The sequence below is a fragment of the Actinoplanes sp. NPDC049265 genome, from assembly GCF_043197135.1.
GTDB lineage: Bacteria > Actinomycetota > Actinomycetes > Mycobacteriales > Micromonosporaceae > Actinoplanes.
This window is the reverse complement of sequence record NZ_JBICSP010000008.1, coordinates 135,277-248,545: the sequence shown is the minus strand read 5'-3', so window position 1 is coordinate 248,545 and position 113,269 is coordinate 135,277. Positions and strand designations below refer to the sequence as shown.

Genomic DNA, 113,269 nt, shown 5'->3' with positions numbered 1-113,269 from the left:
CCGTCGCCACGACGTCCACGACCACCTCACCGGGGGCGGGCACCGGCCCGGGCACCTCGGCCCAGCGCAGAACATCCGGATCACCGGGCCTCTCGATCACGATCGCATGCATGGGAGCAGCCTGCGGCAGCCGGGCCGATCGGCGGTTACCGTGGCGTCCAGCATCCTTGACCGATCGTCCAGAAGCGGAGACCCTCCGATGTACGGCCGTTTTGTCGCCCACGGCCCGTGGGCCTTCACCGCCGACTCCGGCGCCGGTGTCTGGGTCCTGTCCGTCGCCGCGGGCCGGGCCGCGATCACGGCTCCGGAGGCCGGCGTCACCGTCGTCGCGGAGACCGGCGACCGTGTCGTCATCGGTGACCGCCAGCCGGTCGTGGTCACCGACGGTTCGACCGCGGCGGCGGCCGCCTGCCCCGCGACCGCGACACCGGTGGTGCGCGGCCTGGCCCGGCACGGCCGCACCGGCCCGCTGACCGACCTCCGTGCGATGCGCATCGGCGCCCCGGCCCGGTCGCGGCCCGGCCCGCTGCCGGCACTGCTCAGACTCGACCCCGATCCGGGTACGACCGCCGCCCTCGACGCCACCTTCGCCCTGCTCGAACACGAGCGGGACAGCGGCGCGCCCGGCGCCGGCCTGGTCCTCGACCGCCTCGCCGACGTGCTGATCACGCACACCGTCCGGGCGGTCGCCACCACGACCGCGGCCCGGCCGTCGACCCTGCTGTCGATGCTGAACGACCCGCAGATCGGCCGCGCCGCCCAGGCCATGCGCGGCGACCTCGCCCACCCCTGGACCGTGGCGTCACTGGCCCGCGAGGCCCGCATGTCGCGGGCCGGGTTCGCCGCGTCGTTCCGGCGGACGACCGGCTACAGCCCGTTCGCCCTGCTGCGCCACTGGCGGTTGTGCGAGGCGAAGCGCCTGCTGGGCACGACCGGGCTCACGCTCACCGAGATCGCGCTGCGGGTCGGCTACGAGTCCGCACCGGCGTTGAGCCGCGCGTTCAGCCGCCAGGAGCAGGTCACCCCCGGCGAATGGCGCCGTCGCGGCACCACCAGCGAGATCGCCGGGGCCGGCGCCAGGACGGGCGCGGCGGCGCTGACGGGCGGCTCCAAGACGAGCGCGGCGCGCTGACAAGCGGCGCCGCGACGGGCGGGCGCGTCAGCGACGAGCGGGCGCGTCAGCGACGAGCGGGTCAGCGACGAGCGGGTCAGCGGGCGGTCACGATGAAGGCGGCCATGGTGGAGTTGACGGGCCCGTCGCCGAAGCGCTCGGCTACCGCGCTCTCGACCGCGTCGGTGACCGCGGCCAGCCCGGTCTCGTCCCGCGCGACGATTTCGTGCCGGGTCGGTGTGCCCTGGCAGAACCCGACCGCCACGTCCCGCGCCGAGGGCGCCACGCTGGGCAGGGTCAGCGCCTCGACGCTGGTCTCGCCGAACCCGGCGGCGCCGAGCGCGTCACGGATCGCCTCCGGATCGTGGTATCCGTGCGGCGTACGGGCGATGAACCCCGGTGGATCGGCCGGGAACCGCCGGGCCAGCGCCGAGACCACCGTGTCGACGATCGGGCTGGTCTCGACGCGGTCCCAGACGCTGAACACCAGCGTGCCGCCGGGCGCGAGGACCCGGCGCATCTCGCGGTAGGCCCGGTCCTTGTCGGGCATGAACATGACCCCGAACTGGCAGAACACCGTGTCGAAGTCACCGTCGGCGAAGGGCGGATCCTGCGCGTCGGCCGTGCGGAACTCCACACCTGAGGTGTGCGGCCGCACCGCCGCGACCGCGAGCATGGGCTGGTTCAGGTCGGTGGCGACGATCCGGGTGCCGGCCGGAAGCGCCCCGGCCACCGCGGCCGTGGCGATGCCGGTGCCGGCGGCCAGTTCCAGCACCGACCGGCCGGGCCGGGCGGCCAGCCGCGCGGCGAGGTCCCGGGCGTACGGCTCGAACAGCAGCGGGCCCAGGCACCGGTCGTAGATCTCCGGAATAGAACCGACGAAGTCCTGATCAGCCATGTGGTCACGGTAATGCTCGGCGGGGCCGGCCGCGTCCACCTTCCGGGGGTCAGCCCTGACGGAAGCGCCAGGTCTTGCTGTCGAGGACGATGCAGACGCTCGGGGACATGACGATCACGCGCAGGGTGCCGTCGCCCTCCTGGTAGTCGATGCCCTCGGCCTCGAAGGTTCCGGAGCACGAGCTCTGCAGCGGCAGCTGGCGCAGGGCGGTCACGTGGCCGGTCAGGTTGCCGCCGTCCGGCGTACCCGAAAGGTCGATCCGCAGCAGCGGCTTGGTGATGCCGAACAGGGTGCCGGCCGGGTCGTCGGACGAGCAGAGCAGCACCGTGGCCGAGAAGAAGTCGCAGCCCTGCACGTCGCGGGCGGCATGGTCGAGCTGCACGGTGAACGCGAGCGGCAGCGGCGACGTGGCGGCGGGGTTGAGGCCGGGCGCGGCGAAGCCGAGGAGGCGGTTCATGGTGCCGTACTCGCCGGAGAGCATCCACGCGCCGGTCAGGGCGGTCCACGAGTTGTTGTAGGCCTCCCCGGACGCGAGGGGGTGGAAGTACTCGGTCCAGGCGCCGGTCGGGGACTGGGCCCGGAACATCTTGCCGTTCTGGTCGGCCCGCTGGTACGGCTCGACGTACCAGCCGTTGACCGAGTCGGGGTCGCCGACGTGGTCGTAGCCGCGGGACGAGACGTCGGCCGGGATGGTGCCGACGCCGGTGTAGCGGTATTCCACGGTGCCGTCGCGGCGGATGACGGTGAGTCCCTGGCTCTCGTCGAGCGCGCGGGCCCGGTCGGAGCCGACGGTCACCCAGGAGGTCGCCGCCTGGGCGGGGGTGGGCAGGCCGAGAACGAGCACGGCGACGGAGATGACTGCGGCAAGGAGGATTCGCATGGCGCGAACCCTGCCAGGCATAGATGGATATCGCTATAAGGCGGGGTGACGAGCAGTCGTGCCCCGGATCACCAGGCGCGGTTCGAGGACCACTTCGAGGCGATCGGTACGCCCGTCGTCCAGCCGTGACACCGCCGCCGCGACCGCGTGCCGAGCCTGGGCCGCCGCGTCCTGGTTCACAGTGGTCAGGTCGATGTGGGCGAGCCGGGCGAGCGTGCTGTCGTCGTACCCGATCACCGACATCGCACCCGGAACCTCCACACCGGCCCGGAGAAACGCGTCCAGCAGCCCCACCGCGCAGCGGTCGTTGGATGCGACGACGGCGGTGGGCGGCGCGGCCACCAGCTGCCGTCCGGCGCGGATCCCGCCCTCTTCGGTGTGGTCGCCCGGTATCACCCGGGCCGGCAGGCCGGCGCGACGCATGGCCGTCCGGTAGCCCCGGCGCCGGGTCGAGGCCACCGCTCCCTTGCCGCCGTCGACGAAGGCGATGTCGTGGTGGCCGAGGGCGATCAGATGATCGAGTGCGGCCGCGACACCGACGTCGTCCGCGGGCCGGACCACGTCGACCAGGGACGACGAGACCTGCCGGCCGACCACGACCACGGGCACCTGCTGGGCCAGGTCATCGAGCGCGGCCGCGGAGGCGTCGGGCCCGAGCAGCAACACCGCCTCGCACCGGAAGTCGAGCAGGGACGCGATGGCGCGCTCCTCGGAGTGGCTGCGGGTCAGGGTGGACAGCACCACCTCGTACCCGATCCGGTCGGCCTCGACCTGGATCTCCTCGACCAGCTCGGCGTGGTACGGGCTGCGCACGTCGAGCAGCACTCCGAGCTGATGCCGCCGGCGCCGGGCCAGCAGCGACGCCGCCCGGTCGGCCCGGTAGCCGAGCTCGGCCGCCGCCGCGAGCACCCGCTGCCGGGTCCGCTCGCTCGGCCCGGGCGCGCCCCGCAGCACGAGCGACACGGAGGCCGTGGACACGCCGACGCGGGCGGCGACATCCTCCAGCCGCGGCCGTTGATCCACTCCAGGCCTCCCTTGACACATCCGCGAAACACGGTCGATAGTACTCATGTTTAAAGCGCTTTAAAGAGGAGGCCCGATGACCGGAGAGATCGGCGTGGCGGTGATCGGCGCGGGCATGGTCGGCCGCGCCCACGCCGCCGCCTACCGCGACGCCGCGAGCCTCTACGAGCTCGGCGGCCCCACCGCACGACTGGTCGCCATCGCCGACCTGCACGAGCCGTTCGCGACCGACGCGGCCCGCCGCTTCGGCTACGAGAAGGCCGAGACCGACTGGCGCCGGGTCATCGACGACCCGGCCGTGCACGCGGTCAGCGTCGCCGTCGCCAACAACCTGCACCGCGAGATCACCGTCGCCGCACTGGAACAGGGGAAGCACGTCCTGTGCGAGAAGCCGTTGGCCCCGACGATCGCCGACGCCCAGGCGATGGTGGACGCCGCGTCCCGGGCGACCGGCAGCGTCGACGCGGTCGGCTTCACGTTCCGCCGCTCCCCCGCCGTCGCCGCGATCAAGCAGCAGGTCGAAGAGCGCCTGGGCCCGGTACGCCACTTCGTCGGCAACTACTGGTGCGACTACGGCTTCGACCCGCGGCGCCCGATCAGCTGGCGTTACCAGGGCGGGCCGGGCAGCGGCGTGCTGGCCGACATCGGCAGCCACCTGACCGACCTGGCCGAGTTCTTCTGCGGCGAGACCGTGGGCGTGCACGGCACCACGATGGCCACCCTGATCAAGGACCGGCCGCGGCCGCTCGGGATGGCGATGGGCCACGCCGGCGGGGTCGAGCTGTCCGACCTGCGCGACCCGGTCGAGAACGAGGACGTCTGCACGTTCACCAGCAGCTACGCCAACGGCGCGGTGGGCACGTTCGCGCTGTCGCGGGTCGCGTACGGCCACGCCAACACCCTGAGGTTCGACCTGTTCTGCGAACGGGGCACCGCGTCCTTCGACCTGAACCGGCCGGCCGAGTTCAGCATCATCGACGACGTCCCCGACCGGGCCGGCAACGGCGCCCGTACGGTGTCGATCGGCCCTTGGCATCCGTACGTCGGCGGTGGTCTGCCGATGGACTTCCCCACCGTCGGCCACGGTCAGAACGACTTCTTCGCCTTCCAGGCCCGCGCGTTCCTCGACCAGATCGGCGGCCTCGACCGGCTGCCCCCCTGCCCCGACATGGCCCACGGGCTGCACAACCTCCGTGTTCTGGACTCCGTCACGAAAGCGGCTTCAGTATGAGACTCGGTGCGTACACCGCCTGCCTGCACGACCGCCCCCTCGACGACGCGCTCGCCATCCTGGCCGAACTCGGCCTGACCAGCGCCGAGATCAACTCCGGCGGCTTCATCGCCGCGCCGCACCTCCCGATCGACGACCTGCTGGCCAGCAACGACGCCGGCCAGGACTATCTCGGCCGGTTCGCCGCGCACGGGATCACGCTGACCGGCCTCAACTGCAACGGCAATCCGCTCAACCCCGACCCCCTGGTCGGCCCCAAGCACGCGGAAGACCTGCGGCGGAGCATCGAGCTGGCGGCCCGGCTGGGCGTCAAGCGCGTCGTCACGATGTCCGGCCTGCCCGGCGGCCACCCGGGCGCGAAGACCGCCAACTGGGTCGTCAACCCGTGGGACAGCCAGTTCACCGACATGCTCGACCATCAGTGGGACGAGGTCGCGGTCCCGTTCTGGAAGGACATCCAGGCCCGCGCGGCGGACGCGGACGTCAAGGTCTGCATCGAGATGCACCCGCACAACCTCGTCTTCAACCCGCCGACCCTGGAACGGCTGGTCGAGCGCACCAACGCCACGCACGTCGGCGCCGAGCTGGACCCGAGCCATCTGTTCTGGCAGGGCATCGACCCGGTCGCCGCGGTCGAGCATCTGGGCGAGCTGGTCTTCCACGCCGCCGCCAAGGACACCCGGATCAACGCCGGCAACGTCAAGCTCTTCGGCGTACTCGACGATCGTTTCACCCGCACCCCGGCCGACGCCGGCCCGCTCAACCTGGGCGGCGGCAACACCCTCAACCAGTGGCCGCGGTCGCCGTCGTGGCAGTTCGTCGCGGTCGGCCGCGGCCACGGGGTGGACGAGTTCTGGACGCCGTTCCTGCGTGCACTGGCCGCCATCGACCCCGGCATGGCCGTCAACATCGAGCACGAGGACACCGAGCTCGACCAGATCGAGGGTCTGCGCCAGGCCGCCGGCAACCTGCTCACAGCCGCGAAAAACCTTTGACGGGTACGCCTTTCCTGCGGTCCCGTCTGTCGACGGCGAGGCCGCGGGTGGTCCCGCCTTTGCCGCCGGCGCCGGGCTCAGCTGCCGGGTCGCGCTCCTCGAACCGCAGTGGCCGCCCTGGGCGGCATCCGCGTCGCGGATGTCGCCCAGGCCTACCACCGAGTGGCCGCGGTGGATCAGTACGGCGACACTAGATCCATGACGGTAGTCAGAGAAAAACGCTGGGTGATCGGTGGGGTCGCCCTCGGCGCGGGCGTGTTCACGCTCGGTGGGCTTCTCCTCAAGGCGGGCCTCGAGCAGGCCGACCAGTGGGCCAGCGTCGGCGGCCTGTTCCTCAACATCATCGGCATCCTGATCAGTGCGTACGGGATCGTGCAATCCAAGCGGTCGTCGAAGCCGGAGCACGACGCGGGCGATTCGGCCAAGACCGTGAACAAGATCAGCGACGGCCGATTCGGCGGACCGACGTTCATGGTCCGCGACATGGACCAGACCGACCGGACGGCCGGACAAACCGGGTCGAGACCGGCGTCACCGCAACGGCCACCGGGCGACGTCGAGAACTGGGTCGAAGGCGGCACGTTCGACGAGACATTGATCATGGGGCGGGACGTCGTCTCCAAACCGCCGTCCCGATCACGGGACGCCGGCTCCGAGTCCGATGACTAGCGACGGCGTCTCGAACGAAATCCGCGGGGGCGTCTTCTTCAGCGACGTCATCATGGGACGTGACATCCAGATAACTCTGCCCGTCCCGGTTCCGCGGGCGCTGAACGGGCTGCCTCCGGCCTCGGCCGTGTTCACCGGGCGCGACAACGACGTCCAGGCGGTGCTCGAGACACTCCGACCGGAGCAGACGGACGCGCCGGTCCTCTCGGTCGCCGGTATGGCCGGGGTGGGAAAGACCGAGCTGGTCCTGCAGGCCGCCGACGAGGCCCGGCGCAACGGCTGGTTCCCCGGCGGCGTGTTGTTCGTCGACATGCTCGGCTACGACACGCGACGCGAGTTGTCCGCCGAAGCCGCGCTCGCGGGGCTCCTGGCGGCCCTGGGCGTGGCCGGAAAGTACATCCCCGGCTCGGAGGCCGACCGCAGCCGGCTCTTCCGCTCCGCGCTCGCCGCCCTGAGCGGGGAGAACCATCAGATCCTGCTCATCATCGACAATGCCGCCACGGCGGCACAGGTCACACCGCTGCTGCCCACCGACGACGGCACCAGGGTGCTGGTCACGTCCCGGCACACCCTGGACGTCGGAGCCCGCCTGTACGACCTCACCATCCTCGACCAGGCCGACTCGGTGCGGTTGCTGGCCGGCGCTCTGCATCAGGCACGAGGAGCCGCCGACGTACGGATCCGCGACGAAGCCGGCGCCGCGGCCGAGGTCGCCGCCCTGTGTGCCGGGCTTCCGCTGGCCCTGCGCATCTGTGGTGCCCTGCTCGCCGACCAGCCCACCCGGCCGGTGAGTTCCCTGGCCGGGCGCCTCGCCGCCGAACACACCCGTCTCGACAATCTGAGCAGGGAGAACAAGGCGGTACGGGCAGTCTTCGAACTCTCCTACCGCCACCTCGACGACCAGCAGGCCCACCTCTTCCGATCGCTGTCGGTCAACCGCGGCCCGGACATCGGCACCGACGCGGTCGCCGCCATGCTCGAACTGAGACCAGACGTCGCCGATCGGGCCATCCAGGGCCTGGCCCGCGCCCACCTCGTCGAACCCGGACTCCAGTGGGGCCGGTGGCGGACCCATGACCTGCTGCGGCTCTACTCCGACGAACTGTCCCGGGCCGCGGCCGACGAGCGCCGCCACGCGGTCGAGCGGTTGCTGGGCTACTACTCAGCAGCCGCCCGGGCGGCCGAATCACACTTGCTACCGCCTCCGGCCGAACGCTCGCCCTGGTTCCGCGGGCGGGACGAGGCGATGGCCTGGTTCGAGGACGAGCGACGAAACCTGGTCGAGGCCAGCTCCGCCGCCGCCGACGAGGGCAACGCCCGCGTGGCCTTCAACCTGGCGTTCACCCTGGGTCATTTTCTGCGCGACCGACGCTATTTCGACGACCTGATCACCGTCAGCGCGACAGCGCGGGACATCGCCCGGGCCCGGGGCGACAGCCACGGCGAAGGCGGCGCTCTCGGCAACATGGCGATGGCCCTGACCAACCTGCGCCGCTACGACGAAGCGCTCACCGTGCACCGGCAGGCCATCGACGCGCTCGGCGACGCGGGGGACCTCCAGGGCCAGGGCATGGCGCTCAACAACATCGGCCGGACCCTCACCGACCTGCGGCGCTTCGATGAGGCGGGTGCGGCCCACGAGGAGGCCGCCACCATCTTCCGGACCGCCGGCGACCGCTACCAGGAGGCGGCGGCGCTGACCCAGTTGGGCGGGGCGTTGCACGGACTGCGCCGCTTCGACGAGGCCATCAGCGCGAAAGCACGGGCCGCCACCATGTTCTCCGAGCTCGGTGACAGGCTACGAGCGGCCACCAGCATCGCCAATCTGGGGATCACCCTGATCGAGGCGCGGCGGACCGAGGCTGCGATCAGGGCATACCAGCATGTCATCGCCATCTTCCAGGCGCTCGGCGAACGACACTACCTGGGAATGGCGTTCAACAGTCTCGGCTCCGCGCTCACCGACGCCGATCGCCCCGATGAGGCCATCGAGGCGCACGAGCGCGCCGCCGTGATCTTCCGCGACACCGCGGAACGGCACAGTGAGGGCATCGCCCTCAACAACCTCGGCTCGGCCCTCCGCGCGGCCGGCCGCCCCGGCGAAGCGATCGAGGCCCATCGGCAAGCCGTGGCCATCTACCGCGAGACCAAGGACCGGCACCGCGAAGGAAGCGCCTGGAACAACCTCGGCATGGCCCTGTGGGACGCCGGCCGGCCGGAAGAGGCGCTGTCCGCCCTGCGGAAGGACCTCGAGATCTGCCGGGCGACCGGTGACCGGCACGGCGAGGGGACAACCCTCGACAACGTGGGTCTGGTTCTCGCCGACATGCTGCGGCTGGAGGACGCCGATCGACACTGGGCCCTTGCCGTCGACGCGTTCACGGACACCGGCGACCATGAACGGGCCGCCTTGGTGCGGCACCGCCTGCGCGAGCTGCCGTCGAGCTGAGGACGTTCACGTCAGCCTCGGCTCTCTTCCAGCCGGCGAATCACGGCTCCCTTCCAGCCGGCGAATCACGGCTCTCTTCCAGCTGGCGAGTCGCGGCCGCGAGGGAATCCCGGTAGCCGCCCGGGTTGGCCGCGGCGAGCCGCCGATACAGTGCGACCGCCTCGGTCAGCGCCCGCACCGCCTCGTCCCGGCGATCGGCCTCGGCCAACGTCGCACCGAGGTTGCGCAGCGCCAGGGCCAGGTCCGACTGAGCCGCCGGCACGATGGCGGCCAGCCGGCGAAACAGGCTCACCGACTCCGCACCGGCGTCGATGGCTTCCTCGTACCGATCCGCCGCCGCGAGCAGACCGCCGAAGTTGTCGAGCGCCGCCGCCAGGGCACCGACGCGGTCGGGTTCGCCGGTCGCCGCATGCCGGCGGCCGAGCTCGATCGCCTCGGCACCGACACTCAACGCTTCCTCCTGGCGGTTCGCCTGATCGAGGAGCGGGCTGAGGTTGGTCAGCGCGTGCGCCAGATCCGGTTCATGGGTTTCGGGATCGGCGGCGGCCAGGCGCCGGAGGACCGGGATCGACTCCGACAACAACAGCTGAAGAGCGTCCTCGGTCCGGCCCATCCCGGCCAGACGGTTAGCGAGGTTGCCCAGGACCGCCGTCAGCTCAGACTCGAACGCACCGGGTTCGGCCGCGTTCAACTGCCGGAAAACGGCCGCGGCTTCGTACGCCGCGTCGAGGCTTTCCTCCGCGCGACCCATCCGCGACAGCTGAGTCCCGAGCTCGTTGAGCGACTCGGCCAGTCTCACCAGCGTTTCGGGGACGGTCTCGTCGGCCAGGTCCCGCCGCAAACTCACGGCCCGTTGATAGTGAGGCAGCGACTCCGCGTGGCGTCCGAGTCGATCGAGGATGGTGGCCAGTACGAACGAGGAGAGCGCCAGGTCCTCGGCCGAGGCCAGATCGCCCAGCCCGTAGGCCTGGCTGTAGTGATGGTGCACTTCGGAGAGGTCGGCGGCCTGGGCGGCCGACCCTCGAGCCCAGGCCTGAAGGTGCCATCGCCAGTAGTCGGCGGCGCGGCCGTGCGCGGCGATGACATCGTCACGACGATCGTCCCGCACCGCACGGCGTGCGAGCTCGGCCGCGGTCCATCGCGGCACGAAGAAGAGACCGGCCGAGTCGGTGACCAGCAGCCCGGAGGCCAGGCAAGCGTCGAGGGCCGATTCGAGATCGTCAGCCCGTACCGGCGGGATCGGCTCGATGTCCCAGTACGGGGCCAGAGCGGTCCGCAGCGGCTCGGGTAGCTCTTCGATGTCGACCTCGCCGGGCGGAACGTCCGCTCGGGACAGGATCTCGTGGATCCGTTGCTCGGCGGTCCGCCACTCGTCCAGGTTGCCGGCCTCCGGGGCCGGCCGGCCCACCTGATAGAGCAGAGCAGCCTTCTCGACCGGCTCCCGGTAGACACTCGTACCCAGCAGCAACGTTTCGGCACCGGGGACCGACGCCAGGCTCGCGAGCGGGCCGTCGAGGGACACATCCCCCGCGGCCAGCGCGGCGCCCTCAGCGAGGGCGGCGTCGAGATAGTCCTTTTCGTGCATCTACTCACGATTCCTAACTAGATCAACCTCGATAGCTCCTCCTTACCCCCGAGCCGGCTTCCTGAACAGTTCCGCCCAGGTCAGGCCGCTGACCACGCGGCCGCGAACAGATTCATGATCTCGTCGACCGCGGCGACCGGGTCGGGCGCATCGCGGACCAGCGGATGGACGCCGAGCACGAAGCGGGCCAGCGCCCGGTCCGAGATCGTCACGTCGCCGGGCCGGCCCCGGTCGGCGGCGAGCGCGGCGGCCAGCGCGTCCGCGTGCCGCAACCACATCCGCGCCTCGTACTCGCGCAGGTCGGCCGAGTCGTTGACCATCCGCCAGAACGGCGACGACCCGTCCGCGGTGAACTCCCCCACCAGGGCGTGCAGCTCGGCCCGCAACGCCTCGGGCACCGACCGGCCGCTCGCCCGCCCGGTCAGCGCGCCGATCAACCGGTCCTGTATCCCCTGGTCGCGATCGAAGACCAGCGCCTCCTTGGACGAGAAGTGGGCGAACACCGTGGTGACCGCGACATCGGCCGCCTGGGCCACCTCACGGATCCCGACCGCGTCATAGCCCTTCTCCAGGAACAGCTGCAACGCGGTGTTGGCGATGGCCAGCCGCGTGGCGGCCTTCTTGCGCTCCCGGCGGCCCGGCTGCTGCTCACTCACGGCGATAACCCTATCAGTCCCGAAAAGCTACCCGTTTGGAAACACTAACGGTTAGGTTTATCGTGTGAGCATGACGACGCAACCTCAGTCGCTGAAAGCCGCGTGGGTCGCCCTCGCCGGGCTGTCCGCGGTGTTCCTGTTCGAGATGCTGGACAACTCGATCCTGAACGTCGCCCTGCCGACCATCGGCCGCGAACTGCACGCCTCCACCACCGCTCTGCAGTGGGTGACCGGTGCGTACGCGGTCGTCTTCGGCGGTCTCATGCTGGCCTTCGGCGCGGTCGCCGACCGGTTCGGCCGCCGCCGCGTGATGCTCACCGGCCTCGTCCTGCTCGGGCTGGCCAGCCTGGCCACCGCGTTCGTGACCAGCGCGGGCGAACTCATCGCGGTCCGGGCCACGATGGGCGTCGCCGCGGCCATGACCACGCCCGGTTCCATCGCCCTGGCGTTCCGCCTGTTCACCGACGACGGCCTGCGGGTCCGCGCGATGACCCTGATCTCGACCGTCGGGCTGGTCGGGCTGGCGGTCGGCCCGACGGCGGGCGGCTTCATCCTGGCCGTCGCCCCCTGGCAGGTCCTGCTCCTGGTCAACGTCCCGATCGCCGCCCTCGCGATCATCGGCATCCGGGCCGGCATCGCCGCCGACCAGCCGTCCGACCTGCACCGCGATCCCATCGACGGCCCCGGCGCCGTCCTCGGCACCGCGACGGTCGTGCTCGCCCTGGTCGCGCCGACCCTGTTCGTCAACGAGGGCACCGGATCATGGCAGCCGTGGGCGGCCACCGTCGCGGCCGTCGCGTCGGCCGTCGCCTTCGTCGTACGCCAGCGCACCGCCCGCCATCCGCTGCTCGACCTGAAGCTGGTCGCCCGCCCGCTGGTGTCGTCCGGGCTGGCCTACAAGGCGGCGACCGGGCTGGCTGTGGCCGGTCTCGGCTACCTGGTCACCCTTCAGCTGCAGCTCGACTGGGGCTGGCCGGCCGGGCTGGCCGCCATCGGCATGCTGCCGCAGGTGATCGTCCTGGTCGCGGCCGGCCCGTTCGTCAACCGTTTCGTCGACCGCGTCGGCCTCGACCGCGCGGCCTGGCTGGGCGCGATCGCCGTGGTGGCCGGGCTGGCCGTCTACGGCGCGCTCGGCCGCTACCACTACGTCTGGGTGGCGCTCGCCCTGGCCCTGGTGGCCGCGGCCATCCGCGTGGTCGGCGCCGTGGCCGGCGTCAACGTCCTGCGCGGCCTCCCCCAGAACCGCAGCTCGATCGGCGCCGCCCTGGTCGACACCGCGTCCGAGGTCACCTCCGCCGCCGGTGTGGCCGTCAGCGGCACCATCCTCGCGGCCATGTTCACCGGCACCATCGCCGCCGCCGACTGGACAACCCAGCAGACCCACGAGTTCCGCTCGGCCGTGACCATCGCCGCTCTGACCCTGACGGCCACCGCGGCGACCCTCGTCGTCTGGGGCTACACCCGCTCCCGCACCCCCACCCCCATCCCCGAACCCGCCTGACTCCCGCACCCCCGGCGCCAAGGCCGTCGGCCAGCCGCCAACATTGCCCGCTCCCGCCCCACCTACCACTGTCGATTCCAGTGGTAGCCCCGAGCGGCATCCAGGCCGCGAGCACCGTCCGGACCAACCACTGGCCTCGACAGTGGTAGGTCCGGGCGGTGTCCGGGGCGGGGGAATCGCTCGGGGCTATCAATGTGCGGGACGGTGGTGGGGCTGGGTCGGCCCACACGTAGCGGGTCCTGGTCAGGGGGTGGCCAGGTGGGGGTGGTTCCAGTTGGCGGGGAGGGTGACGGGCTCCCATGAGGGGTCGGGGCGGTAGTCGGTCCAGCGGCCGTCGAAGGGCGGCTCACCGGCGGCGGCCATGGCCATCAGGCTCTCCCCCGCGGCCCGGATCGACGGGACCTGGGCGGCGGTCCAGCGGCCGGGCGTACCGGTCATGGCCGCGAACTCGTCCTCGTCCTTCCACGTCGCCACCCGCGAAGGCGAGATCTGCACGTCCAGGGCGCGGTCGGACGAGTCGATCCCACCGGCCCAGCGGACCCGTGGCGACTCCAGGTTGCCGTACCAACCGGTGAAGCCGCCCGCCTCGTCGAAGAACCACCACACCGACCACTCGCCGACGACCGGGGCGAAGTGCACGACCCCGGGGCCACGCCACGTCGTCCGGTGATGCTGGAGGGGCGCGGTGGCCCGCTCGGACAACGGCAGGGCGCGCACCGAACGGCGGTCGGGCAGCAGGTATTCGACCTGGGGCGAGCCGGGCGCCACCCACAGCGTCGTCCCGCCGGCGTCGTCGGCGATCACCCGCCCGACCCGGACGAACCGGGCCACCCCGAACCGCCCGTACCGGATCATCGTGACGTCACCGTAGTCAAGCACGACGCTCACCGACCCGGTGCAGCGTGCCATCCGCGTCCACGTAGGAGAACTCGCGTACCCCCCAAGGTTTTTCCTCGGGTGGCACCAGATGCCCGCCCGGCGACCGCCCGGACCACTCGGCGAAAACGGCGTCCACGTCGTCGACGTAGAGGTAGACCATCGACGACGTGGACGCCGGATCGTGGCCGGGCGACTCGGCGAGGTGCAGGGACACCGCGTCACGGTCGGCGAAACCGTAGCGTTGGGGCCCGTCGTAGGCCCGTGCCGCGAAGCCCAGCCGCCGGTACCGGTCGAGCGCGGCATCCAGGTCGCGCACTGGCAGGATCGGCGCGATGCTCTCGAAGGCGGCCATCCCGGCAGCCTAGCCGCGTGCGGTGTCAGCATAATGTGCGCCGTGACACGGGTCCGACTGAGCGCCGCGCTCCTGCTGCTTCCGCTGGCGGCCTGCGTGGTGCCGTCGCCGGTGGCGTGCCCGAGCGGTGTGCCGCCTCGCCCACGACGACCGTGGCGCCGGTGACGCGCAGCTTCAAGCGCGCTCTGGACCACGCCGCGGCCCCGGCTGGACCGCGAAACACGGCCTACGGCCTCAGGCCGCTCAGGACGATCGATCGCAGGCGGGGGGCGCGGGCCGAACGCTCGCCCGGTGTGAGGTTGGACAGATAGCCGATCAGCAGGACGACGTCGCGCGGGTCGACGTCGGCGCGGACCGTGCCGGCGGCCCGCCCGGCGGTCAGCAGCAGGTCGAGCGCCTCGCCGATGCGGTGGTGGCTGTGCTCGGTGGCGTCGGCGCGCATCGTGGTCTCGACGGCGGCGAAGACGCCCTGCTTGACCCAGGCGTACTCCTCGACCCGCTCCAGCCATCGGGCCAGCGCCTCGCCCGCGGGCAGTTCCCGGACCAGGGTCGCGGCCTCGTCGCACATCTCGTCGACGTCGCGTCGGTAGACCTCGAGCAGCAGCGCCTCGCGGGTCGGGAAGTGCCGGTACAGCGTGCCCTGACCGACCCCGGCGGCCTTGGCGATCTCGTTGAGCCGGATGTCGCCGAGCCCGTCCGCCTCGCTCACGACGTCGCGGGCCGCCAGCAGGATCCGGGCCCGGTTCTCGGCCGCGTCGGCGCGTGGGGGCATCGTCACATCCTCTCCGCTCGCATAACCGGACACGTGTCCGCTACGGTCGAGGGAAGCGGACACGCGTCCGCTTTCATCCTGAGGAGGGTACGCCATGGCACAGCACGTCGTCGCGATCACCGGCGCCAGCAGCGGAATCGGGGAGGCGACCGCCCGGGAACTGGCCGGCCGCGGCTCGGCCGTGGTGCTGGGCGCCCGGCGTACCGATCGCCTGGAAAAGCTCGCGAACGAGATCCGCGCCGCCGGCGGGCAGGCCGCCACCCTGGCCGTCGACGTCACCGCCCGCGCCGACCTGGACGCGCTCGTCACCCTGGCCGTCACCGAGTTCGGCCGGCTCGACGTGCTGGTCGGCAACGCCGGCATCAGCAAGATCGGCCCGGTCGCCGACCTCGACGTCGACGGCTGGCAGGCGATGATCGACGTCAACGTGCGCGGTGTGCTGCACGGCATCGCCGCCGCCCTGCCGGTCTTCGAACGCCGGCGCCGCGGCCACTTCGTCACCACCGTCTCCACCGCCGGCCTGAAGATCACGCCGACGATGGCCGTGTACGGCGCAACCAAGAACGCCGTACGCACCATCCTCGAAGGTCTGCGCCAGGAGTCGACCGAAGGCTGGCTGCGCACCACGTCGGTGTCACCCGGCTACGTCCGCACCGAACTCGCCGACAGCATCGACGACCCCGGCCTGCGCGAGCAGATCCGCACCAACATGGACCGCTTCGCGCTCGACCCGGCTGCGGTCGCGCGGGCCATCGCGTTCGCCATCGAACAGCCCACCGACGTCGAGATCGGCGACATCACGATCCGCCCGGCCAGCCAGGACTGACCGTCCCCGCCGGCGGTTCCCCGCGACTCGGCTCGACCACATGCCGCCGTGGGTGCCGAGGTGTTCCTCAAGTCACCCACCAGCGCACCGCCCGGGAACGGCGGTGCGACCCGGCGGCTAAGGCGTGTGACTGACCCGGGTGAACGACTGGGTGGAACTGTCGTCGTCGCCGTAGATCGTCATGCGGGTCTCGGAACACGTGTACGGCCCTTTGTTGTCACCGTTGCCGAGGTCGCCGCCGAACTGGCGCTTGCCCTCGCGACGCATGACGAAAGTCAGCTGACCCGCGTACTCGCTGAAGTAGACGGTGCTGCCGCGGGTCTCGACGTGGTACTTGATCGTGCCGCGGATGGTCTCCTCCCACTTGCGGCCCTTGACTGTCGCGGTCAGCGGTTTGAGACCGGCGTGGCTGTCGATCGCCCGGCCATCCGGCCAGATCTTGGTGGTGGCGCCGCCGGTGCTGGTGAAAACCGCCTCGACGCCGTTCATCGGCTCGTTCTTGACCTGCATGGAGATCATCCGCCAGGAACCGACCAGGCAGGAGTCGAGCAGCGGGTTGGCCGGTGCCGACGGCTTGGCCGGGGCGGCCGAGGGAGCTACGGCCAGGGCGGCGGCGCCCTGGCCGGTGTTCTCGGTCCGCGGGTCGGGAGTGTCGCCGTGCGGCCAGGCGAACCAGAGGACCGGGGTGGCGACGGCTACGGCTACGGCGGCGCCGACCGCGGCCAGGACCCTGCTGGACACCGGGCGGCGGGGGTTGCCCTCGAGGGCGGCGGGGGTCATCGGGACCGGGCGCGGCTGCCTCGGGATCGGCGCCGCGGCGGGCGCGGTTCCAGGGGGCGGGAAGGCGGTGGGCGCGGTGGTGGGCACGGTTTCGGCGATGGAGGGTACGGGGGCCCAGGGATCGACCGGCGCGCGGAGCGTGGGCTCGGTGGCCGTCGGCTCCGAGCGGCTGGCGGCGGCGGTTGGCTCGGGCTTGACGGCGGCGGTTTCGGTCTCGTCGCCAGGGTCGGCGGTTACCGTCTCGGCCTGGTCCGGACTGGAGGCCGGGACGGTCGGGTGTTCGGGCTCGGCCTGGTCCGGGCTGGACCTCGCGACGGTGGGGCGGTCCGACCCGGAATGATCCGTGCTGGACGTCGGGTCGGCTGGCTGGGCGGGAGCTGGGGCGCTCGGGTAAGTGCCGTTCGGGGCGCTTGGGTGGCCGGGTGGTGGGGCGCTCAGGTGGGTGGCGTTCGGGGCGCTTAGGTGGCCGGGTGGTGGGGCGCTCGGGTGGGCGGCGGTTGGGGCTTCCTCGGGGAAGACGGCTGCGGTGGGCGGCTCGGGGGTGTCGAGCGAGGTGGGGGCGGCCAAGGTGGGTGGCGGGGCCACGGCGGTGGGGTCGCGGTCGGGGTCGGCGGGGCGGGGCTTGCGGGACTGGGGTGGCAGGAAGCGGGACAGGCCGCGGCGGGGGGCGGGGGGCGTACCCGGATCGGCGGTTTGGGCCGCCTGGACCAGCAACGGCAGGGCCTGGTCGGAGGTCAGCCGGCGCTCGGGGTCCTTTTCCAGCAGGCCCTTGACCACGGCCCAGAGGCGGCCGCCGTGCGCCGGCGCCTCGGGGCGGGACGACAGGATCGCGGCGATCGTGGCCTGCGTGTCCTCGCGGTGGAACGGGGAACGGCCGGTCATCGCCTGGTAGAGGGTGACGCCCAGCGCCCACAGGTCGGCGGCGGCGGTGGCCGGCTTGCCGTTGATGCGTTCCGGCGGCATGAAGGCCGGTGAGCCGACCATCTGGCCGGTCACCGTGATCTGGGTGGCGTCGTCGAGGGCCGCGATGCCGAAGTCGGTGAGCACGACCCGGTCGGTGTCGAGCAGGATGTTGGCCGGTTTGACGTCGCGGTGCAGCACGCCCTGCCGGTGGGCGGCCCGGAGCGCGCCGAGGACCCGGACGCCGATCTCGGCGGCGCGGTGCGCGGAGACCAGGCCGGCCTCGCGGATCAGGTCGGCCAGCGACTGGCCGGCGACCAGTTCCATCACGATCCACGGGCGCCCGGCCTCGGTGACCACGTCGTGCACGGTGATGATGTCGGGGTGGCGCAACCGGGCGGCGGCCTGCGCCTCGCGTAACGCCCGGCGGACCAGCGGGTCGCCCGGGTCGATCGGGCCCTCACCAGCGCCCGGGAAGTAGATCTCCTTGATCGCGACATCCCGGCCGAGCAGCTCGTCGTGCGCTTCCCAGACGGCGCCCATCCCACCCCGGCCCAGCCGCCGGACCAGTCGGTAACGCCCCGCCACGATCCTCGTCCCGCCGGCCATGCCGCGCAATCTACCGCCCTCTCCCCGATCGGCCGCCCGCGGTCCAGCGTGCGACCCGCGGTCAAGCCAACCCACGACGGCAGAGGCCGCGACGGAGAAGAGGGTCGATGACAGGCGGGCCGAGGCAGGCGGGCCGAGGCAGGCGGGCCGAGGCAGGCGGGCCGAGGCAGGCGGGCCGAGGCAGGCGGGCCGAAGAGCGGTTGGCCGAGAAGTAGGGGCCTGAAGGCACGGGCCGGAGGTGGACGCGCGGGACACGGCAGTGGCAGGGCGGGAACGCCACCCACCCTGCCACTGCGGGCGCGGTGGGGTCAGATGAAGGAACGGATCAGCGTGATGGTGAAGAAGACGACGATGAAGGAGAGGTCGATGCCCACGCCGCCGAGGCGGAGGGGCGGGAGGACGCGACGGACGGGGCCCAGGACCGGCTCGGTCACGGTGTAGACGCCGCGGGTCAGGCGGGAGCGGAACGAACCGGGCATGCTCGGGCCGGCCAGCGCGACGGACCAGTCGAGGATGGCCCGGGCCACCAGCAGCAGCTGGAACAGCAGCAACACGAAGCTCACGAGGGCGAGCAACAAGGGGTCTCCTTCGTCGGAACTGACCTCCAACTATGCGCCGGCTAGTTGTGAGAACGCTGAGTCGGTGCTGAGGGTTTCACCGGTACGGACAACGGGAGCCGCACCGTGAAGGTCGCGCCGTCGCCGGGCCGGCCGACGGCCGTGATCGTGCCGCCGTGGCCGGCGACCACCTCGCGCAGCAGCGCCAGGCCGAGGCCGAACCGCCGTTCGTCGCTGCCGCCGCGGTGGAAGCGGTCGAAGAGCCGGTCGGCGCCGGACGGGTCGAACCCGTCGCCGGTGTCGGCCACCACCAGTTCGACGTGGTCTCCGGCGGCGGCCACGAACACGGCCACCCGGTCGCCCGGCCCGGTGTGCCGCAGCGCGTTGGTGACCAGCTCGCCGACCACCCGCCGGAGCGCCGACTCGATTCCGGCGACCAGCAGCGGCCGGTCCGGCCGGGTCAGCGTGAGCAACACGCCCTGTTCGGCGGCGCGGTCGACGTCGGCGGCCACCTCTGTCTCGGTCAGCGCGGCCAGGTCGACCGGCACGGTGGGGCGGGAGGCGGGGCCGGCGGCGAGGCGGGCCGAGAGCAGCAGTTCGTCGACGATCTCGCCCAGCCGCCGGGTCGCGCCGACCAGTCGCTCCAGCTCGGCCGACTGGTGGGACGGGTCGGCGCGGCCGAGCCGGCGGGCGATCAGCTGGGCCCGGGTGTGCACCTGGGCGATCGGCGTACGCAGCTCGTGGCTGGCGTCGGCCACGAACCGCCGCTGCCGGGTGAGCGCCTCGGCCAGCGGCCGCACCGCCTGCTGCCCGACCACCATCGCGGCCAGCGCGGCCGCCACCAGTCCGGCCAGCGCGGCCAGGGCCAGGGCGACGAGCAGGTGCCGCCGGTCGGCCAACTGGTAGCGGGCGTCGAACACCACCTGCACGACCTCGTCGCCGCGGGGCTGGGTGCGTACGTGATAGACGGTTTCGCCCCGCGGCACCGCCGTGAGCCGCACTCCGCCGGGAGCCGCCGCGTCCATCTCGGCGAGCAGCGGGAATCCGGATGGCGCGGCGGTCCCGACGGTGGTGAGCGCCCCGTCGCGCCGGACGAACTGCCACACGCAGCCGGGCGGCCCGGACGGGTCGGCGCTGACCACGGCCGCGGCCAGCTCGCGTTGGATGAGGTTTTCCTGCGAACGGACCAGGGCGAGGTACGCCACGCCGCCGACCAGCACGACGCAGGCGCACACGATCAGCCCGACCACGACGCCGACCCGGAGCCGGGCCCGGCCGACGACGGCGAGTTCGTCGGGGTCGAGTTCGCGGGGCGGCCGGACGATTCTCATGCCAGTACCCCCAGCCGGTAGCCGAGCCCGTGCACCGTCTTGACCACGCCCCGGCCCAGTTTGCGCCGCAGGTAGTAGACGTAGGTGTCCACGATCGACGCTGCCGCGGCCTCGTCGAAGACGCGCCGCCGCAACTCGTTGCGGGAGTGCACCGCACCGGGCCGGGCGGCCAGCACCCGGAGCAGCTCGAACTCCCGCGCGGACAGTCCGACCCGGGTGCCGTCGGCCAGTTGCACGTCGCGCAGGGACAGGTCGAGCAGCCCGGAGCCGATGCGCAGCGCGTCGGCCGGTTCGGGTACGCGCCGGCACAGGGCGCGGACCCGGGCACTCAGCTCGTCCAGGTCGAACGGCTTGACCAGGTAGTCGTCGGCGCCGCCGTCGAGCCCGGCGATGCGGTCGCCGACGGTGCCGAGGGCGGTGAGCATCAGGGCCCGGGCGGGGCAGGCGCGGGCGCGCAGTTTGGTGACCAGGGCGAGCCCGTCGAGGGCGGGCAGGATCCGGTCGACGACCAGCACGTCGTAGTCGCGGGTCAGTCCCAAGTGGAGGCCGCGCTGGCCGTCGGCGGCGTCGTCGACCTCGTAGCCCTCGTCGGCGAACGTCTCGGTCAGCATTTCCCGCAGCTCGGCGTCATCCTCGACCAGGAGGAGTCGATGCGATCTGCCAGCGCCCAGCACAGATAGACAATCGCACATATCCCGTCATACTTGAACCTCTGAGTTTTGACGTGGCAAAGAGTCTGACTTCTCGCGGCGTTCGATCCAGCTCAGCAGCGGCGTCGTCATGATCGTGGTGACCAGGGCGACGAGAACCAGGACGGTGAACATCGCCCGGTCCACGATGCCCGCCTCGAGGCCGACGTTGAGGGCGATGAGCTGCATCAACCCGCGGGCGTTCATGAGGGCGCCGACGCGCAGCGCCACCGCCTGCGGTTCACCACGCCGGCGGGCGGCCAGCCAGCAGGCCCCGAACTTGCCGACGATCGAGAGCGTCACGCAGGCGATCGCGAAGAGCAGCACCCTCGGATCGGAGAGCAGGCCGAATTCCGTACGCAGGCCGGAGAAGGTGAAGAAGAGCGGCAGGAACACGGTCGAGGCGACCGGGGAGACCGTGTCCACGACCTTTTCGGCCCGGGGCACGTGCGGCATCAGCACCCCGACGACGAAGGCGCCGAAGACCGCGTAGAGCCCGATCTCGTCGGTGTACCAGGCCACCAGGAACAGCAGGGCGACAGTGGCGAGCAGCCGGGTGCGTTCGTCCAGCCGGTCGCTGCCGACGAGCGCACCGGTGACCCGCCGGCCGAGAAACAGGGCGACGGCCCCGAACAGGATCGCCCCGGCGACGGTGATCACCGCGTCGGTGAACACGCCAGAGGCGAACGCCAGCACCACGGCCAGCGCGATCCACGCGACCGCGTCGTCGATCGCGCCGCTGGCCAGGGCGATCGAGCCGTGCCGGGTGCCGGCGTGTCCCCGCTCGGTGATGATGCGGGCCAGCATCGGGAACGCGGTGATGGCCAGGGCCACCCCGACGAACGCGGCCAACACGCCGACCGGCACCCCGGCCGGACGCAGCGGCACCAGGCGGTCGGTGGCGAGCACCAGGCCGACGCCGAGCACCAGCGGCACGGTGATGCCGGCCAGCGACACGGCGCCCGCCGTCCCGCCCAGGCCGGTGATCCGGTGGCCGCTGAACGCGTACCCGGCCTGGAACATGAACAGCACCAGGCCGACCTGGCCGACCACGTAGAGCACGGGCAGCAGCGGCGCCGGGAACAGCGCGTCCTGCACCGACGGCAGCAGCAGGCCCAGCAGCGACGGCCCGAGCAGCACGCCGGCCAGCATCTCGCTGACCACCGGCGGCTGGCCGGCCTTGCCCAGCAGCCAGGTGACCAGCCGGCAGAACAGCAGGATGACGGCCACCGCGATGAAGAATCGCGGGGCCAGTTCGGTCGGTGTCACCGGATTGCCTCCTCGAAGTAGCGCGCGCACAGCCGCTGCCGGCGGGCGTCGATGACCATGTACGTGCCGAGCACGAGCTGGACCACGCTGCGGCCGGCGTCGGCCCAACGGTCGCGGATCCGCAGCCGGGCCAGCCGCGCGGACGTCGGCGGCCGGGCCGCGGGTGGGGTGAGATAGGCCGGTCCGCGGGACGGGAGAGAGCGGGTGTGCGCGGCCGATGACACCGGCGTGAAGTGCCGCAGGACGGTACGGACGCAGGCCCGCAGCATCACCGGCGCCGACCCGCGCGCCGGGCAGGCCCGGTTGGCCGTGACGCCGAACGGGATGAAGTGCGCGTCCGTCCGCCGCAGGGTGAGCCACCGGCCCGGCCGGAAGTCCGGATCGGCCGCCGCGCCGGTGCGCTGGAAGGCCAGGTAGTTGAAGAGGAGCACCGAGCCGGCGGGCAGGACCCGGCCGGACGGCAGCACGATCTCACCCGAGGTGATCCGGTGCGCCACGCCGAACAGGGGATGCACGCGCAGCGTCTCGTCGATCACCCGGTCGATCGCGTCGTCGTCGTCGAGCGCGGCCATCAGCTCGCCGCGCACGTCGTCGTGGGAGGCGATGGCCAGCAGGATGTGGGCCGTCGCCTCGGACATCTGCACGACCGCGGTGTTGAAGAACGCCCCCTGCACGTACCAGGCCGTCTCCCGCGCGGTGAACGGCGCCGGCAGGGTCACCGGGCAGGTGCCGCCGGCGATGCGGCCCAGCAGGTACCGGGTCAGCCGGTCGCGCCGGTCCATGTGCCGCAGCCGGATGCCCTTGAGCGCGCTGACCACGTCGTCCGCGTTGGCCACGATCATCGCCCGCACGTCCGGTGGGCAGCGCGTGCCGAAGACCAGCTCGTAGTAGACCTCGGCCCAGACCGGCATCATCAGGTCGCGCAGCCGCACCAGGGTCGTCCGGTCCCGCGGGAGGCCGGCCAGGATCCGCCCGGTGGCCGCGGCGGCCAGATCGGAGGAGCGCTGATGGGGTACGGCGAGCACCCGGCGCGTGGTCCGGGCGACGGTACGGTAGCGCTCCCCCGGCTCGAGGTGTTCCTGGTGCATCTGCGGCCCGGGCGCCAGCCAGTACCAGAACAGGTCACTGAGGCCCGCGCCCCGGCTGCGGCCGTCGGCGGCCGGGTGGGCGTACACCAGCTCGAAATCCTCGGCGCCGACCTGCGGGCCCGGCACCGGAACGCCCTCCTCGCCGTTGACCCGCGCGAAGATCCACTCCCGCAGCCGGACGACGGTCAACATCCGGCGGACACCACCATCGACGGGTCCAGATCGGCCGGTGTCCGGGCCCCGGCCAGCGCCAGCACGTGATCGAGATCGGCTCTGAGGAGATCGAGCACGTCGCGTACGCCCGCGGCCCCGCCGGCCGCGAGCCCCCACAGCACAGGCCGCCCCACCAGCACCGCGTCCGCGCCCAGGGCCAGAGCGACGAGCACGTCGGCGCCCCGGCGCACGCCGCCGTCGAGCAGCACCGGCACCCGTCGCCCCACAGCCCGGACGACGGCCGGGAGCGCGTCGATCGTCGCGACGGCCCCGTCGAGCTGGCGTCCGCCGTGATTGGAAACGATCAGCCCGTCCACCCCGGCCTCGACCGCGGCCGTCGCGTCGGCCGGGTGCAGCACGCCCTTGACCAGGATCGGCAGGCCGGTCACGCCCCGCAGCCAGGTGACAATCTCCCAGCCGAGCGTGCCGTCCATAGCGATCGGCTGCACCCGGCCGGTCTCGTCGCGCATGTTCTCGCAGGCCAGCCCGGCCGGCAGGTCGTGGAAACGGTTGCGCTGGTCGCGTTCACGGCGGCCGAGCACCGGCGAGTCGGCGGTGAGCACCAGGGCGCGGCAGCCGGCCTTCTCGGCCCGGCGCACCACGTGAGCGGTGAACGCGCGGTCGGGCTGCGGATAGAACTGGAACCACAGCGGGCCGCCGGCCTCGGCGATCCGCTCGACCGGTTCGGTGGCGGCCATGCTGACCGTCAGCACCGTTCCGGTTCCGGCCGCCGCCCGAGCCGTGCCGGATTCGCCGTCCGGGTGCGCGAGCCGGTGGAAGGCGGTCGGTGCGATCAGGACGGGCGTGGCCGACAGGGCGCCGGGCAGAGCGGTACGCAGATCGCGCGACCCGGTCGAGCGCAGGACGCGCGGCACGATCCGGCGGCGTTCGAAGGAGGCCGTGTTGGCGAGCAGGGTGCGCTCCTCCCCCGCCCCGCCGGCGAAGTAGTCCCAGTGCACCGGGTCGAGGGTGCGGCGGGCCCGTTCGGCCAGGTCGGTCAGCGTCCGCACGGCTCAGCCCTCGGCGCCGCTGAGGCACCGCCGCACGAACTCGACCAGCGGTTTGACGTGCACCTCGGGGCGGTTCCACTCGTTCTCGAGGTTCTCGGCCAGGTGATGCGTGGCGACCAGCGCCCCCTCGCGGTGGTAGCGGACGACCGGGTGCAGGTAGGCGGCGTCGTGGGCGCGGCTCGGGTCGTCCTGCTCGATCCGGTTGATCGTGACGTCGAACGGGTCGACCTGGTCGTGGCCGGGGCCGTATTCCAGGGTCACGGCGAACGCGTGGTCGTAGTCGTGGCCGGCGCTCCCCAGGCCGGTCTCGGCGAAGTAGGCGACCGGAACCTCCTCGTGGTGCCGGGCCTCGCTCCGCGACACGGTGACCACGTCGGCCAGGAACCCGAACTGCTGCCACAGCCCGGAGCTGCGGTTCACCCGCTCGATGACGGACCCGGCGATCGCCTCCGGCACTGGGTCATGGGTGGCGGACGGCCAGGGCCGTCCGGCGTACTTCCGCTCCAAGATCTTGTGAAGCGCCCGCACCGCATAGCGGAAGCCGTGGATGAAACCGCTCGTCGATTTCTTGAAATCGCGTTGCTGGGTGATCGTCCCGGCGAAATAGAGGCCGGGTACGTTGACCGACTCCCATTCCGGGGTCTGCGCGGGGAACCGACCGTTGACGGCCAGTCGCGGGCGGCACGACTCGTCGAAGATGCTCGCGTCGAACGCGAATCCGGTGCAGGCCAGTACGCGGTCGTAGCGCAGTTCCTTGAGCACCTCGCCGGACCGGGTGAACCCGAACGTCACCAGGAATCCGTCGCCGTCGCGTTCGATGTTGCGGACGTGGCCGTCGAGCACGGCGTTGGCCGACTTGAGCTGATAGGTGTCGAGGAAATTGTTGTTGACGGCCCGCAGATGACCGACGTAATGCGTACGCCAGGCGAAACGCACCGAGTGCGGCCCGGCCACGTGAATCTGGGTGGTCGTCTCCATCAGCGCGTCGGCGGTCTCGAAGGCCGAGTTGCCCTTGCCGATGATGAGCACCCGCTGATCGACGTAATCGCGCGGGTCGACCGACATCTCGGTGTAGTTCTCGGCCAGCTCGTAGCCGGGGATGTCCGGCCGGTAGGGAATCGAGACACCGGTGGCCACGACGACCCGTTTCGCCTCGATGTCGCCGTTGACGACGAAGACACCGTCCCGCCGGGCGATCGACGTGACCCGGTTGTTGTAGCGGACCTTGACGCCCGTGCGGCCGGCGAAGTCGGCGAGATACCGGACCATCACGTCGGCGTCCGGGAAATAGCGCTCGGTGTAGCGGGTAAGCAGCAGATCGGGGTCGTCGGAGAGCAGCGAGTTCCAGTCCAGCCGCAGATTGAGTTCCTCATCGGCGGTGCCGGTGTGTGGCTTGTTGATCGAGATGAGCTGCCGGTGCCGCGGGAACCGGGTGAAGAACGCCCCCGGCCGGTCGGCGCCCTCCAGGACCAGATAGTCGCTGTGCCCGGCCGCTTCCCGCAGCGCCGCGAGCTGGAGACCGGCGGGCCCGGCCCCGATGATCAGATAGTCGATCGTCACGGTCGGGACGCTAGGGAACATAACTCAGAGAAATTTCAGCCGCGATGCGCACGTCGGCCTCCAGCGGGCGGTCCGGGTCGATCGGCGGGATCGCCGCGGCCAGGCGGTCGTACAGCCCGGCGCAGGCGGGGGCGGTCGGGATCCGGGCCCCGGCATGTACGGCCTGCCGCAGCCCCAGCGCCAGCGACCCGGCGATCAGCCGCAGCAATCCGGCCTGGTCCAGCGCGCGCAGGGCGGCCTGGGTCCCGAGCGGAATCACGTCCTGGTTGTGCAGGTTGGTCGGCACGCTCTGCACACTGGCCGGGATCACGTCCCGGCGGATCTCGGTGACCAGCGCGGTCGACGCCAGCTGCACCCCCTGCAGCCCGTGCTGCTGTCCCGGGCCGGCGGCCAGCATCGGCGGCAGGCCGGTGTTGCGGTGCGGGTCGACGAGCAGGTCGAGCTGGCGTTCGGCCAGGTTGCCGAGCTGGGCGATGACCATGGTGAGCAGATCGGCGGCGAAGGCGGCGGGCTGGCCGAAGAAGTTGCCGCCGTGCCGGACCACGTCGTCGTCCGGGAAGAACAGCGGGTTGTCGCTGACCGCGCCGAGGTCGGCCGCCACGACGTTGTCGATGTGCGTGAGGGCGTCCTCGGCCGCTCCGAGCAGCTGCGGGGTGCAGCGGATGCTGTAGGGCTCCTGGAGCGGGCGGTTACCGGTGGGCGTAGTCCCGGTCAGCAGACGGCGCATCGACGCGGCGGACTCGCGGGCGCCCGGATGGTTGTAGCGGTCGATCAGGCGGGGGTCGAGGAACTGCGGGTCGCAGCCCAGCAGATCGGACAGCAGGCAGGTGAGTCTCCGCAGCGCCCGGTGGACGGCGCGGGTCTCCAGCAACGCGAGCCCGAGCGCGGCGGTCGTCACGGACGTGCCGTTGACCAGGGCGAGCGCGTCGCGACCGTCCAGCGGCAGCGGTGTCAGACCGGCCTGGGCCAGGGCCTCGGCCGCGGGCATGCGCTGGTCGCCGAGGTACGCGTACCCCCGGCCCCGCAACGCCTGGGCGGCCGCGCCGAGCGGAATCAGGTCCCCGCTCGCCCCCACCGAGCCGTAGCGCGGCATCACCGGGGCGAAGTTCGTGCCCAGCATCGCGATCAGCGCGTCGACCACGTGCGGCGAAACCCCCGACGCGCCCTGAGCCAGCGACCAGACCCGGACCAGCATGGCCGCGCGGGCCACCCCGGGCGGCAGGTCCGGGCCCTGACCGGCGCCCAGATGCGCGAGCGTGTTGTCGGCCTGATCGGCCAGGTCGGCCCGGCCGGCGTAGCCGACCAGCGCCCCGAAGCCGGTGGTCGCGCCGTACACCGCGCGGTCGTCGCCCAGCGCCTTGCTCAGGAACGCGCGCGAGGCGGCCACCCGGTCGCGTACCCCGGCGCCGGCGTTCACCGTGGCCGGGGCGGCGACCGCGGCCAGGTGGGCGGTGGTGAGCGGGGCGCCGAGATCGATCCGTGTCGTCATGGCCGCACGCTAGACACGGTTTCTCAGAACGCTCTGATTTGCGACGCCTACGGTCCGTGCGCATGACCCACGAGTACGTGATCGTCGGCGCCGGACCGGCCGGGCTCCAGCTCTCCGCACAGTTCCGCCGGGACGGCCGGGACCACGTGGTCCTCGAGGCCGGTCCGACGGCCGGCACCTTCTTCCGGACGTATCCGAGGCACCGCACGCTGATCTCGATCAACAAGGTGCACACCGGGTCGGCCGACCCCGAGTTCAACCTGCGGGCCGACTGGAACTCGCTGCTGGGCGGCGATCCGGCCGAGCTCTTCGGCCGATACAGCACACGCTACTTCCCGGCCGCCGACGATCTCGTGCGCTACCTCACCGACTATTCGCGTGACCTGCCGGTCATCTACAACCAGCGCGTCGCGCGTGTCTCCCACGACCGGGAATTCGTGGTGACCACGGCCGACCGCACCTTCCGGGCGCGGCGCGTCGTCGTCGCCACCGGGGTCTCCCGGCTCTACCTGCCGGCCGGTATCCCCGGCATCGAACTGTGCGAACGCTACGACACGTTCGACACCGACCCGGCGTCGTTCACCGACCAGCGGGTGCTGATCATCGGCAAGGGCAACTCCGGCTTCGAGACCGCCGACGCTCTGGTCGAGCGGGCCGCGGTCATCCACGTGGCCGGACCGCACTCGGTGCGGCTGGCGTGGCAGACGCACTACGTCGGGCACCTACGGGCGGTCAACAACAACTTCCTCGACACCTATCAGCTCAAGTCGCAGAACGCGGTTCTGGACGGCACGATCGAACAGATCAGCCGCCGGCCGGAGGGCGGGTTCCGGATCCGCTTCCGCTATGCGCGGACCGTCGAGGCCACCCGCGAGATCGAGTACGACCGGATCATCGTGTGCACCGGTTTTCGGTTCGACGCGTCCATCTTCGACGAGTCGGCTCGCCCGGCCCTCGCCATCGAGGACCGGTTCCCCGCACAGACTTCGGCGTACGAGTCCACGAACGTGCCCGGCCTCTATTTCGCCGGGACGGTCACGCAGCAACGCGACTTCAAGAAATCGACGAGCGGATTCATTCACGGCTTCCGGTACGGCGTACGCGCGCTCTCGAAGATCCTGAACCAGCGGCATCACGGCGTGCCGTGGCCGTCCCGGGACGTGGACGGCACCCCCGAGGCGATCACCGACGCGATCATCGCCCGGATCAACGTGACCTCGGCCCTGTGGCAGCAGTTCGCGGTGCTCGCCGACGTCGTGCCGCTGACCGCACCGTCCTATCTGGAGGAGGTGCCGGTCGCCTACCTGAAGGACGGCGGCCTCGGCGACGGCCCGGTGCTCGCCGTCACCCTCGAATACGGTCCCGGCCACGACCAGGTCGACCCGTTCGACATCACGGTGCCGCGGATCGCCGAGAACGACGCGGCCGCCGCGCACGACGCCAGCTACCTGCACCCGGTGGTCCGCCTGTACCGGGCCGGCCGGGTCCTGGCCGCGCACCACCTGGCCGAGAACCTGGAGAACCACTGGGACCTGCCCGCCGTGCACCATCAGCCGCTCGCCCAGTTCGTCAAGTCCGTCCTCGCCGACCATGTCTGACCTGCTGAACCTGTTGACGCCGGCCGGCCGCCCGGTCTTCGAGCACCGCGGCCGCACGGTCACCGCGGGCGAGATGCTCAGCCTGACCGGTCGCATAGTGGCCGGGCTGCGCGCCACCGGCATCGGCCCCGGTTGTGGCGTCGCGGTGCGGCTCGGGGTGCACCCGGCCGCGTTCGCCGCGCTGCTGGCCTGCTTCACGCTCGGCGTACGGGTGATCGGCGTACGCGCCGGACTCAGCCTCCCCGCCGACCTCGACCTCGACGAGGAGCGGCTGGCCTCGCTGCTGTCGCATCCCGACCGGGGCCTGACCGTCACGGCCCGGCCCGGCGACGTCGCGCGAGTGATCCTGACCAGCGGCAGCACCGGCCGTCCGAAGGGCTGCCGGCAGACGTACGCCGCCCTGAACGCCGGCTGGGCCGCCGTGCCGTCGCGCTGGCCGCCGGCGATCCGGGAACTGGCCGGCCGGCTCGACCGTTTCCTGGTCTTCGGCTCCCTCAACAGCCAGGTCATGTGGGAGTACGCCACCCTGACCCTCGCCGCCGGCGGCACCCTGGTCACCGCCGACCCGCCCGGCCTGCCCGCGGCCGCCGCCCGCCACCGGGCCACCGCCCAGGTCATCACCGTCGGCAAGCTCAACCAGCTGGTCCGCGCGGCCCCGCCCGACGTCGGCCCGCTGCGCGCCCTGCTGGTCTCTGGCTCCCCGCTGCCGCCGGCCCGCCTGGCCGCCGCCCTCGACCTCCTCGGCCCGATCGTCTTCCACGGCTACGGCCAGACCGAGACCGGCATGATCAGCATGCTGACCCCCGCCGAGACCGGCCACCTGGACACCGTCGGACGCCCGCCGCCCGCGGTGTCGACCCGCCTGCGCGACGGCGAACTCCACGTCCGCACGCCCACCCAGGCGATCGGATACCAGGACGACCCGTCCGAGACGGCCGCGGTCTTCCAGGACGGCTGGGTCCGCACCCGCGACCTGGCGACCCTGGACGCCGACGGCTACCTGCACCTCACCGGCCGCACCCGGGACATCATCATCGTGCACGCCACCCTGGTCCACGCCGCCGCCGTCGAGGCGGCCCTGTGCTCGCACCCGGCCATCGCCGAGGCCTACGTGACCGGCGCCCCCGACGACGACACCGGCGAGGCGGTGCATGCTTTCATCGTGCCCGCCGGCTCTCCTCCGCCGTCGCCCGCCGAGCTCCGCGCCTGGGTGGCGTCCCGGCTGGGCGAGGCGGCCGCCCCGGCCACGGTCACGGCCATCGACGAGGTCCCCGTGACCGCCGCCGGCAAGCCCGACAAGCGCGCCCTCCTCGGATCGACCACTGACGACTAGGCCGGCCGGCGCGTCCACGGTCAACGATGATCGAACCGGGCTGCGCCCGCGAGGCGTCAAACCGAACCGACGCGGAGATCCGGGACCGTCGGCAGCGAGGATCTCCTCAGCGCGTACGCCGGGTGATGCCGAGCAGGCCGGCGCGGGGTGATGCGACCTCGTCGAGCATGAGGCGAGCGACGGTGGCCCGCGGGGCGCCCATCGGCCAGAACCGGTGTGGCAGGTCGGCCAGGCGGGCCAGGGTGATCTCGGGATTGTCGGGGCCGTCGCCGAGCATGCCGGAGTGGACGACGGTGCCGCCGGCGTCGAGGATCGCGGTGTCGGCGGCCTCCTTGTCGGGTTGTTCGGGGCCGAAGGCGGTGCGCAGCAGGCGCCGGGTGAAGGCGCTGATCTTCGGCGCGGACCGTCCGACGCCCATGGCGCCCAGCCAGATGATGTGGCGGGGGCGGGCGGCGAGCACGGCCCGGGCGCCGGCGGTCAGGGTGCCCGCCTCGGCCCGTGCGCTCACGCCGAGAGCCGACACCACCACGTCGTCCGGGCCGATGAGCGCGGCGATCGACGCCGGGTCGTGCACGTCGGCGCGGACCATGTCGGGCGCGGGCCGGCGGGAGGCGGCGCGCACGTCGAGGCCGCGGTCGAGCGCCTGGCGTACGAGATGACGCCCGGTCCCGCCGGTTGCGCCGAGGATGACGATCGCCATCAGGCCACCGTCGCCAGGGCGTCGCGGACCGGGCCGTGCACGCCGGGGGCGGCGAGCAGGATGGTGTCCTCGCGGGCGGTCCACGGGCGGCCGTCGACGGTGGTGACCACGCCGCCGGCCTCGGCCACCATCAGGGCGCCGGCGGCGACGCCGGGCAGGACCGTGCCGTACTGCCAGAAGGCGTCCATGTGGCCGGCCGCGACCAGCAGCATGGGGAAGGTCGACGGGACGGTGGCGCGAACCAGCAGCGCCTGGTCCAGCATGGTGGTGATCGAGCGGCCGATCCGCTCGTACGTGCCGGCCTGCCCGGCCTCGGCCTGCCCGGTGCCGACCACGCCGATGTCCAGGCCCTGCTTGGCCGACACGGTCAGCTCGCGGCCGTTGAGCCAGGCGCCGTGGCCGCGCCGGGCGGTGTAGGTGAGGTCGCCGATCGGCTGCCGGAACACCGCGAGCACGGTCTCGCCGTCCTCGACCAGGGCGATGCTCACGCCCCACTCGGTCAGGCCGTGTACGTGGTTGACGCTGCCCTCGGCGTTGTCCACCACCCAGTAGGCGCCCTGGCCGGGCGGTTCCTCCTCGTCGATGAAGGCGGCGTCGGGGCGCAGGGCGGCCAGCGCCGCCTGGGGCCGGGACAGGTTCTCGTTGCGCTCGGCAGCCTCGATCATCTGCTGCCGGTCGGCCGGGCGGGCGTCCGGGGACCACACGGCGAGAAGCCGGTCCGCGGCGTCGGTGGCAATCCTGGTCACGTCGTCGATCAAGCTCATGACATCGACGCTAGGCACCCCGCTGACATGAGTCCAATGCATGTTCAGCAGCATCACCATTACTGTGGCGCATATGGATCTCAACTTGCTGATCGGTCTGGACGCCCTGCTCGAGCACCGCAGCGTGCAGGACGCCGCGGCCCAGCTGCACCTGACCCAGCCGGCCGTGAGCCGCATCCTGGGCCGGCTCCGCGCGACCACCGGCGACGCGATCCTGGTCCGCAACGGCCGCGAGATGGTGCCGACCGCCCGCGCCCTGGAGTTGCGCGAGGAGGTACGCGACCTGGTCGCCCGCGCCCGGACGGTGCTGGGCCCGGCCCAGCGGCTCGACCTGGCCACGCTGGAGCGGACGTTCACCATCCGCAGCCACGACTCGCTGCTCGCCGCCCTCGCCGCGGCCCTGGTCGCCGCGGTCGCCGAACAGGCGCCGGGAGTCACGCTGCGGCTGCTCGGCGAGGCACCGGCCGACGACCGCGGCCTCAGCACGGGTGCGATCGACATCGAGGTCGGCAGCCTGCCCGAGGGGAACGGCTCGATCGCCGGCCGGGCCGTCGGCGACGACGAGATGGTGCTGATCCTGCGCCGCGGCAACGCCATCGACGTCGACCGGCCGAGCCCGGCCCAGGTCGCCGCCGCGCCGCACGTGGTGGTGTCCCGGCGCGGCCGCCCGCACGGCCCGGTCGACCGGATGCTGCGGGCCGACGGGCTGACCCGGCGGGTGGTGGCGACCGTGCCGACGGTGGCGGCGGCGCTGGAGGTGGTGGCCGCGTCCGAGACGGTGTCGGTGATGCCCAGCCGGCTGCGTGACCCCCTCGACCCGCGGCTGCGGACCCGCCCGCTGCCCTGGCCGATGCCCACGTCGCCGGCCGGGCTCAGCTGGCATCGGCGGCACACCACCGACCCCGGCCACGCCTGGATGCGCGATCTGGTGGCCGAACACCTGCGGACGGTGCTTCAGAACCCGATCGGCAGCCCGGCATAGTTCTCGGCCAGCCCGGCCGCCCCGGCCTCGCTGCTGGTGACCCAGCGCAGCTGGGAGAGCTGGAGCTGGGCGTCGAACGGGTCCTCACCGATGTGCAGCATGGTGGTCATCCACCAGGAGAAGTGGGTGCAGCGCCAGACCCGGCGGGACGCGGTGTCGCTGTAGCGGTCGGCCAGGGTCGGGTCGTTGTGCCTGAGCAGGGCGGTCAGCGCGGGCGCGAGCAGAGCCACGTCGGCGATGGCCAGGTTGAGGCCCTTGGCGCCGGTGGGCGGGACGATGTGCGCGGCGTCACCGGCCAGGAAGAGGCGGCCGTGGCGCATCGGCGTCTGCACGAAACTCCGCATCGGCAGGACGCTCTTCTCGGTGATCGGGCCGGGCGTGAGCTTCCAGCCGTCCTGGCCGTGGCCGAGCCGGGTCGCCAGTTCGTCCCAGACGCGCTGGTCGGACCACGAGCCGGCGTCGGTGCCGTTGGGGACCTGCAGATAGAGGCGGCTGACCGTGGGCGAACGCATCGAGTGCAGCGCGAAACCGTCGGGGTGCCACGCGTAGATGAGCTCGTCGGTGGAGGGTGCGACGTCGGCCAGGATCCCCAGCCAGGAGTACGGGTACGTGCGCTCCCACGTCTGCCCGGGGACGGACGCCCGGCTGGGACCGAACGAGCCGTCACAGCCGGCGATCGCGGCGGCGTCGACGCGACCCGGCGTGCCGTCGGCAGAGGTGTAGGTGACATGGGGGGATCCGGTCAGATCGTGCAGGGCGACGTCGCTCACCTCGTACACCACTGTCGCGGTGTTGGCATCGACCAGGTCCTTCTGCACCTCGGTCTGGCCATAGACCCAGACCGAGCGGCCGGTCAGATCGACGAAGTCGAGGTGGTGGCGCTCCCCCGGCCACTGCAGGTGGATGCCGCGGTGCGGGTGACCCTCGGCGTGCAGGCGGTCGCCCAGACCGGCCGCGGTGAGCAGGTCCACCGAGGACTGTTCGAGGATACCGGCCCGGATCCGGGCGGCGACGTACTCCTGCGAGCGGGTCTCCAGCACGACGGATTCGACGCCGGCCCGGCGCAGGAGGTGGGCCAACAGGAGGCCGGCCGGTCCCGCGCCGATGATGGCGACCTGGGTACGCATACCCGCCAGCCAACGGTCGCCCGGCGCGGCCCGGCAAGCAGCGCCTACCGCTGAGCGGAAATGCTCCGGCCGATCCCGCGTGCCGCCACCTGCAACGCCGACACCAGCCGGGCCTTGTCCCGCTGGAAGCCCGCGACCACGATCCCGAGCGCGGCGACCACCTCACCGTCCCGCCCGCGCACCGGCACGGCCACCGAGCAGGCCCCCAGGCTCATCTCCTCGCTGGTGGTCGCGTAGCCGTCGCTGTGCACGCGGCGGATCTGGTCGAGCAGCCGGCCGGGCTGGGTCACCGTGTACGGCGTCACCCGATGCAGGTGGGCCAGCACCTCGGTGCGTACGTCCTCGGGGGCGTAGGCCAGCAGCACCTTGCCCACCCCGGTCGCGTGCAGCGGCAGTCGCGAACCGACCTGGCTGACCACCGGCACCGACGCGTGCCCGGAGACCCGGTCGATGTAGAGCACCTGGCCGCCGTCGCGCACGGCCAGGTGGACCGTGGCCAGCGTGGCGCCGTACAGGTCGTGCAGGAACGGCGACGCCGCCTGGCGCAGCCCGGCCTCGACCGGGGCGAGCAGCCCGAGGTCCCACATCCGGCGGCCGATGACGTATTCGCCGTCCGGCCGGCGGACCAGCGCGTCGCCGCGGACCAGCTCGCCGACCAGCCGGTGGGCGGTGGCCAGGGGCAGGTGGGCGCGGCGGGCCAGCTCGGTCAGGCTCAGGCTGCGGTGCTCGTCGTCGTACGCGCCCAGCAGGTCGAGCACGCGCGAGGTGACACTGACCCGGGGGTTCGCGCTGTTCCCGGCCACCGGCCTCCCCTTTCGCTGAACGGAAGGCAAGTCTCGCTCATGTCCGGTGATCCTGCCTAGCGTCGCTGACGTGAGCGAGACGCAGGCCGAGATCACCGCGGAGATCCAGCGCATCGAGGCGGGCGACGCCGGGAGGGAGGTGGAGCAGCCGCGGCGGGACTATCCGCCGTACCGCAGCAGCCTCCTGCGCCATCCCACCAAGAGCATGGTGCACACCGACCCGGAGACCATCGAGTTGTGGGCGCCGTGCTTCGGCCACCAGGACGTCGCCGCGGCCGAGGCCGACCTGACCATCCAGCACGCCGGTGAGCCGCTGGGCGAGCGGATGGTCGTGGCCGGGCGGGTCACCGACGGCGAGGGGCGGCCGGTGGTCCACCAGCTGGTCGAGATCTGGCAGGCCAACGCCGGCGGCCGCTACGTGCACAAGCGCGACCAGCACCCGGCCCCGCTCGATCCCAACTTCACCGGGGCCGGCCGCTGCCTGACCGACGCTGAGGGCCGCTACCGGTTCCAGACGATCAGGCCGGGCCCGTACCCGTGGCGCAACCACACCAACGCGTGGCGGCCCGCGCACATCCACTTCTCGCTGTTCGGCCGGGAGTTCACCCAGCGGCTGGTCACCCAGATGTACTTCCCCGGCGACCCGCTGTTCCCGCTGGACCCGATCTTCCAGTCGGTCACCGATCCGGCCGCCCGGGCCCGCATGATCGCCACCTATGACCACGACCTCACCCAGCCCGAGTACGCGACCGGCTACCGCTGGGACATCGTGCTGACCGGATCGCACCGCACACCCGCGGAGGACGCGTGACGACACCCGGGCAGACCGTCGGACCGTTCTTCCACTACGCCCTGCCGTACGCCGGCGGCGGCGACCTGGTGCCGCCGGGCCGGGCCGGGGCGACCCGGTTGCACGGTCACGTCTACGACGGCGCCGGCGAGCCGGTGCCCGACGCGCTGCTGGAACTGTGGCAGGCCGGCCCGGACGGGCGCGTGCCCCGCGACGGTGGCTCCCTGCGCCGGGACGGCTGGACGTTCACCGGCTTCGGGCGGGCCGGGACCGACGCGACCGGGCACTACTCGTTCTCGACGCTGATGCCCGGTCCGACCGCGCCCGGGCGGCTGCCGTTCTTCGCGGTGACCCTGTTCGCCCGCGGGCTGACCCACCGCCTGTTCACCCGGATCTACCCGCCGTTCGACGACGCCGCGGTCGAGTCGGAGCCGCTGCTCGCGGGACTGGACCCGGAGCGGCGACGGACGCTGGTCGCCACGCCGGACGAACAGGGACTGGTGTTCGACGTACGCCTTCAGGGTGACAATGAGACGGTGTTCCTGACCTTCCCCGGGCACCGGTGACCGGCCTGCTCTGGCCCGGCGACGCCCGCTGCGACGGCCTGCTCAGCGATGACGCCCTGCTCACGGCCATGGTCCGGGTGGAGTCGGCGTGGCTGGCGGCACTCGCTTCGGCGCACGTCGCCCCGGCCACCGTCGCCGTCGACCTGACCACACTCATCGAGCCCGGTGACGCCGCCACCGTCGCGGCCGCCTCGGAGTCCAGCGGCACCCCGGTCCTGCCGCTGCTCGAACTCCTGCACTCGCGCCTCGACGGGCCGGCCGCGGACTGGCTGCACAAGGGGCTGACCAGCCAGGACACGCTCGACACGGCGCTCGTGCTGGAGTTGCGCGAGGCGTGCGACCGGATCCGCCACGACCTCGCGGCGCAGGTGTCGGCGCTGGTCCGGCTGACCGCCGAGCACCGGGGCACCCCCCGGGCGGCCCGGACGCTGACCCAGCCGGCCGTACCCATCAGCTTTGGTCTGACCGTCGCGTCCTGGCTCGGTGGCGTGCTGGACGCGGCACCCCTGCTCACCGCGGGAGCCCGCCTCCCGATCGCGATCGGCGGCGCGGCCGGCAGCCTCGCCGCCGTCACCGCGCTGGCCGAGGGGGCCGACCTGGTGTCGCACGCCGCCGACCACCTCGGCCTGCCGCCGGCCCAGCCGTGGCAGACCCGGCGCGGCGCGATCACCCGGCTCGGCGACGCGCTGACCGGCTGCACCGACGCCTGGGCGCACATCGCCAACGACGTGCTCACCGGCGCCCGCCCCGAGATCGGCGAACTGCGCGAGGGCACCGGCGGTGCTTCCTCGGCGATGCCGCAGAAGCACAACCCGACGCTGTCCGTGCTGGTCCGGCGGGCCGCGCTGGCCGCGCCCGGCCTGTCCGCCACCCTGCACACCGCGGCGGCCGAACAGCGGGACGAACGGGCCGACGGCGCCTGGCACGTCGAATGGGACACCGTGCGTACGCTGGCCCGGCGTACCGTGATCGCCGGTTCGCAGACCGCCGCGCTGCTGGCCGGCCTGCGGGTCGACACCGATCGGATGGCCGCCAACCTCGCCGCCGCGCGCCCCGGCATCGACGCCGAACAGGAAAAGATCACCGGTTCGGCCGACGGGTCCTACCGCGGCGCCACCGACGCGATCATCGACGCCGCGACCCGGCGGGCCGACGTGTTCCTGGCGGCGTCACGATGATGCCGGCCCTGGCCTCGACCCTGCTCGCGGACGCTCCCGGCCGGCCTCTGCTGCTGGTCGGGCCGTCGATCGGTACGTCGGTGGAGACGCTGTGGGGGCGCTGCGTGGCCCGGCTCGGCGGCCGTTTCCACGTGGTCGGCTGGGACCTGCCCGGCCACGGCCGCAGCCCCTCACCGGCGGGGCCGTTCACCGTCGCCGAACTCGCCCGCGCCGTCCTCGAACTGGCCGGCGACACCCCGTTCCGGTACGCCGGCGTCTCGATCGGCGGCGCGGTCGGGCTGGAACTCCTGCTCCAGGCGCCGGCCCAGGTCACCGCGGCCGCGCTGATCTGCACCGGCGCCCGCATCGGGATCCCGTCGGACTGGACCGAGCGGGCCGGCCTGGTCCGCGCCTCCGGCACCGCCGTGATGATCGACGGTTCGGCCAAACGCTGGTTCGCGCCCGGCTTCCTCGATCGCGATCCCAGCGCCGGGTCGGCCCTGCTGCACGCGCTCCGGGACACCGACCGCGACGGGTACGCCCAGGCCTGCCTGGCCCTGACCACCCACGACGTACGCTCCCGCCTGGCCGAGATCACCACCCCGGTCCTGGCCATCGCCGGCGCCGCCGACCAGCCGACCCCGCCGTCGTCGCTGGCCGAGATCGCCGCCGGGGTACGGTACGGCCGCCTCGCCGTCCTCGACGACACCGCCCACCAGGCCCCGGCCGAACGCCCCGGCGAGGTGGCCGCGCTGCTGCTGTCGTTCCTGGCCGAACCCGGCCTGGCCGTGCGGCGCAGCGTGCTCGGCGACGCGCACGTGGACCGCGCGCTGGCCGCCCGGACGCCGTTCACGGCCGGTTTCCAGGACCTGATCACCCGGTACGCCTGGGGCGAGATCTGGACGCGGCCCGGCCTGGACCGGCGCAGCCGCTCGATGATCACGCTGACCGCGCTGGTGGCCCTCGGGCACCAGGAGGAACTGGCCATGCACGTGCGGGCGGCCCGGACCAACGGCCTGACCGACGCCGAGATCGAGGAGGTGCTGTTGCAGACCGCGATCTACTGCGGCGTGCCGGCGGCCAACACGGCGTTCCGCATCGCGCAGCGGGTGCTCGCCGAGAATCCACAATCCACCCCACCTGTGGATGGCGCCGGCGAGTCGCCCGCTCCGCGCGCTACATTCCCGCCCACCCACAGGGGTGGGGGCGGGGGTGGCGCGCCCGAGGACGGAAAACGATCTTGAGCCGCACGCGGATCTCGACCGCCGCCGACGCGGTCGCCTCGGTCGGTGACGGCGACACGGTGCTGGTCGGCGGCTTCGGCATGGCCGGCATGCCGGTCGCCCTGATCGACGCCCTCATCGAGCACGGCGCCAAGGAGCTGACGATCGTCAGCAACAACGCCGGCAACGGCGACACCGGCCTGGCCGCGCTGCTGAAGGCCGGCCGCGTACGCAAGGTCGTCTGCTCTTTCCCCCGGCAGTCCGACTCCTACGTCTTCGACGAGCTCTACCGGGCCGGCCGGATCGAGCTGGAGGTGGTCCCCCAGGGCAACCTGGCCGAACGCATGCGCGCGGCCGGCGCCGGCATCGGCGCGTTCTACTCACCCACCGGCGTCGGCACCCCGCTGGCCGAGGGCAAGGAGACCCGCACGATCGACGGCCGCGACTACCTGCTGGAGTTCCCGATCCACGGCGACGTCGCGCTGATCGGCGCACACACCGGCGACCGGGCCGGCAACCTGGTCTACCGCAAGACCGCCCGCAACTTCGGCCCGGTCATGGCCTCCGCCGCCCGGACCACGATCGCCCAGGTCAGGCAGATCGTCGACGTGGGCGCCCTGGACCCCGAGGCGGTCGTGACGCCGGGCATCTACGTCGACCACCTGGTAAAGGTGAACACGTGAGCGGGCCGCTCGACCGGGACGCCATGGCACGGGTCGTCGCGCGGGACATTCCCGAGGGCGCGTACGTCAACCTCGGCATCGGCCAGCCCACCCGGGTCGCCGACCACCTGGACCTGACCAAGGTGGTCCTGCACACGGAGAACGGCATGCTCGGCATGGGCCCGATCGCCGGCGCCGGCGAGGCGGACACAGACCTGACCAACGCGGGCAAGCAGCCGGTGACCGAGCTGCCCGGCGCCGCCTACTTCCACCACGCCGACTCGTTCGCCATGATGCGCGGCGGGCACCTGGACATCTGCATCATGGGCGCGTTCCAGGTGTCGGCCCGGGGCGACCTGGCCAACTGGCACACCGGTGCGCCGGACGCGATCCCGGCCGTGGGTGGCGCCATGGACCTGGCCACCGGGGCGCGCGACGTGTTCGTGATGATGAACCTGTTCGCCAAGGACGGCTCGGCCAAGCTGGTGCCCGAGTGCACGTACCCGCTGACCGGTCTGGCCTGCGTCAGCCGGGTCTACACCGACCTGGCGACCTTCCACCTCACCCCGGACGGCGTGCTGGTCACCGAGACGTTCGGCATCACGTTCGAGAAACTGGCCGAACGTCTCGACGTCCGCCTCCGGCGCCGGGAGGTCTGACCGCCCGCGCCGGAGAAGCCGGTCAGGCGGCCGCCTGACCGACGAGGTACGAACGGACCGTGGCCAGCACCCGCACCCGGGCCGGCCCCACACTGCTGATCGGAATGTCCAGCGCCCGGCTGATCTCCACGTCGGGGCAGGGCGGCTCGGCGGCCAGCATGGTGAGCAGGTCCCGGTCGGCCGGCGACAGCATCTCCAGGGCGTCTCGCAACGCCTGATGCCTGGATGCGGCCCGCAGCACCTCGTCGCTCTCGTCCGGACGGAGGCGTTGCACGCGTGTGCACTCCGCACGCGTGGTCGCGGCCAGCCACACCGGCAAGGTGTCGGCCGGCACCCGGTCGAGTTGTTCGACCAGACGCAGCCACACCACCCGCGCCACGGCCTCCTCATCCGCCCGGGACAACCGGTAGCTCCGCACCACGAACAGCACGAGACCGGCGTACCGGCGGACGAGCTCGTCCCACGCGAGCGAGTCGTGGGACAGGCTGGCGGTGACCAGTGTCGGCAAATCCCAGCCTTGACGTTGCATTTACGTGCCCCCCACACAGGATGGATCTATCGTGCGACAAGGGTGATCGATGGTCCTGGGTTTCGACGACCAGCTTGCTGCAGCGATGCCAGCAGCCGTCTGTTCGCGCTGGTCAACGATTTGTTCGGAGCTACTTCTCGAACAATTCGAACCTCCCGACGATCGCGGCGGCGGCCCAGAGATGCCGGAACTCCCCACCCCCCGTACGGGTTCGGCGGCCGGAACGGTTCTCGGCATTCGCCGCGGTGAGGTGGCCGGCGGCAGCGCGTGTCCCTCGGCACCGAACGGAAAAGCCGGCGGATGACGGTAGTACGCCATGGTATGAGGTTACGGACGCGGGGCGGCGGCCTCGACCCGATTAACCGGGCCGACGAGCGCGGCGAAGGCCAGCCCCAGTGCCGCGACGAGAGCGAAGACGTAGAAGCCCCAGGGGTAGCCGCTGTCGGCCGTGAGCAGGGCGCCGATGATGATCGGGCCGACGATGGCACCGATCCGGCCGACGCCCGCGGTCCAGCCCAGCCCGGTCGCCCGGTTCCCGGTGTCGTAAATCAGACCGACGTAGGCGTACACCAGGGCCTGGGCGCTGAACACGAACGCGCCCGTCACGAACACCGCGGCATAGAGCGGCGCCGCCGGCAGTTTGACGCTGAGCAGCGCCAGGAAGACCGCGGCCAGGCCGAACCAGCCCAGCGTGGCCGGTCGCACGCCGGTCCGGTCGGCCACCCGGCCGGCGACGAGCAGGCCGCCGATCGCGCCCAGGTTGAGGGTCAGGAGCAGGCCGAGGCCCTGCTCCAGCGGGTAGCCGGCGACGATCATCAGGTTGGGCAGCCAGGTGTTCAGCCCGTACACCAGGATCAGACCGAAGAACGACGTCAGCCAGAACGCGACGGTGGGCCGGGCCATCCGTCCGGCGAACAGGGCGCCGACCGGGTTCTTGGCCGGCGCCGCCGTGAACGCGGCGGACTCGGGCAGGTAACGGAACATCAGCGGGGCCACGATCAGCCCGGGGACGCCGCCGATCAGGAACATCCAGGGCCAGCCGTGCCCGCCCCGGCCCATCACCAGCAGGCCGAGCACCGCGGTCAGGATGGCGCCGACGTGGTAGCCGGTCATCACCAGCGTGGTCGCCCCGGCCGCCCGGCCCCGCCGGGAGAACTCGGTGGCCAGGGTGATCGCCGTGGGCAGGCAGCCGCCCAGCCCGAGCCCGGCGAGGAACCGGAACGCGCCCAGCATCCCGATCGACGTGGCCGCCGCGCAGGCCAGCATGAACACCGAGAACAGGCTGACCGAGAGGATCAGCACCCGGCGGCGTCCGAAGTAGTCGGTGAGCGTCCCGATGGCGAGCGCCCCGATGGCCATGCCGGCCAGCCCGGCGGTGGCGACCGCGGTGGCCCCGGCCGGCGTGATGCCCCAGACCTTGTCGCGCAGCAGCACCGGGATCACCGTGCCCAGCACCACGAGGTCGTAGCCGTCGAGCAGTACGGCGGACCAGCAGAGTACGGCGGCCACGGTCGCGGGCCGGCGATCGGTCGTCGCGGTCATCGCCTCAGGCTAGGAAGACCTTGCCTAGGCGGACATCAATGCCTTCCGCTGACCGGAACGAGAGGCCATCAGCACGACCGCATCCGGGACGGTACGGTTCCGGCGTGCGTACCAAGAAGCAGCTGACGGAGGACATCCGCGGGCACCGGCGGGCGGCCCTGGTGGTCAACGCGCGGTCGCGGCGCGGGCGGCGGCTCTACGAGGGGGTACGCGCACGGCTGCTCGCCGCCGGCGTCACGCTGGTGGCCGACCTGCCGGTGGAGGGCGACCTCGAGGACGCGCTGGCGCGGGCCCGGGATTCCGGCGCCGATCTGGTCATCGCCGGCGGCGGCGACGGCACGATCAGCACCGCCGGGCGCATGCTGGCGCACCGGGACGTCGCGCTCGGCCTGCTGCCGCTGGGAACGACGAACAATTTCGCGCGTACGGCCCACGTCCCGCTCGCCCTCGACCAGGCCGTGGCCACGCTCGTCGGCGGCAAGGTGGTGGACGTCGACCTGGGCCTGGCCGACGGGATCCCGTTCACCAACCACGTCGGTGCGGGCCTGTCGGCCGACGTCATGCTCAAGGCGCCGCACCGGCTCAAACGGGTCTCCGGGCGGGTCGCGTACCCGATCACGGCCCTTGGTCTGCTGACCCGGCACCGGCCGATGCGGGCCGTGGTGCGGGCCGGCGGGCGCGAGCACGAGTTTCACACCCATCAGCTCTACGTGGCCAACGGCGGCTTCCACGCCGGCCGCCCGATCACCGCGGACGCCGACGCGGACGACCGGCTGCTGGTGGCGTACGCGGTCGGTGGCCCGGGCCGGGCCGGCCTGCTCCGCGAGACGGCCCGCAACGCGGCCACCGGCCACCGCCGGTCCCTGCGCCACGACCCGTTCCTGGCCGTCGGCGAGCTCACCCTGGAGACCGACCGCCCGGCCCGCGTCGAGGTCGACGGCGAACTGCGCGGCGAGACCCCGGTCCGCATCGGCCTCGACCCGAACGCGCTGCGCATGATGGCCCCGCCGGACACCCCCGACCGCTAGGGCGCATCTGACGGAACACCCAGGGCTGCGGCGTGGCCACCGGGTGCCGGCCCGACCAGGTCGAGCGGGGCGAACAGGTCAATGTGGATCATCGCTCCGCCCCGGCCAGCGCGGCCAGCTGGTCGGTGACCAGGCCCCAGCCGTCGGCGAAGCCCATCTTCTCGTGCTGGGCGCGGGCCGACGGGTCGCCGTGCCGGACCACCACGCGGTAGCCGGTCCCGTCTGGGTGGTCGGCCATGGTGATCTCGGCGCTCATCGGGACCGGGTGCGCGTCGGCCGGGCGCCACGAGCTGTCCAGCACGTTGGTGAAGACGATGCGTTCCAGCTCGTCGACGACCAGGTAGGTGGCGTCCAGGTGCGGGACGAAGGCGACGCCGTCGTCGCTCATCCGGGTGACCAGGGCGCCGCCGGGGCGTACGTCGAGCCGGTCGACCTTGAGCACCGACGGCGCCGGCAGGAACCATCGGGCGAAGCGCTCCGGGTCGGTCCAGGCCCGCCACACGTTGGCGCGCGGCGCGCGGATCACCCGGTCGAGGGTGAGGTCGAGGTCAGGGTCGGGGTCGGGGTCGGGGTCGGGGTTCACTGTTCCTCCTGGTTGAGAAAGTCCTCGAGACGGTCGGTGCGTTCGTCCCAGATGCGGCGCTGCTCGGCCAGCCAGTCGTCGACCAGGGCCAGGCGGGCGCGGTTGAGCTCGCAGGTGCGTACCCGCCCGCTCTTGCTGGTTTTGATCAGTCCGTTGGTCTCGAGCGTCCGCACGTGTTTCATGAATGACGGCAACGTCATCGGGAACTCCCGGGCCAGGTCACCCACGCTGGTCGGCCCGCGCCCGAGCCGCCGCACGATCCCCCGCCGGGTCGAGTCGCCGAGGGCGACGAACACACCGTCGAGCTGAGCCGCATACTGTGCCACATGGCTAAGTATCACGTCTGCGGAAACTTAGCGCAAGGGCTAAGTGTCAGGCCGAATGGCCGAAAGTACGACGCTTCCGGACCGGCCTGGCCGGACGACCGAGGTTTCGAGGCACCGCTCCGGCCAGGCTCGGACGCATGCCGATCCCGGTCCGGCGACGCATCGTCGCCCTCGACGTGCTGCGGGGCTTCGCCCTCGGCGGCATCCTGCTGGCCAACGTCAAACCGATAGCCCACCGCGGCGCCCCGCTGGGCCCGGCCGGTCCGCCGTCGTCGCACGCCGCCGACATCCTGCATCTCTTCGTCGACCAGCGGTTCTTCCCGATCTTCGCGCTGCTCTTCGGCATCGGTTTCAGCCTGCTGGCCCGGTCGGCGCCGCGGATGGTGCTGCTGCGCCGGCTGCTGGCCCTGCTCGCGCTCGGACTGTTCCATTTCCTGGTGCTCTGGAAGGGCGACGTGCTCAGTGTGTACGCCGCCGCCGGCCTGCTCGTGCTGCTGCCGTCGACCTGGCTGCCGCGTCGCGTCGTGGCCGTCGCCGCCGGGGTGCTGATCGTGGTGTCGGTGGCGTTCCTCGGCGGCTGGTACTCCGTCGTCCCGGGGCTGTTCCTGCTCGGGTCGGCCCTGGTGCGCTACGGAGTGGTCGACGCGATCGAGTCCCGGGCCCGGGTCGTGCCGATGCTGTTCGGGCTCTTCGCGCTGGCCGCCGTGCCGGTGACCATCCTGCAGCTGGGCGGCGGCCCGGCGTTCCGCATCGCCTATCCGGCCGCCGGGTTGCTGACCGCCGGGGCGTACATCTGCGGGCTGTTGATCCTACTCCGGACCCGGCTCGGCGCGACGCTGACCGCGGTGTTCCGGCCGCTGGGACGGATGGCGCTGACCAACTACCTGACCGCGACGGTGCTGGTGCTGGCGATCGCCGGCCTGGTCGAGGGCTCGGACCGCTGGCCGGTCGGCGCGGTGGTCACGGTGGCCGCGGCGGTGCTCCTGATCCAGTGGATCTGGTCGGTACTCTGGCTGCGCCGGTTCCGGCAGGGACCGATCGAGTGGCTCTGGCGGTGGGTGACGTGGTGGCGACGGCCCGTCTGGTGACGACGGCGATCCTGGCCGCGGGTCTGCTCCTCGAGACGGCGGTCCAATGGCACCGCGGGTTCCTCGGTCTCGTGCTCGTGCTGCTGACCGCCGGTGTGTGCGTGGCCGCCGGGCTGCGGCGCCGGTTCCCGGCGTGGGCGGCACTCACGGCGACAGTGCTGTGCGCGGCAGCCGAGGTGATCGACTGGCGGACCGACCGGCTGGGTCAGCCCGCCCCGATCGCCGCGCTGGCCCTGCTCGTGGTCGTGGCCTCGGCGGTGCGGCTCCGGCCACCGGCCGAGGTGGTCGCCGTCGCCGCCGGGTCGGGGGTGGTCGCGGCCGGCACGATCGAGCGGTACGCGACCGAACTCGCCCGCGGTGTTCCCCAGGCCACGTCGGCGACGCTGGTCATGGTCATCGGCTGGGCCATGGCCGTCACGGCCGGGCTGTGGCGGCGGTACGCGGACGCCCGGCGGCGGGCGGCGGTCGAGCTGGCCCGGCGTACCGAACGCCTGGCCCTGGCCCGCGACCTGCACGACGTGGCCGGCCACCACCTGACCGGGCTGGTCCTGCAGGCGCAGGTCGCGCAGCTGACCCCGGCCGCCGACCCGGCCGCGGCATTAGCCGGCATCGAGGCCGCGGGCTCCGAGGCGCTCGCCTCGCTGCGGCAGGTGGTGCGGCTGCTGCGCGACGACCGGCCGGGTGCACTGGAAGAGCTGATCGAGAGTTTTCCGGGTACGGGTGTCCGCGCACGCCTCGACCGGCCCGACGGTCCGCTGCCGGCCGGCTGGCCGCCCGAGATCTCGGTCGCCGTCTACCGGATCGTGCAGGAGGCGCTGACCAACGTCGCCCGCCACGCCCGCGACGCCCGAGAAGTAGTCGTGACCCTGGCCCACGACCGCCGGACGGTGCTCCTGCGCATCGCCGACGACGGACAGCCCGGCGCGGTGAGCGACGGCGGTGTCGGCCTGACCGGGATGCGCGAACGGGCGGCCGCGCTCGGCGGCACGCTCACCGCCGGTCCCGGCACACCGGCCGGGTGGGTCGTCGAGGCCGCCTTCCCCGCGCCGGAGGGCTCGTGACCATCAGCGTGCTCGTCGCCGACGACCAGGCGATAGTGCGGCGCGGACTGCGCCTGTTGCTGGAGAGCCACCCGGACATCACCGTGACCGGCGAGGCCGCCGACGGCCCCGAGGCGATCCAGCTGGCCCGCGAGCTGCGCCCGGACGTCTGCCTGGTCGACATCCAGATGCCCCGGCTGACCGGCCTGGACGTGACCCGGGCGCTGTCCGGCAGCACCCGGGTCGTGATCATCACGACCTTCGACCTCGACGAGTACGTGTACGGGGCGCTGCGCGCGGGCGCCGTCGGCTTCATCCTCAAGGACTCCGGGCCGGCGCTGCTGGCCGAGGCGGTCCGGGCCGCGCACGCCGGCGACGCGATGGTCTCCCCGTCGATCACCATGCGCCTGCTCAGACACTTCGCGCCCCGCTCGCCCCGCCCGTACGTACCGCTGACCGACCGCGAGGTCGAGCTGGTCCGCCGGGTGGCCCGGGGCCGCACCAACCAGGAGATCGCCGACGAGCTCTTCGTGTCGCTGAGCACCGTCAAGAGCCACGTGGCGAACGTCCAGGACAAGCTCGGCCTCCGCAACCGCACCGAGGTCGCCGCCTGGGCCTGGGAGACCCGGATCATCACGTAGGAGGCGGTAAACACTTCTCCCGGCCGCGCTTTCGCCGATCTGAGCGTTCAGTCAAGCGGATGAGGGAGGCGCGATGCCTCGCGGACGGCAGGTCGCCGGCGGTGCACTACTGGGCTTCTCGCTGGCCTGGCTGGCCGTCGGGCTGGTGCACGAGTGGAGTCATCCGGTCGCGGGCTGGGTGCCGCTGCCGCTGATGGCCCTGCTCGCCGCGACCGAGTGCCGGCGCGTGGCCCGCGGGGCGGGGTTCGACGCGGGCACCCGGCGGTTCTGGGGTCAGCTGGCTGTGGCCTGCGCGCTGCTGGGGGTGGCCGTCGTGGCCAACGCCGTGGACGCGGTCGGCCGCGGTGCGCCCTCGCAGCGACTGGGCCCGGTGACCCTCACGCTCTATCTGGCCGTGCTGGCCGTCGCGCTGTGGGCGCTGCTGCGGCTGCCGGCCTGGCAGCGCGGCCGGGCCGACTGGATCCGGGTCGGGCTGGACGCGTGCATCGTGCTGGTGACCAGCGGCGCCTTCGTCTGGCACTTCTCGTTGCGCGAGCACGAGGTGTGGATGCGGCAGACCGGCTCGGCCGCCGCGATGCTGACCATGTGCGTGGTCGGGTTCGTGGCGCTGGCCGCGTTCACCAAGGTGGTCGTGGCCGGAGCCGGTCACCTCGACCGCCGGGCTGTCACGATCATGGCCACCGGCACCGCGGCCAGCACGGTCTTCGGCGGGCTGACGCCGTTCCTGATCGACCGGCCGTACCTGTCGACCAGCTTCGCCGCCGTGTCCGTGGTCGCCTTCAGCATCCAGGTCAGCGCGGGCCGTCAGCTCCGCAGCGGTGAGACCGAGCCCCGGCCGCGGCGCCGGTCGCGGCGGATGAACATCGTCCCCTACGTCGCCGTGGGCGCGGCCGACGCGCTGCTGCTGCTGACCGGAACCACGGACGGCTCGGAGATCCGGGTCATGGAGGTGGTCGCCGTCCTGCTGACCGCGCTGGTCATCACCCGGCAGATCATGGCGCTGCGGGAGAACCACCGGCTGGTGGGCCGGCTCGAGGAGTACCACGAGGCACTCGCCCACCGGGCCACCCACGACTCGCTGACCGGGATTGGCAACCGCGCCCACGTCGAGCAGGCCGCGGCCGGGATCCTCGGCGGGGAGGCGCCGGTGCACATCCTGCTGTTCGACCTGGACGACTTCAAGGCGATCAACGACCGGCTCGGCCACGCCCAGGGCGACGTGCTGATCCGCCACCTCGCCACCCGGCTCGAGGCGGCCCTGCCCGCCCCGGCGGTGCTGGCCCGGCTGGGCGGCGACGAGTTCGTCGCCCTGCTGCCCGGGGTCGGCACCGGCGCGGTCGGCGGCGTGCTCGACGGCCTCCTCGCCGCCCTGCGCAAACCGGTGAGCCTGGACGGCGCCGAGGTGCTGCCGAAGCTGAGCATGGGCGTGACCGTGGGCGGCCCCGGTTGCTCGTGGGAGGAGCTGCTGCGCCGCGTCGACGTGGCCATGTACGCGGCCAAGGCGGCCGGCGGCAACCGCTGGACCTGGTACGACCCGCTGATGGACACGGTGGCCGAGGAGACCGCCCGGCTCGGCGCCGACCTGCGGACCGCGTTGCGCGACGGCCAGCTGTACCTGCTCTACCAGCCGATCGTGGCGCTCGCCGACGGCGCCGTGACCGGCGTGGAGACACTGCTGCGCTGGCGCCATCCCGAGCACGGCCTGGTGTCACCGGACGTCTTCATCCCACTCGCCGAACGCAACGGCCTGATCGTCGAACTGGGCGAATGGGTGCTGGAGCAGGCGTGCCGGCAGGCCGCCGGGTGGCAGCGCGACCACGGCGCGGCCGCACCCGGACGGGTCAGCGTGAACGTCTCGGCCCGGCAACTGGCCGAGCCCGGCTTCGTCGCGGTGGTCGAGGGGATCCTGGACCGCACCGGCGTCGACCGCGGCCGGCTGCTGATCGAGGTGACCGAGACCGCGGTGCTGAGCACCGACACCTCGGCCGCCGCGATCGCCGACCTGCGCCGGCTCGGCCTGCAGATCGCGCTGGACGACTTCGGCACCGGCTACTCGTCGCTGAGCATCCTGCTCGACTGCCCGGTCGACGTGCTCAAGGTGGACAAGTCGTTTGTCAGCGGCGCGTCCGCCGACGGGGCCGGCGCGGTGATCGTCGAGCAGATCCTCGGTTTCACCGAGGGCCTGCGGATCCAGGCCGTCGCCGAGGGCGTGGAGACCGCCGAGCAGGCCGCCCGGCTGCATGCGGCCGGTTACCAGTACGCGCAAGGCTTCCATTTCGCCCGCCCGATGACCGCGGCCGACCTCGAGAAGCTCCTGACCACGGCCGCGGCTGTCAGCACGCGCTAGTCGTCGTCCTCGTCGTCGAGGCCGTAGGTGGCCGGGAACTCCTCGAGGGCCTCGCGCCGCTCGGTGTCGGCCTCGTCCTCGGCCAGCTCGGCCGCCACCTCGGCGACCAGGTGGCGCTCCTCGTCGCTCATGGCGTCGAAGGCGGTCGCCGCGTCCTCCTCCAGCGCCTCCGCGAACTGCGGTTCGATCTCGTCGTCGGTCGCGAGGTCGACGGCGACGAGGAGGTTGATCAGTGCGGTGGCGATCCCTCTGTTCACGGTGACATGAATACAGCACGCCTCCGGGCGCCCGCTGACCGGCCTTGCGCCTCGCCCGCGGTACGTGTCACTCGTCACCACCGGCCCGCTGGTGATCGGGTATCCACGCAGGTCAGGATGGTTACGCCTCGTCCGCGTGGGCGGCGCGGCCGGTGCGAAACCCGGAAACCGGCTGCTCCGGACCGCGTCAAGTGGCAGCATGATCGCCTGCCTGGGCAGGCTCACCTGCACAAACGTCATACCGAAAGCTGGAGTTGTGATGACCGAGCAAGCCGCCGCGTTACCGGAGAAGCTGGACGGCGCGGTGCTGAAGATCGCCGGCGTGGTGGTCCTGGGCGCGATCATGTCGATCCTGGACATCACCGTCGTCAGCGTCGCGCTGCCGACCTTCCAGACCGAGTTCGACGCGACGTACGCGCAGGTCGCCTGGACCATGACCGGTTACACGCTGGCGCTGGCCACGGTGATCCCGCTCAGTGGCTGGGCCGCCGACCGGTTCGGCACCAAGCGGCTCTACATGCTGGCCCTGCTGCTGTTCACCCTGGGCTCGGTGCTGTGCGCGACCGCCGGCTCGATCGAGCAGCTGGTCGGCTACCGGGTGCTGCAGGGCCTGGGCGGCGGCATGTTGATGCCGCTGGGCATGACGATCATGACGCGGGCGGCCGGGCCGCAGCGGATCGGCCGGCTGATGGCCGTCCTGGGCATCCCGATGCTGCTCGGCCCGATCGGCGGCCCGATCCTGGGCGGCTGGCTGATCGAAGCGGCGAGCTGGCACTGGGTGTTCCTGATCAACCTGCCGATCGGCGTCATCGCCCTCGTCTACGCCCAGTTCGCGCTGCCCAAGGACAATTCGCAGCCGGGTGAGTCGTTCGACTTCGTCGGCATGCTGATGCTGTCGCCGGGCCTGGCGCTGTTCCTGTTCGGCGTCTCCTCGCTGCCCGAGACCGGCACGATCACCGCCCCCAAGGTGTGGATCACCATGCTGATCGGTCTCGCGTTGCTGGTCGCCTTCGTCGTCTACTCGTTCAAGCCGGCGCACCCGCTGCTCGACCTGCGGCTGTTCCGCAACCGCAACCTGGCTGTCTCGTCGGTCTCGCTGTTCGTGTTCGTGATCGCGTTCATGGGCGCCGGCCTGCTCTTCCCGAGCTACTTCCTGCAGGTGCGGGGCGAGTCGACGCTGCACGCCGGCCTGCTCATGGCTCCGCAGGGCCTCGGCGCGATGATCACCATGCCGATCGCCGGCACGCTGGCCGACCGGATCCCGGTCGGGCGGACGGTGCCGTTCGCGATGGCGCTCATCGCGGCCGGGTTCTTCACCTTCACCCAGGTCGGCACCGACACCTCGTACCTGCTGCTGTGCGGTTCGCTGTTCGTGATGGGCCTGGGCATGGGCGGCACCATGATGCCGATCATGACCTCGGCGCTGCGGACGATGACCAGCCACGAGGTGGCGCGCGGCTCGACCCTGGTCAACATCCTGCAGCAGATCGGCGGCTCGATCGGTTCGGCCATCATGTCGGTGATCCTGACCAGCCGGCTCAACGGGTCCGACCCGATCCCGGGCCTGACCTCCCGCTCCGGCGAGCCGGTCACCGAGGCGGGCGCCGCGATCGCCCACCAGCGGGGCGCCGAGCTGCCGTTGCCGCCCGACCTTCTCGAGCGTGGCCTGCGGTTCGTGGCCGACTCGTTCGGAACGACCTTCTGGGTCGGCTTCTTCCTGGTGCTGGCGACCTTCATCCCGATCGCGTTCCTTCCGCGCAAGCGTCAGCCGGCGCAGGTCGGCGAGCTCGGCACCAGCGCCGAGACGCCGGTGATGATGCACTGACCGGCACGAAGCCGCCCCTCTCGACGAGGGGCGGCTTTGGCCGTGGGGAGGGCTTTAGAAGACGATGCCCTGGGTGTCGGTGCCGTCGCCGTTCCAGTCGCCGGTCAGCGGGATCTCGTTGCCGTCGCCGTTGCCGTACGCGACACTGCTGGTGATCTCGGCCGGGTCGGTGATCTCGCTGGTCCGGAAGAAGTACGTGTTGCCCATCCGCACACCGATGTTGTCTTTGCCGTCGTGGTTCCAGTCGCCGACCAGCGGGACCGCGTTCGCGTCGCCGTAGGCCACGGTGACCGCGCTGCCATCGGCCGCCCGCAGGAAGAACTGACCGGTCGAGGGCCGGTACACGCCGATCTCGTCGGTCCCGTCGCCGTCCCAGTCACCGGCGATCGGCTGGTCGGTGGCGTCACCGAAGGCGATCGAGGTCGCGGCCTCGGCGCCGTCGGTCACCTCGGTGGTCCGCAGGAAGAACGTGTTGCCCATCCGGGTGCCGATGTTGTCCTTGCCGTCACCGTTCCAGTCCCCGACGAACGGCGTACCCTCACCCGGATTGCCGAACATCACCACCCGCTGCGCCTGCCCGTTGGTCGGGTCGTCGCTGATCAGGAACTTGGCCGACGCCTTGTCGAAGGTGGACACGGTGTCGCTGCCGTCGCCGTTCCAGTCACCGCGGATCGGGGTCATCGGGCTGTTGCCGTACGCGAAGGCCGGCCGGGTCGCGGTCGACGAGCTCAGGCTGTCGGACAGGTGGAACTCGAAGACGCCCAGGTTCGGCGCGCCGCCCCAGAGGGCGTTGACGAGCAACTGCGCGTCGTGGACCTCCTTGGCGTACGCGTCGGGCACGGCCGAGACCTGCACCCGCTGGCAGATCGCGCCGATGTCGCCGCTCATCCATCCGTTGTTCGGGTACTTGCGGAGCATCGCGTTGACGAACGCGTTGGTGGCGTAGACCGGGTCGATCAGCTGGGCCGGCGTGCCCCAGCCCTGTGACGGCCGCTGCTGGAACAGGCCGAGGCTGTCGTGGTCGACCGCTTCGGTGTAGTTGTGCAGCGTGCTCTCGGTGATCGCGGTGGTCACCGCGATCACCGCGGCTCTCGGGTCGAGCCCGCGACCGCGGACAGTGCCGGCGATGATCCGGGCGCAGGACACGTTGTAGCCGGTGATCGCCCGGCCCAGCCGGGAGCCGTTCATCTGCGGGCGGAGCTGGTTGGCTAGGGCGTTGTCGGCGGCGGTCGGGCCACCGGCGACGCACTGGTTGTAGGCGATCAGGGCGTTGAACGGGATCGGGTCGTCGGTGCGGGCGGCGTGCGCCGGGGTGGCGGTGACGGCCAGGGCCGCGGCGGCGGTCAGGGCGGTGGTCAGGATCTTGCGCATGGCGGGGCTCCTTGAAGATCAGCGGGTACGAGGTCAGAAGACGATGCCCTGGGTGTCGGTGCCGTCGCCGTTCCAGTCGCCGGTCAGCGGGATCTCGTTGCCGTCGCCGTTGCCGTACGCGACACTGCTGGTGATCTCGGCCGGGTCGGTGATCTCGCTGGTCCGGAAGAAGTACGTGTTGCCCATCCGCACACCGATGTTGTCTTTGCCGTCGTGGTTCCAGTCGCCGACCAGCGGGACCGCGTTCGCGTCGCCGTAGGCCACGGTGACCGCGCTGCCATCGGCCGCCCGCAGGAAGAACTGACCGGTCGAGGGCCGGTACACGCCGATCTCGTCGGTCCCGTCGCCGTCCCAGTCACCGGCGATCGGCTGGTCGGTGGCGTCACCGAAGGCGATCGAGGTCGCGGCCTCGGCGCCGTCGGTCACCTCGGTGGTCCGCAGGAAGAACGTGTTGCCCATCCGGGTGCCGATGTTGTCCTTGCCGTCACCGTTCCAGTCCCCGACGAACGGCGTACCCTCACCCGGATTGCCGAACATCACCACCCGCTGCGCCTGCCCGTTGGTCGGGTCGTCGCTGATCAGGAACTTGGCCGACGCCTTGTCGAAGGTGGACACGGTGTCGCTGCCGTCGCCGTTCCAGTCACCGCGGATCGGGGTCATCGGGCTGTTGCCGTACGCGAAGGCCGGCCGGGTCGCGGTCGACGAGCTCAGGCTGTCGGACAGGTGGAACTCGAAGACGCCCAGGTTGGGAGTGTCCTGCACCCGGACGTAGCGCATCGGCTTGTAGTTGCTGCGCACCCGCCCGCTCGTCTCCGACCACTTCCGGTGCTTGGTGTACGGCTTGACCTGCTCGTACATCCAGAAGTCGCCGCCCACCGCGCCGACCCACCTGTCGAAGAGCACCACGTGCGAGCCGTTGTTCGGGTCGGCCGCGTTGTGGTAATTCAGGAAGTCGCCGGCCTTGAGGTCGTTGAAGGCGATGGGTACGCCGATCTCGTTCAGGTTGCCGGTCCAGTAGCTGCCGTTGGTGTGCAGCGCCATCGACACGAAACCGGAGCAGTCAGTGCGGTACCCGTTGTAGTAGGCCTCCTGGCTGTATGGCACCTGAGCCGCGACCCAGGTCTGGGCCCGCGTGATGATCTCGGCCCGGCTGATCACCGGCCCGGGGCTGACCGCGGCGGCCGCGGCCACGGCGGCCTGCGGCGTGGCGTCGCCCTTGGCCGGGGCGGCCTGGGCCGGGACGCTCAGCGCGGCGGCGGTGGTGACGCCGGCCAGGGCGGCGATCGCGGTGCGGATCAGAGTGCTGGTCATTTCTCCCCCTCGGGTGGTGCCGCCGCTGTTCGGCGGGCACCGATGACATTCCGGGAGGGCGCCAGAATTCCCCTGTAGAACTACTGCAAGCCGGTAACCGGCCCGTAGCGGGCGTGCGACGCTCCGACCGCGTAGGCCCAGAAGCGGTCGCCGTACGACCAGTGCCACCAGCGCGCCACGTCGTTGACCAGCCCGGCGGCGGTCAGCGCCTCGGTCATCAGCCGCACGCAGGCCGGCGACGCCGGGGTGACCGGATCGCAGTCACAGCAGGGCAGTTCGGCCGGCGGTTCGCCGCCCGCGTCGAACAGCGCCAGGTCGACGGCGCCGCCGGTGGGATGCGCGTCGCCGTCGTCGCCGGGGCGGTGCCCGGCCACGATGACCAGGTGCACGTCGCGCGGCAGCAGGCTCTGGGCCACCACCAGCCGCTCGACCACCCCGAACCGCAGCATCGGGCCGGACCCGGGGCCGGCGACCCGCAGCGGCGCCGAGGTCTCGACGTCGATCAGGGGTTCGACGGATTCACGGACGGGCACCTGCACGAGGCTCGGATCGGACATGGCGGTCTCCAGGGATCGGTGGGCGGCTATCACCACCGTCGCGGAGTCGGCTGCAGAATCGCTGTAACCGGATTACAGAGCGGCCGTCATCTCGGCATATTCACGGGCGCCGAAGGTGCGGAAGGTCCGGATCGCCTCGGCCCGCGCCACCTCGGCCGCCTCCTCGTCGCCGCGGGCCCGCTCCACCTCGGCGATGTCGCGCAGGGTACGCGCGCAGAACAGCGCTGCCTCCTGCCCCCGGAAGATCTCCAGCGCCGCCGCGAGGGCCTTGGCCGCGTCGTCGAGCCGCCCGGCGGCCAGGTCCAGTTCGCCCATCGTGCGCAGCACCATCGCCTCGCCCCACCGGTCGCCGACGGCCCGGTGCGTGGCCAGCGCCCCGTCGAGCGGCTCGCGGGCCTCGGCCAGCCGGCCCATCCGCACGTAGGTCTTGGCCAGCGACCGCCGCGCGAACGCGATCAGCGCGACGTCGGCCAGTTCCTCGAAGATGGCCAGGGCCTGCTTCAGCGCCGTCTCGGACTCGGCCAGGCGGCCCTGGGCGCGGTGGGCGAGCCCGATCGTCCGTAGCGCCAGCGCCTCCCCGCGGCGGCTGCCGGTCCGGCGGTACGCGTCCACCGCCGCCGCCAGCGCCTCGTCGGTGGCGGCGAAGTCGCCCCGCTCCAGGTGGACCGAGCCGAGCACGCGGGCGCAGTGCCCGGCCGCGCGGTCGTCACCCAGGGTCCGGGACAGCTCCGACGCCTGCCGCAGGAAGTGCACCGCCTCCGGCAGGTAGCCCTGTTCCCGGCAGGCCAGTCCGAGCGCGCACAGGGCGCTGGCCCGGCCCCGGGCGTCGTCCAGGTCGCGGAACCGCTCGGCCGCCTCGGCCAGGTGCCGGCGGGCCTCGGTGAACTCGTCCTGCTCGTAGCGCACCTGACCCAGCTCGGCCAGGAGGACGGCCTCGCCGTGCGCGTCGCCGGCCGCCCGGGCCGCGGTCAGCGCCGCCCGGTGGGCCCGGTCCCAGAGGTCGGGCACGTTGCCCAGCGCGTACCGCGACGCGCACAGCACCGCGGCCACGGCCACGGCCCGGTCGGCCAGGCCCATCTCGGCCGCCCGTTCGACCGCGAGCACCAGCAGCGTCTGCTCGGCGTCGAGCCAGCCGCGCGGGTCGGTGACAGCGGTGCCGAGCACTTCCGGGTCGACGTCGCTGACCGGGGCCGGGGCCACCGGCAGGATCGCGCCCGAGGTGACGTGGTCGACGATGTGCTGGGCGAGCCGGCCCAGTGCGGCCGACCAGGCGTCGACGACGCGGGCGGTGGCGGCGACCAGGTCGTCGCGGGACTCGTGCCGCTCGGCCTGCTCACGGGCGTAGATCCGGATCAGGTCGTGCAGGCGGTAGCGCACCTGGCCGGTGTCGTCGACGTAGGTGTAGTCGACCAGGTGGGCGTCGACGAGCTGTTCGAGGATCTGTTCGGCCGCGCCGATGTCGGTGTCCAGCGCGTACGCCAGCACCCAGGACCGGAAGTCGGACAGGCCGAGGTGCCCGAGCCGGCAGATCGCGGCGTGGGCGGCCGGGTCGAGGCTGTCGAAGCTCAGCCCGATGCTGACCCGGATCTGCTGGTCGCCGGCCGCGAGTTCGTCGAGCCGGCGGCGCTCGTCGCGGAGCCGGGTGGCGAGCAGCCCCGGTGTCCACTGCCGGCGGGTGGCCAGCCGGGCCCCGGCCACCCGGACCGCGAGGGGCAGGTTTCCGCAGGCGGCGACGATCTCAGCGGCGGCCTGCGGCGCGGGCGCGAACCGGTCGGCGCCGGCGATCCGGGTCAGCAGCGCTGTCGCCTCGGCGGTGGAGAGCATGTCGAGCTCGACCAGCCGGGCCCCGGCCAGCCCGCCGAGCCGGTTGCGCGAGGTCACCAGCACCGAGCTGCCGCCGCTGCCGGGCAGGAGCGGGCGGATCTGCTGTTCGTTGGCCGCGTCGTCGAGCACGATCAGCATCCGGCGCCCGGCCAGCAGGGTGCGGTAGGCGTCCATCCGCTCGTCGGCGCCATCCGGGACGTTGGCCGGGTCGGGTTGCAGCGCCCGCAGGAACCGGCCCAGGACCTCGGCCGGCGACGCCGGGGTGTCGCTGTTGCCGCGCAGGTCGACGTGCAGCTGCCCGTCGGGGTACGCGGTCGTGACCCGGTGGGCGACGTGCACGGCGAGTGCCGACTTGCCGACGCCACCCGGTCCGAGCAGCGCCACCACGGCCGGTCCGCCGCCGCTCAGGGTGCCCGACAGCTCGCCGGCCAGGGCGTCCCGGCCGGTGAAGTCGGCCGAGTCCGGTGGCAGCTGGGCCGGCACCAGCGTGCTCGGCCGGCCCGGCGTGGTGGCCGGGCGTGGGCTCGGCACCGCTTCCGGCGCCGGCTCCGGCGGCTGGAGATCGGGGTCGTCGCGCAGGATCCGTTCGTGCAGCCGGGTCAGCTCGGGACCGGGTTCGATGCCGAGCTCGTCGATCAGCGCCGCACGCCCCTGCCGGAAGACGGTCAGCGCGTCGGCGGTCCGGCCGGCCCGGTACAGGGCGAGCATGAGCTGCCCGCGCATCGCGCCGCGGGTCGGGAACTGCTCGACCAGGACGGTCAGTTCGCCGATCAGTTCGTCGTCGCGGCCCAGTTCGAGGTCGGCGGCGATCCGCGCCTCGGTCGCCGCGACCCGCTGCTCGTCGAGCCGGGCGGCCTCGGCGGCCAGCACCCGGCTGCGGACGCCGCCCAGCGCCGGCCCGCGCCAGAGCGTCTCGGCGGCCCGGAACGCGGTGGCCGCCGCCCGGTGCCGCCCGGCCGCCGCGGCCGCTCGTCCCTCGGTGGTGAACTGCTCGAACCGGTGCCGGTCGAGCGCTTCGGCCGGCACCTCGGCCCGATAGCCGGGGGCCGCGGTCAGGATCATCGCGGGCGGGTCGTCGCCGATCGCCCGGCGCAGCGTCGACACGTAGGTCTGGATCAGCGCGCGCCCGGTGGCCGGTGGGTCGTCGTCCCACAGGATGTCGATCAGGCGGTCGGCCGGCACGATCCGGCCGGGCTCGACCAGCAGCGCGGCCAGCAGGGTACGGATCTTGGCCCCGCCGAGGCTGAGCGGCGCGCCGCCACGTGTCACCTCGACCGGCCCGAGCAGCCGGAACTCCATCTACGCATCCCCCGTCATGCACCGTCGTAGATGTCTCGCCCAGCACTCTAGGACCTGTCTCGAATTCAGTCCCAGTTGACGCGCCCCGGAAAGCGAATTGAGACAGGTCTCAGAGCAGCTTGTTCTTCTTCAGGTACTTCGCCAGTTCGCTGTAGGCACCGTCCTCGTTGGCGAACATGGCGACGTTGCGGGCGGTCTGCAGCCACGGGCCGGTGGACGGGCGTACCTCGCGCAGGGCCGCCTCCATGTCGCGTTGCTCGATCATCCGGACGTTGCCGCTGGTGACCGAGTCGTGCATGGCGTACTCGGCGGCGGTCTCGCACAGGTGGGCCAGGTCGGCGCCGGAGAACTTGTCGGTCGCGGCAGCCAGGCGTTTGAGGTCGATGCCGGCGATCGGGCGGTCGCGCAGGTGCACCTCGAGGATCGCGGCGCGGGCCTCGGCGTCGGGCGGGATGACCAGGACCGTGCGGTCGAGGCGGCCGGGGCGGCGCAGCGCCGGGTCGACGTCCCACGGCGCGTTGGTCGCGGCCAGCACGAACACCCCGTCGTTGGAGCCCTCCATGCCGTCCATCTCGGCCAGGAGCTGATTGCCGAGGGTACGCATCGACGAGCTCTGCATCTGGCTGCGCTTGTGGCCGAGCGCGTCGACCTCGTCGAGGAACAGCACGCAGGGGGCGTTGCGCCGGGCCGCCTGGAAGATGTCGTGCAGGTTGCGTTCGGACTGGCCGATCCACATGTTCAGCACGTCGACCAGGGACACGCTGACGAATCGGGCGCCCATCTCGCCGGCCACGGCCCGGGCCAGGAAGGTCTTGCCGCAGCCGGGCGGACCGTAGAGCAGGAGGCCGCCACGCAGGCTCTTGCCGTACATCGAGCGCAGTTTCTCGTTCTTCATCGGCGCGAGGAACGCGAGCTCGAGGCGCTTCTTGACGTCCTGCATGCCGCCGACGTCGGCCAGCTTGACGCCGGACAGCTCGATGTCGACGGTCCGGTCGTCGTCGCCTTCGATCGGGTCGGGCTCGTCGTCGGCGCGGGCGTAGCGCGGAGGTACGGAGCCTTCGAATTCCTTCTCGTACGCCTTCCAGTTGACGTCCGGGGAAGGCGCGGGTGGTTCCGCCGCGGATGGGCCGCCGAGGGCCTGGGTCATCAGGGCCTGGGTCTCGGCGTGAGCGGGCTCCTGGGCGAGGGCCACGGCCAGATGAGCGACCGCTTCCGGACCACGCCCGGCCCCGATGAGCAGCTCGGCCAGGTGGCGCCGCAGCGGCAGGTCGTCGGGGCTGGCCTCGACCGCGGCCAGCATGCTCTCGATCAGCGGGTTGCTCATGGCTGGCCATTATGCTGTGCCCGCCACCACGAGACGGGGATCTACCATGACCGACGACCTGTTCCGCCCGACTGTCCGGGAACGCCCGGTTTCCGGTAGGCGCCCGTGGCGGCCGGAGTCGATCTTTTACGCGTCGTTCTTCGGCGGCCCGCTGACCGCCGGCCTGCTCGGCGTGGTCAATGGGCGGCGGCTGGGGCTGCCGGGGTCCAAGGTGCTGCTGATCGCGCTGGCCGCGGTGGCCGGGTTCGGGTTGTGGATCGTGGCGGCGCTGCTCACCGACGCGAACAACCTGGTCCGGCTGTTCGGGTCGATCACCGGGTCGCTGGCGTGGCTGGTGGTGATCGCGTTCCAGCGCGGGCCGTTCCGGGCCTACACCTACGGCGACGGACAACCGGCCAGCCTGGTCTGGCCCGGCATCGTGAGCGCCGTCGGGCTGGTCCTGTTCCAGGTCATCGTCATCTTCGTGGTGGCACGGTGAGCATCGAGGTCTTCCAGCGGGCCACCGCCCTGATCAGCGCCGGCCGGCCCGAGCAGGCGCTGGCCGAGCTGACCCGGCTGCCGGCGAGCGACGCGATCAGCGCCCGCGCGCACTATCTGCGCTGTGTCGCGCTGGCCAACCTCGAGCGCTGGCCCGAGGCGGCCGAGTCGGCCCGGCAGGGGCTGACCGCGGGCGGTCCCGACGCCGACCTGTTGCGGCTGCTGGGCCGGGCCGAACAGGAGATGGGAAACCTGCCGGTGGCCGAGCGGGCGCTGCTGGACGGGCTGGCGCTGGCACCGAGCGATCCCGACCTGCTCTGTGCGTACGCCCGGCTCTGCATCGCCGACAACCAGATCGACAAGGCGGCCAAGCTGGTGGACCGCGCGGCCGCGCAGGACCCGCACTCCCCCACGGTGTACGCGACCCGGGTGCAGCTGGCCTACGCGCGCGGCGACGACCGGGCGGCGCAGCGGATCGCCCGCGAGTTCGTGGCCGCCTATCCCGAGAACCCGGCCGCGCACGCCCTGCTGGGTGGCACGAGCGCGGCCCGCGGCCATGTCGGTGACGCCTACTCGGGGCTGCGCCAGGCGGCCGCCTCGGCGCCGGACGAGCAGGCGTACGCGGAGTCGGCGCTGGAGGCCCGGATCGCCAGCCACCCGCTGCTGGTGCCGATCCGGCCGATCATGCGCTTCGGCCCGCTGAAGACCTGGATCGCGGCGATCGTGATCATCTACGGCCTGCGGGCGATCGGGCTGGGCGCGCTGTCGGCGGTGTTCGCCGGTCTCTGGCTGATCCTCTGCGTCTACTCCTGGGTGGTCCCGCCCCTGGTCAGCCGGTGGATGAAGCGCCACTGGCGCTGATCGATGCCCCCGAACACAATGGACATCCCTGACACATTGACCAGGGTTGTTACGCCGCGGTAAACGCTTTTTCCGTGTGGACCTTTACTTTCGTCTATCGAGAACATAAGTTCTCCTCAACCACCGAAAGTTCTGAGTCAGCCGAGCCAAAGCCCCCGCGAGCACCTCTGGGCCCCACCCCAGACGAGAGGTGCGGATTTAGCGTGCCGGTCGACATATCCGTGCACGCCATTCTCTCGCGCGCCTTTCGCCCGGCCGCGAAACGGAGAGAGATGGACGAACCGTCCGGCCTGGACCGCAAACCCCGCGGCCGCGGCCTCACGTTCTCCCGCCGCACGCTGATCGCCGCGGGCGGGGTGGGTCTGGCGACCCCGGCCCTCGGCCTGGCGGCGTCCACTGTGCCCACCAGTCCGGCGGCCGCGGCGACCGGCGCGACGAAGAAGGTGACGATCTACGCCGAGCAGATCGGCACCACCAACCAGTACGGCTACGGGCTGGAGCCCGGCAAGCCCACGATCCCCGGTCCGCTACTCGAGATGTACGAGGGCGACACCATGGAGATCACGCTGGTCAACAACACCACGCAGCGGTTGTCCATCCACGCCCACGGCGTTGACTACGACACCGTCTCGGACGGCGCCCCCATCAACAACTCGTTCAACAACCCGGGCGAGACGCGTACCTACATCTGGCGGTCGCACGAGATGACCGCCGCGGCGGGCCGGCGCTTCATGCCCGGCAGCGCGGGCTACTGGCACTACCACGACCACGCGATGGGGACCGACCACGGCACCGCCGGCGTCCTGCGTGGACTCTACGGCGGGCTGATCGTACGCCGCCGGGGCGATATCCTGCCGGACAAGACATTCACGGTCGTCTTCAACGAAATGATGATCAATAACAAGCCGTCCGGCAGCACACCGCAGTTCGAGGCCAATCTCGGCGAACGCGTCGAGTGGCTCGCGATCGGCCACGGAAATCAGCTTCACACGTTCCACCTGCACGCACACAGGTGGGCCGACAATCGCACCGGAATGCTCGAGGGCCCGAACGACCCGAGCATCGTCACCGATAACAAGGACCTCAACCCGGGCAGTTCGTTCGGATTCCAGGTGATCGCCGGCGAACACGTCGGACCGGGCGCCTGGATGTACCACTGCCACGTCCAGTCGCACTCCGACACCGGCATGGCGGGGATCTTCCTGGTGCGCAACGCCGACGGGACGATCCCGGCCGCGGCGAGTGCGGACATCGCACGGTTCAAGGGCCACATGTCCCAGATGTCCACGACGCATGACCACACGAAGTAGGGGGCTTGCAGGAATGAGACGAGGGCTCGTATTCAGAACGGACCGAGCGGGGGGCCGTGTCAGACGGGCTCTCGCCGGGGCCGCGGCCGCCGTGGTCGTGGTGTCGCTCGCGCCGACGATGACAACGTTGGCACAGGCGGCGCCCCGGGCCGCGGCGGCGGCCGACGTCAAGGTGCTGGTCTTCCACGGCGCGGCCGCCGACCAGCAGGATCCCGTCGCGACCGCGGCGCAGACCATCAAGGATCTGGGCGCGGAGGCCGGAGCCGACGTCACCATCAGCAGCGACCCGGGCGTGTTCACCACGGCCGGGCTGTCGGCGTACCGGTCGGTGGTGTTCCTCTCGGCCAACAAGGCGGCCCTGAGCCGCGACCAGGAGAGCGCGCTGCAGGCCTACATGAAGGCCGGCGGTGGCTTCCTGGGCATCGGTGACGCCGCCCAGGCGCAGCTGGACTCGGCCTGGTTCACCGGCCTGATCGGCACCCGCCCGGTGGGCGCACTGCCGAACGCCGAACCGGTCTCGGCGGTCACCGCCAGCGCGGAGAACCCGCCGAACGAGACCAAGGAGAAGCTGACCGACGGTGACGCCAACACCAAGTGGCTCACCTTCAACCCGACCGGCTGGGTCGCCTACGACCTGGGCAGCGCCAAGACCATCACCGGGTACGCGCTGACCTCGGCCAACGACTTCCCCGGCCGCGACCCGAAGGACTGGACGCTGCAGGGTTCGACCAACGGCTCGGACTGGCAGAACGTCGAGACCCGCGCCGGTCAGAGCTGGGCCGAGCGCTTCCAGAACAAGCGCTTCGACCTGGCCACGCCGGCCTCCTACCGCTACTGGCGGCTGAACATCACCGCCAACAACGGCGAGCCGCTGATTCAGATCGCCGACTGGCGGATGTTCACCGGCAGCAGCACCGCACCGACGCCGCCGGCGCCCGCGCAGTCCGTGGTCGACGTCCTCGATCGGCAGCACCCGTCCACCAAGTCGCTGCCGCTCAAGGTCACCCGGACCGACCGCTGGTACAACTGGGACCCCAACCCGATCGGCACGGTGCACACCGTCGCCCAGGTCGAGGAGCGGCACTACACCCCGGGTCAGGGCGCCAACGGCGCGTTCCACCCGGTCTCCTGGTGCCGTGACTACGAGGGTGGCCGGTCCTTCTACACCGGCATGGGCCACACCTCGGGCAGCTACGGCGAGGACGCGTTCAAGAAGCACCTCACCGGCGCCCTGCAGTGGACCGCCGGCCTGGTGCGCGGCGACTGCCAGGCGACCATCGCGGCCAACTACAAGACCGAGCGGCTGACCGCGCGCAACGCCTCCGGCCAGCTCGACCAGATCGGTGAGCCGCACGGCCTGACCATCGCGCCCGACGGCACGGTGTTCTACGTCGGCAAGGCGGCCTGCCCGTCCGGGCCGATCGTCGAGTGGACCAACCCGAACGTGGGCAAGGGCTGCGGCACCATCCACGAGTGGGACCCGGTGACCAAGAAGGTCAAGCTGCTCACCACCCTCGAGGTGATGGGCAACCGGGGCAGCGGCGACGAGCTGCAGAAGAACGAGGAGGGCCTGCTCGGCATCGTGCCGGACCCCAAGTTCTCCGACAACCACTGGCTCTACGTCTACTGGATGCCGCACAACAGCATCGACCGGGAGAAGCGGATCGGTCAGCGGACCATCTCGCGCTTCACCTACGACCCGGCGGCCAAGACGATCGACCAGGCCACCCGCAAGGACCTGCTGCAGTTCCCGGTGCAGATCCACAGCTGCTGCCACGCCGGTGGTGGCATGACCTTCGACGCCAAGGGCAACCTCTACGTCGGTTCGGGCGACAACAACTCGTCCGAAGGCTCCAGCGGCTACTCCGGCAACAACTGGACCAAGGAGTTCGCGGGCATCTCGTTCCAGGACGCCCGGCGTACCGCGGGTAACTCGAACGACCTGGCCGGCAAGATCATCCGGATCCACCCGGAGAACGACGGCACGTACACCATTCCCGAGGGCAACCTCTTCCCGCCGGGCAACGACAAGGCCCGGCCGGAGATCTACGTGATGGGCGTACGCAACATCGCCCGTCTGCAGATCGACCCGGTGACCCAGTGGCTGACCGCCGGCTGGGTCGGCCCCGACGCCTCGTCGCCGAACCCGGAACTGGGCCCGGCCAAGTACGAGACCGCCACGATCATCACCTCGGCGGGCAACCAGGGCTGGCCGTACTGCATGGGCAACAAGCAGCCCTACCGGGACCGCAGCAACACCGACGCGACCGTCCTGACCGGCTGGTACGACTGCGACAACCTGAAGAACAACTCGCCCCGCAACACCGGCCTGGTCGACCTGCCGGCGGTGCGGAACAACATGATCTGGTACGCGCCCGACGGTGGCGGCCCGGTCTTCCCGCCGCGCGCCGACGGCAGCGGCATCCCGTCCTACATCGCTTCGCAGGCCACCTACACCGAGCCCTACCTGCGCGGCGGCGGCCAGGCCGTGATGTCCGGCCCGACCTATCACACCGAGCTGGTCGACCAGAACAGCGGCGTGGCCTGGCCGGCGTACTGGGACAAGAAGTGGTTCATCGGTGACGAGTCGAACTCGCAGAACCGCATCGCGGTGACCGTCGACCCGGCCGGCGTGCCCAGCCAGTCGCCGCCGCCGTTCGCCGAGTCGCTGCGGGCCATCCTGCCCGGCGGCAGCGGCGACAATCGGCTGACCGACTGGATGGACGCGAAGTTCGGCCCGGACGGCGCGCTCTACACGCTGGACTACGGTGGCGGATTCTTCAGCCTCACGTCGAACCAGAAGCTGCTGCGGACCGTCTACACCGGCGGGCCGGCGACCCCGGTACCGGCGGCGAGCTCGGTGGCCGTGCAGAACAAGGCCCTGACCTACGCGTTCAACGGTTCCAAGTCGGGCGGCGTGAGCTGGAGCTGGGACTTCGGCGACGGCACGACCTCGGACGAGGCGAACCCGCGGCACACGTACGCCCGGACCGGTTCCTTCACCGCCAAGCTGACCGTCACCTACGCCGACGGCACCAAGTCGACAGTGACCACGGTCGTCAACGTCGGCTGCGCGGTGCCGGACAGCCGCGGCACGGTCTTCTTCGAGGACACCGACACCGGTGTGCCGAACAAGGCGACCAGCGGCGGCTGCACGATCAACGACCTGATCGACGACGAGGCGGCGTGGGACAACCACGACGGCTTCGTCCGCCAGGTCACCGCGGTGGCCAACGCCCAGCAGAAGGCGGGCAACCTGACCGCCCGGGAGGCGGGCACGCTGACCCGGCTCGCGGCGGCGTCGCCGATCGGCCGGCCCGACCACAAGGGCACCGAGGCGATCTACGACGGCACCTCGCTCGACGGCTGGGAGATGGCACCGGACGGCCGGTGGAGCATCCAGCCCGACGGATCACTGCGGTCCTCCGGCGGTCTGGGCATGCTCTACTACACCAAGAACTACGCCAACTTCTCGATGAAGGCGCAGTTCAAGGACATCGCGCCGGGCACCGCTCGGGCCAACAGCGGCCTGTTCGCCCGGTTCCCCGACCCGCGGATCCCGCTGGCGCAACGTCCGGCCGGCAGCTGTGGGACGGTCGGGTCGGCGCGTACCTCGCAGGCCTGGGTGGCCATCTACTGCGGGCACGAGATCCAGATCTACGACGGTGACACGGGCGAGCCGCAGAAGACCGGGTCGATCTACAACTTCGACCCGAACAACCTGACCCAGGCCCGCCCGACGGCCAAGAACGTGTGGAACGACTACGAGCTCCGCGTTGTCGGCCAGCACTACACGATCATCCGCAACGGCGTGGTGATCAAGGAGTTCGACAACACGCCGGGCAAGCAGTCCTCCCGGGCCGGCGACCCGCCGACGGATCTGCGGCAGTTCACCGAGGGCTTCCTCGGGCTGCAGAACCACAGCGACACCGATCTGATCGAGTTCCGCAACATTCGCGTGAGGCCTCTGTGACATCGAAGATCCGCGCCGCGTTAGCCGCGCTGGTCCTGCTGGTCAGCACCTTCGTCGTGGCGGGGGCTTCCCCCGCCGCGGCGGCGGTGCAGACCTTGACCTGGACCGCTGACAACGACATCACCCGCTACAAGTCGGCACCGACCAGTGCCGTCGCGGGCGAGACCACGATCGTGTGGGAGAACAGCGCGGCCACCGGCAACGACACCGGCATGCCGCACACGCTGACCTTCGACACGTCGACCGAGGGCTACAACCACGACGTCACCGTCAACCAGCTGGCCAGCCCGTTCGACCAGAACGACGGCCGCTGGGTCCTCACCGTCACCCTGACGCCGGGCAAGTACCGCTACTTCTGCACCATGCCCGGACACAGCTCGATGGTCGGTGAGTTCACCGTCACCGGCGGCAACCCGGGCCCGGACACCACCCCGCCGACGGTCAGCGGCGCGGTCTCCGGCAACAAGGACAGCAACGGCGACTACGTCGGCTCGGCCACCGTCACGGTGACCGCGTCGGACACCGGCTCCGGCGTCGACACGATCGAATACCAGGTCGACGACACCAGCTACCAGCCGTACACCGCGCCGGTCGTGGTGAACGAGCTCGGTGACCACTCGGTGCAGTTCCGGGCCACCGACAAGGCCGGCAACACCTCGGCCGTCGGTTCGGTCTCCTTCACGGTGGTCGCACCCGGCCCGGAGGACGTCACCCCGCCCACGGCCACGCACACGGTCGCCGGCAACAAGGACGCCAACGGCAACTACATCGGTACGGCCACCGTCACGGTGACCGCCACCGACGAGGGCTCGGGCGTGGCGCTGATCGAGTACAGCGTCGACGGCGGCGCCTTCCAGCCGTACACCCAGCCGGTCGTGGTCACCGGCGCCGGGGCGCACATGGTGCACTACCGGGCCACCGACAACGCCGGGAACCGGTCGGCCGAGCAGATGGCCGCGCTGACCATCGTCGACCCGGCGCCGGCCGACACCACTCCCCCGGCGACCAACGCGGCGGTGTCCGGCACCAAGGACACCAACGGCAACTACGTGGGTACGGCCACCGTCACGGTGACCGCCTCCGACTCCGGTTCCGGAGTCGCCACGGTCGAGTACGCGCTGGACAACGGGGCCTGGACGGCGTACACCGCGCCGGTCGCGGTGACCACCGTCGGCGCGCACACCGTCAAGTACCGGGCGACCGACCAGGCCGGCAACGCCGCGGCCGAGAAGTCGGTGACGTTCACCGTGGTGGCGCCGCCGCAGCCGGACACCACGCCGCCTGCCACCAACGCCGGCGCGGCCGGTGAGCAGGACGGCAACGGCAACTTCGTCGGAGCGGCCACGGTCACGGTCACCGCCGCCGACACCGAGTCGGGCGTCGCCCGGATCCAGTACGCGCTCGACAACGGGGGCTGGACCACCTACAACACACCGGTGGTGGTCCGGTCGGCCGGTGCGCACACGCTCAAGTACCGGGCCACCGACAACGCCGGCAACACGGCGGCGGAGAAGTCGGTGACGTTCACTGTGGTCGCGTCGGGTGAGGACGCCTGTCCCGCCTCGGACACCCGGCCCACGGTGATCATCGGGAGCGACAACACCGGAGTGCCGAACTCCGACACCGGCGACGGCTGTACGGTCAACGACCTGGTCGCCGAGTTCGCCCCGTACCCCAACCACGCCGCGTTCGTCCGGCACGTCGAGACGGTCACCGCGCCGCTCGTCCCGGGCACGCTCACGCCGCGGCAGCAGGGGGCCATCGTCCGGGCGGCCGCCCGATCGGCGGTCGGCTCATGACCCTCTTCAGCACCAACGACGAATCAGGGAGATCTGGAATGCGCAGGCGTTTAGTCGTCCACCTGGCCACCGCCACGGCCGTCGTCGCTGCCGGTGTGGTCGCCGGCGCCGCGCCGGCCAGCGCGGATCTGGTCACTTACTGCATCGGCACCGGTGGCGCCGTCACCGTGCCGAACGACCTCTACGTGCCGCCGAACGAGTCGTGCGCGCTGACCGGCACGATCATCACCGGCAACGTCAGCGTCGCCGCCGGCGCCAACCTGGTCGTGGCCGGCGGCCGGGTCAGCGGCAACGTGCAGGTCGCCGCGAACGGCTACCTGGACGCCAGCAACTCGAACGTCGGCGGGACCGTGACGGTCGCGTCCGGAGGCTACGGCGTCTACCTCAAGTCGGCGCAGACCGGCGCGGTCACCGTGCGGGCCAAGGGCTCCTCGACGATCGATTCGTTCCTGTTCGTCGAGGGCTCGACCGTCTCGGGCTCGGTCGCGGCCAACGCCGGCGAGATCCGCCTGGACCAGAACACCCAGGTCACCGGCTCGGTCAACAGCTCCGGCTCGTACTACACCGACGTGCACGACTCGTTCGTCGACGGCCAGCTCTCGGTGCTCAACAGCGCCACCGGCAGCGTGGTCTGCGGCAGCGCGGTGCGGGGCAAGTCGACGTTCGCCGGCAACCTCGGCGGCGTGCAGCTCGGCCCGAACGGCGGCCTGGACGGCTGCGCGTCCGGCGGCTACTTCGGCAAGGACGTCAGCGTCACCAACACCACCGGTGGCGTCAACGTCGACGACAACATCATCGACGGCGTCCTGACCGTGCAGTCGAACAGCCCGGCGGCCGTGGTCGCGGCGAACAACCGCATCCGCGGCGGCGTGGTCGGCGACCAGGCGGCTCCGGCGGCGGCCAAGCGGTCGGCCAAGGCGCTGACCGCCGACCGCGAGCGTGCGGGCGACGCCCGGGCGACCGAGCGGCGTACCGGCGCGGTGGCCGAGGCCACGGCGGCGGGGCCGGCCAACCTGTAGTCACGGGAGCGTGAACGAGCCCGGCGGCCGACCTGGTCGCCGGGCTCGTTTCTTTGGTGGAATTTCCCGCTGTCAACTAATGTCGGTCGCATGGCTTCGTTCAACGACACGATCATCGACCAGTACCGCGAGAAGAACGGTGACCTCGGCGGGCACTGGGCGGGCAAGACCGTGCTCCTGCTGCACGCCCCCGGCCGCAAGACCGGCAAGGTCACCGTCAACCCGCTGGTCGCGGCCCCGGACGGCGACACCTACATCGTCTGCGGCAGCGCCGGCGGCGCCCCCTCCGAGCCGGTCTGGGTGGCCAACCTGGAAGCCCTCGACGAGCCGGTCACCATCGAGCTCGGCGCCGACACCCTCAAGGCCGACCACCGCGTGGTCCGGCCCGGCCGCGACGACGACTGGGAGCGCCTCTACGGCGTCTGGCGCGCGTACTGGCCCGACGCGGCCGGCTACGAGACGAAGACCGACCGCGAGTTCCCGGTCGCCGTCATCACCGTTCGCTGACCTCCTTCAGCAGCAGGTCACGCCAGTGACCAGATCGATGCGACGGGTACGCGCGGCCACCGCACCCAGGCACCGTCCACAAAGCTTCCCCCGCCGTTCGCGGGCAAACCCGGCTCGCCGATCATGGACGCGTGCCCCTCGACAACTTCAGCACCACCTTCCGGCTCGGCGCCCCGCCGGCCCCGGTGATCGCGTTCCTCAACGACCCGCACAGCTACATCGGGCTGGCCCCGCTGGTCGTCGCCGTGCGCGACATCCGGGTGACCGGCGACGAGACACGGTACGTGTCGGTGGAACGCTTCCGCCTCGGGCCGTTCCACTGGGACAACGCCATCGACGTGACGATCCAGGTGGCGCCGGGCCGGGTGGTCAACACGGTGCGGTCGCCGGGGTGGGTACGCCTCACCGCGACCGTGACGCTCACCGAGGCCGGCGACGGTTGCGACGGCACCGAGACGATCGAACTGCGCGCGCCGTGGTTCCTGCGGGCGTTCGCCCTGCGTAAGGCCCGCGAGGCGCAGACTGCCCGGGTCGCCGGTCTGACCGCCCGCTTCCCGGTCCTATAGTCGCGGGGTGCGACTGCTGATTCTGGGTGGAACCTCGTTCGTCGGCCGAGCCATCGTGGACGCCGCCCTGCGCGACGGGCACGACGTGACCCTCTTCAACCGTGGGCGGACCGGCAGCGGGCTCTTCCCCGGCGTAGCCCGGCTGGCCGGCGACCGCGACAGCGGCGACTACCGGTCCCTGGCCGGCACGTCGTGGGACGCGGTCGTCGACGTCGCCGCGTACGTGCCCCGGCACATCCACGAGGCCACCGACGCGCTGGGCGACCGGGCCGGCCGCTACCTGATGATCTCCACCGGGTCGGTGTTCCAGCCCGCGGCCGGCGAAAACGCGATCGAGCGCCGCGCTCCGGAGTACGACACCGAGGAGGTCACCGGCAGCACTTACGGGCCGCTCAAGGTCGCGTGCGAGGACACCGTCGTGGCCCGGTACGGCGAACGGTCCACCATCGTGCGTCCGGGCGTGGTGGCCGGCCCGCACGATCCGACCGACCGCTTCACCTACTGGGTCCGCCGGGCCGCCCGCGGCGGACGGGTGGCCCTGCCCGGCTCGCCCGACGCGCCGGTCCAGGTGGTCGACTCGGGTGACCTGGCCGCCCTGGTGGTCACCCTGCTCGCCGGCGACCGCTCCGGCGACTTCAACGCGGTCGGCCCGGCCGAACCGGTGACCATGGCCGGCCTGATCCAGATCTGCGCACAGGCGGCCGGCCAGGAGGCCGAGGTCGTCACCGTGCCGTCGTCGGCCGCGAGCCTGCCCCTGGCCCTGACCGACGAGCACCACTGGATGTTCCGGCTGAGCCCCGACGCCGCCCACGCCGCCGGGATGCCGGCCACGCCGCTGTCGGCGACCGCGGCCGCCGTCCTGGCCTGGGACCGCGACCGCGGCGAGCCGCCCCTGAGCACCGGCCTCTCCCCCGCCGACGAGGCGTCATTGCTGACAAAGTGGTAGCCCCGCGCGGCATCCGCCCCGCGAACACCGGCCCCGCCTACCACTGGCTCGTGCAGTGGTAGCCCAGCGCGGCATCCGCCCCGCGAACACCGGCCCTGCGTACCACTGGCTCGTGCGGTGGTAGGTCAGAACGGGTAGGCGGGCAGGTCGCCGCGCAGGGTCACCCACTGCGTCTCGGTGAACGCCTCGATGTTGGCCTGCGGGCCGCCGTGCCGGGAGCCGGTGCCCGACGCGCCGACGCCGCCGAAGGGCGCCACCGCCTCGTCGTTGACCGTCTGGTCGTTGATGTGCACCAGGCCGGACGGGATGCGCTCGGCCAACTCCAGCCCCGCGTACACGTCCTTGGTCAGAATGCCCAGTGACAGCCCGTAGTCGGTGCCGGCGGCGAGCTCGGCGACCTCGTCGATGGAGTCGAACGGCGTCACCGGGGCGACCGGGCCGAAGATCTCCTCGGCGTACGCAGGGGCCGACACCGGCACGTCGCCCAGGACCGTGGGCCGGTAGAAGAGATTGTCGTACGTGCCACCCGTGCGCACCGTGGCGCCGCCGGCCACGCTCGCCTCGACCAGCCCGTGCACCCGGTCACGCTGCGCCGTGTCGATCAGCGGGCCCAGCGCCACCTCGTCCCGCCACGGGTCGCCGACCGGCAGCTTCGCGACCCGCTCGGCCAGCTGAGCCGTGTATTCCTCGGCGATGTCGCGGTGCACCAGGTGCCGGGAGGTGGCCATGCAAATCTGGCCGGAGTGGGCGAACGTACCCCAGGCGCCCACCGACGCCGCCGCTGTCACGTCGACGTCCGGCAGCACGATCAGCGCCGAGTTGCCGCCCAGTTCCAGGTGGGCGCGCTTGAGGTGCTTGCCGGCCAGTTCGCCGACCTGACGGCCGGCGCGGGTCGATCCGGTGAAGGCGATGATGCGTACGGCCGGCTCGGTCACCAGCGCCGCGCCGACGTCCGCCCCGCCCGGCAGCACCTGCAGCACGCCGGCCGGCAGCCCGGCCTCCTCGAAGATCCGGGCGAAGACGACGCCGCCGGCGACCGCGGTCCGCGGGTCGGGCTTGAGGATGACCGCGTTGCCGAGCGCGAGCGCCGGGGCCACCGCCCGGATGGCCAGGATCGTCGGCACGTTGAACGGGGCGATCACGCCGACCACGCCGGCCGGGACGCGGCGCGCGAAGCTGAGCCGGGGCAGGCCGGTGCGCAGGAGTTCACCGTACGGGTGGGATGGAAGCGCCGCGGCCTCGTAGCACTCGGCCGCGCTGGTGTGCACCTGGAAGCCGCCGAACGGCCGGATCGCCCCGGTCTCGCGGGCCAGCCACTGGAGGATCTCGGCGGCGTTGGCGTTGAGCAGGTCGCCGGCCCGGCGCAGGACGGCCGCGCGCTCCTCGTAGGGCGTACCCACCCAGGCTCTTTGTGCCTCTCGGGCGGTTGCCGCGGCCGTGGCGACGTCGGCCGGCGTGGCCAGGCCGGCCGAGCCCAGCGTTTCCCCGGTGGCCGGCTCGACGACGTCGTAGGCGCCGGCACCGCCGTCGGTCCACGCCCCGGTCCAGATCTTGCCGTGCCACGCACCATCGCCGACGAGAGTCATGCCCGGGACGCTATGCAGCCGCCTCGACCGGCGGGAGATCCGCCTTCCGCTCAGCGGAACGATCGACCGTACGATCCATGCCGAGCCGCACGAACACGATCCCGCCGACGATCAGCACGCCGCCGACCAGCTGCAACACGGTCGGAAGCTCGTCCAGGAACAGCCACGCGAAGAGCACCGCGAACAGCACCTCGGTCAGGCCGACGAATGACGACAGCGATGCGCCGAGCAGGCGCGCGGCGCCGATGCCGGTGGCGTACGCGACGGCCGCGGCCACCACCGCCAGCCCGAGGATCGGCACCAGCCAGCTCATCTGAAGCCCGGCCAGGGTCACCGGGGCGGACGAGAACCGCATCGGCAGCAGCCCGGCCGCGCCCAGCCCGAACAGCAGCACCGCACCGACCGCCATGCCGCCCGAGGCCAGCACGATCGAGGGCAGTTCCGGGTCCACCCGCGCCGACAGCACGAAGTATCCGGCCAGCCCGACCGCCGCGATCAGACCCCACATCACGCCGATCGGGTCGAGGCGGGCGCCCCCGGTCAGGTCGAGGACCAGCACCAGGCCGGCCAGCGCGGTCACCGCCCCGGCCACGGTCAGCCGGGCCGGCCGCTGGCCGTGCACCGCCCACATCCACAGGACCACGAGCAGAATGCCGGAGTATTCCAGCAGCAGCGCCACGCCGATCGGCAGGTGCTGCACGGCGTTGAAGTAGCCGACCTGGGCGGCCGAGATGGCCAGCACGCCGAACAGGCCCATCAGCCCGAGCGAGCGGCGCAGCGCCGACCAGCGGCCGCGCAGGGCGATCAGCGCCGGTACGGCGAGCAGCACCGCGCCCAGGCCGACACGCACGGCCACGGCCGAGCCGGCGGTCCACCCGGCGTCGAGCAGCGAGCGGGCGAAGATGCCGGACGTGCCGAACGTCGCCGCGGAGAACAGTGCAAGCATCAGGCCGAGGCGCATCGCATTCTCCTGTCATTAGTCAAAGCTTGCTATGCTCATGACAGTAGAACCTAAGGGTGAAAGGAGTCAAGATGATTTTCGCCCATGACACGGAGATCGCCCTGGCCGCCGCGGCCGCCCTGGTGAACACCACCGACGGCGGCGAGCAACTGCCCGACCTGGCCGCCCTGGACGACTTCTACCGCAGCTGGGGCTGGACCGGCCGGCGCGCGTCGACCGCCCCCGAGCTGCAGGCCGTGCACCGCCTGCGCCCGCGGCTCCGCCGGATCTGGTCCGTCGCCGCCGACGAGGCCGAGGTCGTCGACCTGGTCAACGAGTTGCTCCGCGAGGGCCGGGCGCTGCCCCAGCTGGTCCGGCACGACGAGTTCTCCTGGCACCTGCACGCCGCCCCGTCGGACGCGCCGCTGGCCACCCGGATGATGGTCGAGGCAGCCATGGCCTTCGTCGACGTGATCCGCGACGGCGAGCTCAGCCGCCTGCGCCGCTGTGCGGCCGACGACTGCGACAACGTCCTCGTCGATCTGTCCAAGAACCGCTCCAAGCGCTTCTGCGAGGCCGGCTGCGGCAACCGCGCCGCCGTCAACGCGTACCGCGCCCGCAAGGCCGCCCGGGCGGTCTGACATGGCAGGATGATCCGGTGGCTGAACGAATCGTGCGCCCCACCGGGCGAGGTTTCCTGTTGCTCGACTCGCACCCGACCGGCTGTGTCGCGACGGTCGAGCAGATGCGCGTCCCCCCGGCCGGCAAGACGGGACCGACCGCGCTGATCATCGGCTCCAGCGCCGGCTACGGCCTCGCCGCCACCATCGCCGGGCTGGCCCGCCACGGCATCCGGGGCATCGGCATCGGTTTCGAGCGCCCGCCCGGCCGGCGTACCGCCACCGCCGGCTGGTACCGCACGATCGCCACCGCGGGGCTCGCCACCGAGCTGGGCAGCGACTTCACCTTCCTCAACGCCGACGCCTTCGCCGACGAGACCAAGCAGGAAACCCTCGACCTGATCGCCAAGCGGTTCGGCGGCATCGACTACCTGATCTACAGCGTCGCCGCGCCCCGCCGCACCGATCCCGACACCGGCACCACCTACTCGTCGGTCATCAAACCGCTGGGCGCCCCCCACACCACCAAGACCCTGGAGTTCGACAGCGACGGCACGCCGGCCCTGCGGTCGCTGAGCGCCGATCCCGCCGACGAGGCCGAGACCGAGTCCACGGTCAAGGTCATGGGCGGCGAGGACTGGTCCCGCTGGATCGCCGCGCTGAGCGACCGCGGCCTGCTCCGCGACGGCTTCCAGACCGTCGCCCTGACCTACATCGGTTCCCGCCTGACCAGCGCGATCTACCGCGACGGCACCATCGGCGCGGCCAAGGCGCACCTCGAGGCCACCGCCACCACCCTGACCGAGCGCCTGAGCGGAGTCCACGGCCGGGCCTTCACCTCGGTCAACGGAGCCGCGGTGACCCAGGCGTCCACCGCCATCCCCGGCATCGCCCTCTACGTGAGCCTCCTCCGGGCCGTCCTGGGCGACCGGCTCCAGTCCCCCATGGAACAGTCGATCCGCCTGTGGGACCAGCTGACCGGCGCCGCTCCCCTCGACCTCGACGAGCAGGGCCGCATCCGCCTCGACCGCTGGGAACTCGAGCCCGCGGTCCAGGACGCGGTGGCCGAACGCTGGTCCGCGATCACCCCCGACACCATCACCGAGCACGCCGACGTCGACTGGTTCCGTTCCCAGTTCCGGGCCCTCTACGGCTTCGACGTCCCCGGCGTCGACTACGACCGCCCCGTCGAACCCGACCTCCCCTGGCCCACCTGACCGCCCCGCCGGGGCTCCCCGCCCGCGCTGTGAGCGGATCGCCGTGATCTCGGCGATCCGCTCACGCTCAGCACGGGGTCCCGCACCCACCGCACCCATTTAAAGAGGGTGACCCATCACGCACGTGGAGCGAAGCGACCTCGGCGGGAGCGACGGTCAGCACCACCCACCCAGCCACGACATCCCGATCCTGAATTTCAGCTCCACACCTGGTTGGGCTGGTTGTGGCAGGTCCAGATGATGATGCCCGTGCCCGGTGTGGTGGCGCCGCCGTTGACGTCGAGGCACAGGCCGGACTGGACGGCCGTGATGGTGCCGTTCGCGTTGAGGCGGAACTGCTGGTTGGCGCCGCCGTTGCATTCCCACTGGAGTACGCGCGTGCCGGCCGCCGTGTTGCCGTTGAAGACGTCCAGGCAGCGGGTGCCGTCGTAGACGCGCAGTTCGCCGGCGGGGGTGAAGTTCCACCGCTGGTTGGCCCCGCCGTTGCAGGTGAAGATCTCGACCGGCCCATCGTTGACGACGACATTGTCGTGCACGTCGAGGCACTGCCCGGAGGCCTGGCTGACCAGCTGACGCCCCGCGTAGGCCGAACCGCCGGACACCCGGTAGACGGCGGTTCCATGGGCCGGAACGGTCACACTGATCGCACCGCTCGTGGTTGACGAAGACCCGGTCCACAGGTCGCGTAGCCCGTAGGAGGCGGCCGCGTTCATGCCGACCTGCGCCGCACTCGTCGTGATCGTGGTGGCTGTGGCGTTCTCGTTGAACAGGGCCACCGCCCGGTCCCCGTTCGACAGCACCTTGCTGAACACCCACTGACCAGAGGAGTTGCGCACGACGTAGGCCTGGTGCCCCAGCGGATCCTGGTCGACGGCGATCAGCCCGGCGTTGGTCAGGATGTCGAAGGTGGCGTTCGAGGCGGTCCGCAGGTCGGAGCCGATCAGCAGTGGCGCCGACATCATGGCCCACAGCGCGAAGTGGGTGCGGTATTCGGTATCGGTCAGGCCGCCGTTGCCGACCTCGAGCATGTCGGGGTCGTTCCAGGCGCCGGGACGGGCGTAGGGGGCGAGCACGCTGTTCTGGCGGATGATGTTCAGCACCGAGTTCCAGTTGTCCTCGATGTCGCCGGTGGAGCGCCACAGGTTGCCGACCGGGCCGGCCCACAGCCATGGGCGGGTCGAGCCCCACTCGCAGATGGCGAAGACGATCGGCCGGCCGGTGCGGGCCAGCGCGTCGCGCATCCGGGTGTAGCGCTCGACCGCGTCCCGGCCCTGGTTGTTGCAATTGTCGTACTTGAGGTAGTCGACACCCCAGGAGGCGAACAGTTTCGCGTCCTGGTCCTCGTGGTCGAGGCCGCCCGGGAAACCGATCGGCGAGCAGGTCATCGTGCCGGCGCTGGTGTAGATGCCGAACTTGAGGCCCTTGCCGTGCACGTAGTCGGCGACGGCCTTGATGCCGTTGGGGAAGCGGGCCGGGTCCGGGACCAGGTTGCCGCTCCCGTCGCGCTGCGGGCGGGCCCAGCAGTCGTCGAGGTTGACGTACTGATAGCCGGCCGCCTTGAGGCCGCGGCTGACGAACAGGTCGGCGATGCCCTTGACCATGGCCTCGTTGAATTCGGCCCGGCACTGGGTCGAGTTCCAGTTGTTGAAGCCCATCGGTGGGGTGCGGGCCAGCCCGTTGTCCAGCGCGAGCGCGGGGCGAGCCGGCGAGACAAGGAAGGTGACCAGCAACAGAGCGACGACCGCTATCCGCTTCACATAGACGAACATCCATGTCTTGGAGGGCTTTGTCAAGAGCGCGAGGTCGTAGCCGGGTGGGTGGTGCAGACCGTCGCTCCCGCCGAGGTCGCTTCGCTCCACGTGCGTGAGCGGTTGCGCCTGAAGACCCCCTATTCGTGCCAGCTCGGCCCTCCGCACCACCGCCGGTGCCGGGCCCTCGGCAGAGTCGACTCGTCCGTTCCTTGATCCAGGAGGGTTGACGATGAACATCCGGCTTATGGTGATCGGCGCACTCGGTATCGGCCTCGCGTTGAGCCAGGCGGCCTGCGGCCCGGTCACGCCCAGCGGGGCACCGGCACCGTCCCCCGCCAAAACGACGACGACCAACAAGGCGAAGACGAAGACAAAGACGGAGGCGCCCAAGTCCAGTGGCGGCGGCGGTAGCGCCCAGAGCAAGGACTGCCGCAACGACGACCTCGCGGCGACCGTGACCCTGCAGCCGGCGCGTGCCGACGGGGCGATGCGCGGGCTGGTCGCGGTCGTCAACACCGGCAAACAGAGCTGCAAACTGGAGGGACGCGCCGCGATCACGCTGGTGAACGCGGCCGACGAGGCGGTCGACGTGCCCACCCGCGAGGTCGACGAGCCCGGCGCCGCCGTCAGGATCACGCTGCGCCCGGGGACCAGCGCCTTCGAGGGCATCAAGTGGACGACGTGCGACAAGGGCGACGAGACCTGCGGCGTCGGCAACACCCTGCGTTTCAACGTGCAGGCCTCGACCGACGGTCCGCCGGCCCGGCTGGACGGCTTCCCGGCGCCCGAGAAGAGCGCCATCACGATGAAGTCCCTGCAGGTCGGCACCCTGCAGCCGCTCACGCAGGGCGTCGTCGCCTGGTAACGAACATCCCTGTTCGTGGCATGGTTCACGGTCAGTGACCATTGCCCGGAAGCGGTCCGATTTCTACGGTCGTCGGCATGACTTTCGTTCTCATTCCGGGGGCCTGGCACGGCGCCTGGGCCTGGCATGGTGTCGCCCGCCGCCTCATCGAGGCCGGCCGGGCGGCCCTGCCGCTGACCATGCCGGGCATGGCGATCGGCGACGATCCGCGTACGCCGAGCCTCGACGACGCCGTGGACTACCTGGTCGACGAGATCGTGCGGCGCGACCTGCGCGACGTGGTGCTGGTCGGGCACAGCTGGGGCGGCTACCCGATCACCGGCGCCGCCCACCGCGTCCCGGACCGGATCGCGAAGATCGTCTACTACAGCGCCGCCGTGCCGGCCCGGGGCGTGTCGATGAACGACGAGAACCCGCCGGAGAACGCCGCCTACGTCCGATCGATGATCGACCAGCAGGGCTTCGTGCCGCTGTACTTCGAGGCCGTGCGCCAGTTGCTCATGCAGGACGAACCCGAGCCGCTGCAGCGGGTCGCCTTCGACCTGATGACGCCGCAGCCGGGCCGGTACATGCTGGACCCGCTCGACGCCGACCCGATCCCGGAGAAGTCGACCTTCATCCTGGCCGACCGCGACCGGGCGCTGGCCCGGCCGGGCGACGAGTTCGCCAAGCGCCTCGGTGTCACACCGATCATGGTGCCGGGCACCCACGAGTCGCTGCTGACCCACCCCGACGAGCTGACCGAAGCACTACTCCGCGTCGAACGCTGACCGGCTGGCCACGATGTGCGGGGCATGCCGGTCGGCCCAGCCGACGATCCCGAGGTGCAGCGCGGCCAGCGAGCGGCCGGTGCCGGTCAGCGCGTACGACGACTCGCCGGCCCGTTCGACCAGGCCGTCGCGTTGCAGCGACCGCAGCGTCCGGGTGAGCATCCGCTGGGAGATCCGGCTGCCCCGATCCAACGACGAGTACGGTCGGGGCCCGTCGGCCAGCTGGACCAGCACCAGCCCCGACCACTTGCTGCCGATGTGACCGAGCACATCCCGCCGGAGCGCGCACAGCCCGTCAGACGTGGGTGAACCCGATGCCGAGGAGCCCGGCGGCGGCGCGGTAGTCGGCGGCACGGTGGCCGAGGGAGAGCGACCAGTGATGGCCGACTCCGGAGGCGCTCCAGTCATCTACCCACTCCCCTGGGTCACGGTCGAAGGACACCCGGCTGGTGGTGTTGCCGATCGCCAGCAACGGGCCGGGCACGACCGTACCCTCCGAGGCCACGAACGACAGACTGCCGTCGCGATCCTGGCCCAGGCCAAGGAGGGTGACGGGCCCTTCGCGTACGTCGAACTCGACGCTCACGCCCCACCCGCGCTTGCCGTGGTAGACGCCGAGCCCGCGTAGCAGCGGATCGCGGGCGCTGACGGCCAGGTGCGCCGGTCCGTCGTGACCCATCTCGACGACGTTGTCGGAGAAGTTGAGCGCCTGAATCTCGCAGAACGACCCGCCGGCCCCGACGACCTGGGTGGCCAGCTGCGCCACGGTCGTCCTGAGCTCGTACTCGCCGGTCGTCGGAATGCCCCGGGCGGTCAGCAGCGACGCGCCCAGGATCATGCCGGCGCCGAGCCGTTCGTGCTGTTCACCGGCCAGGCCGCGGTGGTAGTAGGCGATCGAGTCGAGGTCGAAGTCGTCGACCAGCCGGTCCAGCCCGACCGACACCCGCGCACCCCACGCGAAGTCGTCCTCCTGGACCGTGTCGTCCAGCGTGAAGATGCCGCGAGCGAGATCCATGCGCTCTTTGACGAGATCCGGCGTAACGGCCAGGACCCGCTCGCGCAGGTCGTCGAACTCGAGCACCTCGACGTGCGAGCCGAACGTGACCGGGAGCAGGGTCAGGTCGGTCGACACGTCGAGCATGCCCGGGTAGACGTGGCCCATCAGGCCGTGCCGGGCGTGGCGCAGGGCCGCCCGCACGTGCGCGGCCCGGATCCAGGTGCCGATGCGCGCCCACGCCGATTCCTGCCGCAGCCAGCCGGACACCGACCGGAACGGGATCCCGGCCCGGCGGAACGTGTTGCCGACCTCGGGCACCGGGCACTGGCCGCAGTAGGCCAGCCACGCCCCGGTGTCGAACGACGCGTGGTCCATCCTCTCGCTCGGCTGCAGGTCGATGACGAGTACGGGCGTGTTCGACCGTTGCGCGATCGGCAGGACCATCGAGGCGGTCAGGTACGTGGCCAGGAACATGACGATCAGGTCGCAGTCGGCCGCCCGGAGCTTCTCGGCGGCGATCGCGCCCTCCTGGGCGTCGGAGATGAACCCGGCGTCGATCACCTCGGCGTCCATGTCCTGGAACCGCTGCGACACGTAGCGGGCGGACTCCTGGAGTCGCGGCAGCAGGGCCGGGAACTGCGGCCAGTACGTGCCCAGTCCGCCGGCGACGAGCCCGATGCGGGTCTTCCGGCGGACCTTGGGTGCCAAGAGCATTACTCCTCCAGGAGGATCACGTGCAGGTTCCGTGGACCGTGCACCCCTTCGACGCGATCGAGTTCGATGTCGCTGGTCGCCGACGGGCCGCTGATCCAGGTCTGCGGACGGCCAGGCGTGAGCCGGGCGATGGCGTCGGGCACGCCGGCCACCACCTGTTCCGGGCGCAGCACGCAGATGTGCAGGTCGGGCAGGAGCGAGATGATGCGCCGGCCCTGGTCGGGCGAGCCGTCGAGCACGATGGTCCCGGTCTCGGCGATCGCGACGGCGGCGGCCGTGACGACCCCGTCGGCGGCGGCGATCGCGTCGGCGGGCAGGCCGTCGTCGACCAGGGCTGACGCCGAGGACGGGATCCAGCCGAGATCGATTCCCGGGGGTACGACCAGAGTCCCGCCCACGATGCTCTCGACCACGGAGGCGACCGAGGCGGCCCGGTGCACGACCGCCTTGTAGTCGACCAGCCGCTCCACCAGCAGTTCCAGATCGGCGGGGGCACCGGCGGCCGGCCGGTAGTCGCGCGGCACCTCCGGCGAGGTGGAACCCTCGATCGCCGACCGGATCCGGCCCAGCACCACGTCTCGTGAACTCATCGCTTCGCCCACCAGTCTCGGAAGGATTCGGGCGGCGGCGCCGGCAGGTCCCGGGCGGCGGTCCAGCCCTTGACGAAGGGTCCACCGAGCCTGGCCAGCTTGGCGGCGTGCTGCGCGGCCTCGTACAGGCGCGGGTGGTCCATCGTGTACGAGGCGGCCCTCATCGCCGCGCGTTCGGTCCGCGGGTGCGGCGCCTGGTTGCGCAGGTGCACCAGGATCTCCGGGATGTCGATCCGCACCGGGCAGGCGTCGAAGCACGCCCCGCACAGCGACGACGCGTACGGCAGCGACGCGTTGTCCTCGACCCCGGTCAGCTGCGGCGACAGCACCGCACCGATCGGGCCCGGATAGACCGAGCCGTAGGCGTGCCCGCCCGTCCGCTCGTACACCGGGCAGACGTTGAGGCAGGCCGAGCACCTGATGCAGTGCAGCGCCGACCGCCCGACCTCGTCGGCCAGCACGTTGGTGCGCCCGTTGTCCAGCAGCACCAGGTGGAAGTTCTGCGGCCCGTCGCCGGGCGTGACCCCGGTCCACATCGAGGTGTACGGGTTCATCCGCTCGCCGGTCGACGCCCGCGGCAGCAACTGCAGGAACACCTCCAGGTCGCGCCAGGTCGGCAGCACCTTCTCGATGCCCATGACCGTGATCAGCGTGTCCGGCAGGGTCAGGCACATCCGCCCGTTGCCCTCGGACTCGACCACGGCCAGCGTGCCGGTCTCGGCGATCCCGAAGTTGGCGCCGGACACGGCCACGGTGGTGCTGAGGAACGTCTCGCGCAGGTAGCGCCGGGCCGCCGCGGCCAGCACCGCCGGGTCGTCGGTGAGCCCCGGGTCGACGCCGGGCATCTCGCGCAGGAAGATGTCCCGGATCTCGGTGCGGTTCCGGTGGATCGCCGGCACCAGGATGTGGCTGGGCTGGTCGTTGCCGAGCTGCACGATCAGTTCGGCCAGGTCGGTCTCGACCGGCTGGATCCCGGCGGCCTCGAGGGCCTCGTTGAGCCCGATCTCCTGCGTCGCCATCGACTTGATCTTGATGACCCGCGGGGAGCCGGTCGCCGCCACCAGGTCGGTCACGATCTGGTTGGCCTCGTTCGCGTCCGCCGCCCAGTGCACCACGCCGCCCGCCGCCACAACGCCGGACTCCAGCTGTTCGAGCAGCTCAGGCAGCCGGGCCATGGTGTCGGTCTTGATCGCCGATCCGGCCGCGCGCAGTTCCTGCCAGTCCGGCAGCTCGGCGATCACCTTGCCCGACTTCTCGCGGATCGTGGTGGTCGCGTGGCGCAGATTGCGACGCAGCTGATCGTTCGCCAACGCCTTGTGCGCGGCCGCCGGGAACGGTTCGTCGCCACGGAGGTGGCCGACACCGCGCGGGGCGGGCATGCCGAGGAACGTGGTCATTCGGTCGCCGCCAGGATCTCGGCGAGGTGGATGGTGCGTACCCCGGTCTTGGCCTTGGAAAGACCCCCGCCGATGTGCATCAGGCAGGAGGCGTCACCGGCCGAGCAATAGCCGGCTCCGGTGGAGAGGACATGGCCCATCTTGTCGGCCAGCATCGCCGCCGAGGTGTCCGCGTTCTTGATGGCGAACGTCCCGCCGAACCCGCAGCACTGCTCGGCCGCCGGCAACTCGACCAGGTCGATGCCGCGCACGTTGCGCAGCAGCCGCAGCGGCTTGTCGCCCACCCGGAGCACCCGCAGTGAGTGACAGGTCGGGTGATAGGTCACCCGGTGCGGGAAGTACGCCCCCACGTCCTCGACCTTCAAGACATCGATCAAGAGCTCGGAGAGTTCGTACGTACGCTCGGCCACCGCCGACGCCCGCGTGGCCAGCCGCTCGTCGCCGGCCGCCGAGGCCACCATGGCGTGCTGGTAGCGGACCGACCCGACACACGACCCGGACGGCGCGACCACCACGTCGTACGGCTGAAAGGTCTTGACGTGCCTTTCCACCAGCGGCAACGCGGCCCGCTGGTAGCCGGTGTTGATGTGCATCTGCCCGCAGCAGGTCTGCCCGGGCGGGAACACCACCTCGTGCCCGAGCCGTTCGAGCAGCCGGACCGTGGCCTTGGCCGCCTCGGGGAACATGGTGTCGGCCAGGCAGGTCACAAAGAGCGCTATGCGCACCGCAGGATCACCCCCACAACTGGTTCTCCAGCTCGGCCCAGCGGTCCTGGTCGCCGCGCGGCTCGTAGCGCCGGATCTCCTGAGTCTGACGCAACACGCCCCGTAACGTCGGGAGGCCACCGTCGAGCGCTCCCGCCGCGCGCGCCTGCACCAGCACGTTACCGAGCGCGGTGGCCTCGACCGGCCCGGCCAGCACCGGCCGGCCGCACGCGTCAGCGGTGAGCCGGCACAGCAGCTCGTTGCGGGCGCCACCGCCGACGATGTGCACCACGTCGACCCGCCGCCCCGACAATTCGGACGCCTGCCGGACCGCACGCCGGTGCGCGAGGGCGAGGCTGTCCAGGACGCAGCGCACGATCGCGCCCCTCGACGTCAGGCCGGAAGCCGCGGCGATCCGGTCGGGCATGTCGCCGGGCGGCAGGAACACCGGCTGGTCGACGTCGATCACCCCGGCGAACGGCTCGGCCTCGGCCGCGGCGAGCAGCTCACGCACGTCGGACACCCCCCACGCGCGCTGGCACTCCTGGAGCAGCCAGAGGCCCATCACGTTGCGCAGATAGCGGATCGTCCCGTCGACCCCGCCCTCGTTGGTGAAGTTGGCCTTCCGGCTCTCCTCGGTCAGCACCGGCGCATCGAGCTCGACGCCGACCAGCGACCACGTCCCGCACGAGATGTAGGCGAAGTCCGGGCCGCCGGCGGGTACGCCCACGACGGCCGAGGCGGTGTCGTGCGACCCGACCGCGAAGACCGGAGTCCCCTGGTACGCGCCGATCACCGAGCCCGGCTCGCGCAACGGCGGCAGCAGCCGGCCGGGCAGCCCGAGCTGGTCGATCAGCCCGGTCGCCCACATGCCCGTCCGCACGTCCAGGAGCTGGGTGGTGGAGGCATTGGTGAGTTCGGCGCCGACCTCGCCGGTCAGCCAGTACGCGATCAGGTCGGGGATGAGCAGCATCCGGTCGGCACGGTCGGCGAACGGCTCGACACGAAGCTGATAGATGGTGTTGAACGGGAGCTTCTGGAGGCCGGTCAGGGCATACAGCCTGTCGTCACCGATCGGCAGCCGCAGCCCGTCGGTACGCGCGTCGCGGTAGTGGACGGGGTTGCCGAGCAGCCGCCCGTCCGCGTCGATCAGGCCGTAGTCGACCGCCCAGCTGTCGATGCCGATGCCGTCGACCGGGCCGGCGGCGCGCAGCCCGTCGAGCACGCCGCGGTAGAGGGCGAGGATGTCCCAGTGCAGCGTGCCGCGTACCCGGACCGGCTCGTTGGGGAAGCGGTACACCTCGGTGAGGTCGAGACGGCCGTTCCGGTCGAGGGCGCCGACCATGACGCGCCCGGAGGACGCGCCCAGGTCGACCGCCGCGAACCGTTTCACCGCAGGAACGCCGCGGCCACGCCGGCGTCGACCGGGATGTGCAGGCCGGTGGTATGCGAGAGATCGCCCGCGGTCAGCACGAACACCGCGTTGGCGACGTGCTCGGGCAGCACCTCCCGCTTGAGCAGGGTGCGCTGGGCGTAGTAGGCGCCCAGCTCCTCCTCGGGTACGCCGTAGACCGCGGCGCGCTGGGCGCCCCAGCCGCCGGCGAAGATGCCGGAGCCGCGTACCACACCGTCGGGGTTGATGCCGTTGACCCGGATGCCGTATGCCCCGAGTTCGGCGGCGAGCAGCCGGACCTGATGGGCCTGGTCGGCCTTGGTGGCGCCGTAGGCGACGTTGTTGGGCCCGGCGAACAGCGAGTTCTTGCTCGAGATGTAGACGATGTCACCGCCCATGCCCTGGGCCAGCAGCACCCGGGCGGTCTCCCGGGAGACCAGGAACGAGCCCTTGGCCATCACGTCGTGCTGCAGGTCCCAGTCGGCCTCGGTGGTTTCCAGCAGCGGCTTGGAGATGGACAGGCCGGCGTTGTTGACGACCAGGTCGAGGCCGCCGAAGGCCAGGACCGCGTCGCGTACGGCGGCCGCGACCGCCTCGCCGTCGGTCACGTCGGCGGTGACCGCGACCGCCTGGTCGGGGCCGCCGATCTCCGCGGCCACCGCCGCGGCCGAGCCGGCGTCCCGGTCGGCGACCACGACGCAGGCGCCCTCGGCGGCCAGGCGCAGCGCGATGGCCCGGCCGATGCCCGAGCCGCCGCCGGTGACGAAGGCGATCCGGGTGGCCAGCGGCGCCGGCTCGGGCATCCGCCGCAGCTTCGCCTCTTCCAGGGCCCAGTACTCGATGCGGAATTTCTCCGACTCGTCGATCGGGGCGTAGGTGGAGATGGCACTGGCGCCGGCCATGACGTTGATCGCGTTGACGTAGAACTCGCCGGCCACCCGGGCGGTCTGCTTGTTGGCGCCGAACGAGAACATGCCGACGCCCGGGACCAGCACGATGGCCGGGTCGGCGCCGCGGATGGCCGGGCTGTCCGCGGTGGCGTACCGGTCGTAGTAGGCCTGGTAGTCGGCGCGGTAGGCGGCGTGCAGCTCGCGCAGCCGGGCTTCGACCTCGTCCAGCGGGGCGTCCGGCGCGGTGTCCAGGACCAGGGGCTTGACCTTGGTCCGCAGGAAGTGGTCCGGACACGAGGTGCCCTTCTCGGCCAGGGCGGGCATGCCCTCGCGCCCGACGAAGTCGAGAACGACGGCGGTGTCGGTGTAGTGGCCGACCTGGGGACGATCGGTCGAGGCGAGGCCACGGATCAACGGGAGAAGAGCCGCCGCGCGCCCTTTCCGGTCGGCCAGCGGTGGGTGCACCAGCTTCCCGAACGGGTCTTTCCGGCCGTTCGCCGCGATCCACGCCGCCGCCGTGTCGATGATGAAGCGGGAGTTGGCCTCGCACTCGTCGCTGGTGGCGCCCCACGCGGTGATGCCGTGCCCGCCGAGGATGACGCCGATGGCCCGCGGGTTGGCCCGCTGCGCGGCGGCGATGTCGAGGCCGAGCTGGAAGCCGGGCCGGCGCCACGGCACCCAGAGCACCTGGTCGCCGAAGATCTCCTTGGTCAGCCGGGGACCGTCGGCCGCGGTGGCCAGCGCGATGCCGGCGTCGGGGTGCAGATGGTCCACATGCGCGACGTCGACCAGCCCGTGCATGGCGGTGTCGATCGACGGCGCGGCGCCGCCCCGGCCGTGCAGGCAGTAGTCGAAGGCGGCGACCATCTCGTCCTCGCGGTCGACGCCGGGGTAGACCTCGGGCAGCGCGCGGAGCCGGTCGAGGCGCAGGACGGCCAGGCCCTTGGCGGTCAGCGTGCCCAGGTCGCCGCCGGATCCCTTGACCCAGAGCAGGTCGACCGGGCCGCCGGTGACCGGGTCGGTCTCCGAGCCCTTGGCCGAGGTGTTGCCGCCGGCGTAGTTCGTGGTCCTCGGGTCGGCGCCCAGGCGGTTGCTCCGGGCCAGCAGGTCGTCGACGACACTCATCGATGCCCCATCCGTGAAACGTTTCATGATGTTGCGCCCACGTTACGGGCGGCGGCGGCGCGTGGTCAACCCCCGCAATGACCGCCGAGCGCCCCAATCCAGTCTTTGGGGGCGACCAGATCTCGAACCCAGCGGGGCGGGCGCGGCGGGACCCAGCAAGGCAGGAACCGGCGGAGCGGGCGGCGGGGACTCAGTGCGCGGCGGAGGACGCCCGGGCGATCAGCTCGGGGGTGAAGATGGCCTGCTCGTGGACGTGGGCCGGGTTGGTCGCCTCGTCGAGCACCAGGTGCGCCGCGGCCCGGCCGAGCTCCTGCCGGGGCTGACGGACCGAGGTCAGCGGCACCGCGGCGGCCGCCGCGAACTCGATGTCGTCGAAGCCGACGATGGCCAGGTCTTCCGGCACCCGGCGGCCGGAGCCGATGGCCTGTTGCAGCAGCCCGAGCGCGACCAGGTCGTTGGCGCAGAAGGCGGCGGTCGGCCGGCGGCGCGCGGGCAACCCGGCCAGCCGCTCCCCGGCCTCCCGGCCGTCGGCCACGGTCATCCCGTCGGTGGGCAGGAAGACCAGGTCGTCGGGCGGCAGGCCGCTGTCGGCCCAGACCTGGCGGGCGCCCTGGAGGCGTTCACGGACCTGGCCGATCGACTCCGGCCCACCGGCGAAGGCGACCCGGGTGTGCCCGTTCTCTATCAGGTGCTCGACGGCGATCCGGCCGCCGTACACGTCGTCGACCGCGACCGAGCAGAAGCCGCTGTCGCGGACCCGGTCGACCACCACCACCGGGATGCCGCGCCGGCTGACCTCGCCCAGGAAGGCCGAGTCGGGGTCCACCGGCGTGATCAGGATGCCCTGCACGCGCTGCTGGAGGAGCCGGTCGAGGTGCATCTCCTCGCGGGCCGCGCGGCCGTTGCTGTTGCAGATGAACAGCGACAGCTCGGCGTCCTCGGCGGCGAGTTCGATGCCCTGGGCGACGTCATGGAAGAACGGGTTGCTGCCGTCGAGCATCACGTAGGCCAGGGTGCGGCTGGTCCCGGCCCGCAGTTGCCGGGCCGACTCGTTGCGGACGAACCCGAGGTCGGCCATCGCCCGCTCAACCCGCTCCCGGGTGGCGGTGGCCACCATCTCGGGCCGGTTCATCACGTTGGACACCGTGCCGAGCGAAACCCCGGCCGCGGCCGCCACATCCTTCACCGAGGGTGCTTTGCCTGCGACCACCTGTTGCTACCTCGATCTTCTCTGCGTTTCACACAAGTTACGGGTTCGTTCTTGACACGTGTGACGGGGGCCACCTACGTTCGACCCTACGCCGACTGAAACATTTCAACAACTACCCGGAGGTGGCTGTGGCGGCTACCGAAGCCGTGCTGGATGTCGTCGACGTGACCAAGTCCTTCGGGGCGGTCGCGGCCGTCCAGGGCGTCAGCTTCTCCCTGTTCCCGGGCGAGGCGCACGCGCTGGTCGGCGAGAACGGCGCCGGCAAGTCCACCATCGTCAAGATGCTGGCCGGCGTGCACCGGCCCGACACCGGCCGGCTCGTGGTCAACGGTCAGGCGGTCGACTTCGCCGGGCCCGGCGACGCCAAGGCGGCCGGGCTCGCTGTCATCTACCAGGAACCGACGCTGTTTCCCGACCTGTCGGTGGCCGAGAACATCGCGATGGGCAACCAGCCGCTGACCCGGCTGCGGCAGATCGACCGCAAGGCGATGCGGGCCGCCGCGACCCGGCTCTTCCAACGGCTGGGTGTGCAGCTCGACCCCGACCGGCCGGCCCGCGGGCTGTCCATCGCCGACCAGCAGATCGTCGAGATCGCCAAGGCGCTGTCGAGCCAGGCACGGATCCTGGTGATGGACGAGCCGACCGCCGCGCTCTCCGGCGTCGAGGTCGAGCGGCTCTTCGCCGTGGTCCGGTCGCTGCGTGAGGAAGGCGCGGCGATCCTGTTCATCTCGCACCGGTTCGAGGAGATCACCCAGCTTTGCCAGCGCGTGACCATCATGCGCGACGGCAAGCACGTGTGCACCGAGCCGGTGGCCGACCTCAGCGTCGACGACATGATCCGCCGGATGGTCGGGCGTGACCTGAGCGCCCTGTTCCCCAAGCAGGACGTGCCGGCCGGCGACGTCGTCCTCGAGGTCGAGGGGCTGTCCCGGGAGGGCGTCTTCAAGGACGTGTCCTTCTCGGTCCGGGCGGGCGAGATCGTCGCCCTGGCCGGCCTGGTCGGCGCCGGCCGCTCCGAGGTCATGCAGGCGGTGTTCGGGGTCGACCCGTACGACTCGGGCACCGTCACCTTCCTCGGCCGGCGGCTCAAGCCGGGCTCGCCGCGGGCCGCGATGGCCGCCGGCATGGCGCTGGTGCCCGAGGACCGCCGCCAGCAGGGCCTGATCATGGACCTGTCGATCGAACGCAACGTGACCCTGCCCCGGGCCCGCCAGCTGGCCCGGCTCGGGCTGCTGTGGGGCGCCACCGAACGGGCCGAGGCGTACACCTGGACCCGGAAACTGCAGACCAAGCTGGGCCGGCTCACCGACCCGGTGGGCACCCTGTCCGGCGGCAACCAGCAGAAGGTCGTGCTGGCCAAGTGGCTGTCGACCGCGCCCCGGCTGCTGATCGTCGACGAGCCGACCCGCGGCATCGACGTCGGTACCAAGGCCGAGGTGCACCGGCTGATGTCGTCGCTGGCCGCCGACGGGATCGCGGTCGTCATGGTCTCGTCCGAACTGCCCGAGGTGCTCGGCATGGCCGACCGCGTCGTCGTGCTGCGCGAGGGGCACGTGACCGCCGAGCTGACCCGGGCCGAGGCCACCGAGGAGACAGTCATGTACGCGGCCATGGGCCAGCCGGTCGCCGCGTCATGAGACACCTACTCAAGGCCCGCGAGCTGGGCATCGTCCTCGCCCTGGCCGCGTTGGTGGCGTACACCGCGATCGGCAACACCCGGTTCCTGTCCGGCCAGAGCATCCGCGACATCCTGCTCAACACCGCGATCCTGGCCGTGATGGCGGCCGGGCAGGCGGTCGTGGTCATCACCCGCAACATCGACCTGTCGGTGGGCTCGGTGCTCGGCCTGAGCGCGTTCGCCGTCGCGACGATGATGAGCCGGAACCAGGACCTGCCGATGATCGTGGCGATCCTGGCCGGCATCGCCGTCGGCGCGGTCTGCGGCCTGCTCAACGGGGTGCTGGTCCGCTACGGCCGGGTGCCGGCCCTGGTGGTCACCCTGGGCACGCTCTATATCTTCCGCGGCGTCACCTACTCCTGGGCCGGCGGCGCACAGGTCAACGCGGACAAGCTGCCCCGGCACTTCCTGACCTTCGCCAACGACTCCGTGCTGGGCATCCCCTGGCTGGTCCTGATCGCGCTGGTCGTGGTCGGCGGCGTGTCGCTGATGATGCGCGACTACCGGGTCGGCCGCGAGCTCTACGCCATGGGCTCCAGCCCGCAGGCGGCCGAGCTGGCCGGCATCAGGGTGGCCCGCAACCTGCTCGGCGCCTTCCTGCTCAGCGGCAGCCTGGCCGGGCTGGCCGGGGTGCTGTTCGCGGCCCGGTTCGGCACGGTCGACGCGGCTGCCGGCACCGGCTACGAGCTCAACGTGGTCGCGGCGGTCGTGGTCGGCGGTGTGGCCGTGTTCGGCGGCTCGGGCTCGGTCTGGGGCGCCGGCCTGGGCGCGCTGCTGCTGACCGTGATCGGCAGCGCCCTCGCGGTGCTCGACATCAACCAGTTCTGGCAGCAGGCCATCGTCGGCGCGCTGATCGTGCTGGCCATCGGGGCCGACCGCCTGGTCGCGGTCCGCCTGGCCCGCTCGCTGAAGAAGAGGGACTCCCATGTCTGAGCTGCGCCGCCGGGTCGGCTGGGACACCGTCATCGTCGCGCTGACGGTGGTCGTACTGGTCATCGCGTCGCTGGCCGTCGACAACTTCGGCACCAGCCGGAACTTCACCTTCCTGGTCCTCGACCTGCTGCCCATCGCCCTGGTCGCGCTGCCGATGACGTTCATCATCGTGACCGGCGAGATCGACCTGTCGGTGGCCAGCACGCTCGGCTTCACCAGCGCGCTGATGGGCACGTTCTGGACGCACGGACTGAGCATCGAGGCGATCATCCCGCTCTGCGTGGCCATCGGGGCGATCCTCGGCGCGGTCAACGGTTTCCTGGTCACCGGGCTCGGCCTGCCGTCGCTGGCGGTCACCATCGGCACGCTCGCGTTGTATCGGGGGCTGGCGTTCGTGGTGCTGGGCGACAGCGCGGTGGCCGACTTCCCGGCCAGTTACACGGGCTGGGTCACCGGCACGATCGGGGGCGGGAGCATCCCCAACGTACTCATCGTGCTGGTGGTCCTCGCTCTGCTCTTCGGTGTGGTCCTGCACGCGACGCCGTTCGGCCGCTCGCTGTACGCGATCGGCGCGAACGACAAGGCCGCGCACTTCTCCGGCATCCGGGTCGCCCGGACCAAATTCTGGCTGTACGTGGCCAGCGGCGCCGTGGCCGGCCTGGTCGGCGTGCTGTGGACGCTGCGCTACTCGAGTGCCCGGGCCGACAACGGTGCCGGGCTGGAACTGGCCGTCGTCGCGGCCGTCCTGCTCGGCGGCGTCTCGATCTTCGGTGGCAAGGGCACGCTGCCGGGCGTACTCGCCGGTGTCGTGCTCCTCGCCGCGCTGCAGAACGCGCTCCGCCTGGAGGACGTCTCCGGCCAGGCGCTCAACATCGTCACCGGCGTCCTGCTGGTGGCCTCGGTCCTGCTGCCCAACATCGTCACCTCGATCCGCACCAGCTGGCAGCGGAGGCGCCTGCGTTCCGCCGCCGCCACCCGATGAGATATCCCCCTCCCGTCAGGAGTTGAGACCATGAGCATCTCCACCCGCCGCCGTGTGCTCGCCGCCGCCGCGGCCTCGATCGCGCTGTTCAGCGCGGCCGCCTGTGGCGGCACCACCCGCGACAATCAGGCTGACGGGGGCAACCCGGCTCCGGCCGGCGGCGCCAGCGCCGACCCCAACGCGAAGCTGAAGGAGGGCGTCAAGATGGCCTTCCTGCCCAAGCAGCTCAACAACCCGTACTCCGACGTCGAGACCAGCGGCGGCGAGGCCGCGATCAAGGAACTCAAGGGCGAGTACAAGCTGGTCGGTCCCAACGACGCCAGCGCGTCCTCGCAGGTCAGCTACATCAACACGCTGATCCAGCAGCAGCAGGACGTGATCGCGATCGCGGCCAACGACCCGAATGCGGTCTGCCCGTCACTCAAGCAGGCCAAGCAGGCGAAGATCAAGATCGTCGGCTTCGACTCGGACGCGGCCAAGGACTGCCGGGACGTCTTCATCAACCAGGCCACCACCCAGGGCATCGGTGAGAGCCTGGTCAAGATGGCCAACGAGCTGGCCGGCGGGGCGGGCGAGATCGCGATCCTGTCGGCCACCCCGAACGCCACCAACCAGAACGCCTGGATCGAGGTGATGAAGACCGAGCTCGCCAAGCCCGAGTACAGCAAGCTCAAGCTGGTCAAAACCGCGTACGGCAACGACGACGACCAGAAGTCGTTCCAGGAGGCCCAGGGTCTGCTGCAGTCGTACCCGAACCTGAAGGTGATCGTCGCGCCGACCACCGTCGGCATCGCCGCCGCCGGCCGCTACGTGAGCAGCTCCGCGTACAAGGGCAAGGTCCAGGTGACCGGTCTCGGCCTGCCCAACCAGATGCGCGAGTACGTCAAGGACGGCACGGTCAAGAAGTTCGCCCTGTGGAACCCGGCGGACATCGGCTACCTGGCCGCGTACGCCGGTGTCGCCCTGTCGTCGGGCCAGATCACCGGGGCCGAGGGTGAGAAGTTCAAGGCCGGCAAGCTCGGCGACTACACCGTCGGCAAGGACGGCGAGATCGTGCTCGGCCCGCCGACCGAGTTCACCCCGGAGAACATCGACAAGTTCAACTTCTGAGCCGGATTCACCGCATGCCACGATATTGCTTCCAGCTCCAGGTTCGCCCCGAACGGATCGGTGAGTACGTGGAGCGGCACCAGTCCGTGTGGCCCGAGATGCAGGACGCTCTCCGGGCCACCGGCTGGCGCAATTACTCGCTCTTCCTCCGCTCCGACGGGCTGCTGGTCGGCTACGTCGAGGCGGACGACCTCGCGGCGTCCCGAGCGGCGATGGAGGCGCTGGACGTCAACACCCGCTGGCAGGCCGAGATGGCGGAGTTCTTCGCCGGCACCACGCCGGTCGAGGGCTTCCCGCTGCTCACCGAGGTATTTCATTTGGAGTCGTCATGACCGACGTCAAGCGCGCGCTCACGGCCCAGCGCATCGAGACACCGTCCTGGGCCTTCGGCAACTCGGGCACCCGGTTCAAGGTGTTCGCCCAGCCCGGTGTTCCGCGCTCCCCCGAGGAGAAGATCGCGGACGCGGCGGTCGTGCACAAGTTCACCGGGATCGCGCCGACCGTCGCCCTGCACATCCCGTGGGACAAGGTCGAGGACTACGCGGCGCTGTCGGCGTACGCCCAGGATCAGGGTGTGAAGCTCGGCGCGATCAACACCAACGTGTTCCAGGACGACGACTACAAGCTCGGCTCGGTGACCAACCCCGATCCCGGGGTACGCCGCAAAGCCACCGACCACATGCTCGAATGCGTCGACATCATGGACGCCACCGGGTCCCGTGACCTGAAACTGTGGTTCTCCGACGGCATCAACTACCCCGGCCAGGACGACCTGCGCAACCGGCAGGACCGGCTGCACGCCGCGCTCCGGGAGGCGTACGACCGGCTCACCGGCGACCAGCGCATCCTGCTGGAGTACAAACTGTTCGAGCCGGCCTTCTACGCCACCGACGTCCCCGACTGGGGCACCTCCTACGCGCACTGCGTCGAGCTCGGCGAGCGGGCCACGGTCTGCATCGACACCGGCCACCACGCGCCCGGCACCAACATCGAGTTCATCGTCGCCTTCCTGCTACGGCAGCGGAAGCTCGGCGCGTTCGACTTCAACAGCCGGTTCTATGCCGACGACGACCTGATGGCCGGCGCCGCCGATCCGTTCCAGCTGTTCCGGATCATGTACGAGATCGTCCGCGGCGGTGCGCTCGACCCGGCGTACGGCATCAACTTCATGCTCGATCAGTGCCACAACATCGAGGCGAAGATCCCGGCGATCATCCGCTCGGTGATGAACATCCAGGAGGCGACGGCCAAGGCGCTGCTGGTCGACCGGGACGCGCTGACCAAGGCACAGAACGACGGCGACGTGCTGGAGGCCAACGCGGCGCTGATGGACGCGTACAACACCGACGTGCGGCCGCTGCTGGCCGAGGTGCGCGCCGACGCCGGACTGGACCCGAACCCGGTCGCTGCCTACAAGCGCAGCGGCTACCAGGAGAAGATCGTCGCCGACCGGGTCGGTGGGCAGCAGGCCGGCTGGGGCGCCTGACCCACCGGAAGTCGCAACCCCTTTCGACCGGAGCCGAAAGGGGTTGTGTCATTTGCGCGGTCGGGTATTGACTCATTCCTATGCGATGGAATCGTGTCGCCGCGGCCCTCAGCGCACTTCTCCTGATCTCGATCGGCGCCTGCGGAAACAATCAGCCGAAGGCCGGTAACGGGCTGGAGAAAAAGTCGATCACGGTCGCCGCGCTCCCCCTGCTCGACGTGGCCGCCCTGCACATCGCCCAGGAGCGCGACCTCTTCGCGGCCGAGGGGCTGCAGGTCCGGATCGAGCCGGTCGCACAGAGCCTGGCCGCCCTGCCGGCGCTCAAGAACGGGCAGGTCGACGTGATCGCCGGCGGCAACTACGTGACCTTTCTGCAGGCGAACCAGCAGGGCGCGATGACGCTGCGCGTGCTGGCCCCGGCGTCCGCCGTGGCCCCGGGCTTCATGCAGCTGGTGGTGCTGCCCGAATCACCGATCAGGCAATTGTCCGATCTCACCGGCAAGACCGTCGCGGTCAACATCCTGAACAACATCCAGTCGTTGACCTTCAACGAACTGCTCACCGCGGCCAAGGTCGATCCGGCCGGCGTGAAATACCGGGCCGTGCAATTCCCCCTGATGGACAAGGCGCTGGCCAACTCCGACGTCGACGCGATTCTGACGGCCGAGCCCTTCGGGACCGTGATCACCACGAAGCTGCCCGCCCGGACGGTGCTGGACGCGGGGACCGGGCCGGCGGCCGGGCTGCCGATCAGCGGCTACGTCAGCACCGCGCAGTGGACGTCGAAGTACCCGAAGACCGCCGCCGCGTTCCAGCGGGCGATCCTCAAGGGTCAGGCGCTCGCCGCCGGCGACCGGGCGCTGGTCGAGCGGGTGCTGCCGGGTTACGCCAAGGTCGACGCCACCACCGCCCGGAACGCGCGGCTGCCCGCGTACCCCACCGCGAACGACCGGGCCGGTCTGCAGAAGCTCGCCGATCTGATGGCCGGCCAGCGCCTCCTGCCGGCCCGGGCCGACGTCACGCCGGTGATCTTCACGCCGCCGGCCGCATGATCACCCGCTCCGGCCGGTGGCTGCGCGGGCTGGCCGGTGTCGCGGCGGCGGTCGCGGTCAGCGAGGTGCTCGCCGCGACCGGGGTCGTCCCGCGCGCCTTCCTGCCGCCCGCGTCGGCTGTGCTGCGCCGCGCCGCCGAGCTTCCCGCCGACCCCGCGTTCCGCACCGACCTGGCCACCACGCTGGGCGCCTGGGCCGCCGGGGTGCTGCTGGCGGTGGCCCTCGGGGTGGCCCTGGGCCTGCTGCTCGGCGGCCTCCCGGGCGTCGGCGCGGCGCTGCGGCCGGTGCTCGAGTTCCTCCGGCCGATCCCGTCGGTGGCCCTGATCCCGCTGGTCAGCCTGATCCTCGGGGCCGGCCTGATGACCGAGGTCACACTGATCGGGTACGCCTCGCTCTGGCCGGTGCTGTTCAACACCGTCTACGGGCTGGGCGAGGTCGACCCGGTCCCCCGGGAGACGTTGCGGGTGTTCGGGTTCGGGCCGGCCGAGGTGATGTGGCGGGTGTCCCTGCCGGCCACCGCGCCGTTCATCGCCACCGGGGTACGCCTGGCCGCCGCGATCGGGCTCATCCTCGCCGTGGGCACCGAGATCCTGGCCGGGTTCGGCGACGGGCTGGGCGTGTTCATCGCCCAGGCCCAGCTGGCCGTGGCCGGCACCGTGGACGTGCTGGCCGGCACGGTCTGGGCGGGCACGATCGGGGTGCTGGCCAACGCCGGGCTGGCCGGGTTGTCCCGGCGCGCCTTCGGATGGCACGGGCGATGAGGCTCCGGCCGCGCTGGGCGGTGCCCCTGCTCGTCGTCGCACTGTGGGAACTCGCCGCGCGGCGTACCCATGACGTATTCTTCCCTCCGCCCTCGACCATCGTGCCCCTGCTCGCACAGCCGGACGCCGTCGCGAGCCTGTGGCCGAGCCTGGCGCGGATGGCGGCCGGGCTGACCGCCGCCGCCCTCGTGGGTGTCACGCTCGGGCTGGCGCTGGGCCGGTCCGAACGGCTGACCGCCTACCTCGACCCGTTGCTGCAGTTCGCCCGGGCCATCCCGCCGCCCACCCTGGTGCCGGTGTTCATCGTGCTGATGCGCCTGGGCCCGCCCATGCAGATCGTGTCGATAGCGGCCGGCGCGGTCTGGCCGATCCTGCTGAACGCGGCCGACGGCGCCCGCGCGGTCGACCCGGTGCAGACCGCGATCGCACGGGTCTTCCGGCTCTCCGCGGCCGACCGGCTGACCCGGATCATCCTGCCCTCGGCCCTGCCCAAGATCTTCGCCGGGCTGCGGCTCAGCCTGTCCCTGGCCCTGATCCTGATGGTCTTCTCGGAGCTGCTGCCCGGCAGCGCGGACGGGATCGGCTTCCGGCTCACCGACGCGCAGAGCCGCTCCGACCTGCCCACCGTGTGGTCGGCGATCGTGCTGCTGGGCCTGCTCGGCTACCTGCTCAACACGCTGCTGCGCGCGGTCGAACGCCGCGCGCTGGGACGACCTTCCGGGGGTGTCTAGATTGGACGGGACGACCGTACGCGACGCGGTGTTCGACTTCCTGCGCCGGCAGGGCGTGGACACGATCTTCGGCAACCCCGGTTCGACCGAGATCCGGCTGCTGCGGGACTGGCCCGCCGATTTCACGTACGTGCTGGCACTGCAGGAATCGATCGCGGTGGCCGCGGCGGCCGGGCACGCGATCGGGACCGGCGTGGCCGGGGTGGTGCAACTGCACTCGGCCGGCGGCGTCGGGCACGGGCTGGGCGCGGTGTTCAACGCCTACCGGGACCGGGTGCCGCTGCTGGTGATCGCCGGCCAGCAGACCCGGGCGATGCTGACCACGCGGCCGTTCCTGGCCGCCGACGAGCCGGCCACGTTCCCCCGCCCCTATGTGAAGCTGTCGGTGCAGCCCGACCGGGCCGAGGACGGGCCGGCCGCGGTGGCCGAGGCCTACCGGGTGGCGATGACGCCGCCGCGCGGCCCGGTCTTCGTGTCGATCCCCGAGGACGACTGGGACCGGCCCGCCGGCCTGGTGCCCGGCCGCGAACTGCACACCGATTTCACCGCCGGCCCGGTGACGCTGGCCGAGGTGGCGGCCGAGCTGAACGCCGCCCGCCGCCCGGCCCTGGTCATCGGCGCCGGCGTCGACGAGGACGACGCCCAGGATCTCGCGGTCGAGCTGGCCGAACGCCTCACCGCCGCGGTCTGGATCACGCCGCTCTCGGCCCGCTCCGGGTTCCCCGAGGACCATCGGCTCTTCCAGGGCTTCCTGCCGCCGGTCCGGGACCAGATCACCGCCCGCCTGCGCGAGCACGACGTGGTGCTGGCGCTGGGCGGCCCGATCTTTAAATATCACGTGCACACCGAGGGGCCGGTGCTGCCGCCCGGTGTCCGGCTGATCACGCTGGACTGCGACCCGGCCCAGGCGGCGTGGGCGCCTGGCGGGACGAACGTGCTGTCCACCGTACGGGCCGGGCTCGGCGCCCTGCTCGACCTCGTGGACAAGCGCCCCCGGCCCGCGCGGCCCGCGCGTACCCGCCCGCAACCGGCCCGGCGCGGTGACCCGATCGAGCCCGAACTGGCCATCGACACGTTGCGGGCCCTGATCCCGGCCGACGCGATAGTGGTCGAGGAGATCCCGAGCCACCGGGAGACCTTCCACGCCCGGTTCCCGATCACCCGGCCCGGCGGCTTCCTGACCACCGGGAGCGGCGCGCTGGGCTGGGGGCTGCCGCTCGCGGTGGGCCGGGCACTGGCCGCCGGGCGGGACGAGCGGGTGGTGTGCGTGGCCGGCGACGGGTCGAGCATGTACTCGATCCAGGCCCTGTGGACGGCCGCGCGCTGGCGGGCGCCGGTGACCTTCGTGGTGCTCAACAACCACGGATACGAGGCGGTCAAGGAGCTCGGCCGCCGGCTCGGCGCCGCCACGCTGGTCGGGACCGATCTGCACCGCCTCGACTTCGTCCAGCTGGCGGCCGGGCTGGGTTGCCCCGGTGCGCGGGTGGCGGGCGCGGCGTCGCTGACCCGCGAGCTGAACACGGCGCTGGCCGCCGACGGGCCGTACCTGGTGGAGATCCCGGTCGCGTCGGGCTCGGCGTCGGCCTACGCCGAACCGGCCGGTTGAGATGCTGACGATCAAGGGCTTCGGGCACGCGTACGCCGGGCAGCCCGTCCTGCGTGACGTCGATCTGACCATGGCCGACGGTGAACTGGTGAGCATCGTCGGGCCCTCCGGCTGCGGCAAGTCGACGCTGCTGCGGTGCGTCGCCGGGCTGATCGCGCCGGGCGAGGGTGAGATCCGGGCCGACGGGGTGCCCGACGACGTGGCGATCGTGCTGCAGGAATACGGGCGCTCGCTGCTGCCGTGGCTGTCCGTACTCGAGAATGTGGCCCTGCCGTTGCGGCACCGCGGTCTCACCACCGCGCGACGCCGGGCCGCCGCGCGAACCGCCCTCGATCAGGTGGGCCTGGCCGGCGTCGAGCGCAAGCACCCGTGGCAGCTCTCCGGCGGCATGCAGCAGCGCGTGTCGATCGCCCGGGCCCTGGCCTACCGGCCGCGGCTGCTGCTGATGGACGAGCCGTTCGGGTCGGTGGACGCGCAGACCCGCGAGGACCTGGAGGATCTGCTGCTGGCGGTGCGCGGCGACGACACGACGGTCCTGTTCGTCACCCACGACATCGACGAGAGCGTCTACGTCGGCGACCGGGTCGTGGTGCTCGGCGGGTCACCGGCCACCGTACTGGCCGACCTGCCGGTGGGCCTCGGCCCGGGCCGCTCCCGCGACCAGATCGTCACCCGCGAGCAGCCCGGCTTCGTCCGGCTCCGTTCCGAGGTCGGCCGCCTGATCCGCCACCCCAGTCCTCAGCGGTAGCCCCAGGCGGTATCGGCGCGGCGGATCCCCGATTTGCCTACCACCGCGGTTCTCAGTGGTAGGCCTGAGCGGTATCGGCGCGGCGGATCCCCGATTTGGCTACCACTACCGGTAGAAGCGCTGGATGCTCTGGGCCACGCAGACCGGCTTGGGCGAGCCCTCGGCCTGGACGGTGAAGTCGAAGACGGCCTGCACGCCACCGTCGACCGGGTCGACGCTCACCACCGTGCCGAGCATGCGGATGCGCGTACCCACCCGCACCGGCGCCGGGAAACGCACCTTGTTGAGGCCGTAGTTGATGCCCATCGCGACGCCCTCGACCCGCAGCAGCTGAGTGAAGAGCGGGATCACCAGCGACAGGGTCAGGAACCCGTGCGCGATAGTGCCCTTGAACGGGCCGGCCGCCGCGCGTTCGGCGTCCAGGTGGATCCACTGGTGGTCGTCGGTGGCGTCGGCGAAGGTGTTCACCCGCTCCTGGGTGACCTCCATCCACTCGGTGGCGCCGAGATCCTGGCCGGCCAGGGCGATCACCTCGTCGACCCCGTTGGCGACTGTTGTCATGCCGGTGTCCCTTCGCTGGATCCGCCGTACTCGCGGCGGAGACGTGCCTTCAGCAGTTTGCCCGACGCGGTCCGGGGCAACTCGGCCACGAACTCCACGTACCTCGGGACCTTGAAGCGGGCCAGCCGCCCGTCCAGCCCGCGCAGAACGTCGCCGGCGGTCACGTCCGGGCCGGACCGTACGATCAACGCCTTGCCGACCTCGCCCCACTTCTCGTCCGGCACCCCGATCACCGCGCACTCGGCGACGCCCGGACAGCCCAGCAGCGCGTTCTCCACCTCGGCCGGATAGACGTTCTCACCACCAGAGATGATCATGTCTCTGGCCCGGTCGACGATGCGGTGAAAGCCGTCGCCGTCACGCACCCCGATGTCGCCGGAGCGGAACCAGCCGTTGTCCAGCACCGCCGCGGTCTCCTCGGGCATCCCCCAGTAGCCGCCGAAGACGTTCGGCCCGGCGACCATGATCTCGCCCGGCTCGTCGTCGGCGGTGTCCCGGCCGTCCGGGGCCACCACGCGCACGTCGGAGAAGAACACCGGCACACCGGCCGTACCGGGCTTGGCCGCCGCGTCCTCGGCGGCCAGGTAGAGCACGCCGGGCGCGGCCTCGGTCATCCCGTAGCCCTGCAAGAACAGGACGCCGCGATCGGCGTACTCCCGGATCAGTGGTTCGGGCACCGGCGCGCCGCCGCACTCCAGAATCCGCAGGCTCGCGAGTTCGGCCCCGGCGAAGTCGGACGAGCGGGCCATCAGAGCGAACATGGTGGGTACGCCGAACATCACCGTCACCCGTTCGGCGGCGATAGTGGCCAGCGCCCGCCGCGGGTCGAACGACGGCTCGAGCACCGCCCGGCCGCCCTTGACCAGGATCGGCAGCAGCGACTGGGCCAGCGCCGCGATGTGGAAGAGCGGCGCCGCCACCAGCACCACGTCGTCGCCGCGCAGATCGATGTCGATCAGGTGATTGCAGACGTTCCAGGTCAGGTTGCCGTGGGTCAGCATGGTGCCCTTGGGGCGGCCGGTCGTCCCCGACGTATACATGATCACGGCCAGGTCGTCCAGCCCGACCAGCTCGTCGATCGGCTCGCCGGTCTCGTCACCGGACACCACGACCGCGGGTACGCCCAGGCCGGCCGCCATGCTCTCGTGACCCGGGCCGGCCACCACCACGGCCGGCTCGGCGTCGCCGACGATGACCATCAGCTCGTCGCGCGTCAGCCGGGCGTTGAGCGGCAGGTGGACCGCGCCGAGCAGGCCCGCGGCGAAGAGCGTGAGCACGGCGTGGGGATGGTTCACGCCGAGATAGGCGATCCGGTCGCCCCGGCGTACGCCCAGCCTCCGCAACCGGTGCGCGAAACCCTGGGCCCGGGCGGCCAGGCCGGCGTAGGTGATGTCGACGCCCTGATGGGTGAGCGCCACGCGGGCGGGTGACATCCGCGCCCGGCGGGCCGGCCAGGATCCGAGTCCCTGATTGCGCATCGCACCCCTCAAAGCCAGTCGGGCAGCTCCGGCTTCTCGCCCTCGACGTCCGCACCGGCGGAACGCCCCGTCAACCAGGCCGCCACCGCGGCCGGTGGGCCCGACACCGACGCCGTGCCGGCGCCCGTCGTCCAATGCCGCCCGGCCGCCTCGACCCGCAGGCCGGGGCCCTTCAACGCGCCCATGACGTCGCCGATCAGCTCGACCAGGAAGTCCTCGGGGAAGCCGGCGAAGGTGATGCCGGTGCCCAGGTCGGCCTGGTGCACCCAGACCTCCCGCGAGCGCATCCACAACACCTCGGCGCCCGGGATCCGCCGGCCCTGCCGGGTGCGGACCTCCGCCCGCCACGCCTCGGGCGGCATCTCGGCCACCCGGGTCGCGAACCGCTCATCGGCCCGGAGCAGGTCGGCGCGCAGCTCGGCGGCGGGCAGCTCGGCGCCCCGATCGATGTCGTCGTCGCGCTGGCGCGGGCTCGCGTACATCGGGGTCTCCACCCCGGTGCGGGCCCACTGCATCAGGTTGACCAGGGCGTCGGCGTTGCGGGCGACATGGGCGACGACGTGCGCCCGGCTCCAGCCGCCGAGGGCCGACGGTTCCCGTAGCTGGTCGTCGGTCAGCCCGGCGACCGCCGCCACGAAGCGTGCTGTCCCCTCCCGGGCCCATTTCTCGCTCCATGCGCGCGACACAACGGGATTCTACGGGCATCGGGCTGACTAGTGTGGACTTCGTGGTCGACTCCTCGACGCCCCACCCCGCCCGTCGCTACAACTACCTGCTCGGCGGCAACCTGCATTTCGCCGCCGACCGGGCCGCCGGTGACGCCCTCGCCGCCTTCGTGCCCGGCGTCCGGGAGGCGGTCCGGGCCAATCGCGCGGTCCACCAGCGAATGGTCCGGCACCTGGCAGCCGGGGAGGGCGTCCGTCAGTTCCTCGACGTCGGCACCGGGCTCCCGGCCCCGGACAACACCCACGAGGTGGCCCAGGCGGCCGACCCGGCCGTCCGGGTCGTCTACGTCGACAACGATCCACTGGTCACCGAGCACGCCGGGGCGCTGCTGACCGGCGGCGCCACGGCCTATCTCGAGGCCGACATGCGCGACCCCGCCGCCATCCTCGGCAGCGACGCCGTCCGCGGGACCCTCGATCTCACCCAGCCGGTCGCGGTCCTGCTCATCTCCGTGCTGCACTTCGTCCGCGACGACGACGAGGCCGCGGCCATCGTCCGGGGCCTGACCGGGGCGCTGCCGGCCGGCAGCTTCCTGGCGGTCACCCATGCGACCTGGGACCACTACAACGCGGCGAACCTGGCCCAGGTCAGGGCCATGACCGAGGCCGCCCCGGTGGACGCGTGGCCGCGTACCCGTGAACAGACCTTGCGGTTCTTCGACGGGTACGACCTGATCGCACCGGGCATCGTGGAGCCCACCCGATGGCGTCCGGACGCCGGCACCCGGCCGTACGACGTGCAGAACACCCCAGGCTGGGCGGTTGCCGGCCGGCGGCGCTGAAAGTGGGCAATCGCGGATCCGGCGGCGACAATGTGGCAGGCGAGGTTCACAAAGCTCTTGGCGGAGGGTGACGGGTGGACGAGGACTGGCCACAGACCGGGACGCTGCTGTCCCACCGCTACCGACTGGCCGAACGGCTGGCCACCGGTGGCATGGCGGAGATCTGGCGTGCCGATGACGAGCTGCTCGGGCGGGCGGTCGCCCTGAAGTTGCCGACCCCGCGCGCGGCCGAGATGCTGCACCAGGCGTGGACCGAGGCACGGACCACGGCCCGGTTGTCGCACCCGCACATCGCCGCCGTCTACGACTACGGCGAGTCACCGCGGCCGGACGGTTCGCTGGCTCCGTTCGTGGTGATGGAGCTGCTCGACGGGGAGTCCCTGGCGGCCCGGCTGGCCGGCGGGCCGATCCGGTGGCCGGTGGCGGCGCGGATCGGCGCCGAGGTGGCGTCGGCGCTGGCCGCGGCGCATGCCCGGAGCGTCGTACACCGCGACATCAAACCGGGCAACGTGATGCTCACGCCGACCGGCACGAAGATCCTCGACTTCGGGATCAGCGCGGTCACCGGGGCGCCGGACGACGACGACACCGGCGCGACCTTCGGCACGCCGGCCTACGTCGCCCCGGAACGCTTGGACGGACGCCCGGCCGAACCCGCCACCGACGTGTACGCGCTGGGCACGGTCCTGTTCGAGATGGTGGCCGGTGAGCCGCCCTACCCGGTCGACACCTGGGAGGAGTACGCCGCCGCCCGCGCCGCCGGCCCGCAAGAGCTGCCCGACGAGTTGCCCGCGGCGTTCCGTGACGTGGTCGAACGCTGCCTGCGGGACGACCCGGCCCGCCGCCCGCCGGCCGACGAGGTCCGGGACCGGCTCACTCCGCTGGCCGGCGAACGCCCGTCCGCGCCGGCCGCCGCCGGGCCGTTCACGTCGGGCCGCGCCCCCGCGCACACGGTGCCGATCGTCCGCCCGGCCGGCCGCACCGCGGGCCGGGTCGCCATCGTGGTGGCCCTGCTCGCCGCGGCCGGCGTGGCCGTGGTCATCGGTTCCTGGTCCTCCCCCGACGACGACCCGGACGCACTCCCGTCGCCGCCCCCGGCCTCCTCCGAGCCGGCCGTGACGCAGACGGTCACCGTCGAACCGGAGGTGCCACCGACCGCGCCGCCCGAGCCGGAGAGCCGCGACGACGCCGTCCAGAACGTGACGGCCGCGGTCGAGGAGGGCCGCTCGACCGGCCGGATCCGCGACGACGTCGCCGTCGACCTGCTCAACCTGCTTCAGCAACTGGACAACGCGCCCGCCGCCGAGGTGCCGGGCCGGGTCGACGCCTTGCGGCAGAAGGTCCGCCAGCGCATCGGCGAGGGCGGCCTCGACGCCGCCCAGGCCGACGTCCTCCAGGCCCGCCTCGACGAGGTCAAGCAAACCTGACAGTGCAGCCACAGGCGGTGTCCGGGCCTCGAACGCCGCCCCCGCCCACCACCGGTTCGGACAGTGGTATCCACGGGCGGTGTCCGGAGCGCGAATGCCGCTCCTGGTTACCACCGGGGGATTTCGCTCAGGCTGAGCCGCGGGGGACGAGGCGGGTGGGCAGGACGACCTCGTGCTGGTCGAAGTCTATGCCGTCGATCTTGGCCAGCAGGAGCCGGACCATCTCCTCGCCCATCTCCTCGATCGGCTGATGCACGCTGGTCAGCCCCGGATCGGTGTGCCCGGCGATGGCCGAGTCGTCGAAGCCGACCACCGCCACGTCGGCCGGCACCCGACGGCCGTTCTCCCGCAGCACCCGCATCGCACCGGCCGCCATCAGGTCGGAGGCGGCGAACACGGCGTCCAGGTCGGCGTACTGGTCGAGCAGCCGGCGCATGGCCGCCTCGCCGCTCTCCTCGCTGAAATCACCGATCGCGATCGCGCCGCGGCCCACGACGTCCTGGTAGCCGGCCAGCCGGGCGATGCCCGGCGGCATGTCCTGCGGCCCGGCGATGCAGGCGATCCGCCGGCGGCCGCGCGCCCGCAGGTATTCGGTCGCCGCCCGGGCCCCGCCCCGGTTGTCGGCGTCGACGAAGGTCTGCCCGCCGACGGCGCCGGTCGGGCGGCCGGCCCGGACCATCGCCACGCCGCGCTCCTCGAGCTTGGCCGGCAGGATGTCGTCGCCGTGCAGCGAGAGCAGCAACGCGCCGTCCACGTGCTGGCGGGTCAGGAAGCCCTCGGTCCGGTGCCGTTCCTCCGGTGACTGGGCGATCATCAGCAGCAGCTGGAGGTTGCGGCCGCCCAGGGCCGAGGCGATGGACTGCACGATCCGGCCGAAGAACGGCTCGGCGAAGAACCGGCGGCCGGACTCGAAGATGACCAGCGCGATCGAGTCGGTGCGCTGGGTGACCAGGGTGCGGGCGGCTCGGTTGGGCACGTACCCCAGCTCGGCGATAGCGCTCTCCACGGCGCGCCGGGCCGAGGCGCTGACCTTGTCCGAGCCGTTCACCACGCGGGAGACCGTGCCGCGACCGACCCCGGCCCGGCTGGCGACCTGGTCCAGGGTCGGCCGGCCCGAGGCACGGCTGCGTTCCGTCGTCATGTCCCCCGCCTCCCCAACCCCGGGTGGTTGTCGCTGCACAAGCTACAACCACCGGGACGGGGAGTGGATCACGCGGGCCTGTGGGAGCACTCCCACCACCATCGACCGTCGTGGACGGGACCGGCCCCTTCGGCCCCGGGCCGTCCCATCGCTATCGCAGAGCCCGTTCGAACAGGGCGCGATGGTCGCGGGTCCAGTCGTGGGCGGCACGGACCGCGTTCACGGTTCCGAGGCGGCGGAGCCGGATCATCGCGGCGTCGCCCGCGTCGGCCGCGGCGTCGATGCCCCGCCAGCACCGGTTCTGCCACCACAGGATCGTGTCGACGAGGGCGGAGCGGTCGGCCAGGCCGTAGGCGTCGGCGACCACCCGCACCAGCCGCGCCGCCGCGACCGGGTCGGCGAGGCCAGGGCCGAGTCCCGGGTACTGCCAGCAGACGTGGGCGACGTCGTGGATCCGCCGGCCCGGCCCGGCGATGTCCCAGTCGATGAACGCCACCGGCAGCAGCACGCCGTCGTCCTCGCGGTAGACCGTGTTCCGGGGCGAAAGGTCGTTGTGGCACACCACCTCGTCGGCGCCGGCGAGGGCCGTACCAGCGGTCAGGTCGTGGAAGCGCCGCACCTGCCGGGCCACCGCGGCGAGGCTGGGTTCCGACCGGACCGACGGCGGCTCGCCTTCCTGCCGCCATGGCACGACGCCGTCGACGAAACTGAGCATCTCGCGGCCGCGGTCATCGGCACCGAGGAACCGCGGCGCACCGTCCCAGCCGCGCTCCTCGAAGTGCCGCAGCAGGCCGCGAACGAAATCCCGATCTCGTGGCGGCGGTTTGCGCACCGTGCCCTCGACCAGGACGGCGTCGCTGACGAAACCGCCGGGTAGCGCCTGCTCGTTCATGACCCCACTCGCGTCGGTCGGGTGGCCCGGACCCGGACGGATCCGCGGCCCGCGGTCAAAGGAGGACGGGCGGAAGGTCGGTGAGCCGCCCGCTCCTAATGATGCCCCGCGACACCATGGCTACGAACGACGGGAACCGGATCCGACAGCAGCGTGCACGGACCTGACAGGATCGGGCCGGTGCGACGTCGTGTCTGGATACCGCTGGCCGTCATCACTCTCGTTCTGCTCGGCGGCGGGCCCTGGTTGTGGACCGAGTTCGGGGCCCGCGGGTACGAGCACGACGTGGCCGACGCGCCGGTCGCCGACGTGACGATTGTGCTGGGTACCGGGGTCGAGCCGGACGGGCGGCCGTCGCCCCGGCTGGTCGGGCGGCTGCGGACCGCGGCCGAGCTGGTGCGCGGCGGGCGTACGCGGGTGGTTCTGGTCTCCGGCGACGGCGGCGGCGACTCCGGTGACGAGACGGCGACGATGTCCGCGTACCTCGAAGGTCTCGGGGTGGACAAGGCCAGGATCGTGCAGGATCCGCACGGGCTGGACACCTACGACAGTTGCGTACGGGCGCGGGACGTCTACGGGGTCCGCCGGGCGTTGGTCGTCACCCAGGACTACCACCTGTCCCGGGCGGTGACGCTTTGTCGCGGCGTGGGCCTGGACGCCGAGGGGGTACGGGCCGGCTGCCCGGGCTGCGGGCGGCTGTTCCTGGCCGGTAAGGCCGGACGGGACTTCTTCGCCTGCTTCAAGGCCGCCTGGGACCGGGTCAGCGGCCGCCCGCCGGCCGTGGAGTCGCCGGCCGATCGGTCGGTCGAGCAGGCGCTCACGAGCTCGTAACAGACCGGAAATCAGAACGTCCCGTCGAGCCGGTCTAGGATTCCGGCGTCTGTACGGTTGCCCGGTCAGCAACTGAAGAGAGAAGAAACATGGAAGCTCCGGTCCTCTACGGCACGATCGAGCATCCGGTCGTCTACTTCGACGACCTGGACAGCATGGGCATGGTGTACGCCTCGCACTACCTGACGCTCGTCGACCGGGCCGCCGCCGACTTCTGGGGCCGGCACGGCATCCGGCCCAGCCACCCGGACGCGATCCACGTCTTCCGGAAACAGTCGATCGACTACCACGCCCCGATCCGCGACATCGGGCCGCTGCGGGTGCGCCTGTGGGTGGAGCAGCTCGGGCGGACCAGCTGCGAGTACGGCTTCGAGATCCGCTCCGGCAACGGCCGGGTGCTGCACGCCGACGGGCGCCGGACGATCGTACGCGTCAGTCTCGCGACGGGGCGCCCGGCGCCGTGGACCGCTCAGGCCCGCGAGGGCGCCCAGGAGATCCTCAAGCCCGGTGCGGAGCAGCGCGCCTAGAGATTCTTCGTACGCGGTGGCGACCGCCGGCGACACCCCGAGTGACGCCATCTGGGCGCGGCCTTGGTTCCTACGCCGCTGTTCGATACGCTGAGCGACATATGGGAGCGCTCCCATGAGCGTACTCCCGGGCGAGCCTCACCAATTCGCCTTTTCGTCCCGACCGCAGGCACACGCGCCACTGGCCGTCGGCCGGCGGCGGGACGTTCGACCTCGCGGCGGCTCCCGCGGGGTCACCGCGCGGGGCGCGGGGACCGCCATCCCCGTCCCCCGCGCACCCCTCTCACCCTCCGGGTGTGAAGATCAAGTTATGCCCTGGAGCGCCGCCACTCCCCCGCGCCCGCCGAACCGGCCGGTGCTGTTACGACCGGTCGACCGCCGGCACCGGGCCGTCCTGCACAACCTCGGCCAGCTGTTCCGCTACGACCTGTCCGAGCCGTACGGCATGCTCCCCAACGACGACGGCACCTTCAACGACCGCATGGTCGACCGCTTCCTGGCCGAGGCCGACCCCGGGCACCGGGCCTGGCTGATCACCGCGGCCGGCCGGCTCGGCGGCTTCGTGATGACCCTGCCGCTGCCCGGCGGCGGCAGCACGATCAGCGCGTTCTTCGTGGTGCGGGCACTACGCCGGACCGGGGTGGGCCGGGAGGCCGCGCTCTGGATCATCGACCAGTTCCCGGGCCGCTGGCGGATCGCGTTCCAGCGCTACAACCCCGGCGTCGAAGGCTTCTGGAGGGGCGTGGCCCAGGCCGTGGCCGGTCCGAACTGGACGATCGAGGACGGCCCCATCCCGGAGAACCGCCCGCCGGACACCTTCATCGAGTTCACCACGTACGCCTGACCGCCACTTCAGCCCCTCACAACCGGGCGCGCCGGCGGGCGACGTAACGCTGCACCTTCTCGACCGTGCCGCAGTCGGCCATGTCGCACCAGCGGCGGCTGTGGTTGCGCGACCGGTCGACGAACAGCCACGGGCAGCCCGCGCAGCGTTTGACCAGCCTGAGATCGGCGCCGGTGAGCAACTCGGCCGCGGCCACGGCGACCGGGTGCAGCACGGCCACCGGGTCGTCCGAGCCGGCCCACGACCATCGAGCCCCTACAACGACCGTCGTCGCCGCCCCGCCCGCACTGCTCGCGGCTTCGGGAGCGGCGGCCCCGTCACGACTCGCGGCTTTGGGAGCCCGGCCTTCGTCGAGGCTTGCGGCGGCCATGGCCTCGGTGACGAACGGGCGCAGACGTGGCCATCGATCCGCCAGGTCACCCGTACCGTCGGCCGCCGCACCGAAGACGTCGTTCAGGGCGTCGCGCAACTTGTGCGCCCGGCGCAGCACCTCCTCGGGGTCAGGCGCGGGCCGCAGGCGGGCGGGCAGCGTACCCGCGCGCTCGGACCAGGCCAGCAGATCGTCATAGCCGCCCAGGTGATCGTGCCGGGTCGGCCCCCACGGGTTGTCGACCGTGTTGGCGAAGTCGAGGGCCAGGTTGCCGCCGACCACCGGGAGAGGACGCGGTGCCATGTTTCCACCGTATCGCCTTTCACCGGTTGCGGCGGTCCAGCCCCGATGCGAGTGTTTCCGGTATGAGGTCGATAGCCGGTAACACCCGCCCGTTCGTCGCCCTGGCCGGCGCGGTCCTGCTCCTGGGCATCGCCGATTCGATGGCCGGCGCGTACCTGGTGTTGTTCGCCTCGCGCCACGCCGGTCTCACGCCGGTGCAGATCGGGCTGTTCACCGCCGCCCCGGCCGCCGGCGGCATCGTCGTCGCCACCCTCATCGCCCGCCGCTTCGACCGCCGGCCCACCCGCGGCTATGCGATCGGCGCCGCCACGCTCGGGGCGCTCGGCCTGACGCTGCTGACCACGACCAGATCGGCACCGCTGCTCATCGTGATCGCCGCCTTCCTGCTCGGCGCCCACCAGGCCGTGTTTCCGCAGCTGTTCGCCCTGGCCCGGGTGGTGACCAGCAACGAGCGGACCACGCCGCTCCTGCGCTCGTTCTGGTCCCTGGCGTGGGCACTGGGCCCGCTGGCCGGCGCCGTCATGCTCGGCCACCTGGGATTTCCAGGGCTGCTCCGGGCGTCCGCGGTCGTGCTGGCCCTCGCGGCGCTGACGACCGCCGCCGTCCCGGCCCCCAGGCCCACCCAGCCCCAGGCCGCCCTGGCCGCACGCCCCGACCGGCCCTGCGCCGGGGCCGCCGGCCGCGCCATGCCGGCCGCCTCGCCTCCCGGCGGCGAGCAGCCGGCACCGCATCGGGACCGGCCACCCGGTGCCGGCCTGTGGATACGTCTCCGGACGTTCACAATCTCGCGCTACGGTTCGCGCCCACCCACCGGGGAGGGGGTGGGGGTGGCGGCCACGACCGGCGTGATCCTCTTCTTTCTGGCGATGTTCGCGGGATCGATCGCGTTGCCGCTCTACGTGACGGCCGGGCTGCATCAGCCTGACAGCACGGTCGGCCTGCTGTTCAGCGCGTGCGCCGCCGTCGAGATCATCGTGGCGCTCGGTCTGGCCGTGCTGCCGGACCGCGTCAACCAGCGCCTCCTGATCGCGGCGGCGATGATGGCGCTGGCCGTGTTCTACGGCATCAGCCTGCTCGCCGACGACCTGACGCTGCTGCTGGCCGGTCAGGTGGCCCGGGGCATCGCGATCGCCGTGGTCAGTGCGGCCGGGATCCGCTACTTCCAGGATCTGATGCGGCCGGCCACCGCGCGGGCGACGACGCTGTTCGCGAACGCCACCGCCGCCGGGTCGCTGCTGGCCGGGGCCCTGGCGGGGCCGGCGATCCAGCATTGGGGTCAGGTCACCACGCTGGTCCTCTGCGGGGGCGCGGCGATGCTCGGAGGGGGTGTCTTCTGCATACGGCAACGAAACCGGTCGGCTACCCGACAGGACGCTCGTCCGGTTACGGTCGGTGACCAGGCCCCCTGAGCACTGGGTGATCACGGGTTGGCCGTACGCGAGGTCGGGTGTGGACGGTATGGACATGACACAAATGCGACACCCCTCGACCTCGGGCGCATGGTTGGGGTTGCACGTGAACGGATACCGTGACCACCGTGCAGCCTCGCGATCTTCAGCCGGTGAGATTTCACCTGCTCGGGTCCCTGCGCGTCACTCGCGGTGACATTGACATCGCTCTCGGCCCCCGGCAGCAGCGGCTGGTCCTCGCCCTGCTGCTCGCGCGGGCCGGCGCCCTGGTCACGATGACCGAGCTGATCGACCTGCTGTGGGAGGAATCGGCGCCGGCCTCGGCGTCCAACGTGGTGCACCGGCAGATCGGGGCGCTGCGCCGGCTGCTGGAGCCGGGGCTGGCCACGCGCGAGACCGGGCGGTACCTGACCCGGCAGATGTCCGGCTACCAGCTGCACGTGGACACCGACTCGCTGGACCTGCTGGAGTTCCGCCGGCTGTGCGCGCGGGCCCGGGCCACCGACGACGCCGACACCCGGCTCGACCTGCTGCTCGCCGGGCTGCGGCTGTGGCGCGGGCGGGCCGCCGCGGGGCTGGAGCCGATCAGCCGTACCCATCCGGCTTTTACCTCGATCGAGGCCGAGCACGCGCTGGCCGTGCGAGACGCGGCGGACGCGGCCGAGCGGTGCGGGCGGGCCACGGCCGTGCTGGCGCCGCTGCGGGACGCGGCCGCGCGGCACCCGCTCGACGAGGCGCTGCAGAGCCGGCTGCTGGTGGCGCTGGCGGCCGACGGGCGGCAGGCCGAGGCGGTCGACCTCTACCACGCGGTGCGCCGCCGGATGGCCGATGAGCTGGGTATCGACCCGGGCGAAGAAATGCGTGACGCGTACGACCGGGTGGTTCGGCGGTCGGGGCCGCGTACCCCATCGGGAACCTCCTCCGCCACCCCCCTGCCCGCGCCGGCGCAGCTTCCCCCGGACCTGCCGTTCTTCGCGGGTCGGGCCGGACCGCTGGCCGAGGCCTACCGGGTGGCCGGAGCGGCGGGACCGGACGGCGCGGGGGTGCTGGCGATCGACGGCATGCCCGGCGTCGGCAAGACCACCCTGGCCGTGCACATCGCGCACGCGCTGGCCCCCCGCTACCCGGACGGCCAGCTCTACGTCGAGCTGCGCGGCTTCGACGGGCAGGGACCGGCGATGAGTACGGCCGAGGCGTTACGCGGCCTGCTCGGTTCGCTCGGCGTACCGCAGGACACCATCCCGACCGAACTGCACGCGCAGGCCGGCCTGTTCCGCAGCACCGTGGCCGGTCGCCGGCTGCTGATCGTGCTGGACAACTGCCGGGACACCGAACAGGTCCGCCACCTGCTGCCGGGCACCCCGGGCGGCCTGGTCATCGTGACCAGCCGCAGCCGGTTGACCGGACTGATGGCCGGCGTCGGCGCCCACCCGATGCCGGTCGGCCTGCCAACCGTCGAGGAGGCGCGGGAGGGCTTCATCCGGCGGCTCGGTCCGGCCCGGGTGAACGCGGCGCCGGCCGCCGTCGACGAGATCATCGAAAGTTGCGGGCGGCTGCCGCTGGCCTGCGCGGTGGTGTGCGCGCGGGCGGCGGGCCGGCCGGACACCCCGCTGGACCGGATCGCGGCCGAGCTCACCCAGGCCCGGGGCAGCCTCGACGGGTTCTCCGGGGATGACCCGAACACCGATCTGCGCGCGGTGTTCTCCTGGTCGTACCGGGCGCTGACGCCGGACACCGCGCGGCTGTTCCGGCTGCTCCCGGCGCATCCAGGCAAGGACGTGTCGATCGCCGGGGCGGCAGCGCTGGCCGGGGTGCCCGCCCGGGTCGGACGTCAGCTGGTGGGCGAGCTCAACCGGGCCCACCTGACCGTCGAGCACCGGCCGGGCCGCTATCAGACCCATGACCTTCTCCGCGCGTACGCCACCGAGCTGCTGGACGATGCCGGTGCCGACGAGCGGGCCGCCGCCGAGGACCGCTGCCTGCGCTTCTACCGGTCGACGGCGGCCGTCGCGCATCAACTGTTCGCCACCAGTGCCCAGCAGCACGACGTACCCGACGTGGGTCCGGATGTCACCCCGCTGACCTTCCCCGACCGGGTGGCGGCGATGTCCTGGCTCGAGGCCGAGGCGCAGGTCCTGATCGACCTGGTGCAGTTCGCCGCGCGTACCGGCCGGCACACCGCGGCGTGGCAGCTGGCCATCGGCATCCAGCACTACTTCGAGCGCAGCGGCCGGTCACTGGACTGGGTGGCGACGGCCCGGGTCGCCCTGGAGGCGGCCGAGCGCGGCGGTGATCTGGCCGGTCAGGCGCGTACCCATCGCAGTCTGGCCGGTGGTTACTACTTCCAGCGTGACTTCGACGCCGCTGTGTACCACCTGGAACGCAGCCGGTCACTGTACGTGGCGCTGGGGTTGGGGCCGGAGCTGAGCCGGGTCGACTTCAACATCGCGATGGTGCTGCGCCAGCGGGGCCGCCACGAGGAGGCGCTGGCCGCGCTGGAGGGCCCGATCCGGCAGGCGACCGCCACCGGTGACCAGAAGCAGCTGGCCGACGCGGCCGTCGAGCAGGCCGCCAACCACGCCGCGCTGGGCCACCGGGAGATCGCGATGCGGCTGGTCGGCCCGTCGCTGGCGTACTTCCGGGAGATCGGCGACCAGTTCGGCGCGGGCGAATGCTGGGACGTGATCGGCAAGGTGCGCACCGCCGCGGGCGAACACGACGCGGCGGTCGCGGCGTGGCGGGCCGCGGCCGGGTGCTACCGGGAGGCGTCGGCCGGGCCGCAGACGGCCGAGGCGCTGACCGCGCTCGGGGACGCGCTCACGGCCGCGGGGGATGTGGCGGGGGCGGCCCGGGCCTGGGACGAGGCGTTGTCGCTGATCTCGTTCGCGCAGGCAGCGACCGCGCACACCCTGCGCCGGCGGCTGCGGCCTTCGGCCTGATCACGGGCAAGGCGACCACCGCACGGGGAAAGGTGGCCGCCTTGCGTCACTAAGGACGCGTACCGGGCGCCCTCGTTCACGTGTAGTCATGTGATCCAGGTCACTTCAAGCATCCAAATGAACAACGCCAGGCCACCCCCGTTCTTATCGAATGGAGCCGGCGTGTTGCCGCTGGGGGGTCAGGGACAGCGCCGCTCCCGTTGCGGGCGACGGCGGCGCCGCACGCTGCCCGCCGGCGGCCGGCCCGCCGTCGCCCGCTTTCGTGACAGTGCGTGACTTGTGTCCCGCGCGCAGCGACGGCACTTTTTCGGCACTCGCACGTCAGTGTGATCACACCGCGTACTCCTAGCGTTCTTCGGCAGACGGACCGGAACCCCGGCCCGCGACCTCATCTCGCCCTAGTTCGCCCGACGGGGGTTACGGATGCTTGCCGCACCACCACTGGACCTGTCACCCGACCAGCCGGACTCACCGGACCCCACGCCCGACCGCGAGGCCCGCATGGTCGCCCTGCACGCCGAACACGCGCGGGACGTCTCCCGGTTCCTGCTCGGCCTGACCAAGGGCGAACGGCAGACCGCCGAGGACCTGCTCCAGGAGACGATGCTGCGCGCCTGGCGGCACATCGACGCGCTGCCCGCCGACTCCGAAGGCATCCGGCGGTGGCTGTTCACCGTCGCCCGGCGGCTGGTCATCGACGTCGTGCGGATGCGGCACAACCGGCCCGCCGAGGTGGGCGCGGTCGACCTCAACTGGATCGCCGCCCGCGACGACACCACCGGGTCGGCGCTGGCCGGGGCGTCCATGCGGTACGCCTTCGACCGGCTCACGCCCGCGCACCGCGACATCCTGTCCCAGGTGTACCTGCGGGGTCGCTCGATCGACGAGGTGGCCGAGCGGCTCGGGGTTCCGGTCGGCACGGTCAAGTCCCGTACCCACTATGCGCTCCGCGCTCTGCGAACCGGCCTGGAAGCCGCGTAGCCACGCCTTCGCGTAGCCACGCCTTCTCGGGAGGTGCCCCTCCACCGCGGGGATTGCCTCTTGAGAGTCGCTCGGGAGGTGCCCCTCCACCGCGGGGATTGCCTCTTGAGAGTCGCTCGGGAGGTGCCCCTCCACCGCGGGGATTGCCTCTTGAGAGTCGCTCGGGA

The 113,269-nt window shown here is 71.9% G+C and carries 103 protein-coding genes and 2 pseudogenes (1 of these 105 cut by a window edge); 56 read left to right on the top strand and 49 right to left on the bottom strand.

The genetic code is table 11. The features are described from left to right. On the bottom strand, nucleotides 1–112 hold the start of the coding sequence (locus ACGFIO_RS21315; RefSeq protein WP_392828017.1) for an NAD(P)H-quinone oxidoreductase. Its footprint begins 869 nt before the window's first position; the window shows 112 of its 981 coding nt (coding positions 1–112); it begins with the start codon at nucleotides 110–112; its stop codon lies beyond the left edge, outside the window. An 87-nt stretch (nucleotides 113–199) separates the two neighbouring features. Here ACGFIO_RS21315 and ACGFIO_RS21310 point away from each other — a divergent pair, with 87 nt between their 5' ends. Next, complete coding sequence (locus ACGFIO_RS21310; RefSeq protein WP_392828016.1) at nucleotides 200–1,132, top strand: AraC family transcriptional regulator; 933 nt, start codon at nucleotides 200–202, stop codon at nucleotides 1,130–1,132. Nucleotides 1,133–1,208: 76 nt separating this feature from the next. On the opposite strand, the gene ACGFIO_RS21305 is transcribed toward ACGFIO_RS21310, so the two are convergent. Genes ACGFIO_RS21305 through ACGFIO_RS21295 form a run of 3 tightly spaced genes read right to left on the bottom strand, consistent with a single transcriptional unit; the run spans nucleotide 1,209 to nucleotide 3,912 of the window. Beyond that, nucleotides 1,209–2,009: a class I SAM-dependent methyltransferase gene (locus ACGFIO_RS21305; protein WP_392828015.1), complete on the bottom strand. Its 801-nt coding sequence runs from the start codon at nucleotides 2,007–2,009 to the stop codon at nucleotides 1,209–1,211. A gap of 49 nt (nucleotides 2,010–2,058) precedes the next feature. Further along, entirely contained in the window at nucleotides 2,059–2,889 is an 831-nt protein-coding gene (locus ACGFIO_RS21300; RefSeq protein ID WP_392828014.1) for a hypothetical protein, read from the bottom strand. Nucleotides 2,890–2,922: 33 nt separating this feature from the next. After that, nucleotides 2,923–3,912 (bottom strand): LacI family DNA-binding transcriptional regulator, encoded by a 990-nt coding sequence (locus ACGFIO_RS21295; RefSeq protein WP_392828013.1) that lies wholly within the window; start codon nucleotides 3,910–3,912, stop codon nucleotides 2,923–2,925. A 76-nt stretch (nucleotides 3,913–3,988) separates the two neighbouring features. On the opposite strand from ACGFIO_RS21295, the gene ACGFIO_RS21290 reads away from it, so the two are divergent. From ACGFIO_RS21290 to ACGFIO_RS21275, 4 genes are all read left to right on the top strand, one after another. Then, a complete protein-coding gene (locus ACGFIO_RS21290; RefSeq protein WP_392828012.1) occupies nucleotides 3,989–5,143 on the top strand; it encodes a Gfo/Idh/MocA family protein in 1,155 nt (384 codons plus the stop codon). Further along, the gene (locus ACGFIO_RS21285) at nucleotides 5,140–6,138 is read left to right on the top strand and encodes a sugar phosphate isomerase/epimerase family protein (RefSeq protein WP_392828011.1); all 999 of its coding nucleotides are present in this window, start codon (nucleotides 5,140–5,142) and stop codon (nucleotides 6,136–6,138) included. The genes ACGFIO_RS21290 and ACGFIO_RS21285 overlap by 4 nt, the downstream gene beginning before the upstream one ends. Nucleotides 6,139–6,246: 108 nt before the next feature. Then, nucleotides 6,247–6,807 carry a hypothetical protein gene (locus tag ACGFIO_RS21280; protein ID WP_392828010.1) on the top strand — a complete coding sequence of 187 codons (561 nt, stop codon included), beginning with the start codon at nucleotides 6,247–6,249 and terminating at the stop codon, nucleotides 6,805–6,807. Between the two features lie 52 nt (nucleotides 6,808–6,859). Further along, complete coding sequence (locus tag ACGFIO_RS21275) at nucleotides 6,860–9,256, top strand: tetratricopeptide repeat protein (protein WP_392828009.1); 2,397 nt, start codon at nucleotides 6,860–6,862, stop codon at nucleotides 9,254–9,256. A 40-nt stretch (nucleotides 9,257–9,296) separates the two neighbouring features. On the opposite strand, the gene ACGFIO_RS21270 is transcribed toward ACGFIO_RS21275, so the two are convergent. Then, nucleotides 9,297–10,841, bottom strand: coding sequence for a tetratricopeptide repeat protein (locus ACGFIO_RS21270; protein WP_392828008.1), 1,545 nt, complete (start codon nucleotides 10,839–10,841; stop codon nucleotides 9,297–9,299). 80 nt (nucleotides 10,842–10,921) lie between these two features. After that, entirely contained in the window at nucleotides 10,922–11,497 is a 576-nt protein-coding gene (locus ACGFIO_RS21265; RefSeq protein ID WP_392828007.1) for a TetR/AcrR family transcriptional regulator, read from the bottom strand. A gap of 70 nt (nucleotides 11,498–11,567) precedes the next feature. On the opposite strand from ACGFIO_RS21265, the gene ACGFIO_RS21260 reads away from it, so the two are divergent. Next, nucleotides 11,568–12,998: an MFS transporter gene (locus ACGFIO_RS21260; RefSeq protein WP_392828006.1), complete on the top strand. Its 1,431-nt coding sequence runs from the start codon at nucleotides 11,568–11,570 to the stop codon at nucleotides 12,996–12,998. A gap of 243 nt (nucleotides 12,999–13,241) precedes the next feature. Here the strand turns inward: ACGFIO_RS21260 and ACGFIO_RS21255 are convergent, their stop codons facing one another. Beyond that, a complete protein-coding gene (locus ACGFIO_RS21255; protein ID WP_392828005.1) occupies nucleotides 13,242–13,877 on the bottom strand; it encodes a DUF402 domain-containing protein in 636 nt (211 codons plus the stop codon). Further along, on the bottom strand, nucleotides 13,870–14,229 hold the full coding sequence (locus ACGFIO_RS21250; protein WP_392828004.1) for a bleomycin resistance protein: 360 nt from the start codon (nucleotides 14,227–14,229) through the stop codon (nucleotides 13,870–13,872). Before ACGFIO_RS21250 ends, ACGFIO_RS21255 begins: the two co-directional genes overlap by 8 nt. A gap of 42 nt (nucleotides 14,230–14,271) precedes the next feature. Between ACGFIO_RS21250 and ACGFIO_RS21245 the strand changes: the two genes are divergently transcribed. Next, entirely contained in the window at nucleotides 14,272–14,394 is a 123-nt protein-coding gene (locus tag ACGFIO_RS21245; protein ID WP_392828003.1) for a hypothetical protein, read from the top strand. A 61-nt stretch (nucleotides 14,395–14,455) separates the two neighbouring features. Here ACGFIO_RS21245 and ACGFIO_RS21240 read toward each other — a convergent pair whose 3' ends face one another. After that, nucleotides 14,456–15,001, bottom strand: a complete 546-nt coding sequence (locus ACGFIO_RS21240; protein ID WP_392828002.1) for a TetR/AcrR family transcriptional regulator — start codon at nucleotides 14,999–15,001, stop codon at nucleotides 14,456–14,458. Between the two features lie 94 nt (nucleotides 15,002–15,095). Here ACGFIO_RS21240 and ACGFIO_RS21235 point away from each other — a divergent pair, with 94 nt between their 5' ends. Continuing rightward, a complete protein-coding gene (locus ACGFIO_RS21235) occupies nucleotides 15,096–15,827 on the top strand; it encodes an SDR family oxidoreductase (protein WP_392828001.1) in 732 nt (243 codons plus the stop codon). Between the two features lie 117 nt (nucleotides 15,828–15,944). Here the strand turns inward: ACGFIO_RS21235 and ACGFIO_RS21230 are convergent, their stop codons facing one another. From ACGFIO_RS21230 to hutH, 9 genes are all read right to left on the bottom strand, one after another. Beyond that, nucleotides 15,945–18,116, bottom strand: a complete 2,172-nt coding sequence (locus ACGFIO_RS21230) for a protein kinase (protein ID WP_392828000.1) — start codon at nucleotides 18,114–18,116, stop codon at nucleotides 15,945–15,947. A 308-nt stretch (nucleotides 18,117–18,424) separates the two neighbouring features. After that, a complete protein-coding gene (locus ACGFIO_RS21225; RefSeq protein ID WP_392827999.1) occupies nucleotides 18,425–18,694 on the bottom strand; it encodes a YggT family protein in 270 nt (89 codons plus the stop codon). Nucleotides 18,695–18,735: 41 nt separating this feature from the next. Beyond that, nucleotides 18,736–20,004 (bottom strand): sensor histidine kinase, encoded by a 1,269-nt coding sequence (locus ACGFIO_RS21220; protein ID WP_392827998.1) that lies wholly within the window; start codon nucleotides 20,002–20,004, stop codon nucleotides 18,736–18,738. Next, nucleotides 20,001–20,678 carry a response regulator transcription factor gene (locus tag ACGFIO_RS21215; protein ID WP_392827997.1) on the bottom strand — a complete coding sequence of 226 codons (678 nt, stop codon included), beginning with the start codon at nucleotides 20,676–20,678 and terminating at the stop codon, nucleotides 20,001–20,003. The genes ACGFIO_RS21220 and ACGFIO_RS21215 overlap by 4 nt, the downstream gene beginning before the upstream one ends. 24 nt (nucleotides 20,679–20,702) lie before the next feature. Beyond that, on the bottom strand, nucleotides 20,703–21,962 hold the full coding sequence (locus ACGFIO_RS21210) for a cation:proton antiporter (RefSeq protein ID WP_392827996.1): 1,260 nt from the start codon (nucleotides 21,960–21,962) through the stop codon (nucleotides 20,703–20,705). Next, on the bottom strand, nucleotides 21,959–23,242 hold the full coding sequence (locus tag ACGFIO_RS21205) for a cytochrome P450 (RefSeq protein WP_392827995.1): 1,284 nt from the start codon (nucleotides 23,240–23,242) through the stop codon (nucleotides 21,959–21,961). The genes ACGFIO_RS21210 and ACGFIO_RS21205 overlap by 4 nt, the downstream gene beginning before the upstream one ends. After that, nucleotides 23,236–24,273 carry an alpha-hydroxy acid oxidase gene (locus tag ACGFIO_RS21200; protein ID WP_392827994.1) on the bottom strand — a complete coding sequence of 346 codons (1,038 nt, stop codon included), beginning with the start codon at nucleotides 24,271–24,273 and terminating at the stop codon, nucleotides 23,236–23,238. Before ACGFIO_RS21200 ends, ACGFIO_RS21205 begins: the two co-directional genes overlap by 7 nt. Before the next feature lie 3 nt (nucleotides 24,274–24,276). Next, nucleotides 24,277–25,833: an NAD(P)-binding domain-containing protein gene (locus ACGFIO_RS21195; protein WP_392827993.1), complete on the bottom strand. Its 1,557-nt coding sequence runs from the start codon at nucleotides 25,831–25,833 to the stop codon at nucleotides 24,277–24,279. A 10-nt stretch (nucleotides 25,834–25,843) separates the two neighbouring features. Continuing rightward, entirely contained in the window at nucleotides 25,844–27,322 is a 1,479-nt protein-coding gene (gene hutH, locus ACGFIO_RS21190; RefSeq protein ID WP_392827992.1) for a histidine ammonia-lyase, read from the bottom strand. Between the two features lie 62 nt (nucleotides 27,323–27,384). Here hutH and ACGFIO_RS21185 point away from each other — a divergent pair, with 62 nt between their 5' ends. Both ACGFIO_RS21185 and ACGFIO_RS21180 read left to right on the top strand, forming a co-directional pair. After that, nucleotides 27,385–28,920 (top strand): NAD(P)-binding domain-containing protein, encoded by a 1,536-nt coding sequence (locus tag ACGFIO_RS21185; protein ID WP_392827991.1) that lies wholly within the window; start codon nucleotides 27,385–27,387, stop codon nucleotides 28,918–28,920. Then, complete coding sequence (locus ACGFIO_RS21180) at nucleotides 28,913–30,253, top strand: class I adenylate-forming enzyme family protein (RefSeq protein WP_392827990.1); 1,341 nt, start codon at nucleotides 28,913–28,915, stop codon at nucleotides 30,251–30,253. Before ACGFIO_RS21185 ends, ACGFIO_RS21180 begins: the two co-directional genes overlap by 8 nt. A gap of 106 nt (nucleotides 30,254–30,359) precedes the next feature. Here the strand turns inward: ACGFIO_RS21180 and ACGFIO_RS21175 are convergent, their stop codons facing one another. After that, complete coding sequence (locus tag ACGFIO_RS21175; RefSeq protein WP_392827989.1) at nucleotides 30,360–30,953, bottom strand: NAD(P)-dependent oxidoreductase; 594 nt, start codon at nucleotides 30,951–30,953, stop codon at nucleotides 30,360–30,362. Beyond that, nucleotides 30,953–31,717, bottom strand: a complete 765-nt coding sequence (locus ACGFIO_RS21170; RefSeq protein WP_392827988.1) for an inositol monophosphatase family protein — start codon at nucleotides 31,715–31,717, stop codon at nucleotides 30,953–30,955. Before ACGFIO_RS21170 ends, ACGFIO_RS21175 begins: the two co-directional genes overlap by 1 nt. Nucleotides 31,718–31,790: 73 nt before the next feature. On the opposite strand from ACGFIO_RS21170, the gene ACGFIO_RS21165 reads away from it, so the two are divergent. Then, the gene (locus ACGFIO_RS21165; protein WP_392827987.1) at nucleotides 31,791–32,699 is read left to right on the top strand and encodes a LysR family transcriptional regulator; all 909 of its coding nucleotides are present in this window, start codon (nucleotides 31,791–31,793) and stop codon (nucleotides 32,697–32,699) included. On the opposite strand, the gene ACGFIO_RS21160 is transcribed toward ACGFIO_RS21165, so the two are convergent. After that, nucleotides 32,672–33,826: a 4-hydroxybenzoate 3-monooxygenase gene (locus ACGFIO_RS21160; RefSeq protein ID WP_392827986.1), complete on the bottom strand. Its 1,155-nt coding sequence runs from the start codon at nucleotides 33,824–33,826 to the stop codon at nucleotides 32,672–32,674. The two genes, ACGFIO_RS21165 and ACGFIO_RS21160, sit on opposite strands and share 28 nt — an antisense overlap. Nucleotides 33,827–33,870: 44 nt before the next feature. Then, complete coding sequence (locus tag ACGFIO_RS21155) at nucleotides 33,871–34,629, bottom strand: IclR family transcriptional regulator (protein ID WP_392827985.1); 759 nt, start codon at nucleotides 34,627–34,629, stop codon at nucleotides 33,871–33,873. 70 nt (nucleotides 34,630–34,699) lie between these two features. Here ACGFIO_RS21155 and pcaH point away from each other — a divergent pair, with 70 nt between their 5' ends. The 7 genes and pseudogenes from pcaH to ACGFIO_RS21120 all read left to right on the top strand — a co-directional run bounded on the left by pcaH (nucleotide 34,700) and on the right by ACGFIO_RS21120 (nucleotide 39,686). Beyond that, on the top strand, nucleotides 34,700–35,440 hold the full coding sequence (gene pcaH, locus ACGFIO_RS21150) for a protocatechuate 3,4-dioxygenase subunit beta (RefSeq protein ID WP_392827984.1): 741 nt from the start codon (nucleotides 34,700–34,702) through the stop codon (nucleotides 35,438–35,440). Then, the gene (gene pcaG / locus ACGFIO_RS21145) at nucleotides 35,437–35,985 is read left to right on the top strand and encodes a protocatechuate 3,4-dioxygenase subunit alpha (protein WP_392827983.1); all 549 of its coding nucleotides are present in this window, start codon (nucleotides 35,437–35,439) and stop codon (nucleotides 35,983–35,985) included. Before pcaH ends, pcaG begins: the two co-directional genes overlap by 4 nt. Then, the gene (locus tag ACGFIO_RS21140) at nucleotides 35,982–37,163 is read left to right on the top strand and encodes a lyase family protein (RefSeq protein ID WP_392827982.1); all 1,182 of its coding nucleotides are present in this window, start codon (nucleotides 35,982–35,984) and stop codon (nucleotides 37,161–37,163) included. Before pcaG ends, ACGFIO_RS21140 begins: the two co-directional genes overlap by 4 nt. Then, nucleotides 37,160–37,882: pseudogene (locus ACGFIO_RS21135) on the top strand (alpha/beta fold hydrolase); the annotation flags it as partial. The gene ACGFIO_RS21140 and the pseudogene ACGFIO_RS21135, both read left to right, overlap by 4 nt. 12 nt (nucleotides 37,883–37,894) lie before the next feature. Further along, a pseudogene (gene pcaC / locus ACGFIO_RS21130) lies at nucleotides 37,895–38,263 on the top strand (4-carboxymuconolactone decarboxylase); the annotation flags it as partial. A gap of 119 nt (nucleotides 38,264–38,382) precedes the next feature. Continuing rightward, entirely contained in the window at nucleotides 38,383–39,048 is a 666-nt protein-coding gene (locus ACGFIO_RS21125) for a 3-oxoacid CoA-transferase subunit A (RefSeq protein WP_392827981.1), read from the top strand. A gap of 23 nt (nucleotides 39,049–39,071) precedes the next feature. After that, the gene (locus tag ACGFIO_RS21120) at nucleotides 39,072–39,686 is read left to right on the top strand and encodes a 3-oxoacid CoA-transferase subunit B (RefSeq protein ID WP_392828124.1); all 615 of its coding nucleotides are present in this window, start codon (nucleotides 39,072–39,074) and stop codon (nucleotides 39,684–39,686) included. Between the two features lie 22 nt (nucleotides 39,687–39,708). Here the strand turns inward: ACGFIO_RS21120 and ACGFIO_RS21115 are convergent, their stop codons facing one another. Further along, a complete protein-coding gene (locus tag ACGFIO_RS21115) occupies nucleotides 39,709–40,194 on the bottom strand; it encodes an RNA polymerase sigma factor (RefSeq protein WP_392827980.1) in 486 nt (161 codons plus the stop codon). 348 nt (nucleotides 40,195–40,542) lie between these two features. After that, nucleotides 40,543–41,757: an MFS transporter gene (locus ACGFIO_RS21110; protein ID WP_392827979.1), complete on the bottom strand. Its 1,215-nt coding sequence runs from the start codon at nucleotides 41,755–41,757 to the stop codon at nucleotides 40,543–40,545. Between the two features lie 104 nt (nucleotides 41,758–41,861). On the opposite strand from ACGFIO_RS21110, the gene ACGFIO_RS21105 reads away from it, so the two are divergent. Beyond that, on the top strand, nucleotides 41,862–42,785 hold the full coding sequence (locus ACGFIO_RS21105) for a diacylglycerol/lipid kinase family protein (RefSeq protein WP_392827978.1): 924 nt from the start codon (nucleotides 41,862–41,864) through the stop codon (nucleotides 42,783–42,785). 88 nt (nucleotides 42,786–42,873) lie between these two features. Here ACGFIO_RS21105 and ACGFIO_RS21100 read toward each other — a convergent pair whose 3' ends face one another. Both ACGFIO_RS21100 and ACGFIO_RS21095 read right to left on the bottom strand, forming a co-directional pair. Further along, the gene (locus ACGFIO_RS21100; RefSeq protein ID WP_392827977.1) at nucleotides 42,874–43,368 is read right to left on the bottom strand and encodes an SRPBCC domain-containing protein; all 495 of its coding nucleotides are present in this window, start codon (nucleotides 43,366–43,368) and stop codon (nucleotides 42,874–42,876) included. Next, entirely contained in the window at nucleotides 43,365–43,694 is a 330-nt protein-coding gene (locus ACGFIO_RS21095; protein ID WP_392827976.1) for an ArsR/SmtB family transcription factor, read from the bottom strand. The genes ACGFIO_RS21100 and ACGFIO_RS21095 overlap by 4 nt, the downstream gene beginning before the upstream one ends. 137 nt (nucleotides 43,695–43,831) lie before the next feature. On the opposite strand from ACGFIO_RS21095, the gene ACGFIO_RS21090 reads away from it, so the two are divergent. The 4 genes from ACGFIO_RS21090 (at nucleotide 43,832) to ACGFIO_RS21075 (ending at nucleotide 48,810) form a co-directional block, all read left to right on the top strand. Then, nucleotides 43,832–44,782, top strand: a complete 951-nt coding sequence (locus ACGFIO_RS21090) for a DUF418 domain-containing protein (protein WP_392827975.1) — start codon at nucleotides 43,832–43,834, stop codon at nucleotides 44,780–44,782. Continuing rightward, complete coding sequence (locus tag ACGFIO_RS21085) at nucleotides 44,737–45,843, top strand: sensor histidine kinase (RefSeq protein ID WP_392827974.1); 1,107 nt, start codon at nucleotides 44,737–44,739, stop codon at nucleotides 45,841–45,843. Before ACGFIO_RS21090 ends, ACGFIO_RS21085 begins: the two co-directional genes overlap by 46 nt. Beyond that, nucleotides 45,840–46,463 carry a response regulator gene (locus ACGFIO_RS21080; protein ID WP_392827973.1) on the top strand — a complete coding sequence of 208 codons (624 nt, stop codon included), beginning with the start codon at nucleotides 45,840–45,842 and terminating at the stop codon, nucleotides 46,461–46,463. Before ACGFIO_RS21085 ends, ACGFIO_RS21080 begins: the two co-directional genes overlap by 4 nt. 73 nt (nucleotides 46,464–46,536) lie before the next feature. Further along, nucleotides 46,537–48,810 (top strand): putative bifunctional diguanylate cyclase/phosphodiesterase, encoded by a 2,274-nt coding sequence (locus ACGFIO_RS21075; protein ID WP_392827972.1) that lies wholly within the window; start codon nucleotides 46,537–46,539, stop codon nucleotides 48,808–48,810. On the opposite strand, the gene ACGFIO_RS21070 is transcribed toward ACGFIO_RS21075, so the two are convergent. After that, a complete protein-coding gene (locus ACGFIO_RS21070) occupies nucleotides 48,807–49,067 on the bottom strand; it encodes a hypothetical protein (RefSeq protein ID WP_392827971.1) in 261 nt (86 codons plus the stop codon). The genes ACGFIO_RS21075 and ACGFIO_RS21070 overlap by 4 nt on opposite strands. 259 nt (nucleotides 49,068–49,326) lie before the next feature. Between ACGFIO_RS21070 and ACGFIO_RS21065 the strand changes: the two genes are divergently transcribed. Then, nucleotides 49,327–50,892, top strand: coding sequence for a DHA2 family efflux MFS transporter permease subunit (locus ACGFIO_RS21065; protein WP_392827970.1), 1,566 nt, complete (start codon nucleotides 49,327–49,329; stop codon nucleotides 50,890–50,892). Nucleotides 50,893–50,946: 54 nt separating this feature from the next. Here the strand turns inward: ACGFIO_RS21065 and ACGFIO_RS21060 are convergent, their stop codons facing one another. The 5 genes from ACGFIO_RS21060 to ACGFIO_RS21040 form a co-directional block, all read right to left on the bottom strand. Then, nucleotides 50,947–52,263 carry a VCBS repeat-containing protein gene (locus tag ACGFIO_RS21060; protein WP_392827969.1) on the bottom strand — a complete coding sequence of 439 codons (1,317 nt, stop codon included), beginning with the start codon at nucleotides 52,261–52,263 and terminating at the stop codon, nucleotides 50,947–50,949. Between the two features lie 33 nt (nucleotides 52,264–52,296). Next, nucleotides 52,297–53,574, bottom strand: coding sequence for a hypothetical protein (locus ACGFIO_RS21055; protein ID WP_392827968.1), 1,278 nt, complete (start codon nucleotides 53,572–53,574; stop codon nucleotides 52,297–52,299). 80 nt (nucleotides 53,575–53,654) lie between these two features. Next, nucleotides 53,655–54,131: a hypothetical protein gene (locus ACGFIO_RS21050; RefSeq protein WP_392827967.1), complete on the bottom strand. Its 477-nt coding sequence runs from the start codon at nucleotides 54,129–54,131 to the stop codon at nucleotides 53,655–53,657. A gap of 72 nt (nucleotides 54,132–54,203) precedes the next feature. Next, complete coding sequence (locus ACGFIO_RS21045) at nucleotides 54,204–57,254, bottom strand: BTAD domain-containing putative transcriptional regulator (protein WP_392827966.1); 3,051 nt, start codon at nucleotides 57,252–57,254, stop codon at nucleotides 54,204–54,206. Nucleotides 57,255–57,363: 109 nt separating this feature from the next. Next, on the bottom strand, nucleotides 57,364–58,578 hold the full coding sequence (locus ACGFIO_RS21040) for an ATP-binding protein (protein WP_392827965.1): 1,215 nt from the start codon (nucleotides 58,576–58,578) through the stop codon (nucleotides 57,364–57,366). A 46-nt stretch (nucleotides 58,579–58,624) separates the two neighbouring features. Between ACGFIO_RS21040 and ACGFIO_RS21035 the strand changes: the two genes are divergently transcribed. The 9 genes from ACGFIO_RS21035 (at nucleotide 58,625) to ACGFIO_RS20995 (ending at nucleotide 70,036) form a co-directional block, all read left to right on the top strand. Then, a complete protein-coding gene (locus ACGFIO_RS21035; protein WP_392827964.1) occupies nucleotides 58,625–59,056 on the top strand; it encodes a hypothetical protein in 432 nt (143 codons plus the stop codon). Next, nucleotides 59,053–59,916 carry a tetratricopeptide repeat protein gene (locus tag ACGFIO_RS21030; protein ID WP_392827963.1) on the top strand — a complete coding sequence of 288 codons (864 nt, stop codon included), beginning with the start codon at nucleotides 59,053–59,055 and terminating at the stop codon, nucleotides 59,914–59,916. The genes ACGFIO_RS21035 and ACGFIO_RS21030 overlap by 4 nt, the downstream gene beginning before the upstream one ends. A 272-nt stretch (nucleotides 59,917–60,188) precedes the next feature. Beyond that, nucleotides 60,189–61,226 (top strand): multicopper oxidase domain-containing protein, encoded by a 1,038-nt coding sequence (locus ACGFIO_RS21025; protein WP_392827962.1) that lies wholly within the window; start codon nucleotides 60,189–60,191, stop codon nucleotides 61,224–61,226. A 118-nt stretch (nucleotides 61,227–61,344) separates the two neighbouring features. Continuing rightward, complete coding sequence (locus ACGFIO_RS21020) at nucleotides 61,345–65,199, top strand: ThuA domain-containing protein (RefSeq protein WP_392827961.1); 3,855 nt, start codon at nucleotides 61,345–61,347, stop codon at nucleotides 65,197–65,199. After that, the gene (locus tag ACGFIO_RS21015) at nucleotides 65,196–66,998 is read left to right on the top strand and encodes an OmpL47-type beta-barrel domain-containing protein (protein WP_392827960.1); all 1,803 of its coding nucleotides are present in this window, start codon (nucleotides 65,196–65,198) and stop codon (nucleotides 66,996–66,998) included. Before ACGFIO_RS21020 ends, ACGFIO_RS21015 begins: the two co-directional genes overlap by 4 nt. A 38-nt stretch (nucleotides 66,999–67,036) precedes the next feature. Continuing rightward, nucleotides 67,037–68,017 carry a hypothetical protein gene (locus ACGFIO_RS21010; RefSeq protein ID WP_392827959.1) on the top strand — a complete coding sequence of 327 codons (981 nt, stop codon included), beginning with the start codon at nucleotides 67,037–67,039 and terminating at the stop codon, nucleotides 68,015–68,017. Nucleotides 68,018–68,107: 90 nt separating this feature from the next. After that, nucleotides 68,108–68,524: a nitroreductase/quinone reductase family protein gene (locus ACGFIO_RS21005; protein ID WP_392827958.1), complete on the top strand. Its 417-nt coding sequence runs from the start codon at nucleotides 68,108–68,110 to the stop codon at nucleotides 68,522–68,524. 131 nt (nucleotides 68,525–68,655) lie between these two features. Further along, nucleotides 68,656–69,090, top strand: coding sequence for an SRPBCC family protein (locus ACGFIO_RS21000; RefSeq protein ID WP_392827957.1), 435 nt, complete (start codon nucleotides 68,656–68,658; stop codon nucleotides 69,088–69,090). A gap of 7 nt (nucleotides 69,091–69,097) precedes the next feature. Further along, a complete protein-coding gene (locus ACGFIO_RS20995) occupies nucleotides 69,098–70,036 on the top strand; it encodes an NAD-dependent epimerase/dehydratase family protein (protein ID WP_392827956.1) in 939 nt (312 codons plus the stop codon). 125 nt (nucleotides 70,037–70,161) lie between these two features. Here the strand turns inward: ACGFIO_RS20995 and ACGFIO_RS20990 are convergent, their stop codons facing one another. Further along, a complete protein-coding gene (locus ACGFIO_RS20990) occupies nucleotides 70,162–71,622 on the bottom strand; it encodes a benzaldehyde dehydrogenase (RefSeq protein ID WP_392827955.1) in 1,461 nt (486 codons plus the stop codon). Nucleotides 71,623–71,632: 10 nt separating this feature from the next. Further along, on the bottom strand, nucleotides 71,633–72,583 hold the full coding sequence (locus ACGFIO_RS20985) for a DMT family transporter (protein WP_392827954.1): 951 nt from the start codon (nucleotides 72,581–72,583) through the stop codon (nucleotides 71,633–71,635). A gap of 71 nt (nucleotides 72,584–72,654) precedes the next feature. Here ACGFIO_RS20985 and ACGFIO_RS20980 point away from each other — a divergent pair, with 71 nt between their 5' ends. Further along, on the top strand, nucleotides 72,655–73,203 hold the full coding sequence (locus ACGFIO_RS20980) for a CGNR zinc finger domain-containing protein (protein ID WP_392827953.1): 549 nt from the start codon (nucleotides 72,655–72,657) through the stop codon (nucleotides 73,201–73,203). A 17-nt stretch (nucleotides 73,204–73,220) separates the two neighbouring features. After that, nucleotides 73,221–74,399, top strand: coding sequence for a trans-2-enoyl-CoA reductase family protein (locus ACGFIO_RS20975; RefSeq protein WP_392827952.1), 1,179 nt, complete (start codon nucleotides 73,221–73,223; stop codon nucleotides 74,397–74,399). Nucleotides 74,400–74,596: 197 nt separating this feature from the next. Here ACGFIO_RS20975 and ACGFIO_RS20970 read toward each other — a convergent pair whose 3' ends face one another. Further along, the gene (locus ACGFIO_RS20970) at nucleotides 74,597–76,168 is read right to left on the bottom strand and encodes a glycoside hydrolase family 27 protein (protein ID WP_392827951.1); all 1,572 of its coding nucleotides are present in this window, start codon (nucleotides 76,166–76,168) and stop codon (nucleotides 74,597–74,599) included. Nucleotides 76,169–76,379: 211 nt separating this feature from the next. On the opposite strand from ACGFIO_RS20970, the gene ACGFIO_RS20965 reads away from it, so the two are divergent. Both ACGFIO_RS20965 and ACGFIO_RS20960 read left to right on the top strand, forming a co-directional pair. Continuing rightward, nucleotides 76,380–77,015, top strand: a complete 636-nt coding sequence (locus ACGFIO_RS20965) for a DUF4232 domain-containing protein (RefSeq protein ID WP_392827950.1) — start codon at nucleotides 76,380–76,382, stop codon at nucleotides 77,013–77,015. A gap of 77 nt (nucleotides 77,016–77,092) precedes the next feature. Further along, nucleotides 77,093–77,785 (top strand): alpha/beta fold hydrolase, encoded by a 693-nt coding sequence (locus tag ACGFIO_RS20960; RefSeq protein ID WP_392827949.1) that lies wholly within the window; start codon nucleotides 77,093–77,095, stop codon nucleotides 77,783–77,785. Here ACGFIO_RS20960 and ACGFIO_RS20955 read toward each other — a convergent pair. From ACGFIO_RS20955 to ACGFIO_RS20920, 8 genes are all read right to left on the bottom strand, one after another. Further along, on the bottom strand, nucleotides 77,765–78,055 hold the full coding sequence (locus ACGFIO_RS20955) for a winged helix-turn-helix transcriptional regulator (RefSeq protein ID WP_392827948.1): 291 nt from the start codon (nucleotides 78,053–78,055) through the stop codon (nucleotides 77,765–77,767). The two genes, ACGFIO_RS20960 and ACGFIO_RS20955, sit on opposite strands and share 21 nt — an antisense overlap. A 25-nt stretch (nucleotides 78,056–78,080) precedes the next feature. Beyond that, nucleotides 78,081–79,496 (bottom strand): arabinose isomerase, encoded by a 1,416-nt coding sequence (locus ACGFIO_RS20950; RefSeq protein WP_392827947.1) that lies wholly within the window; start codon nucleotides 79,494–79,496, stop codon nucleotides 78,081–78,083. Then, on the bottom strand, nucleotides 79,496–80,086 hold the full coding sequence (locus ACGFIO_RS20945; RefSeq protein ID WP_392827946.1) for a lactate utilization protein C: 591 nt from the start codon (nucleotides 80,084–80,086) through the stop codon (nucleotides 79,496–79,498). Before ACGFIO_RS20945 ends, ACGFIO_RS20950 begins: the two co-directional genes overlap by 1 nt. Further along, nucleotides 80,083–81,483 carry a lactate utilization protein B gene (locus ACGFIO_RS20940; protein ID WP_392827945.1) on the bottom strand — a complete coding sequence of 467 codons (1,401 nt, stop codon included), beginning with the start codon at nucleotides 81,481–81,483 and terminating at the stop codon, nucleotides 80,083–80,085. The genes ACGFIO_RS20945 and ACGFIO_RS20940 overlap by 4 nt, the downstream gene beginning before the upstream one ends. Next, the gene (locus ACGFIO_RS20935; RefSeq protein ID WP_392827944.1) at nucleotides 81,480–82,208 is read right to left on the bottom strand and encodes a (Fe-S)-binding protein; all 729 of its coding nucleotides are present in this window, start codon (nucleotides 82,206–82,208) and stop codon (nucleotides 81,480–81,482) included. Before ACGFIO_RS20935 ends, ACGFIO_RS20940 begins: the two co-directional genes overlap by 4 nt. 7 nt (nucleotides 82,209–82,215) lie before the next feature. Next, nucleotides 82,216–83,580: a rhamnulokinase family protein gene (locus ACGFIO_RS20930; RefSeq protein ID WP_392827943.1), complete on the bottom strand. Its 1,365-nt coding sequence runs from the start codon at nucleotides 83,578–83,580 to the stop codon at nucleotides 82,216–82,218. Continuing rightward, a complete protein-coding gene (locus tag ACGFIO_RS20925) occupies nucleotides 83,577–85,595 on the bottom strand; it encodes a bifunctional aldolase/short-chain dehydrogenase (RefSeq protein ID WP_392827942.1) in 2,019 nt (672 codons plus the stop codon). Before ACGFIO_RS20925 ends, ACGFIO_RS20930 begins: the two co-directional genes overlap by 4 nt. Before the next feature lie 190 nt (nucleotides 85,596–85,785). After that, on the bottom strand, nucleotides 85,786–86,781 hold the full coding sequence (locus tag ACGFIO_RS20920; RefSeq protein WP_392827941.1) for a LacI family DNA-binding transcriptional regulator: 996 nt from the start codon (nucleotides 86,779–86,781) through the stop codon (nucleotides 85,786–85,788). A gap of 152 nt (nucleotides 86,782–86,933) precedes the next feature. Here ACGFIO_RS20920 and ACGFIO_RS20915 point away from each other — a divergent pair, with 152 nt between their 5' ends. The 11 genes from ACGFIO_RS20915 (at nucleotide 86,934) to ACGFIO_RS20865 (ending at nucleotide 97,892) form a co-directional block, all read left to right on the top strand. Beyond that, a complete protein-coding gene (locus tag ACGFIO_RS20915) occupies nucleotides 86,934–88,442 on the top strand; it encodes a sugar ABC transporter ATP-binding protein (protein WP_392827940.1) in 1,509 nt (502 codons plus the stop codon). Continuing rightward, entirely contained in the window at nucleotides 88,439–89,416 is a 978-nt protein-coding gene (locus ACGFIO_RS20910; protein ID WP_392827939.1) for an ABC transporter permease, read from the top strand. Before ACGFIO_RS20915 ends, ACGFIO_RS20910 begins: the two co-directional genes overlap by 4 nt. Then, complete coding sequence (locus tag ACGFIO_RS20905; protein ID WP_392827938.1) at nucleotides 89,409–90,398, top strand: ABC transporter permease; 990 nt, start codon at nucleotides 89,409–89,411, stop codon at nucleotides 90,396–90,398. The genes ACGFIO_RS20910 and ACGFIO_RS20905 overlap by 8 nt, the downstream gene beginning before the upstream one ends. A 30-nt stretch (nucleotides 90,399–90,428) precedes the next feature. Then, nucleotides 90,429–91,508, top strand: coding sequence for a rhamnose ABC transporter substrate-binding protein (gene rhaS / locus ACGFIO_RS20900; RefSeq protein ID WP_392827937.1), 1,080 nt, complete (start codon nucleotides 90,429–90,431; stop codon nucleotides 91,506–91,508). A 14-nt stretch (nucleotides 91,509–91,522) separates the two neighbouring features. Then, nucleotides 91,523–91,840, top strand: a complete 318-nt coding sequence (locus ACGFIO_RS20895) for an L-rhamnose mutarotase (protein ID WP_392827936.1) — start codon at nucleotides 91,523–91,525, stop codon at nucleotides 91,838–91,840. Beyond that, nucleotides 91,837–92,994: an L-rhamnose isomerase gene (gene rhaI / locus ACGFIO_RS20890; RefSeq protein WP_392827935.1), complete on the top strand. Its 1,158-nt coding sequence runs from the start codon at nucleotides 91,837–91,839 to the stop codon at nucleotides 92,992–92,994. The genes ACGFIO_RS20895 and rhaI overlap by 4 nt, the downstream gene beginning before the upstream one ends. 80 nt (nucleotides 92,995–93,074) lie before the next feature. Continuing rightward, entirely contained in the window at nucleotides 93,075–94,046 is a 972-nt protein-coding gene (locus ACGFIO_RS20885) for an ABC transporter substrate-binding protein (protein WP_392827934.1), read from the top strand. Then, entirely contained in the window at nucleotides 94,043–94,807 is a 765-nt protein-coding gene (locus ACGFIO_RS20880; RefSeq protein ID WP_392827933.1) for an ABC transporter permease, read from the top strand. Before ACGFIO_RS20885 ends, ACGFIO_RS20880 begins: the two co-directional genes overlap by 4 nt. Next, nucleotides 94,804–95,538, top strand: coding sequence for an ABC transporter permease (locus ACGFIO_RS20875; RefSeq protein WP_392827932.1), 735 nt, complete (start codon nucleotides 94,804–94,806; stop codon nucleotides 95,536–95,538). The genes ACGFIO_RS20880 and ACGFIO_RS20875 overlap by 4 nt, the downstream gene beginning before the upstream one ends. After that, nucleotides 95,531–97,144 carry a benzoylformate decarboxylase gene (mdlC, locus tag ACGFIO_RS20870; protein ID WP_392827931.1) on the top strand — a complete coding sequence of 538 codons (1,614 nt, stop codon included), beginning with the start codon at nucleotides 95,531–95,533 and terminating at the stop codon, nucleotides 97,142–97,144. The genes ACGFIO_RS20875 and mdlC overlap by 8 nt, the downstream gene beginning before the upstream one ends. A 1-nt stretch (nucleotide 97,145) precedes the next feature. Continuing rightward, nucleotides 97,146–97,892, top strand: coding sequence for an ABC transporter ATP-binding protein (locus ACGFIO_RS20865; RefSeq protein WP_392827930.1), 747 nt, complete (start codon nucleotides 97,146–97,148; stop codon nucleotides 97,890–97,892). Nucleotides 97,893–97,997: 105 nt separating this feature from the next. Here ACGFIO_RS20865 and ACGFIO_RS20860 read toward each other — a convergent pair whose 3' ends face one another. The 3 genes from ACGFIO_RS20860 to ACGFIO_RS20850 are packed head-to-tail and all read right to left on the bottom strand — an operon-like array spanning nucleotide 97,998 to nucleotide 100,617. After that, complete coding sequence (locus ACGFIO_RS20860; RefSeq protein WP_392827929.1) at nucleotides 97,998–98,453, bottom strand: MaoC family dehydratase; 456 nt, start codon at nucleotides 98,451–98,453, stop codon at nucleotides 97,998–98,000. Then, nucleotides 98,450–99,931 (bottom strand): long-chain fatty acid--CoA ligase, encoded by a 1,482-nt coding sequence (locus ACGFIO_RS20855; RefSeq protein ID WP_392827928.1) that lies wholly within the window; start codon nucleotides 99,929–99,931, stop codon nucleotides 98,450–98,452. The genes ACGFIO_RS20860 and ACGFIO_RS20855 overlap by 4 nt, the downstream gene beginning before the upstream one ends. A gap of 8 nt (nucleotides 99,932–99,939) precedes the next feature. Continuing rightward, nucleotides 99,940–100,617: a maleylpyruvate isomerase family mycothiol-dependent enzyme gene (locus ACGFIO_RS20850; RefSeq protein ID WP_392827927.1), complete on the bottom strand. Its 678-nt coding sequence runs from the start codon at nucleotides 100,615–100,617 to the stop codon at nucleotides 99,940–99,942. 41 nt (nucleotides 100,618–100,658) lie between these two features. Here ACGFIO_RS20850 and ACGFIO_RS20845 point away from each other — a divergent pair, with 41 nt between their 5' ends. Together ACGFIO_RS20845 and ACGFIO_RS20840 are read left to right on the top strand one after the other, a co-directional pair. Then, on the top strand, nucleotides 100,659–101,438 hold the full coding sequence (locus ACGFIO_RS20845) for an SAM-dependent methyltransferase (protein WP_392827926.1): 780 nt from the start codon (nucleotides 100,659–100,661) through the stop codon (nucleotides 101,436–101,438). A 74-nt stretch (nucleotides 101,439–101,512) separates the two neighbouring features. Further along, nucleotides 101,513–102,865 carry a serine/threonine-protein kinase gene (locus ACGFIO_RS20840; protein ID WP_392827925.1) on the top strand — a complete coding sequence of 451 codons (1,353 nt, stop codon included), beginning with the start codon at nucleotides 101,513–101,515 and terminating at the stop codon, nucleotides 102,863–102,865. 127 nt (nucleotides 102,866–102,992) lie between these two features. On the opposite strand, the gene ACGFIO_RS20835 is transcribed toward ACGFIO_RS20840, so the two are convergent. Next, nucleotides 102,993–104,006, bottom strand: a complete 1,014-nt coding sequence (locus ACGFIO_RS20835) for a LacI family DNA-binding transcriptional regulator (RefSeq protein WP_392827924.1) — start codon at nucleotides 104,004–104,006, stop codon at nucleotides 102,993–102,995. A 151-nt stretch (nucleotides 104,007–104,157) separates the two neighbouring features. After that, nucleotides 104,158–104,898 (bottom strand): phosphotransferase, encoded by a 741-nt coding sequence (locus tag ACGFIO_RS20830; protein ID WP_392827923.1) that lies wholly within the window; start codon nucleotides 104,896–104,898, stop codon nucleotides 104,158–104,160. 180 nt (nucleotides 104,899–105,078) lie between these two features. On the opposite strand from ACGFIO_RS20830, the gene ACGFIO_RS20825 reads away from it, so the two are divergent. The 3 genes from ACGFIO_RS20825 (at nucleotide 105,079) to ACGFIO_RS20815 (ending at nucleotide 107,100) form a co-directional block, all read left to right on the top strand. Next, entirely contained in the window at nucleotides 105,079–105,729 is a 651-nt protein-coding gene (locus ACGFIO_RS20825) for a vancomycin high temperature exclusion protein (RefSeq protein WP_392827922.1), read from the top strand. Between the two features lie 89 nt (nucleotides 105,730–105,818). After that, nucleotides 105,819–106,256: an acyl-CoA thioesterase gene (locus ACGFIO_RS20820; protein ID WP_392827921.1), complete on the top strand. Its 438-nt coding sequence runs from the start codon at nucleotides 105,819–105,821 to the stop codon at nucleotides 106,254–106,256. Nucleotides 106,257–106,566: 310 nt separating this feature from the next. Further along, nucleotides 106,567–107,100, top strand: coding sequence for a hypothetical protein (locus tag ACGFIO_RS20815; protein ID WP_392827920.1), 534 nt, complete (start codon nucleotides 106,567–106,569; stop codon nucleotides 107,098–107,100). Between the two features lie 16 nt (nucleotides 107,101–107,116). Here the strand turns inward: ACGFIO_RS20815 and ACGFIO_RS20810 are convergent, their stop codons facing one another. Next, complete coding sequence (locus tag ACGFIO_RS20810; protein ID WP_392827919.1) at nucleotides 107,117–107,773, bottom strand: CGNR zinc finger domain-containing protein; 657 nt, start codon at nucleotides 107,771–107,773, stop codon at nucleotides 107,117–107,119. A 62-nt stretch (nucleotides 107,774–107,835) separates the two neighbouring features. Between ACGFIO_RS20810 and ACGFIO_RS20805 the strand changes: the two genes are divergently transcribed. From ACGFIO_RS20805 to ACGFIO_RS20795, 3 genes are all read left to right on the top strand, one after another. Continuing rightward, entirely contained in the window at nucleotides 107,836–109,182 is a 1,347-nt protein-coding gene (locus ACGFIO_RS20805; protein ID WP_392827918.1) for an MFS transporter, read from the top strand. 152 nt (nucleotides 109,183–109,334) lie between these two features. Then, complete coding sequence (locus ACGFIO_RS20800; RefSeq protein ID WP_392827917.1) at nucleotides 109,335–112,121, top strand: BTAD domain-containing putative transcriptional regulator; 2,787 nt, start codon at nucleotides 109,335–109,337, stop codon at nucleotides 112,119–112,121. 423 nt (nucleotides 112,122–112,544) lie between these two features. After that, nucleotides 112,545–113,102 carry a sigma-70 family RNA polymerase sigma factor gene (locus ACGFIO_RS20795; RefSeq protein ID WP_392827916.1) on the top strand — a complete coding sequence of 186 codons (558 nt, stop codon included), beginning with the start codon at nucleotides 112,545–112,547 and terminating at the stop codon, nucleotides 113,100–113,102. Nucleotides 113,103–113,269: the final 167 nt, after the last annotated feature.

What these genes read in the sequence shown, in the direction of transcription:
- ACGFIO_RS21310 (WP_392828016.1), top strand. Translation starts at nt 200, where the DNA reads ATGTACGGCCGTTTTGTCGCCCACGGCCCGTGGGCCTTCACCGCCGAC.
- ACGFIO_RS21305 (WP_392828015.1), bottom strand. Translation starts at nt 2,009, where the DNA reads ATGGCTGATCAGGACTTCGTCGGTTCTATTCCGGAGATCTACGACCGG.
- ACGFIO_RS21300 (WP_392828014.1), bottom strand. Translation starts at nt 2,889, where the DNA reads ATGCGAATCCTCCTTGCCGCAGTCATCTCCGTCGCCGTGCTCGTTCTC.
- ACGFIO_RS21290 (WP_392828012.1), top strand. Translation starts at nt 3,989, where the DNA reads ATGACCGGAGAGATCGGCGTGGCGGTGATCGGCGCGGGCATGGTCGGC.
- ACGFIO_RS21285 (WP_392828011.1), top strand. Translation starts at nt 5,140, where the DNA reads ATGAGACTCGGTGCGTACACCGCCTGCCTGCACGACCGCCCCCTCGAC.
- ACGFIO_RS21275 (WP_392828009.1), top strand. Translation starts at nt 6,860, where the DNA reads ATGGGACGTGACATCCAGATAACTCTGCCCGTCCCGGTTCCGCGGGCG.
- ACGFIO_RS21270 (WP_392828008.1), bottom strand. Translation starts at nt 10,841, where the DNA reads ATGCACGAAAAGGACTATCTCGACGCCGCCCTCGCTGAGGGCGCCGCG.
- ACGFIO_RS21260 (WP_392828006.1), top strand. Translation starts at nt 11,568, where the DNA reads ATGACGACGCAACCTCAGTCGCTGAAAGCCGCGTGGGTCGCCCTCGCC.
- ACGFIO_RS21250 (WP_392828004.1), bottom strand. Translation starts at nt 14,229, where the DNA reads ATGGCCGCCTTCGAGAGCATCGCGCCGATCCTGCCAGTGCGCGACCTG.
- ACGFIO_RS21240 (WP_392828002.1), bottom strand. Translation starts at nt 15,001, where the DNA reads ATGCCCCCACGCGCCGACGCGGCCGAGAACCGGGCCCGGATCCTGCTG.
- ACGFIO_RS21235 (WP_392828001.1), top strand. Translation starts at nt 15,096, where the DNA reads ATGGCACAGCACGTCGTCGCGATCACCGGCGCCAGCAGCGGAATCGGG.
- ACGFIO_RS21230 (WP_392828000.1), bottom strand. Translation starts at nt 18,116, where the DNA reads ATGGCCGGCGGGACGAGGATCGTGGCGGGGCGTTACCGACTGGTCCGG.
- ACGFIO_RS21220 (WP_392827998.1), bottom strand. Translation starts at nt 20,004, where the DNA reads ATGAGAATCGTCCGGCCGCCCCGCGAACTCGACCCCGACGAACTCGCC.
- ACGFIO_RS21205 (WP_392827995.1), bottom strand. Translation starts at nt 23,242, where the DNA reads ATGTTGACCGTCGTCCGGCTGCGGGAGTGGATCTTCGCGCGGGTCAAC.
- hutH (WP_392827992.1), bottom strand. Translation starts at nt 27,322, where the DNA reads ATGACGACACGGATCGATCTCGGCGCCCCGCTCACCACCGCCCACCTG.
- ACGFIO_RS21185 (WP_392827991.1), top strand. Translation starts at nt 27,385, where the DNA reads ATGACCCACGAGTACGTGATCGTCGGCGCCGGACCGGCCGGGCTCCAG.
- ACGFIO_RS21180 (WP_392827990.1), top strand. Translation starts at nt 28,913, where the DNA reads ATGTCTGACCTGCTGAACCTGTTGACGCCGGCCGGCCGCCCGGTCTTC.
- ACGFIO_RS21175 (WP_392827989.1), bottom strand. Translation starts at nt 30,953, where the DNA reads ATGGCGATCGTCATCCTCGGCGCAACCGGCGGGACCGGGCGTCATCTC.
- ACGFIO_RS21170 (WP_392827988.1), bottom strand. Translation starts at nt 31,717, where the DNA reads ATGAGCTTGATCGACGACGTGACCAGGATTGCCACCGACGCCGCGGAC.
- ACGFIO_RS21165 (WP_392827987.1), top strand. Translation starts at nt 31,791, where the DNA reads ATGGATCTCAACTTGCTGATCGGTCTGGACGCCCTGCTCGAGCACCGC.
- ACGFIO_RS21160 (WP_392827986.1), bottom strand. Translation starts at nt 33,826, where the DNA reads ATGCGTACCCAGGTCGCCATCATCGGCGCGGGACCGGCCGGCCTCCTG.
- ACGFIO_RS21120 (WP_392828124.1), top strand. Translation starts at nt 39,072, where the DNA reads ATGGCACGGGTCGTCGCGCGGGACATTCCCGAGGGCGCGTACGTCAAC.
- ACGFIO_RS21110 (WP_392827979.1), bottom strand. Translation starts at nt 41,757, where the DNA reads ATGACCGCGACGACCGATCGCCGGCCCGCGACCGTGGCCGCCGTACTC.
- ACGFIO_RS21090 (WP_392827975.1), top strand. Translation starts at nt 43,832, where the DNA reads ATGCCGATCCCGGTCCGGCGACGCATCGTCGCCCTCGACGTGCTGCGG.
- ACGFIO_RS21075 (WP_392827972.1), top strand. Translation starts at nt 46,537, where the DNA reads ATGCCTCGCGGACGGCAGGTCGCCGGCGGTGCACTACTGGGCTTCTCG.
- ACGFIO_RS21065 (WP_392827970.1), top strand. Translation starts at nt 49,327, where the DNA reads ATGACCGAGCAAGCCGCCGCGTTACCGGAGAAGCTGGACGGCGCGGTG.
- ACGFIO_RS21060 (WP_392827969.1), bottom strand. Translation starts at nt 52,263, where the DNA reads ATGCGCAAGATCCTGACCACCGCCCTGACCGCCGCCGCGGCCCTGGCC.
- ACGFIO_RS21055 (WP_392827968.1), bottom strand. Translation starts at nt 53,574, where the DNA reads ATGACCAGCACTCTGATCCGCACCGCGATCGCCGCCCTGGCCGGCGTC.
- ACGFIO_RS21050 (WP_392827967.1), bottom strand. Translation starts at nt 54,131, where the DNA reads ATGTCCGATCCGAGCCTCGTGCAGGTGCCCGTCCGTGAATCCGTCGAA.
- ACGFIO_RS21045 (WP_392827966.1), bottom strand. Translation starts at nt 57,254, where the DNA reads ATGGAGTTCCGGCTGCTCGGGCCGGTCGAGGTGACACGTGGCGGCGCG.
- ACGFIO_RS21040 (WP_392827965.1), bottom strand. Translation starts at nt 58,578, where the DNA reads ATGAGCAACCCGCTGATCGAGAGCATGCTGGCCGCGGTCGAGGCCAGC.
- ACGFIO_RS21035 (WP_392827964.1), top strand. Translation starts at nt 58,625, where the DNA reads ATGACCGACGACCTGTTCCGCCCGACTGTCCGGGAACGCCCGGTTTCC.
- ACGFIO_RS21025 (WP_392827962.1), top strand. Translation starts at nt 60,189, where the DNA reads ATGGACGAACCGTCCGGCCTGGACCGCAAACCCCGCGGCCGCGGCCTC.
- ACGFIO_RS21020 (WP_392827961.1), top strand. Translation starts at nt 61,345, where the DNA reads ATGACAACGTTGGCACAGGCGGCGCCCCGGGCCGCGGCGGCGGCCGAC.
- ACGFIO_RS21010 (WP_392827959.1), top strand. Translation starts at nt 67,037, where the DNA reads ATGCGCAGGCGTTTAGTCGTCCACCTGGCCACCGCCACGGCCGTCGTC.
- ACGFIO_RS21005 (WP_392827958.1), top strand. Translation starts at nt 68,108, where the DNA reads ATGGCTTCGTTCAACGACACGATCATCGACCAGTACCGCGAGAAGAAC.
- ACGFIO_RS20990 (WP_392827955.1), bottom strand. Translation starts at nt 71,622, where the DNA reads ATGACTCTCGTCGGCGATGGTGCGTGGCACGGCAAGATCTGGACCGGG.
- ACGFIO_RS20985 (WP_392827954.1), bottom strand. Translation starts at nt 72,583, where the DNA reads ATGCGCCTCGGCCTGATGCTTGCACTGTTCTCCGCGGCGACGTTCGGC.
- ACGFIO_RS20980 (WP_392827953.1), top strand. Translation starts at nt 72,655, where the DNA reads ATGATTTTCGCCCATGACACGGAGATCGCCCTGGCCGCCGCGGCCGCC.
- ACGFIO_RS20970 (WP_392827951.1), bottom strand. Translation starts at nt 76,168, where the DNA reads ATGTTCGTCTATGTGAAGCGGATAGCGGTCGTCGCTCTGTTGCTGGTC.
- ACGFIO_RS20965 (WP_392827950.1), top strand. Translation starts at nt 76,380, where the DNA reads ATGAACATCCGGCTTATGGTGATCGGCGCACTCGGTATCGGCCTCGCG.
- ACGFIO_RS20960 (WP_392827949.1), top strand. Translation starts at nt 77,093, where the DNA reads ATGACTTTCGTTCTCATTCCGGGGGCCTGGCACGGCGCCTGGGCCTGG.
- ACGFIO_RS20950 (WP_392827947.1), bottom strand. Translation starts at nt 79,496, where the DNA reads ATGCTCTTGGCACCCAAGGTCCGCCGGAAGACCCGCATCGGGCTCGTC.
- ACGFIO_RS20945 (WP_392827946.1), bottom strand. Translation starts at nt 80,086, where the DNA reads ATGAGTTCACGAGACGTGGTGCTGGGCCGGATCCGGTCGGCGATCGAG.
- ACGFIO_RS20940 (WP_392827945.1), bottom strand. Translation starts at nt 81,483, where the DNA reads ATGACCACGTTCCTCGGCATGCCCGCCCCGCGCGGTGTCGGCCACCTC.
- ACGFIO_RS20925 (WP_392827942.1), bottom strand. Translation starts at nt 85,595, where the DNA reads ATGAGTGTCGTCGACGACCTGCTGGCCCGGAGCAACCGCCTGGGCGCC.
- ACGFIO_RS20910 (WP_392827939.1), top strand. Translation starts at nt 88,439, where the DNA reads ATGAGACACCTACTCAAGGCCCGCGAGCTGGGCATCGTCCTCGCCCTG.
- ACGFIO_RS20905 (WP_392827938.1), top strand. Translation starts at nt 89,409, where the DNA reads ATGTCTGAGCTGCGCCGCCGGGTCGGCTGGGACACCGTCATCGTCGCG.
- rhaS (WP_392827937.1), top strand. Translation starts at nt 90,429, where the DNA reads ATGAGCATCTCCACCCGCCGCCGTGTGCTCGCCGCCGCCGCGGCCTCG.
- ACGFIO_RS20895 (WP_392827936.1), top strand. Translation starts at nt 91,523, where the DNA reads ATGCCACGATATTGCTTCCAGCTCCAGGTTCGCCCCGAACGGATCGGT.
- rhaI (WP_392827935.1), top strand. Translation starts at nt 91,837, where the DNA reads ATGACCGACGTCAAGCGCGCGCTCACGGCCCAGCGCATCGAGACACCG.
- ACGFIO_RS20885 (WP_392827934.1), top strand. Translation starts at nt 93,075, where the DNA reads ATGCGATGGAATCGTGTCGCCGCGGCCCTCAGCGCACTTCTCCTGATC.
- ACGFIO_RS20880 (WP_392827933.1), top strand. Translation starts at nt 94,043, where the DNA reads ATGATCACCCGCTCCGGCCGGTGGCTGCGCGGGCTGGCCGGTGTCGCG.
- ACGFIO_RS20875 (WP_392827932.1), top strand. Translation starts at nt 94,804, where the DNA reads ATGAGGCTCCGGCCGCGCTGGGCGGTGCCCCTGCTCGTCGTCGCACTG.
- ACGFIO_RS20865 (WP_392827930.1), top strand. Translation starts at nt 97,146, where the DNA reads ATGCTGACGATCAAGGGCTTCGGGCACGCGTACGCCGGGCAGCCCGTC.
- ACGFIO_RS20860 (WP_392827929.1), bottom strand. Translation starts at nt 98,453, where the DNA reads ATGACAACAGTCGCCAACGGGGTCGACGAGGTGATCGCCCTGGCCGGC.
- ACGFIO_RS20855 (WP_392827928.1), bottom strand. Translation starts at nt 99,931, where the DNA reads ATGCGCAATCAGGGACTCGGATCCTGGCCGGCCCGCCGGGCGCGGATG.
- ACGFIO_RS20835 (WP_392827924.1), bottom strand. Translation starts at nt 104,006, where the DNA reads ATGACGACGGAACGCAGCCGTGCCTCGGGCCGGCCGACCCTGGACCAG.
- ACGFIO_RS20830 (WP_392827923.1), bottom strand. Translation starts at nt 104,898, where the DNA reads ATGAACGAGCAGGCGCTACCCGGCGGTTTCGTCAGCGACGCCGTCCTG.
- ACGFIO_RS20820 (WP_392827921.1), top strand. Translation starts at nt 105,819, where the DNA reads ATGGAAGCTCCGGTCCTCTACGGCACGATCGAGCATCCGGTCGTCTAC.
- ACGFIO_RS20815 (WP_392827920.1), top strand. Translation starts at nt 106,567, where the DNA reads ATGCCCTGGAGCGCCGCCACTCCCCCGCGCCCGCCGAACCGGCCGGTG.
- ACGFIO_RS20810 (WP_392827919.1), bottom strand. Translation starts at nt 107,773, where the DNA reads ATGGCACCGCGTCCTCTCCCGGTGGTCGGCGGCAACCTGGCCCTCGAC.
- ACGFIO_RS20805 (WP_392827918.1), top strand. Translation starts at nt 107,836, where the DNA reads ATGAGGTCGATAGCCGGTAACACCCGCCCGTTCGTCGCCCTGGCCGGC.
- ACGFIO_RS20795 (WP_392827916.1), top strand. Translation starts at nt 112,545, where the DNA reads ATGCTTGCCGCACCACCACTGGACCTGTCACCCGACCAGCCGGACTCA.